This is a genomic window from Streptomyces sp. NPDC003379, assembly GCF_053589195.1.
Map to the genome: position 1 here is coordinate 208,894 of NZ_JBSFRK010000002.1, position 107,319 is coordinate 316,212.

Annotated in this window: 80 protein-coding genes, 2 rRNA genes, 1 other RNA gene and 1 pseudogene; 31 read left to right on the top strand and 53 right to left on the bottom strand. The window is 71.1% G+C overall.

Annotated elements, in window-relative coordinates:
• Positions 1 to 276 precede the first annotated feature (276 nt).
• The 7 genes from ACWDVB_RS03520 to ACWDVB_RS03550 all read right to left on the bottom strand — a co-directional run bounded on the left by ACWDVB_RS03520 (position 277) and on the right by ACWDVB_RS03550 (position 8,322).
• Positions 277 to 2,616 carry a HelD family protein gene (locus tag ACWDVB_RS03520; RefSeq protein WP_451519289.1) on the bottom strand — a complete coding sequence of 780 codons (2,340 nt, stop codon included), beginning with the start codon at positions 2,614 to 2,616 and terminating at the stop codon, positions 277 to 279.
• A gap of 129 nt (positions 2,617 to 2,745) precedes the next feature.
• A complete protein-coding gene (locus ACWDVB_RS03525; protein WP_451519286.1) occupies positions 2,746 to 3,558 on the bottom strand; it encodes an anti-sigma factor family protein in 813 nt (270 codons plus the stop codon).
• The gene (locus ACWDVB_RS03530; protein ID WP_451519285.1) at positions 3,555 to 4,130 is read right to left on the bottom strand and encodes a sigma-70 family RNA polymerase sigma factor; all 576 of its coding nucleotides are present in this window, start codon (positions 4,128 to 4,130) and stop codon (positions 3,555 to 3,557) included. The genes ACWDVB_RS03525 and ACWDVB_RS03530 overlap by 4 nt, the downstream gene beginning before the upstream one ends.
• A gap of 102 nt (positions 4,131 to 4,232) precedes the next feature.
• Positions 4,233 to 4,820, bottom strand: coding sequence for a CGNR zinc finger domain-containing protein (locus ACWDVB_RS03535; RefSeq protein WP_451519284.1), 588 nt, complete (start codon positions 4,818 to 4,820; stop codon positions 4,233 to 4,235).
• Between the two features lie 127 nt (positions 4,821 to 4,947).
• Positions 4,948 to 6,120: a uroporphyrinogen-III synthase gene (locus ACWDVB_RS03540; RefSeq protein ID WP_451519283.1), complete on the bottom strand. Its 1,173-nt coding sequence runs from the start codon at positions 6,118 to 6,120 to the stop codon at positions 4,948 to 4,950.
• Between the two features lie 104 nt (positions 6,121 to 6,224).
• Positions 6,225 to 7,574: a nitrate/nitrite transporter gene (locus ACWDVB_RS03545; RefSeq protein WP_451519282.1), complete on the bottom strand. Its 1,350-nt coding sequence runs from the start codon at positions 7,572 to 7,574 to the stop codon at positions 6,225 to 6,227.
• A 193-nt stretch (positions 7,575 to 7,767) separates the two neighbouring features.
• On the bottom strand, positions 7,768 to 8,322 hold the full coding sequence (locus tag ACWDVB_RS03550; protein ID WP_451519281.1) for a MarR family winged helix-turn-helix transcriptional regulator: 555 nt from the start codon (positions 8,320 to 8,322) through the stop codon (positions 7,768 to 7,770).
• A gap of 117 nt (positions 8,323 to 8,439) precedes the next feature.
• Between ACWDVB_RS03550 and ACWDVB_RS03555 the strand changes: the two genes are divergently transcribed.
• Complete coding sequence (locus ACWDVB_RS03555; protein ID WP_451519280.1) at positions 8,440 to 9,444, top strand: EamA family transporter; 1,005 nt, start codon at positions 8,440 to 8,442, stop codon at positions 9,442 to 9,444.
• A gap of 47 nt (positions 9,445 to 9,491) precedes the next feature.
• Positions 9,492 to 10,139, top strand: coding sequence for an NAD(P)-dependent oxidoreductase (locus tag ACWDVB_RS03560; RefSeq protein WP_451519279.1), 648 nt, complete (start codon positions 9,492 to 9,494; stop codon positions 10,137 to 10,139).
• A 19-nt stretch (positions 10,140 to 10,158) separates the two neighbouring features.
• On the opposite strand, the gene ACWDVB_RS03565 is transcribed toward ACWDVB_RS03560, so the two are convergent.
• The 7 genes from ACWDVB_RS03565 to ACWDVB_RS03595 all read right to left on the bottom strand — a co-directional run bounded on the left by ACWDVB_RS03565 (position 10,159) and on the right by ACWDVB_RS03595 (position 18,718).
• Positions 10,159 to 11,199 carry a hypothetical protein gene (locus tag ACWDVB_RS03565; protein ID WP_451519278.1) on the bottom strand — a complete coding sequence of 347 codons (1,041 nt, stop codon included), beginning with the start codon at positions 11,197 to 11,199 and terminating at the stop codon, positions 10,159 to 10,161.
• Positions 11,196 to 11,855 (bottom strand): hypothetical protein, encoded by a 660-nt coding sequence (locus ACWDVB_RS03570; RefSeq protein WP_451519277.1) that lies wholly within the window; start codon positions 11,853 to 11,855, stop codon positions 11,196 to 11,198. Before ACWDVB_RS03570 ends, ACWDVB_RS03565 begins: the two co-directional genes overlap by 4 nt.
• Positions 11,856 to 11,959: 104 nt before the next feature.
• Positions 11,960 to 12,562 (bottom strand): hypothetical protein, encoded by a 603-nt coding sequence (locus ACWDVB_RS03575; RefSeq protein ID WP_451519276.1) that lies wholly within the window; start codon positions 12,560 to 12,562, stop codon positions 11,960 to 11,962.
• Between the two features lie 360 nt (positions 12,563 to 12,922).
• Positions 12,923 to 14,119, bottom strand: a complete 1,197-nt coding sequence (locus ACWDVB_RS03580) for an acyltransferase family protein (protein ID WP_451519275.1) — start codon at positions 14,117 to 14,119, stop codon at positions 12,923 to 12,925.
• A gap of 32 nt (positions 14,120 to 14,151) precedes the next feature.
• Complete coding sequence (locus tag ACWDVB_RS03585; protein WP_451519288.1) at positions 14,152 to 16,305, bottom strand: glycosyltransferase; 2,154 nt, start codon at positions 16,303 to 16,305, stop codon at positions 14,152 to 14,154.
• Positions 16,306 to 16,814: 509 nt separating this feature from the next.
• The gene (locus ACWDVB_RS03590; protein ID WP_451519274.1) at positions 16,815 to 17,465 is read right to left on the bottom strand and encodes a hypothetical protein; all 651 of its coding nucleotides are present in this window, start codon (positions 17,463 to 17,465) and stop codon (positions 16,815 to 16,817) included.
• A gap of 242 nt (positions 17,466 to 17,707) precedes the next feature.
• Complete coding sequence (locus ACWDVB_RS03595) at positions 17,708 to 18,718, bottom strand: LysR family transcriptional regulator (protein ID WP_451519273.1); 1,011 nt, start codon at positions 18,716 to 18,718, stop codon at positions 17,708 to 17,710.
• Between the two features lie 180 nt (positions 18,719 to 18,898).
• On the opposite strand from ACWDVB_RS03595, the gene ACWDVB_RS03600 reads away from it, so the two are divergent.
• The gene (locus tag ACWDVB_RS03600; protein ID WP_451519272.1) at positions 18,899 to 20,155 is read left to right on the top strand and encodes an MFS transporter; all 1,257 of its coding nucleotides are present in this window, start codon (positions 18,899 to 18,901) and stop codon (positions 20,153 to 20,155) included.
• Here the strand turns inward: ACWDVB_RS03600 and dacB are convergent.
• The 6 genes from dacB to ftsE all read right to left on the bottom strand — a co-directional run bounded on the left by dacB (position 20,076) and on the right by ftsE (position 25,783).
• The gene (gene dacB, locus ACWDVB_RS03605; RefSeq protein WP_451519271.1) at positions 20,076 to 21,671 is read right to left on the bottom strand and encodes a D-alanyl-D-alanine carboxypeptidase/D-alanyl-D-alanine endopeptidase; all 1,596 of its coding nucleotides are present in this window, start codon (positions 21,669 to 21,671) and stop codon (positions 20,076 to 20,078) included. The two genes, ACWDVB_RS03600 and dacB, sit on opposite strands and share 80 nt — an antisense overlap.
• A 131-nt stretch (positions 21,672 to 21,802) precedes the next feature.
• Positions 21,803 to 22,192, bottom strand: a transfer-messenger RNA (tmRNA) gene (ssrA, locus tag ACWDVB_RS03610).
• Positions 22,193 to 22,311: 119 nt separating this feature from the next.
• The gene (gene smpB / locus ACWDVB_RS03615; protein ID WP_451519270.1) at positions 22,312 to 22,833 is read right to left on the bottom strand and encodes an SsrA-binding protein SmpB; all 522 of its coding nucleotides are present in this window, start codon (positions 22,831 to 22,833) and stop codon (positions 22,312 to 22,314) included.
• An 18-nt stretch (positions 22,834 to 22,851) separates the two neighbouring features.
• Complete coding sequence (locus tag ACWDVB_RS03620) at positions 22,852 to 24,048, bottom strand: S41 family peptidase (protein WP_451519269.1); 1,197 nt, start codon at positions 24,046 to 24,048, stop codon at positions 22,852 to 22,854.
• 78 nt (positions 24,049 to 24,126) lie between these two features.
• Positions 24,127 to 25,044 carry a permease-like cell division protein FtsX gene (gene ftsX / locus ACWDVB_RS03625; protein WP_451519268.1) on the bottom strand — a complete coding sequence of 306 codons (918 nt, stop codon included), beginning with the start codon at positions 25,042 to 25,044 and terminating at the stop codon, positions 24,127 to 24,129.
• 49 nt (positions 25,045 to 25,093) lie between these two features.
• Positions 25,094 to 25,783, bottom strand: a complete 690-nt coding sequence (gene ftsE, locus ACWDVB_RS03630; protein WP_358584549.1) for a cell division ATP-binding protein FtsE — start codon at positions 25,781 to 25,783, stop codon at positions 25,094 to 25,096.
• A gap of 239 nt (positions 25,784 to 26,022) precedes the next feature.
• Between ftsE and ACWDVB_RS03635 the strand changes: the two genes are divergently transcribed.
• Positions 26,023 to 26,217, top strand: a complete 195-nt coding sequence (locus tag ACWDVB_RS03635) for a hypothetical protein (RefSeq protein ID WP_451519267.1) — start codon at positions 26,023 to 26,025, stop codon at positions 26,215 to 26,217.
• 172 nt (positions 26,218 to 26,389) lie between these two features.
• On the opposite strand, the gene ACWDVB_RS03640 is transcribed toward ACWDVB_RS03635, so the two are convergent.
• From ACWDVB_RS03640 to ACWDVB_RS03655, 4 genes are all read right to left on the bottom strand, one after another.
• Positions 26,390 to 27,076 carry a hypothetical protein gene (locus ACWDVB_RS03640; protein WP_451519266.1) on the bottom strand — a complete coding sequence of 229 codons (687 nt, stop codon included), beginning with the start codon at positions 27,074 to 27,076 and terminating at the stop codon, positions 26,390 to 26,392.
• Between the two features lie 281 nt (positions 27,077 to 27,357).
• On the bottom strand, positions 27,358 to 28,464 hold the full coding sequence (prfB, locus tag ACWDVB_RS03645) for a peptide chain release factor 2 (protein WP_451519265.1): 1,107 nt from the start codon (positions 28,462 to 28,464) through the stop codon (positions 27,358 to 27,360).
• A gap of 468 nt (positions 28,465 to 28,932) precedes the next feature.
• Positions 28,933 to 30,165 carry a serine/threonine-protein kinase gene (locus tag ACWDVB_RS03650; RefSeq protein WP_451517802.1) on the bottom strand — a complete coding sequence of 411 codons (1,233 nt, stop codon included), beginning with the start codon at positions 30,163 to 30,165 and terminating at the stop codon, positions 28,933 to 28,935.
• Positions 30,166 to 30,303: 138 nt separating this feature from the next.
• Positions 30,304 to 32,016 (bottom strand): serine/threonine-protein kinase, encoded by a 1,713-nt coding sequence (locus ACWDVB_RS03655; RefSeq protein ID WP_451517801.1) that lies wholly within the window; start codon positions 32,014 to 32,016, stop codon positions 30,304 to 30,306.
• A gap of 477 nt (positions 32,017 to 32,493) precedes the next feature.
• Between ACWDVB_RS03655 and ACWDVB_RS03660 the strand changes: the two genes are divergently transcribed.
• Complete coding sequence (locus ACWDVB_RS03660; RefSeq protein WP_451517800.1) at positions 32,494 to 35,823, top strand: FHA domain-containing protein; 3,330 nt, start codon at positions 32,494 to 32,496, stop codon at positions 35,821 to 35,823.
• 41 nt (positions 35,824 to 35,864) lie between these two features.
• On the opposite strand, the gene ACWDVB_RS03665 is transcribed toward ACWDVB_RS03660, so the two are convergent.
• On the bottom strand, positions 35,865 to 36,377 hold the full coding sequence (locus ACWDVB_RS03665) for a PPOX class F420-dependent oxidoreductase (RefSeq protein ID WP_451517799.1): 513 nt from the start codon (positions 36,375 to 36,377) through the stop codon (positions 35,865 to 35,867).
• A 193-nt stretch (positions 36,378 to 36,570) separates the two neighbouring features.
• On the opposite strand from ACWDVB_RS03665, the gene ACWDVB_RS03670 reads away from it, so the two are divergent.
• From ACWDVB_RS03670 to ACWDVB_RS03690, 5 genes are all read left to right on the top strand, one after another.
• Positions 36,571 to 37,965 (top strand): ABC transporter substrate-binding protein, encoded by a 1,395-nt coding sequence (locus ACWDVB_RS03670; RefSeq protein ID WP_451517798.1) that lies wholly within the window; start codon positions 36,571 to 36,573, stop codon positions 37,963 to 37,965.
• Between the two features lie 70 nt (positions 37,966 to 38,035).
• Complete coding sequence (locus tag ACWDVB_RS03675) at positions 38,036 to 39,316, top strand: carbohydrate ABC transporter permease (protein WP_451517807.1); 1,281 nt, start codon at positions 38,036 to 38,038, stop codon at positions 39,314 to 39,316.
• Positions 39,313 to 40,194 carry a carbohydrate ABC transporter permease gene (locus tag ACWDVB_RS03680; RefSeq protein WP_451517797.1) on the top strand — a complete coding sequence of 294 codons (882 nt, stop codon included), beginning with the start codon at positions 39,313 to 39,315 and terminating at the stop codon, positions 40,192 to 40,194. The genes ACWDVB_RS03675 and ACWDVB_RS03680 overlap by 4 nt, the downstream gene beginning before the upstream one ends.
• A 192-nt stretch (positions 40,195 to 40,386) precedes the next feature.
• Positions 40,387 to 41,394 carry a hypothetical protein gene (locus ACWDVB_RS03685; RefSeq protein WP_451517796.1) on the top strand — a complete coding sequence of 336 codons (1,008 nt, stop codon included), beginning with the start codon at positions 40,387 to 40,389 and terminating at the stop codon, positions 41,392 to 41,394.
• A complete protein-coding gene (locus tag ACWDVB_RS03690) occupies positions 41,391 to 44,246 on the top strand; it encodes a stealth conserved region 3 domain-containing protein (protein WP_451517795.1) in 2,856 nt (951 codons plus the stop codon). Before ACWDVB_RS03685 ends, ACWDVB_RS03690 begins: the two co-directional genes overlap by 4 nt.
• On the opposite strand, the gene ACWDVB_RS03695 is transcribed toward ACWDVB_RS03690, so the two are convergent.
• Positions 44,234 to 46,351 (bottom strand): bifunctional glycosyltransferase/CDP-glycerol:glycerophosphate glycerophosphotransferase, encoded by a 2,118-nt coding sequence (locus tag ACWDVB_RS03695; protein ID WP_451517794.1) that lies wholly within the window; start codon positions 46,349 to 46,351, stop codon positions 44,234 to 44,236. The two genes, ACWDVB_RS03690 and ACWDVB_RS03695, sit on opposite strands and share 13 nt — an antisense overlap.
• 149 nt (positions 46,352 to 46,500) lie before the next feature.
• Between ACWDVB_RS03695 and ACWDVB_RS03700 the strand changes: the two genes are divergently transcribed.
• From ACWDVB_RS03700 to galE, 4 genes are all read left to right on the top strand, one after another.
• Entirely contained in the window at positions 46,501 to 50,169 is a 3,669-nt protein-coding gene (locus tag ACWDVB_RS03700) for a CDP-glycerol glycerophosphotransferase family protein (protein WP_451517793.1), read from the top strand.
• The gene (locus tag ACWDVB_RS03705) at positions 50,166 to 51,743 is read left to right on the top strand and encodes a hypothetical protein (RefSeq protein ID WP_451517792.1); all 1,578 of its coding nucleotides are present in this window, start codon (positions 50,166 to 50,168) and stop codon (positions 51,741 to 51,743) included. The genes ACWDVB_RS03700 and ACWDVB_RS03705 overlap by 4 nt, the downstream gene beginning before the upstream one ends.
• Positions 51,744 to 51,779: 36 nt before the next feature.
• Positions 51,780 to 53,450: a glycosyltransferase family 2 protein gene (locus ACWDVB_RS03710; RefSeq protein WP_451517806.1), complete on the top strand. Its 1,671-nt coding sequence runs from the start codon at positions 51,780 to 51,782 to the stop codon at positions 53,448 to 53,450.
• 106 nt (positions 53,451 to 53,556) lie between these two features.
• Positions 53,557 to 54,540: a UDP-glucose 4-epimerase GalE gene (gene galE, locus ACWDVB_RS03715; RefSeq protein WP_451517791.1), complete on the top strand. Its 984-nt coding sequence runs from the start codon at positions 53,557 to 53,559 to the stop codon at positions 54,538 to 54,540.
• 277 nt (positions 54,541 to 54,817) lie between these two features.
• On the opposite strand, the gene ACWDVB_RS03720 is transcribed toward galE, so the two are convergent.
• Positions 54,818 to 55,438 carry a TetR/AcrR family transcriptional regulator gene (locus ACWDVB_RS03720; RefSeq protein WP_451517790.1) on the bottom strand — a complete coding sequence of 207 codons (621 nt, stop codon included), beginning with the start codon at positions 55,436 to 55,438 and terminating at the stop codon, positions 54,818 to 54,820.
• A gap of 159 nt (positions 55,439 to 55,597) precedes the next feature.
• Here ACWDVB_RS03720 and ACWDVB_RS03725 point away from each other — a divergent pair, with 159 nt between their 5' ends.
• The 5 genes from ACWDVB_RS03725 to ACWDVB_RS03745 all read left to right on the top strand — a co-directional run bounded on the left by ACWDVB_RS03725 (position 55,598) and on the right by ACWDVB_RS03745 (position 64,977).
• Positions 55,598 to 56,518 carry an ABC transporter permease gene (locus tag ACWDVB_RS03725; protein WP_451517789.1) on the top strand — a complete coding sequence of 307 codons (921 nt, stop codon included), beginning with the start codon at positions 55,598 to 55,600 and terminating at the stop codon, positions 56,516 to 56,518.
• Positions 56,511 to 57,320 carry an ABC transporter ATP-binding protein gene (locus ACWDVB_RS03730; RefSeq protein WP_451517788.1) on the top strand — a complete coding sequence of 270 codons (810 nt, stop codon included), beginning with the start codon at positions 56,511 to 56,513 and terminating at the stop codon, positions 57,318 to 57,320. Before ACWDVB_RS03725 ends, ACWDVB_RS03730 begins: the two co-directional genes overlap by 8 nt.
• A gap of 72 nt (positions 57,321 to 57,392) precedes the next feature.
• The gene (locus ACWDVB_RS03735) at positions 57,393 to 61,025 is read left to right on the top strand and encodes a CDP-glycerol glycerophosphotransferase family protein (protein WP_451517787.1); all 3,633 of its coding nucleotides are present in this window, start codon (positions 57,393 to 57,395) and stop codon (positions 61,023 to 61,025) included.
• Positions 61,026 to 61,048: 23 nt separating this feature from the next.
• Positions 61,049 to 63,304 carry a CDP-glycerol glycerophosphotransferase family protein gene (locus tag ACWDVB_RS03740; protein ID WP_451517805.1) on the top strand — a complete coding sequence of 752 codons (2,256 nt, stop codon included), beginning with the start codon at positions 61,049 to 61,051 and terminating at the stop codon, positions 63,302 to 63,304.
• Positions 63,301 to 64,977 (top strand): glycosyltransferase family 2 protein, encoded by a 1,677-nt coding sequence (locus ACWDVB_RS03745; RefSeq protein ID WP_451517786.1) that lies wholly within the window; start codon positions 63,301 to 63,303, stop codon positions 64,975 to 64,977. The genes ACWDVB_RS03740 and ACWDVB_RS03745 overlap by 4 nt, the downstream gene beginning before the upstream one ends.
• A gap of 18 nt (positions 64,978 to 64,995) precedes the next feature.
• Here ACWDVB_RS03745 and ACWDVB_RS03750 read toward each other — a convergent pair whose 3' ends face one another.
• The 7 genes from ACWDVB_RS03750 to ACWDVB_RS03780 all read right to left on the bottom strand — a co-directional run bounded on the left by ACWDVB_RS03750 (position 64,996) and on the right by ACWDVB_RS03780 (position 69,020).
• Positions 64,996 to 65,472, bottom strand: a complete 477-nt coding sequence (locus tag ACWDVB_RS03750; protein ID WP_451517785.1) for an NUDIX hydrolase — start codon at positions 65,470 to 65,472, stop codon at positions 64,996 to 64,998.
• 27 nt (positions 65,473 to 65,499) lie between these two features.
• Positions 65,500 to 66,291, bottom strand: a complete 792-nt coding sequence (locus ACWDVB_RS03755) for an STM4013/SEN3800 family hydrolase (protein WP_451517784.1) — start codon at positions 66,289 to 66,291, stop codon at positions 65,500 to 65,502.
• On the bottom strand, positions 66,288 to 66,785 hold the full coding sequence (locus tag ACWDVB_RS03760) for a hypothetical protein (RefSeq protein WP_451517783.1): 498 nt from the start codon (positions 66,783 to 66,785) through the stop codon (positions 66,288 to 66,290). Before ACWDVB_RS03760 ends, ACWDVB_RS03755 begins: the two co-directional genes overlap by 4 nt.
• Positions 66,778 to 67,419, bottom strand: coding sequence for a dTMP kinase (locus tag ACWDVB_RS03765; RefSeq protein WP_451517782.1), 642 nt, complete (start codon positions 67,417 to 67,419; stop codon positions 66,778 to 66,780). The genes ACWDVB_RS03760 and ACWDVB_RS03765 overlap by 8 nt, the downstream gene beginning before the upstream one ends.
• Positions 67,416 to 68,447 (bottom strand): radical SAM protein, encoded by a 1,032-nt coding sequence (locus ACWDVB_RS03770; RefSeq protein WP_451517781.1) that lies wholly within the window; start codon positions 68,445 to 68,447, stop codon positions 67,416 to 67,418. Before ACWDVB_RS03770 ends, ACWDVB_RS03765 begins: the two co-directional genes overlap by 4 nt.
• Before the next feature lie 142 nt (positions 68,448 to 68,589).
• Positions 68,590 to 68,763 carry a hypothetical protein gene (locus ACWDVB_RS03775; RefSeq protein ID WP_451517780.1) on the bottom strand — a complete coding sequence of 58 codons (174 nt, stop codon included), beginning with the start codon at positions 68,761 to 68,763 and terminating at the stop codon, positions 68,590 to 68,592.
• 20 nt (positions 68,764 to 68,783) lie between these two features.
• The gene (locus tag ACWDVB_RS03780) at positions 68,784 to 69,020 is read right to left on the bottom strand and encodes a hypothetical protein (RefSeq protein WP_451517779.1); all 237 of its coding nucleotides are present in this window, start codon (positions 69,018 to 69,020) and stop codon (positions 68,784 to 68,786) included.
• 256 nt (positions 69,021 to 69,276) lie between these two features.
• Between ACWDVB_RS03780 and ACWDVB_RS03785 the strand changes: the two genes are divergently transcribed.
• The 3 genes from ACWDVB_RS03785 to ACWDVB_RS03795 are packed head-to-tail and all read left to right on the top strand — an operon-like array spanning position 69,277 to position 72,697.
• A complete protein-coding gene (locus tag ACWDVB_RS03785; RefSeq protein ID WP_451517778.1) occupies positions 69,277 to 70,632 on the top strand; it encodes a hypothetical protein in 1,356 nt (451 codons plus the stop codon).
• 10 nt (positions 70,633 to 70,642) lie between these two features.
• A complete protein-coding gene (locus tag ACWDVB_RS03790; protein WP_451517777.1) occupies positions 70,643 to 71,200 on the top strand; it encodes a GNAT family N-acetyltransferase in 558 nt (185 codons plus the stop codon).
• Positions 71,201 to 71,239: 39 nt separating this feature from the next.
• The gene (locus ACWDVB_RS03795; RefSeq protein ID WP_451517776.1) at positions 71,240 to 72,697 is read left to right on the top strand and encodes a tyrosine-type recombinase/integrase; all 1,458 of its coding nucleotides are present in this window, start codon (positions 71,240 to 71,242) and stop codon (positions 72,695 to 72,697) included.
• A gap of 50 nt (positions 72,698 to 72,747) precedes the next feature.
• On the opposite strand, the gene ACWDVB_RS03800 is transcribed toward ACWDVB_RS03795, so the two are convergent.
• The 7 genes and pseudogenes from ACWDVB_RS03800 to ACWDVB_RS03830 form a co-directional block, all read right to left on the bottom strand.
• Positions 72,748 to 73,377: a class I SAM-dependent methyltransferase gene (locus ACWDVB_RS03800; RefSeq protein WP_451517775.1), complete on the bottom strand. Its 630-nt coding sequence runs from the start codon at positions 73,375 to 73,377 to the stop codon at positions 72,748 to 72,750.
• Positions 73,378 to 73,387: 10 nt separating this feature from the next.
• Positions 73,388 to 73,735, bottom strand: coding sequence for a hypothetical protein (locus ACWDVB_RS03805; protein WP_451517774.1), 348 nt, complete (start codon positions 73,733 to 73,735; stop codon positions 73,388 to 73,390).
• Between the two features lie 105 nt (positions 73,736 to 73,840).
• Positions 73,841 to 74,365 (bottom strand): annotated as a pseudogene (locus ACWDVB_RS03810) (N-acetyltransferase family protein).
• Positions 74,366 to 75,018: 653 nt separating this feature from the next.
• Positions 75,019 to 76,521, bottom strand: coding sequence for a hypothetical protein (locus tag ACWDVB_RS03815; protein ID WP_451517773.1), 1,503 nt, complete (start codon positions 76,519 to 76,521; stop codon positions 75,019 to 75,021).
• A complete protein-coding gene (locus ACWDVB_RS03820; protein WP_451517772.1) occupies positions 76,505 to 77,041 on the bottom strand; it encodes a GtrA family protein in 537 nt (178 codons plus the stop codon). Before ACWDVB_RS03820 ends, ACWDVB_RS03815 begins: the two co-directional genes overlap by 17 nt.
• Positions 77,038 to 77,862 (bottom strand): polyprenol monophosphomannose synthase, encoded by an 825-nt coding sequence (locus ACWDVB_RS03825; protein WP_451517804.1) that lies wholly within the window; start codon positions 77,860 to 77,862, stop codon positions 77,038 to 77,040. The genes ACWDVB_RS03820 and ACWDVB_RS03825 overlap by 4 nt, the downstream gene beginning before the upstream one ends.
• 468 nt (positions 77,863 to 78,330) lie before the next feature.
• Positions 78,331 to 83,274 carry an NAD-glutamate dehydrogenase gene (locus ACWDVB_RS03830; RefSeq protein WP_451517771.1) on the bottom strand — a complete coding sequence of 1,648 codons (4,944 nt, stop codon included), beginning with the start codon at positions 83,272 to 83,274 and terminating at the stop codon, positions 78,331 to 78,333.
• A gap of 556 nt (positions 83,275 to 83,830) precedes the next feature.
• On the opposite strand from ACWDVB_RS03830, the gene ACWDVB_RS03835 reads away from it, so the two are divergent.
• The gene (locus tag ACWDVB_RS03835; protein ID WP_451517770.1) at positions 83,831 to 84,397 is read left to right on the top strand and encodes a DJ-1/PfpI family protein; all 567 of its coding nucleotides are present in this window, start codon (positions 83,831 to 83,833) and stop codon (positions 84,395 to 84,397) included.
• 392 nt (positions 84,398 to 84,789) lie between these two features.
• On the opposite strand, the gene ACWDVB_RS03840 is transcribed toward ACWDVB_RS03835, so the two are convergent.
• Both ACWDVB_RS03840 and ACWDVB_RS03845 read right to left on the bottom strand, forming a co-directional pair.
• Positions 84,790 to 85,461, bottom strand: a complete 672-nt coding sequence (locus ACWDVB_RS03840) for an HAD family hydrolase (protein WP_451517769.1) — start codon at positions 85,459 to 85,461, stop codon at positions 84,790 to 84,792.
• Between the two features lie 141 nt (positions 85,462 to 85,602).
• Positions 85,603 to 86,121 (bottom strand): DUF6912 family protein, encoded by a 519-nt coding sequence (locus ACWDVB_RS03845; protein WP_451517768.1) that lies wholly within the window; start codon positions 86,119 to 86,121, stop codon positions 85,603 to 85,605.
• A 315-nt stretch (positions 86,122 to 86,436) separates the two neighbouring features.
• On the opposite strand from ACWDVB_RS03845, the gene ACWDVB_RS03850 reads away from it, so the two are divergent.
• The gene (locus ACWDVB_RS03850) at positions 86,437 to 86,904 is read left to right on the top strand and encodes an Rv3235 family protein (protein WP_451611937.1); all 468 of its coding nucleotides are present in this window, start codon (positions 86,437 to 86,439) and stop codon (positions 86,902 to 86,904) included.
• 115 nt (positions 86,905 to 87,019) lie between these two features.
• Here the strand turns inward: ACWDVB_RS03850 and secA are convergent, their stop codons facing one another.
• Entirely contained in the window at positions 87,020 to 89,872 is a 2,853-nt protein-coding gene (gene secA, locus ACWDVB_RS03855; RefSeq protein WP_451517766.1) for a preprotein translocase subunit SecA, read from the bottom strand.
• Positions 89,873 to 90,145: 273 nt separating this feature from the next.
• Here secA and ACWDVB_RS03860 point away from each other — a divergent pair, with 273 nt between their 5' ends.
• Both ACWDVB_RS03860 and ACWDVB_RS03865 read left to right on the top strand, forming a co-directional pair.
• Positions 90,146 to 90,718: a GNAT family N-acetyltransferase gene (locus ACWDVB_RS03860; RefSeq protein WP_451517765.1), complete on the top strand. Its 573-nt coding sequence runs from the start codon at positions 90,146 to 90,148 to the stop codon at positions 90,716 to 90,718.
• Positions 90,719 to 90,770: 52 nt separating this feature from the next.
• Positions 90,771 to 91,934, top strand: coding sequence for a winged helix-turn-helix domain-containing protein (locus ACWDVB_RS03865; protein ID WP_451517764.1), 1,164 nt, complete (start codon positions 90,771 to 90,773; stop codon positions 91,932 to 91,934).
• Here the strand turns inward: ACWDVB_RS03865 and ACWDVB_RS03870 are convergent.
• From ACWDVB_RS03870 to mtnA, 7 genes are all read right to left on the bottom strand, one after another.
• A complete protein-coding gene (locus ACWDVB_RS03870; RefSeq protein ID WP_451517763.1) occupies positions 91,931 to 92,674 on the bottom strand; it encodes a response regulator in 744 nt (247 codons plus the stop codon). The genes ACWDVB_RS03865 and ACWDVB_RS03870 overlap by 4 nt on opposite strands.
• A gap of 196 nt (positions 92,675 to 92,870) precedes the next feature.
• On the bottom strand, positions 92,871 to 93,563 hold the full coding sequence (gene hpf / locus ACWDVB_RS03875) for a ribosome hibernation-promoting factor, HPF/YfiA family (protein ID WP_451517762.1): 693 nt from the start codon (positions 93,561 to 93,563) through the stop codon (positions 92,871 to 92,873).
• A 314-nt stretch (positions 93,564 to 93,877) separates the two neighbouring features.
• Positions 93,878 to 94,663 carry a ComF family protein gene (locus ACWDVB_RS03880; RefSeq protein ID WP_451517761.1) on the bottom strand — a complete coding sequence of 262 codons (786 nt, stop codon included), beginning with the start codon at positions 94,661 to 94,663 and terminating at the stop codon, positions 93,878 to 93,880.
• Between the two features lie 105 nt (positions 94,664 to 94,768).
• A complete protein-coding gene (locus tag ACWDVB_RS03885) occupies positions 94,769 to 96,517 on the bottom strand; it encodes an LpqB family beta-propeller domain-containing protein (protein WP_451517760.1) in 1,749 nt (582 codons plus the stop codon).
• A gap of 97 nt (positions 96,518 to 96,614) precedes the next feature.
• Complete coding sequence (gene mtrB / locus ACWDVB_RS03890) at positions 96,615 to 98,720, bottom strand: MtrAB system histidine kinase MtrB (protein WP_451517759.1); 2,106 nt, start codon at positions 98,718 to 98,720, stop codon at positions 96,615 to 96,617.
• Position 98,721: 1 nt separating this feature from the next.
• The gene (mtrA, locus tag ACWDVB_RS03895; RefSeq protein WP_189176211.1) at positions 98,722 to 99,411 is read right to left on the bottom strand and encodes a two-component system response regulator MtrA; all 690 of its coding nucleotides are present in this window, start codon (positions 99,409 to 99,411) and stop codon (positions 98,722 to 98,724) included.
• Positions 99,412 to 99,673: 262 nt separating this feature from the next.
• Positions 99,674 to 100,831 (bottom strand): S-methyl-5-thioribose-1-phosphate isomerase, encoded by a 1,158-nt coding sequence (mtnA, locus tag ACWDVB_RS03900; RefSeq protein WP_451517758.1) that lies wholly within the window; start codon positions 100,829 to 100,831, stop codon positions 99,674 to 99,676.
• Between the two features lie 140 nt (positions 100,832 to 100,971).
• Here mtnA and ACWDVB_RS03905 point away from each other — a divergent pair, with 140 nt between their 5' ends.
• From ACWDVB_RS03905 to ACWDVB_RS03925, 5 genes are all read left to right on the top strand, one after another.
• Positions 100,972 to 102,279, top strand: a complete 1,308-nt coding sequence (locus tag ACWDVB_RS03905) for a hypothetical protein (RefSeq protein ID WP_451517757.1) — start codon at positions 100,972 to 100,974, stop codon at positions 102,277 to 102,279.
• 28 nt (positions 102,280 to 102,307) lie between these two features.
• Entirely contained in the window at positions 102,308 to 103,012 is a 705-nt protein-coding gene (locus ACWDVB_RS03910; RefSeq protein WP_451517756.1) for a DUF4129 domain-containing protein, read from the top strand.
• 347 nt (positions 103,013 to 103,359) lie between these two features.
• On the top strand, positions 103,360 to 104,565 hold the full coding sequence (locus tag ACWDVB_RS03915; protein ID WP_451517803.1) for a DUF4350 domain-containing protein: 1,206 nt from the start codon (positions 103,360 to 103,362) through the stop codon (positions 104,563 to 104,565).
• Positions 104,565 to 105,554, top strand: coding sequence for an AAA family ATPase (locus ACWDVB_RS03920; protein WP_451517755.1), 990 nt, complete (start codon positions 104,565 to 104,567; stop codon positions 105,552 to 105,554). Before ACWDVB_RS03915 ends, ACWDVB_RS03920 begins: the two co-directional genes overlap by 1 nt.
• Positions 105,554 to 106,864 carry a DUF58 domain-containing protein gene (locus ACWDVB_RS03925; protein ID WP_451517754.1) on the top strand — a complete coding sequence of 437 codons (1,311 nt, stop codon included), beginning with the start codon at positions 105,554 to 105,556 and terminating at the stop codon, positions 106,862 to 106,864. The genes ACWDVB_RS03920 and ACWDVB_RS03925 overlap by 1 nt, the downstream gene beginning before the upstream one ends.
• Positions 106,865 to 106,957: 93 nt before the next feature.
• Here ACWDVB_RS03925 and rrf read toward each other — a convergent pair.
• A 5S ribosomal RNA gene (gene rrf / locus ACWDVB_RS03930) occupies positions 106,958 to 107,074 on the bottom strand.
• Between the two features lie 92 nt (positions 107,075 to 107,166).
• Positions 107,167 to 107,319, bottom strand: a 23S ribosomal RNA gene (locus ACWDVB_RS03935); the annotation flags it as partial.

Here is a 107,319-nt window from a genome sequence, read left to right on the forward strand (position 1 = left end):
AGCCGCCCCGGATTGAGAACGTTTTGTTCACCGGCCGCTGCACTTCGTTTTCGGAAACTAGTTTCCACCATACGAGAAGTTGCGGGAAACAGAAAGAGGCCCACGTCACTTGGTGACGTGGGCCTCTCTCCTACGTTCATGACACCGACCCGCCATGCTCGCCTCGCGGCAAGTGGTCGCTCGTAGCGACGAAGGTTGGGCCCGGGGGCTTGGATCGAGCCGGTGCCACATCCAAGGTAACAAACGATTCCCGCAAGGCAATTCCCGTCCCGGGAATCAATCCCGGAGCAGGTCCGGCACGCCCTCCCCGTCCGGGTCGTCCCGCTCCCCGGAAAGGACCGTGAGCTGCTGCGTCGCGCGCGTCAGCGCCACGTACAGGACCCGCAGGCCCGCCGGGGACTCGTCCGCGATCTCCGCCGGCGAGACGACGACCGTCGCGTCGTACTCAAGGCCCTTGGCCTCCAGACTGCCGAGCGCCACCACCCGGTCGCCGAGCCCCGCCAGCCAGCGGGCCGCCTGGTCGCGGCGGTTCATCGCGACGACCACGCCGACCGTGCCGCTCACCCGCTCCAGGAGCAGGGCCGCCTCCTCGCGCACGGACGCGCCGAGATCCCCGCCGCGTACGACACCGAAGCGGGGCTCCACGCCGGTGGAGCGGACCGCCGACGGGGACTCGGCGCCCGGCATCGCCAGGGCCAGGACCTTGGCGGCCAGATCCGCGATCTCGGCGGGGTTGCGGTAGTTGACGGTGAGCGTGAAGCGGCGGCGCGGGCGGCTGCCCAGGGCCTCGTCGCGGGCCGCGGCCGCCTCGTCCGGGTCGGACCACGAGGACTGCGCCGGGTCGCCGACGACCGTCCAGGTGGCGTGCCGCCCGCGGCGGCCGACCATGCGCCACTGCATGGGCGTGAGGTCCTGCGCCTCGTCGACGATGACGTGGGCGTACTCGGTGCGCTCCGCCGCCAGGCGTTCGGCGCGCTCGCGCTGGGTCTCCTCGCGCTGCGGCATCAGCTCTTCGAGGCCGGTCAGCAGGTCGAGCGGGTCAAGCTCCTTCTTCTTGCGGGGCCTGTGCGGCGTACCGAGGATCGCCTGGAGCTCGTCGAGCAGCGCCACGTCGTGCACGGACAGCGCGTCCCGCTTGAGGGAACGGGCGACCTTGCGGACCTCGCCGGGGTTCAGGACGCGGCGCGCCCAGCGGCCCAGGCGCCGCTCGTCGCCCATCGCGGACAGGACCGCGCGCGGGGTCAGCTCCGGCCACCACGCGTCGAGGAAGCGGATGAAATCGTCCTCGGACGTGATGTCGTCGTCGAAGGAGGAGCGCAGTTCGGCGGCGAGTTCCGGGTCCGAGTGGCGGCCCGCGGCCCCGGACTGCGACCAGAGGGCGTCCAGGAGCAGCTTGCGGGCGCGCGGGCGCAGCAGGTTGACGGGGGCGGTGCCGCCGAGGGCGTTGCGGCGGACGCGGTCCAGCTGGTCGGCGTCCAGCTCCAGGCGGCGGCCGAAGGCGACGACGCGGAGGCGGGTGGGGGTGCCCCGGGGCTCCTGGGGTTCCGGCGCCGGGTCGTCACCGAAGGTCAGCTGCTCGTCGCGGGGGGCCGCGGGCCTGGCCCGTACGCCCTCCAGCGCGCCCCGTGCCGCCTTGCGCAGCACGCTCAGCATCCGCGAGGACCCCTTGACGCGGGCCACCGCCGGAGAGTCGTACACCGTGGCCCCGATGCCGTCGACCAGGGAGCCGACCGCGCGGATCGCCACCTGGCCCTCCTCGCCGAGGGAGGGCAGGACGCCCTCCGTGTAGGCGACCAGGAGCGGCGTCGGGGAGACGATGAGGATGCCGCCCGCGTAACGGCGGCGGTCCTGGTAGAGGAGGTAGGCGGCGCGGTGCAGCGCCACCGCCGTCTTGCCGGTGCCGGGGCCGCCCTCCACGTACGTCACCGACGCGGCGGGCGCGCGGATCACCATGTCCTGCTCGGCCTGGATCGACGCCACGATGTCCCGCATCGAGTGGCTGCGCGCCTGGCCGAGCGCGGCCATCAGCGCGCCGTCGCCGATCACCGGGAGCTCCTCGCCGTCCAGGCGGGCGGTGATCTCCGGACGCATCAGGTCGTCCTCGACGCCGAGGACCTTGCGGCCCTTGGAGCGGATGACGCGGCGGCGCACGACGCGGCCCGGGTCGACCGGGGTCGAGCGGTAGAAGGGGGCGGCGGCGGGCGCGCGCCAGTCGATGACGAGCGGGGAGTAGTCCGCGTCGAGGACACCGATGCGGCCGATGTGGAGCGTCTCCGCGATCTCCGCCGTGTTGTCCTCGCCGATCGCGCCCTCCGCGGGCTCGACCGCCGTGTACGCGCCGTCCGGGCCCTTCTTGCCGTCCTTGCCCCGGAGCAGGTCGATGCGGCCGAAGAGGAAGTCCTCGAACTCGTTGTTGAGCCGGTTGAGATGGACGCCGGCGCGGAAGACCTGCGCGTCGCGCTCGGCGAGCGCGCCCGGCGTGCCCACCTGGGAGCGCTGCGCGGCGTCGTTCATCAGGAACTCGGCCTCGTGGATCTTCTCTTCGAGACGTCGGTAGACCTGGTCGAGATGGTCCTGTTCGACACTGATCTCGTGGTCGCGTGTGCCTGGCGGCATTACTGCGTTGAGGTCGGCCACCGAGGCCCCTTTCAGACGTGCTGCTCGCCCGTGATGAGCAGCCGTCCACCGTACGCGAAAGGGACCCCGCTTGTGCACCTCCTCCTCTACGTCGGCCTGTACGTCGGCCTATACGTCGACCGTGACCAGGCGGTCGCCGTCGAACGTGGTCACCTCGAAGTGGTCGATGTCGGCGCGGTCCATGGCGGCGCCCCCGTGGACGTACAGAGGATCGCGCGCCCATTTGTTCGGGCTGTCCTTGATGCCGTAGCCCCACTTGGGCACCGACCAGGTGGTGACCGTCTCCTTCGCGCCGTTCTTGCCGACCGCGACCAGGGAGCACTTGAGCGGGCCCTTGACGTTCTTCAGCTCCAGGACGGTGTGCGTGCCCCAGGCCTTCTTCTCCGTGCCGACCGTGGCGCTGACCTTCGTCGACGGGTCCGTGGCCCGCGCCTTCTCGTCCATGTGGTGGAAGAAGGCGTCCTCGGCGGGGCTGGTGGGGTGCGGGTGCGGCCGCTGCCCGACGGCGACGTCCTTCGGGCCGCCGTCGCCGTCCCCGGTCACCGCGAGGACGGTGAGCGGGCCGCCGACGATCAGCGCGACCGCCGCCGCGACCAGGAGCAGCCCGCGCCTGCGGCGCCGCTCGCGCCGCAGCGACACCTCGGCGACGAGGCGGTCGGCGAGGCGGGGACCGGGGCGGGCCGCGAGCCGTTCACCGATGGCCGGTACGCCGTGTCCGCCGGGGACGTCCGCGAGCGCCGCCAGCATCGGCTCCACGCCGGAGAGCTCCTCCAGCTGCCGCGCGCAGATCCCGCACCCGGCGAGATGCTCCTCGAACCGCGCGGCCTCGGCCTCGTCGAGCACGCCGATGGCGTAGGCGCCGACGGTCTCGTGGATGGTGTCGTCCTGCCACGCGCCGTGGTGGCCGTAGGACTCGGTCATGCCGTCACCCCCCGCTCCTCCAGTGCGAGCTTCATCGAACGAAGCGCGTAGAAGACCCGTGAGCGGACCGTGCCGCTGGGTATGCCCAGCGTCTGCGCCGCCTCATTGACCGTACGCCCTTTGAAGTAGGTCTCGACAAGTACCTCTCGGTGCGCGGGAGTCAGGTCCTCCAGCGCGTCGGAGAGCGTCATCAGCCACAGCGCCTTATCGATCTCGTCCTCCGCGGGGATGACCTCCAGCGGCGACGGATCGACTTCCTGCGGCCGGGCCTGCCGGCTGCGGTGGCCGTCGATGACGATGCGCCGGGCGACCGTCACCAGCCAGGGGCGTACCGAACCGGTCGCCCGGTTGAGCTGACCGGCGTTCTTCCAGGCACGGATGAGCGTTTCCTGCACGACGTCCTCGGCCCGCTGCCGGTCTCCCGCCACCAGCCGCAGCACGTACGCGAGGAGGGGACCCGCGTGCTCGCGGTAGAGCGCGCGCATCAGCTCCTCGTCCGGGCCCGGTGGCCGGCCAAGGCGGTGCCGGGGCGGCTGCGGGCGTTCATCGGCCACGGCGGAATCCTTGCGCACGTCTGCCTCCGGTGTCCGCGCTTCGGGCGGGTCGGGCGGATCTCACGTCGGAGATACGTACGTGGGGCGCGGGGTGTTCAACGGACCGCGGAAACAGGTGGTTCAGGTGCGGGCGAGCGCGGCCCTGCGGCGGTGCCTCGCGACCCGTTCGCGGTTGCCGCACACCTCGCTGGAGCACCAGCGGCGGCGGTGCCCGCGGGACGTGTCCAGGTACACGATGAGGCAGTTGTCGCCCTCGCACTGGCGCAGCAGGGCGCGGGCCGCCGGGTCGGTGAGCAGGTCGACGGCGTCCCTGGCGACGCAGGCGACGAGCGCCGCGCAGCCCGGGTCGTCGCGCAGGGCGCGGACCAGGGTGCCGTCGGCGGCGCGCACCGCGCGGGGCGCCGGAGGCGCGGCGGCGGCCAGCGCGTTGACGCGCTCCAGCGCACCGGCGGCGGGCGCACCGCCGATCTCGCCGAGCACCAACTCCTCGATGCAGGCGCGCAGTTCCTGGAACGCGCTGAGCCATGACGGGCCCGCGCCGGGCAGGGGCGCGCCCGCCGGGACGAGGCCGGCGCCCGCGAGCCAGGCGCGCAGCCTCGCCACGGAGTCGAGCCGTTCCACGGGGTGGTTCGTCGCCACGAGGTCCAGGCTGCTCCGCCCGGAGTCGAATCGCAGCTCGTACGGAGCCGGGGCCGTGCCCAACGCCATGCGCCTGTCACCGCCTTGGAGGTCACCGGTGAGTGAGTGCCGTTGCGTACCCCCTACAGTGCCTGTCCCCCGGCGGGTCCGGAACCCCCGCCACCGCACGGCGTTCGACGAACCGTCAGTTGAGCGCTCAGTCGGTGTACTTGGACTCCGTCGCCGGGTCGATCGCGAGGCGGTAGCCCCTCTTGACCACCGTCTGGATCAGCTTCGGCGTACCGAGTGACGTACGCAGCCGGGCCATCGCCGTCTCCACCGCGTGCTCGTCACGGCCGGCGCCCGGCAGCGCGCGCAGCAGTTCGGCGCGGGCCACCACCCAGCCGGGGCGGCGGGCGAGGGCGCGCAGGAGGGCCATGCCCGCGGGCGGCACGGCCCGCAGCTCCTCGTCGACCAGCACGGCGTGGCCGCGGATCTCCACACGGTGCCCGGCGACGGGCAACGCCCGCGCGCGGGAGGGCAGTTCCTGGCAGAGCAGTTGTACGAGAGGGCCGAGCCGGAAGCGTTCGGGCTGGACGGTGGCCACGCCGCGGGACTGGAGCGGCAGCGCGGTCACGGGCCCCACGCAGGCGGCGAGCACGTCGTGGTCGAGGGCGGCGAGGAACTCGTCCGCCATGCCCCGCTCCTCCGCGCGGGACAGCAGCGACGCGGCGGCGGGCGCGCTGGTGAACGTCAGCGCGTCGACGCCCCGTCCGACCGCCGCGTCCAGCAGCCGGTCCACGGGCGCGAGGTCCTCCGGCGGCATCCACCGGTAGACGGGCACGCCGACGACCTCCGCCCCGCCGGCCCGCAGCGCCTCGACGAAGCCGGGCAGCGGCTCGCCGTGCAGTTGCAGCGCGATGCGCCGCCCGTCGACGCCCTCGCCGAGCAGCCGGTCGAGGACCTCGGCCATGGACTCGGAGGAGGGCGACCACTCCTCGGTGAGCCCGGCGGCGCGCACCGCGCCCTTCACCTTCGGCCCGCGGGCGAGCAGTTCGACGCCGCGCAGGCAGCCGAGCAGGGCCTCTCCGTACCCCCAGCCGTCGGCGGCCTCGATCCAGCCGCGGAACCCGATGGCGGTGGTGGCGACCACGATGTCCGGGGCCTGGTCGATCAGCTGCTTGGTGGCGGCGAGGAGTTCGCTGTCGTCGGCGAGCGGCACGATGCGCAGTGCGGGGGCGTGCAGGACGGTGGCGCCGCGCCGCTGGAGCAGCGTGCCGAGCTCGTCGGCGCGGCGGGCCGCGGTCACGCCGACGGTGAATCCGGCGAGGGGGCCGTGCGCTGCCGGGGCGGCGTTCGACGGGCTTGGCTGCGGTGGAGTGGCGTGCATAGTTCGTCTCGTCTCGTCCCGCTCGTGGCTCGTGGGCGGCGGACGACCGAGCCTGTCAACGGCGCGTGACAGGCCCGGATCACTGCGATGTCCGCCGTGTTACGTCACACCTCGGCATAGCTGAGCTGCGGCTTCGCGTCCGTATCGGCCCCGGCGACCGTACGCGTACGCATGGCTGTCCTCCCGCGAAGGTATACGGCCCAGGTGACGACCGCGCACACCCCGTAGAAGGCGAGGAACCCGATGAACGCGCCCGTGCCCGAGCCCACGGTCTGGAAGGACTGCCGCAGAGCGAGGTTGATGCCGAGCCCGCCGAGCGCGCCGACGGCCCCGATGAGCCCCATGGCGGCCCCCGACAGCCGCCGCCCGTAGGCCGCGGCCTCCTCCCCCACGAGCCCCTTCGCCTCCGCCTTGGCCTGGAAGATGCCGGGGATCATCTTGTACGTCGATCCGTTGCCGAGCCCGGTGAGCACGAACAGGGCGATGAAGGCGCCGACGAACAGCGGCAGCGACTCCTCGACGGAGGCGGCCACGACGACGCCGGTCGCGGCGCCCATGCCGACGAAGTTCCACAGGGTGATGCGCGCCCCGCCGAACCGGTCGGCGAGCCGTCCGCCGACGGGCCGGATCAGCGAGCCGAGCAGCGGGCCGATGAAGGTCAGCTGGGCGGCCTCCAGGGGCGTACGGCCGAACTGCGTCTGGAGGACGAGCCCGAAGGCGAAGCTGTAACCGATGAACGACCCGAACGTCCCCACATACAGGAAGGCCATGATCCACGTGTGCGCGTCCCGCGTGGCGGCCTTGACCGCGCCCGTGTCGTTGCGCACGGACGAGATGCTGTCCATGTAGCGGGCGGCGCAGAAGACGGAGACGAGGATCAGCGGGATGTAGATGCCGAGCACCACCCGGGGCCCGCCGCTCGCCCCGATGACGGCGAGCCCGACGAGCTGGACGACCGGTACGCCGATGTTGCCGCCCCCCGCGTTGAGCCCGAGCGCCCATCCTTTCTTCCGCAGCGGGAAGAAGGAGTTGATGTTGGTCATGCTGGAGGCGAAGTTGCCCCCGCCGACGCCGGTGAGCAGCGCGCACACCATGAAGGTGGTGTAGGAGGTCCCCGGCTCCATGACGGCGAAGGCGGCGACGGTCGGCGCGAGCAGCAGCGAGGCCGCGATGACGGTCCAGTTGCGGCCGCCGAAGCGGGCGACGGCGAAGGTGTACGGGACGCGGACGACGGCCCCGACCAGGGTCGCCATCGACACCAGGAAGAACTTCCCGGCCGGGTCGATCCCATACTCCGGTCCCATGAACAGGACCATCACGGACCACAGGCTCCAGATGGAGAACCCGATGTGCTCCGAGAGCACCGAGAAGGCGAGGTTGCGCCGGGCGACCCGCTCGCCTCCCTCCTCCTTCCAGAACCTCTCGTCCTCCGGGTCCCACCGCTCGATCCACATCACGCGCCTCCACGGCTAGTCCACGGGCATCGGCCGGCGCTCCCGAAAGTGCCGACGGTCCCGAAGGTAGGGAGATCGCGTTTCGGCCCTGTGGCGTGGAGTGACCGTCGGGGAACGTTGCTCTCACGTGGGGTGGGCCGGGGTGGTGAGGGCCGGGGATGAGGGCGGTGGGGTGGTGAGGGCCGGGGGCCGCTCAGCCCAGGTGGGTGTCGCCGAGTGACACCAGGAGGCGGCGCAGCGCCCAGTCGAGCGCCTCGCGGTCGGCGGGGGTGAGGGCGGCCAGCATGCGTTCCTCGTTGGTGATGTGGTCGACGACCGCGCGGTCCACGAGGTCCAGGCCCGCTTCGGTGAGGCGTACGCGGATGGCCCGGCGGTCGGCGGGGTCGGGGTGGCGTTCGATGAGGCCCTTGCGTTCCAGCTTGTCGAGGCGGTTGGTGATGGCGCCCGAGGTCACCATCGCCGTCTTCAGGAGGCCGCCCGCGGTCAGCTCGTGCGGGGCGCCGACCCGGCGCAGCGTGGCGAGGACGTCGAACTCCGCGAATTCGAGGCCGTAGTCGACGAAGACCTTCTTCATGCCCTTGCTCAGCAGGTGGTCGGCGCGCTTGATGCGGCCCACCAGGGCCATCGCGTCCAGGCCCGTGAGGTCGAGGTCGGGGCGTTCGCGGCGCCACTGGGCGCGGAGCGCGTCGATGGCGTCGGGCTGGGGCTGTTCCGGCTGGGGCTGTTCCGACGGCTCTTGCTCAGCCATGGCTGTAGCACTCCGAATCTCTCAACGTTCAGATACTTGACGTTCGTAGACCGAGGGTCCATATTTATCTCAACGTTGAGAATAACAGCGTTGAGGGGAAGAGCGAGGGGAAGCCTCATGTCCGTCAGCAAGAGCACCGTAGAGCGCCCGTCCGCACGGACGGTCAAGGCACCGGCCACCAAGCTGGCGGCCAGCAAGATCGCGGTCAGCAAGACCCCGGTGGCGTCCCGCACCACCGCCAAGGCCGCCGCCGGCATCGCCGCGCTCGCCGCGATCGGCCCCGCCACCTGGGGCACGACGTACGTCACGACCACCGAACTGCTGCCCCCGGACCGCCCGTTGCTCGCCGCGGCCCTGCGCGCCCTGCCGGCCGGGCTGATCCTGCTCGCGCTCACCAGGCGGCTGCCGAGCGGCGACTGGTGGTGGAAGGCGGCCGTGCTCGGACTGCTCAACTTCGGCGCCTTCTTCCCGCTCCTCTTCTTCGGCGCCTACCGCCTGCCCGGCGGCGTCGCCTCGACGGTCTCCGCGGTCATGCCGCTGCTCGTGGCGGGCTTCGGGGTCGGCGTCCTGAAGGTGCGGCCCACCCGCCGTACGCTCACCGCGGGCCTCGTCGGTGTCGTGGGCGTCGGGCTGCTGGTCCTGCGCGGCAGCGCGGCGATCGACGCCACCGGGATCATCGCGATGCTGGCGGCCACGACGCTGATGGCCCTCGCCGTGGTCCTCAGCAAGCGCTGGGGCCGCCCCGAGGGAGTCTCGCTGCTCGCCCTCACCGGCTGGCAGCTCACCGCGGGCGGCCTGGTCCTTGCGCCCATCGCCCTCACCGCGGAGGGCCTGCCGGACCACTTCACCGGCGCCAACGTCGCCGGGTACGCCTACCTCGGCATCATCGGCACGGCCATCGCGTACGCCCTGTGGTTCCGCGGCATCGAACGCCTCCCCGCCTCCTCGGTCTCCTTCCTCGGCCTCACCAACCCGGTGGTCGCCACGCTCGCGGGCCTGCTGCTCCTGGGCCAGACGCTGACCGCCTGGCAGCTCGGCGGCCTGGCCCTGGTCCTGACGAGCGTCCTCCTCGGCCAAGCGCCGCGAGCCCCGCGAGCCCCGCGAGCCGCCCGTAAGCGATAACCCCTAGCCCCACCACTGAACGACGACACAAGGAGCGAACGAACCCCATGCGCATCACCGTCTTCGGAGCAGCAGGAAACGTGGGAAGCCGCGTCGTCACCGAGGCCCTGGCCCGCGGTCACGAGGTCACCGCGGTGGTCCGCGACCCGGCGCGCTACCCGGAACTGCACCCCGACGCCACGCACCGCACCGGCGACGCGGGAAACCCGGACCACGTGGCGGAGTTGGCCACAGGGCGGGACGTCATGGTGAACGCGACGAGACCGGCCCCGGGCCGCGAACACGACCACGTGACCATCACCAGAGCCATACTCTCGGGCCTGGCCCACACCCCCGGCATCCGCCTCCTGGTGGTCGGCGGCGCGGGCAGCCTGACGGTCCCCGACAGGGAGGGCACCCTGGCGATCGACGACCCGAGATACGTCCCTACGGCCTGGCGCCACATAGCGGAGGCCTCCAACGCCCAGTACGACGCGCTCCGCACGGCGGACACGCCCGTGAACTGGACCTACCTGAGCCCCTCCGCGATCCTGGAACCGGGCACCCGCACCGGCACGTTCCGCGTCGGCAAGGACGACCTCCTGGTGGACACGGACGGCAACTCGTCCCTCTCCATGGAGGACTTGGCAGTAGCCCTCCTGGACGAAACGGAACACCCCGAACACTCCCGTGCGCGCTTCACGGCCGGGTACTGACCGACTGCCTGACTGACGCTCAGCGGTTGACGGCCTGGATTTCCCGCACGACGACATCCTGGGCCGCGCCGTACACCCCGTCCGGCAGGTCGCCGCCGTCACCCTCGGTGCTGGTCCAGGTGATCTTCCAGGTGAGGGTGGCGTTGAGCTCGTACGCACCGTCCTTGGCGGAGGCCCGCAGGTACCGCACGCCGCACGTCGGCTCGGTGTCCGCGGGCGTCCCCTTGGCGCGAGGCCGGCCGATCCGCCCGCCCTCGATGGGGCACTCCCCCGAGGCCGGGTACGTCTCGGCGTCCGCCGTCCCGGGGTCGATCGTGAGGGAGACGGGCTCCGCGGTCGTCGTCGCGGAGAGACCGGACCCCGGGATGCCCGCCGTCACGGAGACCTTCTTGAACTTCGCCTTGTCCAGCCAGACCCAGGTCGGCAGGTTGACCTTCGTCTCGCCCGTCGGGGCCATCGTGATCTCGGTGTCCGGGACGGGGAGTTCGTCATAGGCGTACTCGGCGAGGATCTTCGGGGTGACGGCGAGGGGCTCCGTGGGAGTCTGGCCCTCGTCGACCCAGAACGGCTGCTCGTCGCACGCGCTGGCCTCCGGGTCGTCCTTGCGGTTCGGATTGACCGCGGCCGCCCAGAACATTCCCTCTCCCTGCTTGTCGAGGTTGTAGTCCTTGTACGGCTTGCCCTTCTTGTAACGGTCGTCGAGATAGTCACCGATGAACTCGCCGACCCCGTCGAAGAGCGGGACGCCATCACCGAAACCGCGCCACGCCTTGACGGTCTTCTCGATCTCCTTCGGGGAGAACGCGGGCTCGTACCAGCACGCGGGCGGATTCCAATTGCTGTCCGCCGATGAAAGGTTGCCGGTCGTGGCGGATCGCGTGTCGCCGTTGACGGACGTCCGCACCTTCGTCTGGACGGTGATGGTGCGGCCGTTCTTGCCGCCCTTGGCGTCTCTGCTGGGAGCCCCGGGGTTCGTCCAATCTGCCCATGCCGCAGGCGCGGCCTGCACGGTAAACAGCATGGCCGCGCACACGGCCAGGGCTACAGTCCTGCGCGTCACGGCTGGCAAACCTCGCTCCCCCGCTCCGAGGTGCTCTTGGTGAGCTGCCACACACCCTTGGAGTTCTTACGGAGCCGGTCGTTGTAGAAGACGTACGAATTCTTCGTGGCCTTGGTGACGTTCGTCTTCTGCGTCTTGCGGTCCTTCGTGTACCCCTTGGACTCGTCGGCGCAGTACGTGAGGCCTGCGGAACCGTCCTTGCTGAAGACGACCTTGCGGTTGAAATAGCGCACCTTGCCGGTCAGCGTCGTGTCGGCCTTGATGAACCCACTGACCCATTCGACCGAACCCAGCAGGGCCGAGTCCTTGCTGTAAAAAACGATGGCTTCTGATTTGGGGTCCTGCTTGTCGATGGCCTCGACAATGGCGCGCTGATACTCCGCACTGTCACGCAGCACCGCGTCGGTCTTCGCCTCGCCCGTCGTCTCCGGGGTGAAGCCCAGCTCAACGCCCTTCGGCAAGGTGACCTCGGGCCGCTCGATCCCGTCCGACGACGCCGATGGGGAGGGTGACTTCTTCGCCCCGTCCCCCGATCCGGCCCCGGCGATCTTGTCGTTGTCCTTGGACTCCCCGTCGCCCCCTCCGCAGGCGGAGAGCGAAAGGACTGCCGCAGCAGTGAGGGTGGCCGCTGTGAGCAGGGCAGGTCGGCGGTTCACGGTCAGCTCCTCGTGGGACGAGAGTTCTCTTGCAGCGATCCAAGCTATCCAACCGAGCGTGGCCGCGCGCCGCCGCATCCCGGCACGCGGCTCACCCGCCGCGCCTACTTCGCCGGGAACTTCCAGACGGTCGGCTCGGCCTCGCTGCCCTCCGGGGTCCACTGGACCTCAAGTTCCTTGGTGCCGACGGGGACCAGGTAGGTCTGGCAGAGCACGTGGCTCTCGCCCTTCTTCCAGCCCTCCAGTTCCAGCTCGTCCTCGCAGCCCGCCGCGTCCTCGGAGGCGCCGATCAGGAGGCCGCCTCGGGTGCCGTCGGCGTAGATCTCCGCGCCGTCGCCCACGTCCGGGACGTCCGCGAGGGGGGCGCCCGCCTTGTGGGTGTACTTCACGTGGGCGACCGCGGCGACCAGGCCCTTGGCCTTCTTCGGGTCCGAGACGAGCTTCTTGGTCTCCGCCTCCGTGCCCAGGTCGACCTTCTGCGCGGCGACGTCGTACGTGACGGTGGCGTCGCCCTCCTTGACCTTCCCCGTGGTGCTCTCGCCGGCCTTCAGCGCGGCGGGCTCCTTCGGCTTGGCCTGGGAGTTGGCGGCGTCGGTCTTCGGCTTCTCCTCCGACTTCTTGTCGTCACCGCCGCCGCAGGCGGTCAGCGCGAGGGCGAGTACGGCGACGGGCGCGGCGAAACGCAGCGCGGTCTTCTTGCAGAGCAAAGTGATCTCCTGGCAGTGATGAACCCGCCGCCCCGCGGGCGATCGACCCGTGCGAGCAGCAGGAAGAGCCGTCAGCTTAGGAGTCGTGCACATGGCACGTCGAGATCATCACCGGTCATCGACCCACCCCCGTTGGCGATTGCAATGCTTTGCGCGTCGCCGCGTCCAATGCCGCCCCGTCCAGCGTCTTTTCGCACACGTGCACTTCACCAAAGCGAAGGGTGTTGCTTGTGCGACTGATGTGGCCTGATCGTCCCGGCTTCCCAATGCCCCCATTTCCTGGGGTTTTTCGGCTCATTGCGGTCACCAACCCGCGCGTAACAGTCGCGCAACGCAATGGGCTTCGCTTCTGAGCCTCCGCTAAGAGCGGGCAGAACGGGAAGTGGGCCACAGTCGTGGGCTCCGCCTCGCCGCCAGGTCCTCGACCCAGCCCACGGCCACGATCACCACGCCGATCAGCGGCCATATCAGCAGCGCCATCCAGAGCATGTACGTCGTGTCCAGCGCCGAGCTCCAGCGTTCGTCCTCCATGAACGGCAGGTCGTACGCCATGTCGATGACCGGCACCGTCGCCGTGATCAGGAGGTTGTGCCAGAGGTAGATCGTGACGGCCCTGGTGTTGGAGAGCGTCACCAGCCTGTCCCACTTCGCGAGCCTGCCCGGCAGCTCCTGCCACGAGGGCGCGTACGACAGCAGGATCACGACGAAGCCGAACGACCAGGCCGCCTGCGCCAGCGGGATGTCGTTCAAGTCCCAGCCGTCGGGGCCCAGGTGGTCCGATGCCCACCACAGGCCGAAGGCCATGACCAGGGACGACGCCGACACCGCCAGATAGCGCGGGACGCGGGCGAGCAGACCGTCCTGGTGGGCGAAACCGAGAACCCAGCAGCTGCCGTACACCGCGAAGTCCGTGACCGCGTTGCCCGTCTCACCGGGGATCGTGACGACGCCCGTGCCGATCACCGCGGTCAGCGCGAGCGGCGCGAACAGTGTCGCCCACGGCGCCTTGCGGAACGCCCACAGCAGCAGCGGCGAGGCGATGACGAACCACAGGTACGCGCGGAGGTACCAGAGCGGGCCCACGGCCTGCACCGGCCAGGTGTCCTCCAGGAGGCCCGCCTTGTCGCCCAGGTGCCAGGGGAAGGGCGGCGCGCCCGCCGGGAACACGTAATTGAGCATGCTCAGCACGCCCGGGGTGCCCCAGGTGCCCCCGTGGTCGGGGTCCTCGGAGACGTTCCAGCCACCGGCCAGGAGGAGGACGAGCGCCGCGGTGCTGAACACCCACAGGGGAGGCAGGAGCCGGCGGACGCGGCCCTTGATCACATCCCACGCCGGGCGTTTCAGCGAGCGCGCCATGAGCGAGCCCGCCAGCGCGAACATCACGCCCATGGAGGGGAACACGATCGTCAGCCACGCCCAGCCGAACAGGTGGTAGACGACGACACGGACCAGCGCCAGCGAGCGGAGCACGTCGAGGTAGCGGTCCCTGCCCGGCTTCTCGTCGACCGCGGGGGCCTTGGACAGCAGGCTCTGGCCCATGTGCGGAATCTGGCTCATAGGCGGAATGTGGCTCATAGGCGGAATGCGGCTCATGCGACCGGCCTCCGGTCATGGTCGCCCGGCCGCCGCTGTCGCGAGATGGCGCCGGGCGCCTCCACCACCCCCGTGCGCCGGAGCTTCTGCCAGCGAAGGCGGCCTCCGGTGAGAGCGGTGATCCAGGACTGCAGCAGTACGACGTACATCAGCTGCCGGTAGAGGATCTGCTGGAGGGGCAGCGAGATCAGGTGGGTCATGCGTTCGCGGTCGAGGCGGAACGCGTACGCGGCGCACACCGCCTGGACGGCGAGGACGCCGAGCCAGGCGGCGACGGTCTTCTGGGTGGGCCCGAAGACCAGGCCGTAGAGCAGGAATACGTCGATGAGGGGGGCCAGGAGCGGTGCCAGGACCATGAAGAGGGACACCAGGGGCAGGCCGACGCGGCCGAAGCGTCCGGAGGGGCCGGATTCGACGAAGGCGCGGCGGTGCTTCCAGATGGCCTGCATCGTGCCGTACGACCAGCGGTAGCGCTGGGACCAGAGCTGCTGGACGGACTCCGGGGCCTCGGTCCAGGCGCGCGCCTTCTCCGCGTACACGACCCGCCAGCCGTCGCGGTGCAGGGCCATGGTGATGTCGGTGTCCTCGGCGAGCGTGTCGTCGCTCATGCCGCCGACCCGCTCCAGAGCGGACCGCCGGAACGCGCCGACCGCTCCGGGGATGGTCGGCATGCAGCGCAGCACCTCATACATCCGGCGGTCGAGGTTGAAGCCCATCACGTACTCGATGTGCTGCCAGGCGCCGATGAGAGAGTCCCTGTTGCCGACCTTCGCGTTGCCCGCGACGGCGCCCACGCGCGGGTCGCCGAAGGGCTGCACCAGTTCGCGGACGGTGGACTGCTCGAAGACCGTGTCACCGTCCATCATCACGATGAGGTCGAAACGGGCGTTGGCCAGGCCCCTGTTGAGGGCGGCGGGCTTCCCCGCGTTCTGCTGGCGTACGACGCGTACGTTCGGCAGGCCGAGGCCGGGGCCCAGGCTCAGCCCCAGGCCCTCGGCGAGCGCCGCCGTGCCGTCCGAGGAGCCGTCGTCTATGACGACGACCTCGATGGGGTGGTCGCTCGCCACCAGGGAACGGACGGTGGCCTCTATGCACTTGGCCTCGTTGTACGCGGGGACCAGGACGGAGACCGGCTCGGTGATCTGTGGGCCCCAGTGGAAGTCCCGCCGCCGCACCCGGCGGGCGTGCGCCGCGGAGAGCAGCAGCATCAGGCCGAACCGGGTGAAGACGAGCACACCGATGACGGCGAGCGCCACGACCAGACCGTCGGTGATGCGCCCGGAGGCGCCGACCAGGAAGACCCAGGCCTTGCCCTTCCACAGGTCGACGCCGCCGACCCGCGTGTGCGCGCTGGGCCCGTCCAAGACCTCGGTGAGGTTCCCGAACTCGTAGCCCCGCTCCTGGAGCTCGGGCACAAACCGGTCGAGCGCGGCGACGGTCTGCGAGCGGTCGCCGCCGGAGTCGTGCATGAGGACGATGGCGCCCTCGCCTCCCTGGGGGGTGGCGCGGCGGATGATCTCGTCGACGCCCGGGCGCTTCCAGTCCTCGCTGTCGGTGTCGTTGACGACGGTGAGGTAGCCGCGGTCGCCTATGTGCTGGGCCACCGGATAGGACTTGTCGTCCATGGCGTTCGAGAAGGAGGAGTACGGGGGCCGGAAGAGGGAGGTCCGTATCCCGGCCGCTCCGGCGAGCGCGAGCTGGTTCTGCGAGAGCTCCCAGTCGATGCGGTCGGTGGACCGGTAGGAGAGGTCGGGGTGGTTGAAGGTGTGCAGACCGACCTCGTGGCCCTCGTCGACCATGCGCTGGACCAGGTCGGGGTGGCGCGAGGCCATGGTGCCGGTGACGAAGAAGACGCCGTGCGCGCGGTGCTTCTTGAGGACGTCGAGGACCTTGGGGGTCCACTTGGGGTCCGGTCCGTCGTCGAAGGTGAGCACGAGCCGGTGATCGGGCACGCGCAGACTGGCCTCGCGTTCGCCGCGGGTGTCTATGACGGGGCCGCCGTCGAGCATCTTCCGCGGCACGTGGTCGGTGGGCGCGGGCGGTCTGACGCGGTGGTCGGCGAGGATCTCGCTGTGTACGTATCCGCGCAGCATCAGCATGGCGAGCAGCGCGAGGAGCAGCAGCGAGGGCAGCAGATGGCGGAGGGGCATCCGCCGCCACCATCCGGCGGGCCTCGCCGTGGCTGCCGTGGGGCGGTGGCCCTTGGGGCGGTGGCCCTCCGGGCGGTGGCCCTCGGGGCGGCGGTCCGTGGGGCGGGGGCTCTCGGGGCGGCGGTCCGTGGGGCGGTGGCCCTTGGGGCGGTGGTCTTCGGGGCGGTGGCCCTTGGGGCGGTGGCCCTTGGCGCGGTGGCTTTGGTTGCCGTTGGGCTGAAGGCGGCTGCTGGGCTGAGGACGGCTGCCTGCCTGGCCGTGGCTGGTGGGCTGGACGTGGCCCAGAGGCTGGGAGCGGCTGTCGGGGTCGGCATAACCCCCTGGCTGGGGACGGCTGCCGGGCTCGGCATAACCCCCTGGCTGGGGACGGCCGCCGGGCTCGGCGTAGCCTCCAGGCCGCGTGCCGCCGCCGGGCTCGGCGTGCCGGCCAGGCTGCCGGGAATCCTGGCCCTTCGGGACGTGACTGTCCTGGGGCCGGTCCGGTCGGCGGCCCCGGTTTGTGCGGGAGTTCATCGCTGAGCGTCCTCCGAGGGCGGTGGGGAGTCATCGGGGGGCCGCTGGGCGGGTGAGGTGTATCCGGCGGGGACGTCGGTGCCGTCGGCGGGGGCCGTCGACTGTGCGGGTGGGTCGGGGGGCGGGGCGGTCGGGGCCGGGGTGTCCGGGGTGGGGAGCGGGGCGGTCGGGGCCGGGGCGGGGGCGGCGCCGTCCGCGGGGGCGGGGGCGCCGCCTCCGTCCGTAGGCCCCCGGCCCGGAAGCGCGCCGTCGGCGTCACCGCTGCGGGCGGGGCCCGGCCCCGCATCGTCACCGGGCTCGCCCGCGACCTCCGTGCCGTCCGTGGCGCCCTGCGACGGGGTCGCGCCGCCGGAGGAGGCGGCGGACGGGCCCGCCGGGATGCCCGGTGGACCCACCTTGCTCGCCGGCCTGCCGTCCCCGCCGCTCTCGCCACCCTCGCCGCCCTTGGGGTCCTGCACCGGCAGCCACGGCGCGCTGGAGTTGCCCGAAAGCAGCGTCCCCACGATGACCAGGGCATAGACCGCGCAGGCTATGCCGACGATCACGCCGATCCGGCGGTACCTCCGGCTGCGGCGGCCCGTCTCGTCGACGAAGACGGGGCCGTCGGCCGCGCCCTCCGAGCCCGCCCCGGGGGGCAGGTCCGCCAATATGCGCCCCGCGCCGTCGATCTGAACAGTGACCTCGTTCGGATCGTGGGTATGTCCCGGTAGGGCATCTTCTCGCCATGTTTCCATGCGTACGCACAACCCCCCACGTCAGGATTCGGGTGCGCGCACGGCGGCCCCGGGCGCCCGCCGTCCGGACCGGGCCCCTACCCGATCCGAGCGCCCCCTCTATCACATTGCGCCCGGGGCGATGAATGTAGCGAACGGAGTGTCAGGTATTTCTTTCAGTCAATTTTTCTCATCATGATGAGTGCATCTTTGGCCGGAACCCAGCCATTCTCGGGCTTCACCAGCCACCCTTCGGCGGCGGAAAGCTCCGCGGCGGCGGTCCGCACCGCAGTAACACCAGGGTGAATCAGCCCCTTTCGCCACACCAGTGACACGGGCGAGAGCGGCACAGGGTCAACCAGCGGCCGCAGCTCCGCGCCCGGCATGGCCGGAAAGTCCACGACGACCAGGGCCGGATTTCGTTTCTTCGCCATGATCCGCCCGAACTCCTCGGGCCCCACGGCGAGTGGCGCGGGAGCCGCGACACCGATGCCGCGCCCCTCGAAGAGCCGGTGCGCGAGGTCGGTCCACTCCAGGGTCCGGGGGTTGCCCGCCCCCGCGTACACGGTCTCTCCGGAGAGCGCGTCCAGCGGCACGGCGTCGAGTGCGGTGAGCGGGTGGCCGTAGGGCAGCAGCACCGCCATCGGCTCGTACCGCACGGGCTGATGGGCGAGCCCGGCCCGCAGCGCCGGGTCGAGTCCGGCGTACCGCCCGAAGGACATGTCCAGCCGCCCGGCGATCATCTCGGCGGCGGCGCCGGTGAGGCCGCTCTCGAAGCGGGCCATCAGCTCGCACTCCGGGGCGAGTTCGCGGGCCCGCTCCAGGATCCGCCCGAAGACGAGCCCGGGGCTGTTCAGATCGACCAGCAGTGGCCGGGCGGCGCCCGTGAACGCCGCGAGCAGTTCGTCCTGCGCCTCCAGGACCCTTCGCGCGTACGGAAGGAGCCGCTCGCCGTCGGCGGTGAGCGCGACCTGCCGTGTCGTACGTGAGAACAGCTCGGCACCCAACTCCCGCTCCAGGCGCCGCACATCACGGCTCAGCGCCTGCTGTGCGACGTACAGCCGGGCGGCGGCCCTGGTGAAGTGCTGCTCTTCGGAGACGGCGATGAACGCGCGCAGCAGACGCGGGTCCACGTCGCGGGGCAGGGCGGGTCCTTCGGCGGGGCGTATGCCGGGCTCTGCGGTCACCGCTGGAACCTACAACGCGATCACCGCCGGAACTTACAACGCGATCACCGCCGGAACTCACAACGCGGTCACCGTCGGCACTCACAACGCGGTCACCGTCGGCACTCACAACCAGGGTGCGTGAATCGGCACCCAGAAGGTGTTGGACCCCGCCGATCACCGGCGGCGAGCCTGAGAGACATGCCCCGCGACAAACCCCGCAACCCCTACGCCCGTCTCTTCGCGATACCCGGCGCCACCGCCTTCACCATCGGCAACCTCATCGCCCGCCTCCCCATGGGCATGTTCAGCGTGAGCGCCGTCATCATGATCTCCGGCGCCCGCGGCTCGTACGCGTTGGCCGGTGCCGTCACCGCGACCGGCCTCGCGGCGACCGCCGTCGTGGCGCCCTGGACGGCGCGGCTCGTCGACCGGCACGGGCAGGCGCGCGTCGCCGTGCCCGCCACCGCGGTCGCCGCGCTCGGCTCGCTCTCGCTGCTGCTCTGCGTGCGGTACGGAGCCCCCGACTGGACGCTCTTCGCGTCGTACGCCGCCACGGCCACGACCCCCAACACGGGTGGCATGTCCCGCGCCCGCTGGGCGTATCTCCTCAAGGGCGACACCGCGGCCGTGCACACGGCCAACTCCTTCGAGCAGGCCGCCGACGAGCTCTGCTTCATGCTCGGCCCTGTCCTCGCGGCCTTCCTCTGCGGCTCGCTCTTCCCGCAGGCGGGCACGTTGATCGGCGTGGCGCTGCTGCTGACCGGCGTGCTCCTCTTCGCCGCCCAGCGCGCGACGGAACCCCCTCCCCAAGGACGTACGGACTTCTCCGCCGAGGCGAAGTCACCCCTCCGCGCGCGCGGGATGCCCGCTCTGCTGGTCGTCTTCCTCGCCACGGGTGCCGTCTTCGGCTCCCTGGAGGTCGTCACGATCGCCTACGCCGACGCGCAAGGGCACAAGGCGGCCGCGGGCGCGATCCTCGCCCTCCAGGCCGCGGGTTCCTGCGCGGCGGGCCTCGTCTACGGGGCGGCGAAACCGCGCGGGCCGCTGGTGCGCCAACACCTGTTGTGCGGCGCGGCGATGGCGGCCCTGATGACGCTGCCGCTGCTCGCGGTGACGGTCACGGGTTCGCTGATCGCCCTCTCCGGAGCCCTGCTCGTCGCGGGGATGGCGACGGCGCCCACGATGGTCACCGGAATGACGCTGGTCCAGCACCGCACCCCCGAGGGGCGGCTCAACGAAGGCATGACCCTCGCCGTGACCGGCCTCCTCGGGGGCATCGCATGCGGCGCGGCGGGCGGCGGCTGGGCGGTGGAGCGCCTGGGCCCCGCCGCGGGCTACTGGGTGCCGGTCGCCGCCGCCGGTCTCGCCCTGCTGCTCAGCAGCGCGCAGGCTTGCGCCACGAGCACTCCACGTCGCCGTCCCGCTCGGTCGCCGCACGTGTCGAACGGGGCATGACGGGCACGGCCTTGTCCTGCGTTGACGACGCGAGGGTCACCACGATCGCGTCCTCCAGTGCCTTCACGGAGGGGGCCAGGTGATTGTTGAGGATGATGCTGAACACCAGCTCGCGGCCGCTCCTGTCCGTCACGTAACCCGACAGCGCGGACGCTCCCGTCAGCGTCCCTGTCTTGGCGTGGACGTTGAGCGCCGCCGGGGTCCCGCACATCCGTGAGCGCAGCGTGCCGCCGACGGACTTGCCCGGGGCGCAGGCCACCGGCAGGGACGCGTACCAGTCGGCGAACCACGGCTCTCCCTTCGCCGAGCGGAGCAGCTCGATGTACTGGTCCGCCGGCGCGTTGTCCTTGCGGGAGAGCCCGGAACCGTCGACCTGGCGCAGCTTGCCCGGGTCGACACCGGCGGTCTTCAGATAGCCGCCGATCGCGGCGATGCCGTCGCGCCAACTCCCCGGCCTGCCGGTCGCCTTGTGGCCCATCGCCTTGGTCAGGGACTCCGCGTGCATGTTGTTGGACAGCTTCATGAAGGGGACCATGAGGTCCTTGAGCTTCATGGAGTCGTGCGAGGCGAGCCGCCGCGCGCCCTTGGGTGTGGCGGTCCCGGTCCTGGTGGGCCCGCTCACCTGCACGCCGTGCGCGGCGAGCGCGTCCCGGAAGAGGGCGGCCGCGTACCCGGTCGGCTCCCAGACGGTGACCCACTCCTTGGTGGTGGTCCCGCCGACGGGGACCGTGCCGCTGACGGTGATGGTGTTCTTGCCGTGCTGCCGCTCCACGGCGATGGTGTCGGCGCCGCCGGAAGCGACGGTGGTCGCCCGCAGGTCGATGTCCACGTAGTCGGTCTCCGGTGTCACGCCGACGCGCGGCGCGTCCCCCGCCTCCGCCCCGGGCGCCACCTCGACGATGACCGTCCCGGTGTCGTAGTCCGTGTCGGGCGCGGCGCTCAGGGCGCTGATCTGCGCCGCGTAGTACGCGGACTCGTCGTCGGCGCTCCAGGTGTCGCCGACGCGCTCGGCGTCGAAGCGGGTGTCGTCGGCGATCAGCCGCCCGTGGACCCACCGGACCCCCGAGTCGGCGATCTCCTCGGCGAGCCGGTCGTAGTCCTCGGCGAGCGTCGTCGGATCGCCCGTGCCGCGCAGATACAGGTTCCCGCGCAGGACGGGGCCCCGCCGCACGCCGTCGGAGAGTACGTCGGTGGTGAACCGGTGGTCGGGCCCCAGGAGCTCCATGGCGGCGGCCGAGGTGAGCAGCTTGGTGTTGGAGGCGGGCATGAGGCGCCCGCTGGGCCGGTGCCGGTAGAGGACGTCACCGGACGCGGCGTCGGCGACGACCACACTGGCCACGCCGCCCTCCATGCGGGGGTCGCCGAGGATGGTGTCGATGGCTTCGGGCAGCCCCGACCGGGCGGAGTCCGCCCCGGCCGGGCCGCCGACGGAGAGGGTGGCCGCCGCCACACCGAGCACGGCGGGCCAGATCCAGTGGCGCATACGGTGGTTGACGCGTCTCACGGGTCTACTCATGACCCTGGAGCATCCCGGACCGCGCCGCCTCGCGACAGACCCCACTCCGGCGGGGTACGGAAAAAGCCCATACGGAAATACGGAAAAAGCCCCCTGGCCTGGGGCCAGAGGGCTTCGTCCTCACATGGGAATTGTGGAGATGGCGGGAATCGAACCCGCGTCCAACGGTGCAGAATCAGGGCTTCTCCGAGCGCAGTTCGCTACGATTTTCTCGGCCCCGGAGATCTCGCGAACAAGTCTCCGACGGGCCCAGCCACTGTTTGATTTCCCACCGAACCCCGTGACCGGGCTCGGCGGTTTAGTTCCCTAGATTATGCCAGGGTCCGGGTCGGGAACACCCCCGGGCTGACACCCATTAAGGGTCCTTCAGTCGCTACTTAATTAAGCAGCGAGGGCGAAGGACTGGGAATCGCTCTTGGAATTGGCGATTATTGGTTGCGACATATGGTTTACGAGATCATTGCCGCTTCCTCGGCTCGCTTCCCCTGCTTCGACATCCGCTGTCGAAACCGATCATCCCCATGTTGATTTTTCAAGGTGGATCTTTCGATCCGGGCGCCCCGTCATCAGCGGGGCAAGACCCATCGTACGTGACCAACGCACGACGGTGCCAGCCTATTCCCGAGGGACCCGCCGGAGGCTAGGCGATGCCCTGCCGGCGGCGCACCTCCGAGATCGCGCGGCTCGTCTCCCTCGTGTCCTGCTTCTCGCGGAGCGTCTGCCGCTTGTCGTACTCCTTCTTGCCCTTGGCCAGCGCGATTTCGACCTTGACCCGGCTGTCCTTGAAGTACAGGGCGAGGGGCACGATCGTGTGACCCGTCTCCTGCGACTTGGAGTCCAGCTTGTCGATCTCCGCGCGGTGCAGCAGCAGCTTGCGCTTCCGCGTGGCGGAGTGGTTGGTCCAGGTGCCCTGCACGTACTCCGGGACGTGGATGTTGTGCAGCCACGCCTCGCCGCCGTCGATGTGCACGAAGCCGTCCACCAGGGAGGCCCTGCCCATGCGCAGCGACTTGACCTCGGTGCCCATCAGCACCAGGCCGCACTCGTAGGTGTCCAGGATGTGGTAGTCGTGCCGCGCCTTCTTGTTCTGCGCGACCATCTTCCGGGCGGGGGCCTTCTCGCTGGCCTTCGCGGCCTTGCGCTTAACCTTTTCCTTAGCCATAGTGCGGCCATTTTCGCACTACGAGGGGGGTCCGAGGCCAGTCAATACTGTCTCGGCCCTGGCCTCGGCCCCGTCCCCCACCTCAAGGTCCGGGGTGATGCCCCGCCCGTCGACGGTCCGGCCCGACGGGGTGCGGTAGTGGCCGACGGTCAGCTCGGCGACGGAGCCGTCGGGGAGGCGGCTCGGCATCTGGACCGAGCCCTTGCCGAAGGTCCTGGAGCCCACGACGACCGCGCGGCCGCGGTCCTGGAGGGCGCCCGTGAGGAGCTCGGCCGCGCTCATGGTGCCGCCGTCGACCAGCGTGACCACCGGACGGTGGACGTCGCCGCCCCGCTCGGCGTGCAGGGCCTTCTGCTCGCCCCGGACGTCGTACGTGGCCACGAGGCCGCCGTCGACCAGCGCGGACGAGGCGGTGACCGCCTCCGACACCAGGCCACCGGAGTTCCCGCGCAGGTCCAGCAGGATGCCGGCGCCCCGGGGGGCCTTGCGCACCGCGGACCGCACGGCCTCCCCCGAGCCCTTGGTGAACGCGGCGACCTTGATCATGACGGCGCCGCCGGGCAGCTCGGTGACGGTGACGGAGTCCGTGGAGAGGCGGGCCCTGCGCAGGGTCTCGCTCCACGCGCGCGTGGAGCGCGTCAGACCCAGGCGGACCGGCGTACCGGCGCGGTCGCCGCGCAGCAGGGCGACGACCTCCGTGACGGGGCGGCCGGTGACACGCTCGCCGTCGATGGTGCGCAGCCGGTCGCCCTCGCGGATCCCGGCGCGGTCGGCGGGCCCGTCCCGCTGGACCCGGGAGACCTCGATACGCCCGTCGGCCCCGCGCCGGGCCCACAGTCCGACGCCGGTGTACGCGCCGTCGAGGGCCTGCTCGAACTCCTCGTACTCCCCGTGCGAGTACACCGACCCCCAGCGGTCCCCGCTGCGGCTGACGGCCTCCTCGGCGGCCTTCTTCGCGGACTTGCCGTCGGCCATGGCCTCGGCGGCGGCCTGGGCGGCCTCCTCGGCGGTGCCGGCGTCGCCCGCCGACAGGGCCGCGGCGTCCGAACGTAACGAAGGAGAAGGCGTTTTCCGGCCGTCGCCCGCCGCGTCGCTCCAGGAGCCGGTGGCTGCCCCGGTGGCGAGGACGCTCGCGAAGACCAATGTCAGGGCCGCCCCGCGGCGTACGCTGCGGGGCGTTGAGAACCGATCGGCGAGCCGGTCGAGGCCTGACATGACGGTGAGTCTAGGACAACGAGAAGCGCCGTACGGTTGGTTGAACCGTACGGCGCCCTGGGACGACAGGGGTACTTGTCACACCTTGAGGTACTTGCGCAAGGCGAAGAACGCGGCGAGCGCGGGCATCAGAAGGCCGATCGCGAGCACCAGCGGCAGCTTCGCGAGGACGGCGTCCCAGCCGATGAAGTTGATGAGGTTGATCTTCTCGGCGAGCGCGAGACCGTGGTCGATCATGAAGTAGCGCCCCACGAGCAGCATTCCGCAGGCCAGGCCGCCGCCGATGAGGCCGGCGACAGCGGCCTCCATGATGAACGGCATCTGGATGTAGAAGCTGGACGCGCCGACAAGGCGCATGATGCCGGTCTCCCGCCTGCGGCTGAACGCCGAGACGCGCACCGTGTTGACGATCAGCATCAGCGCGACGACGAGCATCAGCGCCATCACCGCGAGCGCCGCCCAGTTCATGCCGTTGAGGAGCCCGAAGAGGTTGTCCAGATAGCCCTTCTGGTCCTGCACGGACTGCACACCGTCACGCCCGGAGAAGGCGGTCGCGACGACCTGGTACTTCTCCGGGTCCTTCAGCTTGATGCGGTACGACTCCTGCATCTGGTCCGGCGTGAGGGAGCTGGACAGCGGGGAGTCGCCGAACTGCTCCTTGTAGTGCTTGTACGCCTCGTCCGCGGACTCGTGCGTGACCTTGTCCACGACCGGCATCTTCTTCAGCTCGCCGAGGAGCTGATCCTTCTGCTCGTTCGTGACGGCGCCCTTGGCGCACTTGGGGTCCTGTTCGGCGTCGGCCTTGTTGCACAGGAAGACCGAGACGTTGACCTTGTCGTACCAGTAGCCCTTCATCGTGCTCACCTGGTCGCGCATGAGCAGCGAACCGCCGAAAAGGGCGAGCGAAAGCGCTACGGAGACGATGACCGCGAAAGTCATCGTGAGATTGCGGCGGAGACCTACGCCGATCTCCGACAGGACGAACTGGGCGCGCATGGCGGCCTTTCAATGGCTCAGGTGGAACAGGTGAATCAGATGGAACAAATCAGTGCTGGTAGCCGTAGACGCCGCGCGACTGGTCGCGCACGAGACGGCCCTTCTCCAGCTCGATGACCCGCTTGCGCATCTGGTCCACGATCTGCTGGTCGTGGGTGGCCATCACGACGGTGGTGCCGGTCCGGTTGATCCGGTCGAGCAGTTTCATGATGCCGACGGAGGTCTGCGGGTCGAGGTTGCCGGTCGGCTCGTCGGCGATGAGGAGCTTGGGACGGTTGACGAACGCGCGCGCGATCGCCACTCGTTGCTGCTCACCACCGGAGAGCTCGCCGGGCATCCGGTCCTCCTTGCCGCCGAGGCCCACGAGATCGAGGACCTGGGGCACGGACTTGCGGATCTCGCCGCGGGACTTGCCGATGACCTCCTGCGCGAAGGCGACGTTCTCGGCGACGGTCTTGTTGGGCAGGAGGCGGAAGTCCTGGAAGACGGTGCCCAACTGGCGTCGCATGTGCGGCACCTTGAAGTTGGACAGGCGCGCGAGGTCCTTGCCCAGGACGTGCACCTGGCCGTGGCTGGTGCGCTCCTCACGCAGGACCAGCCGCAGGAAGGTGGACTTTCCGGAGCCGGAGGAGCCCACCAGGAAGACGAACTCGCCCTTTTCGATCTCCAGGGAGACGTCCCTGAGCGCGGGGCGGGTCTGCTTGGGGTAGGCCTTGGAGACGTTGTCGAAACGGATCACGGATGCACCACGGGTTGCCGGGGGTAGGTGTGCGTGACCCTACGCGAAGCCGGTACGCGAGCGCAGTCGGCGTCCGGAGTTGCGCGATTTGTCGCGCGAGTGCCGGGTACGGAACGTGTCGAAACCGTCGCCGGACGGCGGGCCGCGCCGAAATCCGCGGAAGCTGGCACAGTGGTAAGGGGAACGATTGGGTTCCCCGTAGCGTTGGGCAGGCTGAGACTGTGCGGGAGGAGAAGCGCATGACCCTGGATCGGTTGGTATGCGCGAACTGCGCAGCGCCCGTGAGTGAAGGCCGCTGCCCCGTGTGCCGGGCCAGTCGCGAGCGCATGCAGCAGCAGGAGGGGCCCTTCGCGGGCCTCAATCCCGCGGCACTGATAGCACTGCTCGTGGTGCTGATCGCGGCGGTCGCGCTGCTGGCGCACCAGTCCGCGTAGGGACTCGGCGCGGGAGCGGCACCGACGAAACCATGAAGAAGGGCCCGGAGCTGCGGAAGCTCTGGGCCCTTCTTGATGCGGTGGCTACGTACGTCGCGTACGTGCCGTACATCTCATTACGTCCGCACGTCCGCAGGTGTTCCGTACGTACGTCAGCGCCTCGATCAAGCGATCAGGCAGTGGCGCCGCGGTTGCCGACGAGGCGCGGCAGGATGCGGAAGCCGATGCCGCCGGCGATCATCGTGGCGGCGCCGATCACCAGGAAGGTGGTCTCGGCGGCGCCGGTCTCGGCGAGCTCGCCCTTGTCGCCCTTGTTGCCGCCCTGCTCGACCGGCTTGGAGCCGGTGTCGGTCAGGCTGTCCTTGCCCTGGCCCTGCTCGACGGGGTTGGAGCCGCCGTCGGGGTTGGTGTCGTTGCCACCGCCGTTGCCACCGCCGCCGTTTCCGTTGCCGTTTCCGCCGCCGTTGCCACCGCCGTTCCCGTTGTTGTCCGGGCCGTTCGGGTCGCCCGGGTCCGAGGTGGGCTTGCCCGGGTCGGTCGGGTCGGAGGTGGGCGGGTCCGTGGGGTCCGGCTCCGGCGGCTCGCCCGGCTCCGTCGGCTCCCCGGTCGGCTCCGGCGGATCGTCCGTCGGCTCCTGGGTCGGGATGCCCGGGTCGTCCGGCGGGGGCGGGTCGTCGTTCGGCACGTCCACGTCGACACCGACGCCGCTGTCGTCCGCGTGGGCGCCGACACCGACAGGGCCGAGGTCCACGCCGACATCGAGGGCCGAGGCGGCGCCCGCGGCGGTCAGCGAGGCACCGGCGGCGATCACCGCACCGGCGGCTATTCGCGCGACACGAATCCGTGTCCTTTTGGTCATCTGGTTGCTACCCCCAGTAGCTGAAGCGTCAGTGAGGCAGCGTCCGGGGCGGCGTACGAACAGGGGCGGTCGATCGGCCCCCACAGATCCCACGCACCCCAGGAATACGCATACCGCGCGCTAGCCTTTCCACTTTTCACAGCAGCGTCAAGGTCGTTGCGCGTGCGATGTCCGATATCGGGGCAGTTGACCGTCGTAGGGAGATGTGACTGTGACGTAAAAGGCAACTGCCGCCTCTTCGGCGACAGTTGCCTTGTCGATAAAGCCGCTCAGGGCGGTTTTTACTTCTCCTGCTGCTTGCGCCAGCGAATTCCGGCTTCCAGGAAACCGTCGATCTCGCCGTTGAAGACGGACTCGGGATTGCCGACCTCGAACTCCGTACGCAGGTCCTTGACCATTTGGTACGGGTGCAGGACGTACGAACGCATCTGGTTGCCCCAGGAGTTGCCGCCGTCGCCCTTGAGGGCGTTCATCTTCGCCTGCTCCTCCTGGCGGCGGCGCTCGAGGAGCTTCGCCTGGAGGACGTTCATCGCGGTCGCCTTGTTCTGGATCTGCGAGCGCTCGTTCTGACAGGAGACGACGATGCCGGTCGACAGGTGGGTCAGGCGGACCGCGGAGTCGGTGGTGTTGACGCCCTGACCGCCGGGGCCCGAGGAGCGGTACACGTCGATGCGCAGCTCGCTCTCGTCGATCTCGATGTGGTCGGTCTGCTCGACCACCGGGAGGATCTCGACACCGGCGAAGGAGGTCTGGCGGCGACCCTGATTGTCGAACGGCGAGATGCGGACCAGGCGGTGGGTGCCCTGCTCGACGGAGAGCGTGCCGTACGCGTACGGGACCTGGACGGCGAAGGTGGTCGACTTGATGCCGGCCTCTTCCGCGTACGAGGTTTCGTAGAGCTCCGTCTTGTATCCGTGCCGCTCCGCCCAGCGCAGGTACATCCGCTGGAGCTTCTCGGTGAAGTCGGAGGCATCGACGCCGCCGGCCTCTGCGCGGATGGTGACGAGGGCCTCACGGGCGTCGTACTCCCCGGAGAGGAGGGTCCTGACCTCCATCTCGTCCAGCGCCTTCTTGACGGACGTGAGCTCGGACTCCGCCTCGGCGCGGGTGTCCGAGTCGTCCTCCTCCTCGGCCATCTCGAACAGCACGCTGAGGTCGTCGATGCGCCCGCGCAGGGCCTCGGCCTTCCTGACCTCCGCCTGGAGGTGGCTCAGCTTGCTGGTGATCTTCTGCGCCGCTTCCGGGTCGTCCCAGAGGGACGGCGCGGCCGCCTGCTCCTCGAGCACGGCGATATCGGCCCTCATCTTGTCGAGGTCCAGGACGGCCTCGATCGACTCCATGGTCGAGGAGAGGGACTTGAGCTCTTCGGATACATCGACGACTGCCACGCCCTCCAGCCTAACGGCTGCGGCAAGTGTCGTATCCCGGGGCGGGGCCCCTGCGGGGTCCCTGCGGGGCGGGGGCGGGTCTCTGCGGGGCGGGGGCGGGTCTCTGCGGGGCGGGGCCTTCTCCCAGCGGGGCCGAGGCGCGGCTGCCCTCCGGGCGGGGGTGGGCCTTCCCTGCGGGTGAGGGTGGCTTCCCTCTCCCGCCGCTTCGCGGCGGATGTCTCCCACCCACCCGCCCGTTCGCCCCGCGTCGCGCGGTGGATGTAGGAGCCAGGCGGGCGGGTGGGTGGGAGACACCCCGCCGCGAAGCGGCCGGGGGACCACCCACGCGCAGGCCGGTGAAAGCCGTGCGGAAGCCCAGCGGGCTGCCCCGGCAGGACCATGCCTGGGAAACGGGCGGGTGGGTGGGAGACATCCCGGCGCGAAGCGGCGGGGGACCGTCCACCCGCGGGTCCATGCCGGGGCGTGGGGTCAGGGGGTCGGTGGGGAGGAGTTGCCCGTGTGGGGCGGGGGGGCGTCGGATGATGTGGCTGCCCATGTGCCCACTCCCGCCGCCGCCACCAGGACCACCGCCGCCACACCCAGCGTGATCCGGCGCCGCCGCGCCGAGGCCCGGTGCTTCGCGGAGCCGGGCCGGGCCGCCCCGGAGGCGCGCGGGGCGCGGGCCGTGCCGCGGGCCCCGCCGGCCAGCTCGTCGGGGCCCGGCACCCGCATCGAGGTGTGCGTGTCGCGGTTGGAGTCGGCGGACGCCGGGCCCGGCACCAGGGGAACGGCGCCCCGCCGGGGAGCGGCCTCGCGCGGTTCGGGCGCCGAGTCCTCGTACGCCTCCTCGGCCGGCGAAGACTCCGCGTCCGGTTCGTCGACGTCCAGCGGCGGCATCCCCGCGACAAGCGGCAGCAGCTCCCGCAGGCGCACCGCCAGCTCGGAGGCGCGCAGCCGCGAGGCGGGGGCCTTGGCGAGGCACTGGACGAGGAGCTGCCAGAGCTCCTCGGGGATGCCGGGGAGCGGCACCACCGTCTCGGTGACGTGGCGCCGCAGGACCGCCCCTGGATGCCCGCCACCGAAGGGAGTGAAGCCCGCGAGAAGCTCGTACAGGACGGTCGCGAGGGCGTAGATGTCGACGGCCGCGCGTGGCGGCAGGCCCTCGATGATCTCGGGGGCCAGATAGTCGGGGGTCCCGATGATCTTCGTGGCGCGGGTCCGGCGCGGCGAGTCGATCAGCTTGGCGACGCCGAAGTCGGTGAGCAGGGCCGGGTGCGCGCCGCCGGGGCCGAGCGGGCCCTGCATGTCCAGGAGGACGTTCTCGGGCTTGACGTCACGGTGGACGATGCCCGCGGAGTGCGCGGCGGCGAGGCCGTCGGCGACGTCCGCGACGATGGCGACGGCGGCCTCGGGGGCCATGCGCCGCTCACGGTCGAGGCGGGTGCGCAGGTCCGTACCGCGTACGAGGTCCATGACCAGGGCCAGGTCGTTGCCGTCGACCACGAGGTCGTGGACGCCCACCACGCGCGCGTGGTCGAGGCTGAGCAGCGCCGTGCGTTCCTGGACGAAGCGGCCGACGAGTTCCTGGTCGGACGCCAGGTCCTCGCGCAGCAGCTTGATGGCGACGGGGCCTTCGGGTCCCTCGCCGAGCCACACCGTGCCGGCGCTGCCACGGCCCAGGATCTGGTGGGCGGTGTACCGGCTGCCGATCTTGCGCGTCAAGACTGCTCCTACGGATGCGTGTTGGCGACAAAACTACGCGGCCTTGCCGCCAACCTTCACTCCGGGAGCAGAAATCACTCTGCCGATGTCGACATATCGCTCCGGTCGCCCTGCGGCCGGTTGCCGGTCAGTCGACGGTCAGTTGCCGCCCAGCTTTCCTATCCAGCCGCTGACCGTGTCGTACCAGTCCGTCAGCTGCTCCCAGTAGCCCTTCGTCGTGCCGATCCAGTCCTGGAGCGGGCTGAACTCCCACACCAGCCAGCTCGCCACGAAGAGGATGACGATCGTGAACAGGCATCCCTTGAGGCAGCCGAGACCCGGGATCTTCATCGGGTTGGCGCTGCGCTGACGCGGCTGGCGCGGCTCCCGTGGCGGACGCGGCTCGCGCGCGGGGCGCGGGGCGGGCTGCTGGGGCGGCGGCGCCTGCGGAGGCGCGGCGTACTGCTGGGGCTGGTGCTGCGGCTGGTACGGCTGTGGCGCGGGGGCGTGGTGCTGCGGGCGCTGCCCGCGGGGCTGCTGCGGCGCGTACTGCTGGGGGCGCTGCTGCGGCTGCGGCTGCTGCTGCGGGCGGGCCACCTGGCGCTGGGGGCGGCGGCGCAGCGGGTCCTCGCTGGGGTCCAGGTACGACTGGACCTGCGTCTGTTCGTTGCGGTCGCGGGCCGCGCGCATCTGGTTCTGCCAGGGGTGCGGCTCGTTCGGGTCGGCCCCGGGGGCGCCCGGCGGGACCGGCGGCATGACCGCGGTCGGGTCGGCGGCGGCGCCGCCGTGCGGCAGGACGGATGTCGGGTCCGCGTCACCGAAGCCCTGGCCGTGGCCCTGACCCGGGCCGCCAGTGTTCTGCATGACGCTGGTCGCCGCGTTCGGGTCGTAAGAGCCCGCGTTGCTCGGCAGGACCTGCGTGGGGTCGGCGGCGCCCGGGGCGTCCGGCACGGGGGCCGGCGACGGGTCCGGCATGAGCAGCGCGCCCACGCCCTCGGCGGCGGCGATCTGCGCGGGCGTGGAGTGCACGCCGACGCCCTCGGCGACGGCCCGCAGGGCGCGCGCGAGGTTCTCGGCGCTGGGGCGGCGGTCCGGGTTCTTGTCCAGGCAGCGCTCGATGACCGTCCACAGCGGGTCGGGGACGGTCGAGGGGCGGCGCGGCTCGGCGCTGAGGTGCTGGTGCAGGACTTCGAGGGCCGAGCCCCCGGCGAACGGCGGACGGCCGGTGACCAGCTCGTACAGCAGGATGCCCGCGCCGTAGATGTCGACGGCGCTGGTCTGGGGGCGGCCCTCGGCGGACTCCGGCGCGACGTACGCGGGCGTGCCGACGAATTCCTGGGTGCGGGTCAGGCCCGGCGAGTCGGCGAGGCGCGCGATGCCGAAGTCGGTGAGCATCGGGTGCATGCCCTCGGCGTCCTGCTTGAGCAGGACGTTCGCGGGCTTCAGGTCGCGGTGCACGACGCCGTCGGCGTGGCTCGCGGCGAGCGCGTCGGCGATCTGGGCGGTCAGCAGGGCCGCCGCGACCGGCGTGAACGGGCCGTTCTCGCGCAGATAGCGGTGCAGGTCCGGGCCGTCGATCAGGTCCATGACCAGGGCGAGGAGGTCGCCCTCGACGACCAGGTCGCGCGTTCTGACGATGTTCTCGTGGGTCAGCCTGAGCAGGACGGACCGCTCCCTGAGGAAGCGCATCACGACGTCCGCGTCGTTGGCGAGCTCTTCCTTGAGGACCTTGATCGCTACCATCTCGCCGGGCTGGCCGGGGACGGCCGCCTCGGCACCCGCGGTCTCCCGCTGGCGGGCTCGCCAGACGGTGCCCGTGGCGCCGCGCCCGAGCGGCTCCTCGAGCAGGTACTTGCTGCCTACCGGCCGCACGTCATGCGCTCCCTGCTGATCTGGCTGGTCCCGTCCGGACGCTGGTCCTGTCCGGGGGTCTGAGATGTTCCGACCCACTGTAGTGCTGCCGAACGGGGCGCCGGCCGATCCGATTCCGTCCGGCCCGTTCCTTCCGGATTCCTTCCGGAATTCCCTTCGGAATCCCGCCGGAATCCTGCCCACCCTTCCCGGTCGCCGTCCGGGAGGAAGACGCCCACCCGTGGCCCTTGGTTGCCGCGGAGTTCCGGATTCGGTCTTCCGCCGCGGAAGCCCGCACATATCCCCAACGGTCCAAGCAGGCACTTTTCCGAGCAGAGCCGACCATTCAAGATCACTTACCGGTGGCCGCCGGGCGTGTTGTCAGTGGCAGGTGCGAGGATGCATCCCGTACTGGCCGACGTGCCCGTGTGCGGTGGGGGGAATCACAGCGCGAGTCCCCGTGCCGGGTGCCCAGCGCAGAAGGGACCGCTGACGGCGATGCAGATCCGGCTGACCGTCCTCGGGCCGCGCAGCGGCCAGACCGAGCGGCAAGGCCGCCCCCCGGTGGCGACCGGGGTTCACGGCGCCTGTGACGTCCTGGTCACCGCGCCCGCCGGGACCGCCCTCGCCGCGGTGGCCTCCGGCCTCGCCACGGCCGTGGCGGGCAGCGAGAGCCCCCTCGTGCTGTACGCGGGCCCGGAGCGCCTCGACGCCCAGCGGTGCACGCTCGGCGAACCCCCCTTGATCGACGGCGCGGTGCTCTCCCTGGGCGCACCGGCCGAGCCCGGGCCCGAACCGTCCGGTGCCGCCGCCCAGTTGCACGTGGTGGCCGGTCCCGACGCGGGCGGCGTCCATCTCCTGCACGGCGGCCAGATCCGGGTCGGCCGCTCCGCCGAGGCGGACGTCCCGCTGGACGACCCCGATGTCTCCCGGCTGCACTGCGCGGTCACCCTCGCCCCGGACGGCCGCGTCACGGTCACGGACCTCGGCTCGACGAACGGCACATCCGTGGACGGCAGGGAGGTCACCGACCGCCCGGTGCCGCTCCCCCCCGGCTCGCTGCTGCGGATCGGCGAGTCCGCGCTCCGTCTGACGGACGGCGGCCTCGGCACGGCCTCCGGCGCGGGCGGGGCTCTGGCCACGGCCCCGGACGGTGAGGGGCACGTGCGCGTGCGGGCCGCCGCGACCCCGCAGCCCGCGTTCCTCGCACCCTCACGCGCCCCGGAGGGAAGCAGTCATCACGCGTACGGCTCGGCGGACTGGGGAGCCGCGGGGGGCGACGCCCCTCACCGGCCGACCGGGTCCCACGGCACGCACGGGACGCACGGGACTTCAGGTACGTACGAAACGTACGAGAGGTACCAGGCGTACGGGACCGCGGAGACGTACCGCAGCGGTCAGGCGGCGTACGGCCAGGGCGGCGGTGATCCGGGCGTCGTGCCGTCCCAGGGCGGCGCGCCCGACGCCGAGCGCACGCGCCTCGGCACACCGCCGCGCGGTACGACGGTGCCGCGCGCTCTGCGCAAGCGAGGCGGCCTCTCGGCCTGGGCCCGTCGGCTTACCGGGGGCCGGGACAGCGGGCAGGACCAGGGCGCGTACGAGGAGTATGAGACGTACGACGGTGACGAGGGCGACGGCGTCGGCGGCCCCGCAGCACCGGAGCCCACCCCGGAGGAGCTCGCCGTGGCCGCCGCCGCCCGCACCCCCGAATCGTGGCCGGATCCCGCCGCCCTGCTGCTCGCGGCGCTCGGTCCCGGCCCCCGCCTCTGGGAGCGCGGCCCCGGTCACCCGGAGGCCCTCGCGGTGCGGCTCGGCACGGTCGACCGGGCGGTCCCCGACGACCAGGGGCTGCTGCCCGCCGTGCCCGTCACCGTGAGCCTGCGGGAGGCGGGCGCGCTGGGCCTCGCCGGGCCCCGGGAGCGGCTGACCGGCCTGGCCAGGGCCGTCGTCGCGCAGCTCGCCGCGCTGCACTCCCCCGACTGCCTGGAGATCGTGCTGATCAGCACGGACCGCGCGCGCACCACCGCGGAGCGGACCGCCGAGTGGGCCTGGCTCGGCTGGCTCCCCCATCTGCGGCCCACGCACGGCCAGGACTGCCGGCTCCTCCTCGCCTACGACCGCGATCAGGCGGCGGCGCGCACGGACGAGCTGATCCGCCGCCTGGACGACCGCATCGCCGACGGCGCCGACGCGCGCGCCGGGGAGCCCGGTCCCGGGCGGACGGGTCTCGCGGAGCCCGGATCACGCACGGTCGTCGTCGTCGACGGCGATCCCGGGTCGGCCGGGCTGCGCGAGGCCGCGGTCCGGCTCGCCGGTGAGGGTGCGCGGGCCGGTATCCACGTCGTGTGCCTCGCCGAGACCGCGGCCGCGTCGCCCGCGTCGCCTGTCCTTGACACGTACGAGGCGGCCTGTGCCGTCTCGCCCGCCTTCCGCGCGTGTGGCGCCGTCGCGCTGCTCAGCGGTGATGTGGCGACCGCGCTGCGGCTGATGCGGACGGCGGGCGGGCGCCCCGCGGGGCACGGCACGGTCGCCGCCGTGGACGCGGTGTCGGCGGCCTGGGCCGAGCGGTTCGCGCGGGCGCTGGCGCCCCTGCGGACGGACGGCACGGCCGGCGAGGGGCACGCGCGCGTGTCCGCGCCGCTGCCCCAAGCGGCGAGGCTTCTGGACGAGTTGGGGCTCGCCCGGGCCACGCCCGCCTCGCTGATGGCGCGGTGGGCCGCGGCGGCGGACGACCCCGAGGCGCTCGGCGGGCGCGCGGTCGCGGTGCTCGGCGCGGGGCCGCGCGGGCCCGTCGTCGCGGACCTCGCCGCCGACGGGCCGCATCTGCTGGCCGAGGGCCCCGCGGGCAGCGGGCGCACGGAGCTGCTGCGTTCCGTCGCCGCGTCCCTGGCCGCCGCCGAGCGGCCCGACCGGCTCGCCATCGTGCTCGTCGACGGACGGGACAGCGGGGGCGGCGGCGCGGGGCGGCAGGGCGCGGGGCTCGGGGTCTGCACCGACCTGCCGCATGTCACCACGCACTTGGTGGCCAACGACCCGGTGCGGATGCGGGAGTTCGCGCAGTCGCTTGCCGCCGAGCTGAAGCGGCGGGCCGAGCTGCTCGGCAGGCTCGGGTTCGCCGAGTGGCACACGCGGCGGGAGGTCTCGGGGCGGATGGTGGCGCAGCGGTCGCCGTCGTCCTCGGGGGCGTCCGCCGCTTCCGGGCCAGATGGTTCTTCCGTGCCCGCCCAGGCGGGCGACGGCGACCTCGATCCGCCGCCCAGCGCCACGATGCGGCTGCGGCCCGCGGCGGCGCGGCAGCGGGCCGAGCCGGGGCCTCCGCTGCCCCGGCTCGTGGTGCTCGTCGACGACTTCGACGCGCTGCTCTCGCCCGCCCTCGGCTCTCCGGGGCGGCCCGCGGCCGGGTCGGTCGTCCGTGCCCTGGAGGCGGTCGCGCGGGACGGCGAGCGGCTCGGCGTGCATCTCGTGGCGGCCACCGGGCGCAGCGAGCGGATGCCGGAGACCGAGCTGGGGCAGCGGGCCTCGCTGCGGGTGGTCCTCGACGCGGTGACGTCCGGGCCGGAGGAGCCGGCGCCGGGCCGGGGCGAGCTGCGTTCCCCGGACGGCCGGGCCACCCCCTTCCAGGCGGGGCGGGTCACCGGGCGGATCCCCCGTACGGCGACGCTGCGGCCCACGGTCGTGCCGCTGGAGTGGGAGCGGATGGGCGACCCGCCCGCCCGGCGTCCCGTACGGGAGCTGGGGAACGGCCCGACCGACCTGGCCCTGCTCGCCAGCGCCCTGGAGCGGGCGGCGCGCTCGGTCTCGGCGGACCAGGTGCCGTCCCTCCTGTAGCGGCGAGCCTCAGGGCACGCGTCCGCCCACAAGCGGCCCGGTCAGCGGATCGTCGCCCCGTACACCCGCTCCACCCTCATCGTGATCAGCACGCGTCGCTCGGCGACCATCACCGCGCGGTACTCGTCCCAGTCCGGGTGCTCGCCGGCGGCGTCGCGGTAGTACCGCACCAGGGCGTCGACCTCGGGCCCGTGCGGGTCGGAGCCCGGGCCGGTGAGGGTGACCGTGCCCTCGGCGGTGGCCCAGGCCATGCCGTCCGGGTGGGTCACCTCCAGCGCGGTCCGTGCGTCGCGGCGCAGGTTCCTGATCTTGGCGGTGCCCTCGGTCGTCGACACCTGGAGGAGACCGGTGGCACGGTCGTACGACGGCATGACCGGGGAGAGCTGCGGGCGGCCGTCGGACTTGATCGTCGCCAGTACGCCGAGCCGGCTCCCTGCGAGCAGCGCGTGCGGGTCGAAGGAGTCGACAGAACCGGTGGTGTCCGCCGGGCCGGTGGAGCCCGCCGAGCCGGTGGAGTCCGCCGAGCCGGCCGAGCCGGTGGGTGCGTCAGTCATGTCCGGCCCAACCCCGCCCTTGATGGTGCCTATTCCCACCAGTGGTGTGACAAGGCCGGGCACGAGGTTTTGACCCCACGTCACAACGCCATCACGATCACCGAGTTGACAGCGCAGGCCATCTTGCCGCCCCTCCCCGCGCGGGCGTAGACCAGAGCGCACGGGACTCGCCAGGGAAGAGAACGGGGCAGTGATGCGCAGCACTCTTCGTACACGCAGGACACCGCTACATCGGCGTACGACCGCCAGAATCGCCGCGGCCGTCGTCGCGGGGACGCTCGCGCTCACCGTCACCGCGTGCGGCGGAGACGACAAGGACGACGGGGAGAAGGGAGGCAAGGACGGAGGGAACGACACCGGGGCGGCGCTTCAACTGCCGAAGCTGGACGGGGAGACGGTCTCCGTGTCCGCCGTGTGGGGCGGTTCGGAGCGCAAGGTCTTCCTGAAGGTCCTCGACGAGTTCGAGAAGAGGACGGGCGCCAAGGTCTCCTTCGTACCGGCGCAGGACCCCATCATCAGCTTCCTGGAGTCGAAGGTGGCGGGCGGGCAGCCGCCGGACGTCGCGATGCTGCCGCAGGTCGGCGCGGTCGAGCAGGCCGTGGAGAACAAGTGGGCCAAGCCGGTCGGCGCCGAGGCGCAGAAGCAGCTCGACAAGAACTACGCGCAGGGGTGGCAGGACCTCGGCGCGGTCGACGGCAAGCAGTACGGCGTGTACTTCAAGGCCGCCAACAAGTCGCTGGTCTGGTACAACACGCTGGTCTTCGAGAACGCGGGTGTGAGCGAGCCCAAAACCTGGGACGACTTCATGAAGACGGCCCAGATGATCTACGACTCCGGGGTGGCGCCGGTGTCGGTCGCGGGCGCCGAGGCGTGGACCCTCACGGACTGGTTCGAGAACATCTATCTCTCGCAGGCGGGCCCGGAGAAGTACGACCAGCTCGCCCAGCACAAGATCAAGTGGACGGACCCGTCCGTCAAGGACGCGCTGACCACGCTCGGCGAGCTGTTCGGGAAGAAGGGCTTCGTGGCGGGCGGCGCGGACGGTGCGCTGCAGACCGAGTTCCCGGCGTCCGTGAAGCAGACCTTCAAGGGCGGCGACCAGCCCGAGGCGGGCATGGTCTTCGAGGGCGACATGGTCTCCCTGCCGATCTCCGAGACGAAGGCCAAGGTGGGCACCGACGCCAAGGTGTTCCCGTTCCCGGCCGTGGGCGACGAGTCCCCGGCCGTGGTCGCCGGTGACGCGGCCGTCGCGCTGAAGGACAGCAAGGGCGCCCAGGCGCTGCTGACCTATCTCGCCTCGCCGGACGCCGCGAAGATCTGGGCGGAGGCGGGCGGTTTCATCTCGCCGAACAAGAACCTGGACATGGCGGCGTACCCGAACGACGTGCAGCGCGACATCGCCAAGGCGCTCATCGCGGCCGGTGACGACATCCGCTTCGACATGTCCGACCAGGCCCCGCAGTCCTTCGGCGGCACGCCGGGCAAGGGCGAGTGGAAGGCGCTGCAGGACTTCCTGAAGAACCCGAAGGACGTCGAGGGGACACAGAAGACGCTGGAGACGGCCGCCGCCAAGGCCTACAAGGACTGACGCGATGGCGTCCGCGAACGCCGGGGGCAACGCGAAGGTGGCGCCCCCGGCCCCGACCCCGCGCAAGAGCGTGACCGGCACCCGCAAGACCGTGGCGGTGTTCTTCCTGCTGCCCGCCCTGGTGCTGCTCGGCGCGCTCGTCCTCTACCCCATCGGGTACTCGCTGTTCCGCAGCTTCTTCGACGAGTCGGGCGACTTCACGGCGTTCGGCAACTACAAGACGCTGTTCACGGACGACAGCATTCTGACCGCCATCAAGAACAACGCGATCTGGGTGGTCGTGGCACCCACCGTCGCGACCGCGCTCGGCCTGATCTTCGCCGTGCTGACCGAACGGGTGCGCTGGGGCACGGCGTTCAAGCTCGTCATCTTCATGCCGATGGCGATCTCGATGCTGGCCGCGGGCATCATCTTCCGGCTCGTGTACGAGTCCGACCCCGACCGGGGTGTCGCCAACGCCGTGGCGGTGAGCGTGCACGACACGTTCGCCGAGTCGTCGGCGTTCCCACAGGCGCATCCCAGCACGAAGTCGCCCCTGAAGAACGCGGGCGGGGGTGCCTTCGTCACCCGCGACCCGGTGAAGGCGGGCACGCCCGTGGTGCTGCCGCTGACCGGTGTGCCACCGAACGAGATGCCGGACGACGCGAAGGCCGCCAAGGCCGCGCGGGCCGACCCGGACCAGGTCACCGGCACGGCCTGGCAGGACTTCACGCGCGGCAGGGGCCGGGGCGAGGTCAACGCCCCGGACACCGCCGAGTTCGGCTACGCGGGCATCAAGGTCGAGGCCGTCAAGGACGGTGAGGTCGTGGCGTCCACCGAGGCGAAGGCGGACGGCACCTTCGCGCTGCCGAAGGAGGCGGACGGCGCCCAACTGCGCTTCCCCGCCTCCAACTTCCGCGAGCCGTACAACGGCGTGGAGTGGCTCGGCCCGTCCTTGATCACGCCGGCCGTGATCGGCTCGTACCTGTGGATGTGGGCCGGTTTCGCGATGGTCCTGATCGCGGCGGGCCTGGCGAGCGTGCCGCGGGAGCTCCTGGAGGCGGCACGGGTGGACGGCGCCAACGAGTGGCAGGTGTTCCGTCGTGTGACGGTGCCGCTGCTCGCCCCGGTCCTCGCGGTGGTGCTGGTCACGCTCATGATCAACGTACTGAAGATCTTCGACCTGGTCTTCGTGATCCCGCCGGGCTCGTCGAAGGACGACGCGAACGTGCTCGCGCTCCAGCTGTACAACTCGGCGTTCGGCGAGGGTGACATCGGCGTGGCCAGCGCCATCGCGATGCTTCTGTTCCTCCTGGTGATCCCGGTGATGCTGTTCAACATCCGGCGCATGCGGCGGGAGGCGGGGCGATGACGACCCAGACCGAGATCGTCAAGGCCAAGCGGTCCGTGGGCGGGCGCGTCGCCGCCGCGCTCGGTGGCACCGCGCTGCGCGTGTTCCTGGTGCTCGTTGGCCTCTTCTGGCTGGTGCCGACCATCGGGCTGCTGATCGGCTCGCTGCGCAGCTCCGCCGACATGAGCGAGAGCGGCTGGTGGAAGGTGTTCGGCGCGCCCTCGCAGATGACGCTGGACAACTACTCGAACCTCCTCAAGGACGAGACGATCACCGACTCGATCCTGTCCAGCGTCATGATCACCGTTCCGGCGACGCTGCTCGTCGTGATCCTCGGTTCGCTCGCCGGATACGCCTTCGCGTGGATGGACTTCCCGGGCCGCGACTGGTGGTTCATCGGCGTGGTCGGGCTGCTCGTCGTTCCCGTACAGGTGGCGCTGGTGCCGGTCTCCAAGCTCTTCGGCAAGATCGGCATCTTCGAGACGACGGTGGGCGTGGTCCTCTTCCACGTGGCGTTCGGCCTGCCGTTCGCGATCTTCCTCCTGCGGAACTTCTTCGCGGAGATCCCGCGCGAACTGCTGGAGGCGGCGCGGCTCGACGGGGCGGGCGAGCTGCGGCTCTTCCTGCGGGTCGTGATGCCGCTGGGGGCGCCCGCCATCGCCTCGCTCGGCATCTTCCAGTTCCTGTGGGTCTGGAACGACATGCTGATCGCGCTGATCTTCGCCGACTCGCAGAAGCCACCGATCACGGTGGCGCTCCAGCAGCAGGTGCGGTTCTTCGGCGACAACGTGCACATCCTGGCGCCCGGCGCGTTCATCTCCATGGTGATCCCGCTGGCCGTGTTCTTCGCGTTCCAGCGGCAGTTCGTGTCCGGTGTGATGGCGGGGGCGGTGAAGTAGGCCGGGGGTTCCGAATGTTCGTACGGTGATCGAGGCGGCCCGGATCCGGGCCGCCTCCTTCCGTGCGCCCGCCCCGGTGCCGCCGTCCCGCTCGTGGGCGGCACTGCTCCGAGCGGATCGATTCTGCTGGCCCGGGGAGGGAAACGGCCCGCGGTGCGCGGAGTACGGGGCTGAAGCGGGCAAAGTAGGCAAATGCACCGCATCGGGTTCACGTCACCTCGCCGTCCCGGGTCCCCGCCGGCCCTCGTCCAGCGGCTGCGCGCCTCCGCGCGAAGCACGCGGTTCCGGCTGGAGCGGGCGGCCGCGGGGCGGGTGCGGGGGGCCGCCGGGCGGGCGGAGCCCCTGCTGACGCCCGTGCACCTCTCCCTCCGGGACAGCCGCACGCTCAACCTCGCCCTCGCCGCCGGGACGGCCGAGCCCCCGGACCGGGCCCGGCTGATGATCACGCGCGGCCGCCGCGGGCAGACCGTCCCCCTCGCCTTCGAGCGGCACACGGCCGGCACGCCGCTGCTCACCGCCACGGTCACGCTGCGGGGCATGCGGGACGGCGTCTGGCGGCTCACCGTGGAGACGCGGGGCGCCGACGGGCGCGTACGGCGTCAGGGGATCGCGCCCGCCGGTGACGGCGCGCCGCCCGCGCCGCCCGCGACGCCGACGGTGCCGCACGCGCCCGATCCGCTGAGCGGGACCCTCGTGCGGATCGTCAGGTCCCGCAGCGGGCGGGCCGTGCTCCAGGCCACGCGACCGCGGCCACGCGCCGAGCTGGTGCGGTTCGAGCCGCGCGGGGACGGGATCACCGTGCACGGGCGGCTGGTCGGGGCGGCGCTCTCCCCCGGGCGCGCGGAGGCCGTGCGGCGCCGGGACGGAGTCGTCGTGCCCGTCGAAGTGGCGGGGCACGGCGGCGCGTTCACGCTGCGGGTGCCGCTCGGCGCGATGACCGGGGCCGGTGCCGGGCAGTGGGTGTGGGACTTCCGGGTGTCCGGACTGCCACTCGGACGGTGGCTGTCCGACGTACGCGACCCCGCGGCGGCCTACCCCACCCCGTTCCGCGTCTTCGCCCTCCCCAACGGCGCACTGGTCCGGGCACACGCCCACTTCACGGGGGCGGGCGCGTTCGCGGTGACGTGCTGGGACATCACGGAACTCACGCGGGAGCGGACCAACCGCACGCGCCAGTCGGCGGCGAAGGAGACCTCATGAAGATCACGTACCTGCTCGGATGGGGTGACGAGATGGGGGGGACCGAGCTTGCTACCTATACGCAGGCGCAGCATCTCGGCGAGCGGCCCGGCGTCGAGGTCGAGGTTGTTTCCGTTTTCCGGACCCGTGCCGAGCCGTTCTTCGCCGAGGCGCGTGCTCTGCCCGTGCGGTATCTCGTGGATCGTACGACGACGCCCGAGCGTCCGGTGCGGGAGTCCGGGTTGGACGACGGAGCCTGTCGGACGCTCGCCGCGCTGCCCAGTGAGCTGATCCGGCCCGCCTGGGAGGACGCCTTCGACCGGCTCTCGGATGTCGAGATGACCGCCGCGCTCGGCTCGCTCGACACCGACGTGCTGGTCACCACCACGCCCGCGCTGCTCGCCGCCGCCGTGGCGCTCGTGCCCGCGCGGGTCGTCACCGTGCACCAGGAGCACCGCCCCACCCAGCGGCGCGGCCCCTCCGGCGAGCCGCTGCTCCTGCACGCGCCGCGCCTGGACGCCCTCGTCACGCTGACCGAGCGCACCCGGGAGTGGATCGCGGAGTCCCTCGGGCCCACCGCGCCCGAGCTGGCTGTCATCCCGAACGCCGTGCCGGACGGCTTCCGGCCGCGTGCGGACGGAGAGGGCAAGGTCATCGTGATGGCGGCGCGGCTGACCGGCGAGAAGCGCGTCGACCACGCCGTGCGGGCCTTCGCGCAGGTCGCCGACGTGCATCCGCAGTGGACGCTGCGGATCTTCGGCGGCGGCCACCGCGAGCGGCATCTGCGCCGCCTGGTCGACGGGTTCGGCCTGCACGACCGCGTCGAACTGCTGGGCCCCTGCCGGGACATGGCCGCCGAGTGGGCCAAGGCGGGGCTGAGCCTGATGACCGCCGGGCACAACGAGGCGTTCCCGCTGGTGCTCCTGGAGGCGCTCGCCGCGGGGGTGCCCGTCATCGCGTACGACGTGGTCACGGGGCCCGCCGAGATCGTGCGGCACCGCGTCGACGGGCTGCTCGTACCGCCCGGGGAGGTCGACGAACTCGCCCGCGCCATGGATGAGTTGATGGGCGACGATGCCGCCCGCCGCGCTTACGCACGCGCCGCCCGCGAAGGCGTCTACGCCCGTTTCTCCTCGGCGGACGTCACCGCCCGCTGGGAGGAGCTGTACAGGCGGCTCGTGGCGGGGCGGGACCGGCCGCGGCGCCTCGGCGGGCGCGCGGACCGCGTGGCGCTCGGCGTCGCGTCCGGCGGCTGCGGCTTCCGGCCCACCGCCCCGCACACCTTCGACGCCGCGGCCGCCGCCGGCGAGCGGGCCCGCGAGGACGAGATCATCGCCGCCGACACCACGGGCCGCGTCATCCGCTCCGTGGGCCGCCTCGCCGAGCGGCGCGACGACGTGCTCGCGCCGCGCATGGCGGAGTGGAATCTGCGGCTCACCGCGTCCGCGCTGGAGGCGGAGGGTGTGCCCCACGTCCTGGTGCGCACCCCGGACGACACCGCCCACACCCTCGCCGTGGCCGCCGACGACCGGAGCCGCGCCCTGAAGGCCCTGGCCGGGGCGCTGCGCGGGCAGCCCGTCTACGCCGAGCTGGTCAACCCGCGCGACGCGGCACCCGGCGCCGTCCTGGCCGAACGCCTCGACGGCATCGGCGACCTGTCCGGCGTGAAGATCTTCAAGCCGGTGACCACGACCACGCTGTCACTGAGGCACGGCGCGGGCCTCGCCTGCACGGTGGCGTTCTGGCCCCGGACGGTCCAGGGCGCCCCCGGCACAGCCGCGGCCGACGGCTTCCGCGCGCCCTTCGGGACGACCCTCGCAGGCGCGGAGCTGCCCTCGCTCACCCCGACGGCGACCCTGCGGGTGGCGGACCGCGACTACCCGACCCTTCAGATCTTCACCGAACTCCTCGTCAAGGACATCGACTTCCCCGTCGACGCCGTCTACACCTGGGTCGACGACTCCGACCCCGAGTGGCGCGCCCGCCGCGACGCGGCCCGGAGCGACACGGCCCGCGGCCCCGGGCGGGAGTCGGCGGACGACGGCGCCGTGCGCTACCGCAACCGCGACGAGCTCCGCTTCAGTCTGCGCTCCCTTGCGATGTACGCGCCGTGGATCCGGCACGTGTACCTGGTCACGGCCGGCCAGGTCCCCGACTGGCTCGACCGGGACCACCCCGGCCTGACGGTCGTGGACCACCGCGACCTGTTCGCCGACCCCGAGGAGTGCCTGCCGACCTTCAACTCGCACTCCATCGAGTCCCAGCTGCACCGCGTCGAGGGCCTGTCCGAGCACTTCCTGTACTTCAACGACGACATGTTCCTCGGCCGCCCCACCACCCCCGACACGTTCTTCCTCAGCAACGGCCTGGCCCGCTTCTTCTGGTCCTCGGCGTCCGTGCCCGCCCTGCCCCTGTCACCGGACGACGAGGGCTATCTGGCGGCGGCGAAGAACAACCGCGAGCTGCTGCGCCGCGCGTTCGGCAGGACGACGACGCACAGCTTCTTCCACGTGCCGTACGCGCTGCGCCGCAGCGTCCTGAAGGAGATCGCCGAGCGCTTCCCCGAGGAGACGGCGGCCACGGCCCGCAGCCGATTCCGCTGCGCCGACGACTTCGCCCTGGTCTCGTCGCTGTACCAGCACTACGCGTACCTCACCGGGCGGGCGGTGCCGGGCTGGATCGCGTACGACTTCGTGGACATCGGCGACCGCGCCGACCACGCGCGGCTCGGCCGGCTGCTGCAGAACCGCGACCGGACGGCCTTCTGCATCGGGGAGTCCCACGACAGCGGCATGGCGGAGGAGGAGATGGCGCTCGCCATCAGGTCGTTCCTGACGGCGTACTTCCCGGTGCGCTCGCCCTACGAGGTCTGAGCGGCGGACAGGAAGAGCCGCCGGACGACGCGTTCGGCGGCCTTCCCGTCGTCGTAGGGGCAGAAGCGCGCACGGAAAGCCGAGCGCAGCGCCGTCGTCTGCGGCGTGTCCCAGCCGCCGTCCCGGAACAGCTCCGTCAGTCCGTCCTCGGTGGTGGCCACGGCCCCCGGTGTCTCGCCCGGTCTGCCGGACACCACGTCGAAGTAGGTGCCGCGCGCGAGGCGGTACGCCTGCCAGTCCGGCGCGTACGTCACGATCGGGCGGTCCAGGCAGGCGTAGTCGAACATCAGCGACGAGTAGTCCGTGACGAGCGCGTCGGCGGCCAGGCAGAGGTCCTCCACGCGCGCGTGCCCGGTGACGTCGACGAGCTGCGGGTGCGCGTCGAGCCCGGCGTCGGCGCCGTAGAAGTAGTGGGCGCGCACGAGCACGACGTACCCGGGACCGAGCCGTTCGGCGAAGCGCTTGAGGTCGAGGCGGGGCAGGAAGCCCTTCTGGTAGTCGCGGTGGGTCGGCGCGTACAGCAGCACGGTCCGGCCGTCGGCGATGCCCAGCTGGGTGCGGACGCGGTCGATCTCCTCGTCGCCCGTCGTGAAGTACACGTCGTTGCGCGGGTAGCCCGCCTCCAGCGGCTGGTAGGCGGTGGAGGGGTAGACGCGCTCCCAGATCTCCGTGGAGTGCGGGTTGGCGGAGAGGCTGAAGTCCCACTGGTCGGTGTGGTCCAGGACTTTCTGGAAGCTGATGCCGTGCGTACCGGCCGGGTAGCGGCGCTGGTCCAGGCCCATCTTCTTCAGCGGCGTGCCGTGGTGGGTCTGGAGGTAGACCTGGCCGGGGCGCTTGGTGAACCCGCCGGGGAAGCTGGAGTTGTTGACGAGGTACGTCGCCCTGGCCATCGCCTCCCAGTAGCGCCGGGAGCCCTCGACGACGTACTCGACCCCGGCGGGCACCTTGTGCTTGTGTCGCCCGGAGACCACCCACACGCCCCTGATGTGCGGGGCCAGTTCGCGGGCCTTCGCGTGGATGGCGGCCGGGTTGCAGGAGACGGCGCGGTTCCAGTAGGCGCCGTAGACCGCGAGGTGCGGGTCGAGGGAGCGGTGCAGGTCGGTGCGGTAGGCGGCGCGCATGGCGTGGGCGCGCAGCTTCTTCTTCTGCTGCTTGAGCTGCCGGGTGACGCGCAGGCGCCGCGACTCGGCCCTGCGCAGCCCTTCGTGGGCGGCGTAGGAGGCGGCGGCGAGGGCCTTCTCGCCGGGGGTGCGGGGCTCGCCGGGGGTGCGGGGCTCGGTGCCGGTGGGCGCGTACGTCCGGTACACGCGGGCCGCCTCGTGGAAGAAGTCGCGCCGGTCGCCCGCGCGGATGCGGCCGGGGTCGTCGAGGACGGCGAGGAGGTGCGCGGCGGCGTGCGGCAGGAGCCGGGCGCGGTCGGCGGGCCCGGCGGCGGCGAGCAGCTCCTCGTACCGCTCGACGAGGGCGAAGTGGTGTCTGCCCGGCGTCTTGGAGAAGCTCCCGGCTCGCCGCTCGCGCCAGCGCACGCAGGGCCGGTCGAGGACGGCGAGGCGCTCGCCCGCCCGCAGGGTCGCGGTGTGGACCGGCACCACGTCCTCGTACGGCCCCTCGGAGAAGGCGAGCCGCTGCTCGCGCCAGAACCCGCGACGGAATACGCGGTTCCAGGCGGCCGGGGTGACGGACAGCGGGTCGCCCGTGAGGTGGTCGCCGCCGGGGCGGACGGTCTCCCACCAGTCGACGCGGTCGTGCGCGAGGAGCAGGACGTCCGGCTCGCCCCGTTCGGTGAGGGCCGCGTCGATGGCTTCGAGGGCGCCCGGCAGGAGGAGGTCGTCGCCGTCGAGGAAGAGCAGGTGCTCGCCGGTGGCGCGGTCGGCACCGATGTCGCGGGCGGGGCCGGGGCCCGCCCGGTCGGGGACGCGGACCAGTTGCGCGCGCGGGTCGCGCTCCGCATACTCCCCGGCGATCGCGGCGCAGGCGTCGGGCGACGCGTCGTCGACGACGATCAGTTCGAGGTCGTCGAAGGACTGCGTGAGCACGGAGTCCAGGCATTCCCGCAGGTAGCCCTGGACACGGTGGGCGGGGACGACAACCGAGAAGCGCGACATGACAACCGACCGTAGTCAGCCGGGCACCCCCTGTCGAAGACCTCCCATCACTCATTGGGGTGATAGACGCCGAAGAAACTGACCTTCGGGGGCCGCGAGCGGGCAAAGGGGGCTAAATATGCCCGTACTCCCATGAAAGGCCGGTCGCCGTGCAGCCCCGTCTCAGCGTCGTCGTGCCCATCTACAACGTCGAGGAGTTCCTGGAGGAGTGCCTGGAATCGATCGCCCGGCAGACCATGGACGGCCCGGGAAGGACCGGCGGGCCCGAGGGCCCCGGCGGTCTGGAGTGCGTCATGGTCGACGACGGCTCGACCGACGCCAGCCCGCTCATCGCCCGCGAGTTCGCCGCCAGGGACCCCCGCTTCGTCTACGTCCGCCAGCGCAACGCCGGGCTGAGCGCCGCCCGCAACACCGGTGTACGCAAGGCGTCCCCCACCGCCGAGTTCCTGACCTTCGTCGACAGTGACGACGTCGTGCCGCACGACGCGTACGAGCGGATGATCGCGAGCCTGGACGCCACCGGCTCCGACTTCGCGAGCGGCAACGTCTGGCGGCTCACCGAACGCGGCCGCTCGCAGGCCTGGCAGTACAAGTGGCTGACCGAGCCGCGCACCCGTACGCACATCGCGCGCGACCTGGACCTGCTCTCCGACCGCGTGGCCTGGAACAAGGTCTTCCGCCGCTCCTTCTGGGACCGGCACCGCTTCGCCTTCCCCGAGGGCAAGCTCTACGAGGACACCCCCGTGATGATCCCGGCGCACTTCCTCGCCGGGTCCGTGGACGTGCTCAGCGACCACGTCTACTACTGGCGGGTCCGCGAGGGCTCCATCACCCGGCGGCGCACCGACGTCAAGGGCGTGCGCGACCGGATCGCGGCGTGCGCGCACGTCAGCGGCTTCCTCGCCCGGCACGCGCCGGAGATGAAGAAGACGTACGACGCCTCCTGCCTGCGCGACGACTTCGTGTACTTCCTGGAGGGGCTGCCGATGGGCGGCCCCGAGTACCGCGCGGCCTTCATGACGGACACGGCGGCGTTCCTGCGCCGCGCCGACCCGTCCGTCGTCGCCGGACTCCCCGTCGACCTGCGCATCAAGTGGCAGCTCGTCCGCGAGGCGCGCACCGCCGAACTCATCGACCTGCTCGCCTTCGAGCGGGCCAACGGCACCGCCTTCCACGTGCGCGGCAGGGTGCGGCGCAGCGCCTCCTACCCGGGCGTCGGGCGCGTCCCCGAGAAGCTGGCGCGGATCGGGCGGCGCGAACTGCCCGTCGTGGCGCGGGTCGGCGAGGCGCGGTGGGACGCCGACGGGAAGCTGCGGATCGGCGGCTACGCGTACGTACGCAACCTGGAGGCGACCCGGCCCGGGCACTCCGTCAAGGCGGGGCTGCTCAAGTCGGCGCGGAGCAAGGGGCGGTTCCGGCGCGTGCCGACGAGGACCGTCGCCGCGCCGCAGGCCACCGAGCAGTCGCGGCAGCGCCTGCACTGCTACGACCTGTCCGGCTTCGAGATGACCGTCGACCCCGAGCAGCTCAAGACCGGTGGCCGGTGGCGGCCGGGGAACTGGCTGCTCGGTGTGGTCGTCGCGGGCCACGGCACGGTGCGGCGCGCGGCCGTGCGGGCCGCCGACGGGGCGTCGGCGCAGTCCGTGGTGCGCGAGCTGGGCGACGGGCTGCGGCTCGTCCTCGGCTTCAGCAGGGGGCGGCGGCTCGTGCTGAAGATCCAGGAGTACGCGGCGCGGGTGGACGCCCATCGGCGCGACGGGGGCGACGTGGTGCTGAGCGGGAGCCTGCCGGGGCATGCGCGCCCCCGGGCGCTGCGGCTCACCCACAAGCACTCCGGCGCCGAGTTCGACTACCCGGTGTCCCTCGCCGACGACCGCTTCGAGGTCCGCGTGCGCCTCGCCGACCTGGCGGGGGCGGCGCCCGTCCCGCACCTCGCGCCCAAGGAGGTCGAGCCGCCGCACGGCGACCGCTGGCAGGCCAACCTCGTCCTGCCCGACGGCAGACTGAAGTCCCTCGCCGCCACGCTCGACCTCGCCCCTGGGCGGTACGCGGCGGGCGCGGGCCGCGAACTGTGCGCCACGGCCAACGACCAGGGCCAGCTGGTCGTCGAACTGACCCGCCAGCCGATCGCCGACCACGTCACGTGGGCCGCGGACGGCACGCTGACCGTCGACATCCTGGCGACGCGAGCCTGCTGGCCCCAGGCCGAGTTCGTACTGCGGCACAGCGGCCGCGACGAGGAACTCGCGGTACCGGTCGAGCGCGACGGCGACCGGCTGCGCGCGGTGGTCGCGCCGGGGGGCGGGGCGTTGCGGGAGGGGCGGTGGTACGCGTTCTTGCGGGAGGCGGGGACGGAGATCGGTGGGTGGGCCGAGCGAGGCGAGGGCGTGCCCGGCGGACAGGCCGAGCCGGTCGAAGGCGCGCCCGGCGGACAGGCCGAGCCGGTCGAAGGCGCGCCCGGCGGACAGGCCGAGCCGGTCGAAGGCACGCCCGGCGGACAGGCCGAGCCGGTCGGAGGCGCGCCCGGCGGGCGGGTTGAGCGGCGTGAGGACGGTATGCCCGTGCGGTTGCTTGCCTCTGTGTCGGGGCGGTTGCCGCTTCGGCAGGCCGTTCAGGGGCGGGAGTTCACCGTCGACCGGCGGTTCGGGGACCGGCTGCTCGTCGAGGCGGGGTCCGTCCTCGCCCGGTCCGAGCGCGGGGCCTACCGGCAGCACCGGCTCCGCACCGCCCACTACCCGGGCTGCCGCAAGCGGCCGCTGACCGACGCCGTCCTCTACCTCGACGGGGACTCGCCCCGCGCCGTCCACGAGGAGCTGACCCGGCGCGGCGACGACATCGAGCACCTGTGGGTCACGCACGACCAGCAGACCCGCGTCCCGGCCGGTGCGAAGGGCGTCGAGGAGCACAGCGCCGCCTGGTACGAGGCGCTGGCCCGCTGCCGCCGCATCGTCACCGCGGGCCATCTGCCGGAGTTCTTCGAGCGCCGCGAGGGCCAGACCGTCGTACAGACCTGGAACGGCGCCCCGCTCAAGCGCATCGGCACCGACCTCACCGACACGCTCTACGCCGACCACGGCCACCTCGACGCCCTGCCGCGCCTGTCCCGCCAGTGGGACGTGCTGGTCTCGCCGAACAGCTTCTCCACCCCGCATCTGGGCCGCGCCCTCGCCTACGACGGCGAGGTCCTCGAAGCGGGCTCGCCCCGCAACGACGTGCTGTTCGGTGACGACCGCCAGAAGGTCGCCGAGCGGGTCCGCCGCGAGCTGGACATCGCGCCGGGCAAGCGGATCGTGCTGTACGCGCCGACGTACCGGGACCATCTCGCGTACTCCCCGGGCCGCTTCCGCTACGAGCCCGCGCTCGACTTCCGCGCGGCCGAGTCGGTGCTCGGCGACGACCACGTCCTGCTGGTGCGCAAGCACCCGCTGACGGCGGGCCGGCTGCCGGGCGCCCGCGCGCCCTTCGTACGCGATGTGTCGGCCCACCCCCGCGCGGCCGAACTCCTGCTGGTCGCCGACGTGCTGGTGACCGACTACTCCTCGCTGATGTTCGACTTCGCGCACACCGGGCGCCCGATGCTCTTCCACGCCTACGACCTGGAGCACTACCGCGACACGGTGCGCGGCTTCTACCTCGACTTCGAGACGACCGCCCCCGGCCCGCTGCTCGCCTCCACCGGCGAGGTCGTCGAGGCGCTGCGCGACCTGGACTCCATCGCGGCCCGGCACGCGGACGCGTACACGGCGTTCCGCGAGGCCTACTGCGACCTGGACGACGGCAGGGCCGCGGCCCGCGTCGTGGAGAGGCTGATGCGGTGAGCGGCACGCTTCTGGTCCGCCGGGTCGCCCACGGCGCGACGGCGCTGGGCGGCGCCCCGCGATGGCGCCCCTCGCCCCACGTGGTCTTCGGCGGGCTCTTCTGGCTGGTGATGTCGCTGGCGTTCTGGCGGGTCCCGATGTGCTGCGACTTCGGGCAGCACGCGGCGGTCGTCGAGCGTCTGAAGGAGAACCTCCTGCACCCCGCGCACCCGATGGCGGACCTGCCGGGCGACGGCAGCGCGTACTACTCGCCGTACGCGGTCGCCCAGGGCCTGTTCGCCAAGGCGACGGGTTTCGCGGGCTGGGAGGTCGTGAAGCTCTCGGGCCCGCTCAACCTCCTCGTCCTGCTCACCGGCATCGGCCGTTTCGTGCGCGTCCTGACGCCCCGCCCGTGGGCCCCGGTCCTCGCGCTGCTCGCGATGGTGCTGCTCTGGGGCACCCGGATGGCGTGGTGGAGCGGCTATCTGGGCCTGATGTCGATGACGGGGAACCTCGGCTATCCGTCGACGTTCGCGATCGGCCTGGCGTTCTGGGCGTGGGCGTGGGCCGGTGCGCTCGCCCGGCGGCCTCGGGGCCTTTGGCCGTACGTCGGTCTGGGCGCCCTGTGCGGGCTCGTCCTGCTCATCCATCCGATCTCGTCGGTGGCGGCGGTCATCGGTGTGGTCGCCTTCGCGGCGTCCGACCCGAAGGTGCGGGCGTGGGGGCGGCTTGGGGCGTGGGCGGTGACCGCCCTGACCGCGGCGGTCGCCGCGGCGCTCTGGCCGTACTTCAGTGTCTTCTCGCTGGTCGGTGACGACAGCGTCGACTGGATCCACCGCCAGCTCTACAGCGGGATGCCCCAGCGCTTCTGGCTGGCGCTGCTCGGGCTCCCGGCGCTGTGGCTGCGCCATCGCAGGGACCGCAGGGATCCCCTCGTCCTGATGTTCGCCCTGGAGTGCGCGGTCGTCGCGTACGGCTGGGTCAGCGGCCACTACACCTACGGGCGCATCCTCGGACTGACGCTGGTGCCCCTCCAGTTCGCCCTCGCCATCGAGCTCGCGGCGCCGCGCACCTGGGGGTGGCGGCGGGGCGCGCTCGCCGGGGCGGCGGCGCTCGGGGCCTGCGTCGGGTTCTTCCAGATCCAGGCGGGCGCCGTCGTGCCGCGCGCGCTGGACCCCATCGGCTTCGACCAGCCGCCGCGCTGGCCCGGCTACGGCTGGGCGGCCGGCCATATGCGCAAGGGCGACGTCGTCCTGACCGACGGCTACCGGCCCACCCGCTCCGTCCCCGGCTACGGCGCCAACCTCGTCGCCCCCGCCTGGCCGGACGCCTCGCTCGACGAGGCCGTGCGGGAGCGCCGCCTCACGGCCGTACGCACCTACCTCTCCCCCGCCTCCAGCCGTGCGCAGCGCTCGGCCATCGTCGGCCGCTACGACGTGCGGTGGCTGCTGCTCGCACCGGGCCAGAAGGCGCCGCCGGAGGCCGTGGTCGTCGACTGGAGCCGGCGTACGGGTGAGGTACTGGCGCGAGTCGGCGGTGCGAAGCACCCCGAACAGGACAGTGCCGCACCCACGAATGCCCCACTAATCGGATAATTACCGGCAACCACTAAAATTTCCCCCGTGGACCGCATCCTGTCTCATCCGACTGCCCAGAACACACCTGCCACTAACCCGTCCGCCGCCCGGATCTCCGTTGTCGTGATCGGCTACAACGACGCGGCCCACGTCGCGGACGCGGTGCGTTCCGCGCTGGCCCAGGGCCCCGTCGTCCGCGAGGTGATCGCCGTCGACGACTGCTCGACGGACGGCAGCGACGAGACCCTGGCCGCCCTCGCCGAACAGGACCGGCGCGTGAAGGTGATCCGCCGCGACAGCAACAGCGGCGGCTGCGGGACCCCCCGCAACGAAGGGATCGACGCCGCTTCATCGCCGTACGTGATGTTCCTCGACAGCGACGACGTCCTGCCGCCCGGCGCGGCCGCCGCGCTGCTCGCCGCCGCCGAGCGGCACGGCTGCGAGGTCGCCTCGGGACTGTGCGTGCGCCGCGAACTGCCGTCCGGCCGGGAGGTGCCCTGGCAGCCCGAGCTGTACACCAAGGCTCGCCTCGTCGCCCGCCCCGAGCTGCGCACCCGCCTCGTCCACGACACGCTCTGCGTCAACAAGCTCTACCGTACGGACTTCCTGCGCGAGCACGGCATCCGCTTCCCCGAAGGCCCCTTCATCTACGAGGACTTCGTCTTCACCGCGCGCGTACTCGCCGCGGCCCCGCGCATCGCACTCGTCCCCGACACCGTCTACGTCTGGCACGTGCGCCGCGCCGCAACCAAACTGTCCATCTCCCTGGACCGCTCCGGGATCGCCAACTGGCAGGCCCGCATGGAGGCGCACCGCCAGTCCGTGGAGATCCTGCGGGACGCGCGCGGCACGGGCGGCAAGCGGCTCGCGCGGGCGGCCCGCGCCAAGTTCGTCGACCACGGGCTGCGGATGTACGCCCGTGAACTGCCCGCGCGCGGCAAGGAGTACCAGCGCGAGTGGTGGGCCCTCACGCGCGCGTACCTGACGACGTTCGACGCCGCCGACCTCGACGCGGCGCCCGCCCCCGGCCGCGTCATCGCCCGCGTCATCCTCGCCTCCGAACAGCCGCGCGACCTGGTCCGGCTGAAGCAGGTTGCGGCGCGCCCGGCGCGGCTCGCGCCGCCGTATCCGAGGACGGCCGACGCCACACCGGTCTGGGCGGCCGACCTCCCGCAGGTCACCCTCGACCATCTGCTCGTACGCCCCATGCGCCTGCTGCCCCTCGCGGTCGACGGCGAGCTGCGTCCGCGCGTGGGCGGCACACGGCTCACGCTGCGGCTGCGGGAGCTGTACGGGCGGGTGGCACAGGCGGGCCCCGCCACCGTCGACGTCGAACTGGTCCACCGGCACAGCGGTCTGCCCGGCCTGCGCAGGACGGCGGCGTTCACCGCGGAGCGGCCCGGCGAGACGTGGACCGCCACGGCCCTGCTCGACCTCGGCTCGCTGGAGGGCGCCGTGTGGGACGTACGGCTGCGGGTGCGCTTCGACGACGGAACGTCACGCGACACGACCGCGCACGCCGTCGCGGGGCCCGGACTGCTGCGCCGCACCGTGGTGCCGAGCGCCCGGCGCGGCATCCTCCTCGTCCAGCCGTACGCCACCCAGGCGGGGAACCTCTCGGTGCGGCTCGCGCCCGGCGTGGGGGGCGTCGCCGGGGTCGCGAAACGGCGGCTGGCCCGGCTGGCCGGGCCGGTCCGCGCCGCGGTAGGCGGTTCAGGGCGTTGACGCGCCGCGTACACGCCCTCTGGAAGACTGCGACGCGATCCACCCGCACAGAACACGCGAACACCGCACATCGCACACACGCACGACAGGACGGGACACGACGACCATGACCTGGCTGATCACCGGCGGCGCCGGATATATCGGGGCGCATGTCGTCCGCGCCATGACGGAGGCGGGCGAGCGGGCCGTGGTCTACGACGACCTGTCCACCGGCATCGTCGACCGCCTCCCCCCGGGCGTCCCCCTCGTGACGGGCTCGACCCTGGACGCGGACCTCCTGGCCCGCACCCTCAAGGAGCACGAGGTCACCGGCGTCGTCCACCTCGCGGCGAAGAAGCAGGTCGGCGAGTCGGTGGAGCAGCCCCTGCGCTACTACCACGAGAACGTGGAGGGCCTGCGGGTGCTCCTCGAAGCGGTGGTGGCGGCCGGGGTCCCCTCCTTCGTCTTCTCCTCTTCGGCCGCGGTGTACGGCATGCCCGACGTCGACCTCGTCACCGAGGAGACGCCGTGCCTGCCGATGAGCCCGTACGGCGAGACGAAGATGGCGGGCGAGTGGCTGGTGCGCGCCGTGGGGCGCGCGCACGGCCTGGCGACGGCCTCTTTGCGCTACTTCAACGTGGCGGGCGCGGCCTCGCCCGAGCTGGCGGACACCGGCGTCTACAACCTCGTCCCGATGGTCTTCGAGAAGCTCACCGCCGGCGAGGCCCCCCGCGTCTTCGGCGCGGACTACGACACGCCCGACGGCACCTGCGTACGCGACTACATCCACGTCGTCGACCTGGCCGAGGCCCACGTGGCGACGGCCCGCAAGCTGGCCTCGGCCGCGCCCGGCACGGACCTGACCCTCAACATCGGCCGCGGCGAGGGCGTCTCGGTCCGCGAGATGACGGATCTCATCAACGAGATCACGGGCTACGACACCCCCGCCGAGGTGGCCGCCCGCCGCCCCGGCGACCCGGCCCGCGTGGTCGCCGCGGCGGACCGCGTCACGGCGGAACTGTCCTGGTCGGCCAAGCGGGACGTACGCGACATGATCGCGTCGGCGTGGGCGGGCTGGGTCCGGCTGCATCCGGGGACGGGGCGGAAGTAGGGCGGGGCGGGGTCCCTGCGGGGGCAGGAGCGGAGCCTTCGGCGGGCCGGTGACGTCGATGGTGACCGGGGCGGTCCGGTTCTGCTGAGATCGGTTCAGGAGAGCGCCCATCGTTCCGGCGGCCGGCTTGGTCCGCTTGGCCTTCGACGGCGTACAGCAGGTTCTGGTCAGCGTCGGTACGGGCGTCGTGGCGCTCGGGACCGGCACGGCCCTGTCCCTGACGCGCCGCCGGGACGCCTGAACACCGGGACGCCCGAGGAGCGCCGGCGCGCCCGCCTCAGAGCGCCCGCAGCCCCGCCGCCGTGGCCGCCGCCAGCCTGCCCAGATATCCCTTGGGCAGATCGGCCCGCACCACCACCGAACGCCAGTAGAGCGGCCCCGACACCAGGTCGAGGGCCAGCTCCTGGTCGGCGCCCTCGCGCACCTCGCCCCGCTCGACGGCGGCCCGCACGATGCCGCTCGCGACCCCGTGCTGCCCTTCGCGCAGCGCCTTCTGGAGGGCCTCGGCGATCTCGGGGTTGCGGGCCGCCTCCGCCTGGAGGTCCGGGATGACCTGCGAGGCGACGGGATGCCGCAGCGCGCGCGATGTCACCTCGTACAGCAGCCGCAGGTCCCCTTCCAGCGATCCGGTGTCCGGCGCAGGGAGCCCCTGGACCGCTATGGCCGACACCAGGTCCAGTACGAGATGCAGCTTGGACCGCCAGCGGCGGTAGACGGCGGTCTTGCCGACGCCTGCGCGGCGGGCGATGCCCTCGATGGACATACGGGCGTAGCCGACGGAGGCGAGCTCTTCGAAGACGGCGGCCCGGATGGCCTCGGTCACGTCCTCGCGGAGCACGGCGGCTCCGGCGGGGGGCCTGCGGCGCGGCTGTTCGTCCTGTGGCCTGCTCGTCGTCATACGGACAGCATAAAGCGTCACGACGATACGGTTGCGTTCCGACGTTGGGAGGTCCTACGCTCGGCGTTACGACGATACGGGTCCGTCCCGACGTACGCCCCAACCTCTCCGAAGGCCCCGGATGCCCTCCCCCCGCCTCCCCGAGCGAAAGCCACGGACGTGAGCCAGGTCCTCGACGCACCACCACCGCCCCGCACCGCCGCGGCGGCCCCCCTCTCCCCCGCCGAACTCGCCGCCCAGTACGGCCTCACCGTCAGCGGCGCCCGCCCCTCCCTGCCCGCCTACGTCCGCCGGCTGTGGCAGCGCCGCCACTTCATCACCGCCTTCGCGACCGCCAAGCTGACGGCCCAGTACAGCCAGGCCAAGCTCGGCCAGCTCTGGCAGGTGATGACGCCGCTGCTGAACGCGGCGGTCTACTACTTCATCTTCGGCGTCCTCATGGACACCAAGCGGGATGTGGAGGACTACGTCCCGTTCCTGGTGACCGGCGTCTTCGTCTTCACGTTCACCCAGCAGTCCGTCATGGCCGGCACCCGCGCCATATCGGGCAGCCTCGGCCTGGTCCGCGCCCTGCACTTCCCGCGCGCCTCGCTGCCCATCTCGTACTGCCTGCAACAGCTCCAGCAGCTGCTCTTCTCCATGTGCGCGCTGATCGTGATCCTGCTCTGCTTCGGCGTGCCGCCCGCGCCGTCCTGGCTCCTGGTGGTCCCGGTCCTGGTCCTCCAGTTCACGTTCAACACCGGGCTCGCGCTCGTCATGGCCCGGCTCGGCAGCAAGACGCCGGACATCGCGCAGCTGATGCCGTTCGTGCTGCGGACCTGGATGTACGTGTCCGGGGTGATGTGGAGCATCGACGCGGTGCTCAAGGGCCAGCACCTGCCGCACGCCGTGCGGGTCCTCCTGGAGTGCAATCCGGCCGCCGTCTACATCGACCTGATGCGGTTCGCGCTGATCGACAGCTTCCGGGCGGAGCAGCTCCCGCACCACGCGTGGGCCTGGGCGCTGGGCTGGGCCCTGCTCGCCGGGATCGGCGGGTTCATCTACTTCTGGAAGGCAGAGGAGACGTACGGCCGTGGCTGATCCGCGAACGACCGCAACCCCCACCGTCATCGTCGACCAGGTCGACATCGTCTACCGCGTGCACGGCGCGGGCGCCACTGCGGGCCGCGGCGCCGCCACCGCCGCGCTCGGCCGCATCCTGAAGCGGGGCGGCTCCGCGAGCGGCGTACGCGAGGTGCGCGCCGTCAAGAACGTGTCGTTCACCGCCCGCAAGGGCGAGGCGATCGGCCTGATCGGCACCAACGGCTCGGGGAAGTCCACACTGCTCAAGGCGGTCGCCGGACTGCTCCCCGTCGAGCGCGGGCGCATCTTCACCGACGGCCAGCCCTCCCTCCTCGGCGTGAACGCGGCCCTGATGAACGACCTGACCGGTGAGCGCAACGTCCGCCTCGGCGGCCTCGCGATGGGCATGTCGCGGGAGCAGGTCCAGGAGCGCTACCAGGAGATCGTCGACTTCTCCGGCATCAACGAGAAGGGCGACTTCATCACGCTGCCCATGCGCACGTACTCGTCCGGCATGGCGGCGCGCCTGCGCTTCTCCATCGGCTCCGCCAAGGACCACGACGTCCTGCTCATCGACGAGGCCCTGGCCACCGGGGACCGCTCCTTCCAGAAGCGTTCCGAGGCCCGCATCCGGAAGCTGCGCGAGCGCGCGGGCACGGTCTTCCTGGTCAGCCACAACAACAGGTCGATCCGCGACACCTGCGACCGGGTGCTGTGGCTGGAGCGCGGCGAGCTGCGGATGGACGGCGCCACGGCGGACGTACTGAAGGAGTACGAACGGTTCACGGGCGGTGGCGGCGGTCAGGACCGGACGAGATAGACCTATCCCTTTTGTCGCATCAATACTCGCATCCCTACACTATGGGAGCGTTTAGCAACAGAAGGAGTGCGCGTGCAGCCACGGCTGAGTGTTGTCGTCCCCGTCTACAACGTCGAGCTCTACCTCGACGAGTGCCTGGAGTCCCTGGCGGCCCAGACCTTCAAGGACTTCGAAGTGGTCATGGTCGACGACGGGTCGACGGACGGCAGCGCGGCCATCGCCGAGCGCTTCGCGGCTGCCGACCCGAGGTTCCGGCTGATATCCCAGGAGAACAAGGGCCTGGGCGCGGCGCGGAACACCGGTGTGCGGGAGATGTCGCCGGACAGCGAGTACCTGGCGTTCGTGGACAGCGACGACACGCTGCCCGCGACGGCGTACGCGCTGCTGATCGAGACGCTCGACGAGACCGGATCGGACTTCGCGGCGGGCAACGTCACGCGCTTCCGCTCCGCCGGATACGTGCAGTCGCCCGTGCACCGCGTGCCGTTCGCGGCGACCCGGCTGCGTACGCACGTCTCCAGATTCCGCCCGCTGCTGACGGACCGCACCGCGTGGAACAAGGTGTACCGCCGCTCCTTCTGGGAGCAGCACCAGCTCGCCTACCCGGAAGCCATGCTCTACGAGGACGCGCCCGTCAGCGTCCCCGCGCACTACCTCGCGGACTCCGTGGACGTCCTGAGCGAGCCGATCTACAACTGGCGCGAGCGGGAGATCGGCGAGCGCTCCATCACCCAGAACCGCACCAACCCGCAGGGTCTGATCGACCGCGTGAAGTCGATCCGCATGGTGCGCGAGTTCCTGCTCGCACGCGTCGGCGACGACCCGATGTACGCCGAGCACCTGCGGGTCTACGACCACAACGCGCTCGCCGAGGAGATCCCCCTCTTCTGGAAGGTGCTGCCCGGGTCGGACGCGGCCTACCAGGAAGCGTTCCTGGAGCACGTGGGCCGCCTCGTCCGCGAGATCGGGCAGGACGCGGTGCGGGCGCTGCACGTGCCGCACAAGCTGAAGCTGTACCTGACCGTGCACCGGCGCCTGGACGAACTGATCGGCCAGCTGGAGTTCGAGAAGGAGCACCCCGGCTCGATCCCCGTCTCCGGGACGCTGCACCCGAAGGCCGACTACCCCTTCCTCGACCCGACCGACCCCGTACCGGACGCGGTCCTGCGACTCGACCCGGAGCTGCGGCTCCGCAGCCGGCTCGACGAGGCCGCCTGGCACGACGGCAGGCTCTGGCTGTCCGGCTGGGCGTTCGCCCGCCAGCTCGGCGCCGAGTCGCGCGGCAAGGCGCTCAAGTCGCTGATCCTGAAGGAGAAGGGCAGCCGCCGCACGGTGCTCGTGCCGGCGCGCAGCCACGTCGACCCGGAGGCCACCGTGGCCTCGGGCGCGGAGTTCCGGCACGCCGACTGGGCGGGCTTCGGCGCGCTGGTGAACCCCGCGCGGCTTCGCCACCGCGGCAAGTGGGTCGACGGCCTGTGGTGGGTACGGATCGCCGTCGCCGGCACGGGCGCCACGCCCCGGCGCGGCCCGCTCCACGGCTCGGGCACGGGCTCCGGGCAGGCGCCGCCCGCGCACTGGGTCACCGAGGACGTCCGCGTGGCCCCGCAGATCCAGGACGGCGAGCTGGCCATCCGCGTGGAAACGGCGCACGCCCGCGCGCTGGAGGTCCGCGCCGATGGCCCCGACCGTCTCCTCGTACGCGGCATCCTGCGCACGGCCCCGAAGGGCGAGGCCCGCCTGCGCATGCGCCACCGCGAGTCCGGCACGATCCTCACGACGCCCCTGGACCTCGACGCCCCCGTGCACGGCCGCGTCCCCTTCACGGCCCTCGTCGGCACGGCGACCCTGACGACCACCCGCGAAGACCACGAACGCCTGCGCCCGACCCAGGCGGAACGCTCGATAGGCCGCTGGGACATGTCGGTGGAGATCGTCGACGCCACCGGCGACGAGCCGAGGTCGACCCGCCTCGCCCTGATCCTGGACGACCGAGAAGGCTTCTCCGGCGCCCAGTTCCCCCACGCCGACCGCGCGGTCTACGCGCGCCGCAGCCCCGGCGGCTACCTCCAGCTCTGCGACCAGCCCGTCCAGCCCCTGGTCGACCGTGTCTCCGTACGCCCCGACGGCAGCGGCACCGTCACCCTCACCGGCAGCTACCCGGCGCAGGGCGTCCACGACCTGGAGCTGGTCCTCCGCCAGACCTGGTCGGGCCACGAGTACACGTTCCCGGCGAAGGCGGCGGACGGCCGGTTCGAGGCGAGCTTCGTCCCCGCCCCCACCCACCGCTACGCCGGCGAGACCCCGCTGCGCGCGGGCTTCTGGTGGCCGTCCATCCAGAAGCCGGACGGCTCCCGCACCGCCGTCCAGCTCGCCCCGCCCGTCCACGCCCACCTCCCCCTGGAGATCACGGCGCACGGCAAGCGCGTCGAGCTGCAAGCACGCCAGTACGACCAGCTGGCCCTGATGGCCCACTCCGAGCTGCGCCCCGACGAGCGCAGCCGCTACCGCCAGACCCGCCTGCGCACCGAGGCCTACCCGGCCGCCCGCCACGAGCCGCTGCGCGAGGCCGTCCTGTACGACGTCTTCGGCGGCCGCATGTACGGCGACTCCCCGCGCGCCATCCACGAGGAGATGGTCCGCCGCGGCCTGCCGGTCGAGCACCTGTGGGTCGTCAAGGACGGCCAGTGCGAGGTCCCGGCCACCGCGAGGGCGGTCCGCGTGCACAGCCCCGAGTACTACGAGGCGATGGCCCGCTCCCGCTACATCGTCGGCAACACGCACTTCCCGCGTTGGTTGGAGCGCCGCGAGGGCCAGCAGATCATCCAGACCTGGCACGGCACCCCGCTGAAGCGGATCGGCTTCGACTTCGACAACGAGCACTTCGCGAGCACCCAGTACCTCACGGACCTGGACCGCGAGCGCCACCAGTGGACGATGCTGCTCTCCCCCAACCGGTTCAGCACGCCGATCCTGCGCAGCGCGTTCCGCTTCGGCGGTGACGTGGACGGCGAGCTGCTGGAGGCGGGCTACCCCCGCAACGACGTACTGCTCGCCCCCGAGCACGCCGAGCACGCCGAGCACGCCGAGCGCGCCGACCGCGCCGACCGCGCCGCACGAGTGCGCCGGACCCTCGGCCTGCCCGACGGCAAGAAGGTCGTCCTGTACGCCCCGACCTGGCGCGAGGACAAGCAGCGCCACCGCGGCGGCTTCCTGCTGGACCTCCGTATCGACCTGGAGAAGGCCCGGCACGAGTTGGGCGACGACCACGTCCTCCTGGTCCGCCCGCACGCGCACATCGTGGAGCCGGTGCCGGGCGCGGGCGACGGCTTCGTGTGGGACGTGGCGGGCTACCCGGACATCATGGATCTGCTCCTGATCGCCGACGTCCTGGTCACCGACTACTCCTCGGTGATGTTCGACTTCGCCGTGACCGGCCGTCCGATGCTCTTCTTCACGTACGACCTGGAGCACTACCGCGACCGCCTGCGCGGCTTCTACTTCGACTTCGAGAAGCGCGCGCCGGGCCCGCTCGTGCCCACCTCCGACGAGCTGATCGCCGCGCTGAAGGGCCTCGACGCGACGAGCGGGCCGTACGAGAAGGCGTACGCCGAGTTCCGTGCCGAGTTCTGCGACCTGGACGACGGCCGGGCCGCGGCCCGCGTCGTCGACCGGATGCTCGCCCACCGAGGGAGGGCCACCGCATGAGCACGCACGAGGGGGGCACCGCGATGCCGAATCCGCAGCCGAATCCGCAGCCGGATCCGCAGCCTGGGCCTCAGTCGCCGGAGCTGAGCGTCATCGTCCACGGCCGCGACGTACAAGGCCATCTCGGCACCGGCCTGGACGCCCTCGCCGCGCAGGCCTCCCCCGGCGTCGAGGTGATCGTCGCCGCGGTGGGCGCCTCCGCGCAGGCTGTCGCCGCGGACCGCCCCGGCGTCACCGTCGTGCCGCTGCCCGACGGCACGGGCGACGGCGCGGCGCGCGCCGCGGGCGCCGAGCGGGCGGCCGGCCGGTGGCTGCACTTCGTCCCCAGCAAGGACACCGTGCCGACGGGCGCGCCCCGCACCGTCGCGGACCGCGTGGCCGAACTGCCGGACGGCGTGGACGTCCTCGTCGTCGACCACGTCCGCTCGACGTGGCGGCACCAGGGGATGCCGAGCCCCGACGGCAAGTACCTCGCCAAGCAGGGCCGCCGCGACCTGCCGCTCGCGGACTGCCCGGACCTGCTGCGGGTCACGCCGTTGCTGGGCGTCCGCGTGCTGCGGGCGGACTTCTGGCGGGCGCACGGCGAGCGGCTGGCCGGGGACGACGAGACGTACGCCGCGTACGCCGCGCCGCTCCTCGCGGACCGGATCGCCACGCTCGACCAAGTGGCCCTGAATGTAAGGGAGTTGCGGGCGCAGAGCCTGCCCTCGGGCCCACCCGAGGAGCGCTTCGCCATCATCGACCGCTACGAGTCGCTCCTCGCCCTGGCCGCCGACCTCGGCCTCCCTGCCGCACCCCGCGCCACCCTCTACGACGTGATGGTCGGCGACTGCCTGCGCGTGATCGCCCGCGAGCAGCTGCCCGACCCGGTGCGCAGGGAGTTCTTCCACCGCGCGTCGAAGGCCGCGGTCGCCTGGCGCCCCCCGGGCCACCAGCACCCGGGCGGCCTGGAAGGCATGCGGCGCCGCATCCTCGAAGAGGACGCGTACACGAAGTACCGCACGTTCCAGACAGCCAACCAGCAGCGGCGCAAGCTGAGGTCGGCGGTCGTCTCGCGCAAGCACAAGGTGGGCCTGAAGGTCCGCGACCTGCGCTACCGCAGGGAGCTGGAACGCCCCGTCGACCCGGACCTCGCCGTCTTCACGGCGTACTGGGACCGCGGCGTGGCCTGCAACCCCGCGGCCATCGCGGCGAAGCTCGCCGAACTCGCCCCGCACATCCACCCGGTGTGGGTCGTCTCGTCGGCGAACGTGCCGCTGCTGCCGCCCGGCACCGAGCACATCGTGCCCGGCACGCGCCGCTACTGGGAGGTGATGGCCCGCGCCAAGTACCTGGTGAACAACGTCAACTTCCCCAACGCGATCGTGAAGCGCCCCGACGCGATCCACGTCCAGACCCACCACGGCACGCCGCTGAAGCGCATGGGCCTGGACCAGCTCGACTACCCGGCGGCCTCCAAGGGCCTCAACTTCCACAATCTGCTGGCCCGCGTCGACAAGTGGGACTACAGCGTCTCGGCGAACGCCCACTCCACCCAGATGTGGGAGCGCGCGTACCCCTCGCACTACACCTCCCTCGACTACGGCTATCCGCGCAACGACGTCTTCTACGGCGCGACGGCCGCCGACATCCGCGCGATCCGCGAGAAGCTCGGCATCGCGCCCGGCAGACGGGCCATCCTCTACGCGCCCACCCACCGCGACTACGAAGCCGCCTGGACCCCGCGCCTGGACCTGGCGACGCTCGCCGACCGCCTCGGCGAGGACACCGTCCTCCTCGTCCGCGGCCACTACTTCTACGGCGGCGCCGCCTCACCGCTCGCGGGTCTGCGCAAGAGCGGCCGGGTCATCGACGTCTCGTCCTACGACCCGGTGGAGGACCTGTCGCTGGCGGCGGACGCACTGATCACGGACTACTCCTCGATCATGTTCGACTACGCCAACCTGGACCGCCCGATCGTCATCTACGCCGACGACTGGGAGACGTACGCGAAGACGCGCGGCGTCTACTTCGACCTGATGGCGCAGGCGCCGGGCCACGTGGCGCGCACACAGGAGGAGCTGACGGCCCTGCTCGCCTCCGACGCGTGGCGCGACGAATCGGCCGCCGAGGCGCGCGAGGCGTTCCGCCACCGCTTCTGCGAGTACGACGACGGGCGCGCCGCCGAGCGGGTCGTACGCCGCGTCTTCCTCGGCGAGAGCGAGGAGTCCCTGCCGCCCGTGACCCCGGTCGACGAGCGCACCCCGGCACCGACGCCCGAGGAGGCGACGACCCGATGACTCGGACCCCTGACGTGACGGTCACGGTGATCGTCTACAACGACGCGGACCGGCTGCCGCGCGCGGTGGCATCCCTGCGCCGCCAGACGCACGCGAACATCGAGATCGTCATCAGCGACGACCACTCGACGGACAACACCCCTGATGTCGCCCGGCAGTTGGCGGCCGGCGACGACCGCATCACGTACCTCCGCCTCCCCGAGAACAGCGGCGGCTGCAGCGCGCCGCGCAACCGCGCGCTGGACATCGCGCGCGCCCCGTACCTGATGTTCCTGGACAGCGACGACGAGCTCCCGGAGCGGGCGGTGGAGTTGCTCCTTGCGGCACACCGCGAGCGGGAGGTGGACTTCGCGATGGGAGCGGTGGAAAGGGTCCGCGTCGACACGGGCCGCACCTCGACCTGGATGCCGCACCTGGTGGCGGAGCGCCGCACGGTGGAAGGCATCGAGACGGAGCCGTCCCTGTTCTTCGAACACCTGTCGACGAGCAAGATGTACCGTCGCGCCTTCCTCGACGGGAACAACCTCCGCTTCCCGGAGGGCATCCACTACGAGGACCAGCTCTTCTCCGCGCAGGCGTACTGCCTGGCGAAGTCCTTCACGGTGATCCCCGACCCGGTCTACCGCTGGTACATAGCCCCGTACGAGGCGGCGGACTCGGCGTCGATCTCGAACCAGCGCCACAAGCTGACGAACGTCCGGGACCGCGTCCACGTCCAGCGCCTGATCGACGCGTTCCTGGTGTCGAGCGGCCACGCGGCGGTGCGGGAGGCCAAGGACTACAAGTTCCTGAAGCACGACTTCCGGATGTACGCGGGTGACCTCCCCTTCCGTGACGAGGAGTGGCTGACGGGCTTCGCGGACATCGTGAACCCGTACCTGGCGGAACTGTCCCCCGGCGCGTACGCCCGCCTCCCTCGCGCCGAGCGGGTGGTCCTCCAACTGGTCCGCGACAAGCGCCTGGCCCAGGCGCAGCTGGCGGCGCGGGGCCTCGGCCACGGGGTGGCGCCGCGCGAGACATCGATGGACGCGGAGGGCCGCGTGTACTGGGGCGGATACGTCCCGGAGACGGACCAGGCCCGCGCCGAACTGGACCTCTCCGACCAGGGGCTGGACTCGCGCCCCTTCCCCAGCGCGCAGTTCCGCCACGAGATCACGCGGGTGGAGCGGGGCCCCGGGGCCACGGTGACCCTGACCATCCGCACCTACGACCCGGGCCTGCGCCTCCCGGTGGGCCCGCAGATCGCCACGCTCCTCCTCGCCCCCGGCCGCCGCCGCATGAAGACCCCCTTCCGCCTGGACCCGGTCCGCCCCGGCGTCTTCGAAGGCACGGCCCACCTGGACCTGACGGCGGCCCCCCTCCCCCTCAACGGCTTCGAGGGCACCCGCCACCCGGTCCTGCAACTGACATCGGGCCCCCTCCGCAACACATCCCTGCTCCTGGCCCCACTGACGTTCCCGACCCTGCGGGCCCGCATCGACTACCACTCCGGCGCGACCCCGCACGAGGTCACGGTGGAACCGGAGGGCCGCGCCTCAGGCCGCCTCCAGCTGCGCTGGACCCCGGTGGGCGTCACGGCCAAGGTGATCCGCCCGCTGGCCCGCAAGGCCGCCACGAAAACGGGCTCCCGGGCCCGAAGGGCGGCCCGCTTGCTGGCGAGTGTGGCGCGCTGACGGGGAGGGGGGTGGCGGTCACCTCCAGCCGGCCCGGCCGTCACCCCTCAGCAGGCCTGCGCCCCGATCAGCGAGGTGCAGTGCGAGGGGCCCGGCCGGGAGGAGGAAGCGGCCGTCGGAGACGGCGCCGAGCGCGTCGGCCATGGTCCACCAGGACAGCTTGAAGTCCTGCTCCGACTCGGTCAGTTCCTGTGGCCCCGACGTCAGCCCCCGTGCCTCGTAGAGGTGTACGCGGGCCGCTGACCCCAGAGTGACGGCGTACGTTCCCAGAGGGCGCAACTGGGCGGCGGCGACCCCGGCCTCCTCACGGAGTTCCCGCCGCGCGCAACTCTCCGGGCTCTCCCCGTCCTCACGCCGACCGCCTGGCAGGAACAGGTATTCACCGCCGTGACGAGGAAAGTCGGCACTCAACAGCGCCACCAGACCTTCGTCGTCACGGGCCACCACTACCGCCGCGTCGCGGGCCTGACCGCGTCCGGGAACGTCGTCGCTCATGGCGCGCGAGCATAGCGGCGGGCTGCTTCACCGTACCCAGGCCGCGAAGGGCACGTTCATCACCACGGGGTGTGCGATTCCTCGTCCGTGGTAGCCGTCTTCTCCGTACGCGTCACCGTGGTCGGCGCACATGATGATCAGCCACTGTGACTTGGCGGTCAGGGTGGTGATCAGCAGGTCGAGGTGTTCGTCGACGTACGCGAGCGCGGCCTTTTGGGAAGCCTCGGTATCGGTGCTCTCGCCCACATAGTGACCGTGGGGTACGTGAGTGGCGGAGACGTTGAGGAACAGGAACAGGGGCCGTCCGGTGCGCGCGGCCTCGATGCTCAGCGCCTGTTCCACTTGGTGGCGGGTGGAGTCCGGCTCAGGCGAGCAGAACTCCGGTCGCCAGTGATCCTCGTCAAACATGTCCGGCAGCACGCCACCGAGCGGAGTCTCACGGGAGAAATAGGTGACACCGCCGATGCACACGGTGCGGTAGCCGTGCTGGCGGAGGCCGACGAGAAGGTTCGGGGCGTCGAACACGAACGTCTGCGGCGAAACCGCCTTGACCGCAGGCGGGCGGCACTCCCACAGGCGAGGCGGCTGCTCCGGTTGTGGCAGCTTGGGCAGGAATCCGGAGAAGAACGCCATGTGGGCGGGGAGGGTGAAGGTGCCGGGGGTCTGCCGACGTTCCCAGCCGCCCTGAGGCAGCAGGGCTGCGAGGCGAGGCGTGAGGTCTTCGTCGTAGGCGGCGCGGGCGACGTCGTAGCGCAGGGAGTCGAGAGTGACGAAAAGGATTCCGGTGCCGGAGCCGATGAGTTCCGCTGCGTCGATCACCGCTCGCCGCCCTCTGGCCGATAGGACTCCACACGGCCTCTCGCCTTCTCGTTCACGGGGATGGGTACGCGGTCCTCGGCGATCATTGCCCGGATCTTTTCCAGCCCGGCCTCGTCCACCAGCGATCGGCCCTGCCTGTCGTACAGGGCGATACGGAGATTCTCCGCCCCGGCCTCGGTAGTTGTGGTGACCAGAGCCCCAGGTACCTGGCCCAAGTCCTTCATCGCGACCAGCAACTCCCTCTCCTCAGCGGCACCGAGGTCGATGACGCGGCATGCGTAGTGCCGTGCGTTCACCGCACCACGGCTCAGGCGGTGTTGGAAGGCCTCGCTGGTGGCCTGCCGGTCGTGGGCGACCGCGATGCGGTCCGCCTCGGTGGCGACCACCAGGCAGGCGCCGATCCACCAGGTGACACCCATATGAATCTCACCGGGGAATCGGCCGTCGGCGCCGCCGTCCCGGATCACGGCAGCGGCGTTGATGGGTCTAATCACGGTGCTCCATGTGGGCGAGGATCCGCTCGGTGAGTTCATCCGGCGTACTGCCGTCGGTGTCCAGGACAACAGCGGTGGGGTCGGCAGCGGCCACTGACTCGAAGTTGCCCAGGAGACGGTCGAGGCGGCCGGATACGTTGAACAGCTCGGCGTCATCGGGAGTGAGTTCGCCGCACCTCGCTTTCGCCGCCATCCGGTCGCGCAAGGCCTGTTCGGAACAGCGGAGGTAGAAGGTGTGGTCCGGAGGCTCCAGATAGGGGCGAAACGGCTCTAGAAGCTCCGTCACCTCGGCCACCGCGACACCGTGCACTGCGCTGTGGCAGGCAATCACGGAGGAAATGTAGCGATCGGCCACGACCGGCCGGACCGCCCGGCACCGGCGTACGGAATCGGCGGCGTGCAGGACACCGGACAGATAGAACGCGAACTGGGGCAGTGCGTGCAGGCACCCGTTGACCAGCGGGCTCCATACGGAATGCGGAACGGGGAGAGTGTGCAGGCCGGAGGCACCAAGCCGGGCGGTCAGTAGTTCAGCGAGTGTCGACTTGCCGATCCCCGAGACTCCTTCTAGGACGAGGAAAGGCTCCTGCGGGCCGTCGTAGGCGATCGGCTCGTAGGCGGTCGGCAGGATCACAGCGTCCCCTCCGTGAAGGCCGTGATGTGCTCGGCGACAGTCTCCGCCAACCGGTCCGGGTCGGCCAGGAGCGGTGCGAGGTCCAGGCGCAGGTCATCGCGGAGCAGGCAGGGCTGGAGGCCCCCCGCGTGGTCGACGCGCAGGGCCCAGAACCCTTCGACGCACCTGGCCCGTACGGGGCAGGTACCGCACTGGCCGACGTGGTGGCGGCCCAGGTCGCGGTGGATCACATCGATCTCGACCCCTTCGACACGGAAGACCCGCCGCCCCTGCCCGACACCCACGATCTCGGTGTGCTCGTCGCTGGTGAGCGTGCGCAGATACGCGACGGTCTCGTCAGCCGGGACGGCGGAGACGGCCCGGCCCTGATTGAAGTCGGTCCCGACCAGTTCGATGAACTGCACTGGTAGACGTCGTTCAAGGGCGAAGTCGAGGATGGAGCGGACCTCGTGCGCGTTGTCCTTGAGGAGCAGGCAGTTCAGTTCGACCCGCTCGGAAATCTCCCGCGCCACCTCGATGCCGTCCAGCACGGTGGCGATGCCGAGACGAGTCCCGGCGATGGCGTGGAGGGATTCGTCGGAGAAGTAGTGCAACGACACCTTGACCTTGTCCAGCGGTGACCGGTGCAGCCACGCTCGGTGGGTACGTACGCGGGTGCCATTGGTGATCAGGGTGTAGGAGCCGTCGGGACCGGCGGGCCGGAGCCGTTCCAGAACCTGCCGGGTCAGCGGGGAGACCAAGGGTTCACCGCCCGTGAACAGAACCCGTTTGAGGCCGGCTTCCAACAGGGCGGTGATGATCGTGACGTAATGCGTGGCACGCAGGGCCCGCTCACGTGGTCGCTGTGTCCGATCCGCCCGCATGACGGGCGGCGGCACGTCCCCCTCGTTATGACAGAACCAGCAGGCGATGTTGCACTGCGGCCCGAGGGAGACCCGTAGCTGACCACGTAGAGCGGCGTAGTTGCGGAACGCGGTCCAGTCGACTTCGGCGAGGGCCGCTGGGGTGAGGGCGAGTGGAGCTTCCACGATTTCCCCTTCCGGTAGGCGTGGCCCGCCCGCCGAGGCGAGTAGACGAATGGGCCTGTATAGGGGGCGTGCTACATCCCCACAGCGATGTGAGGCGGGCGGGTACGCGGATGGTGCGCACGAGAAGAGGTTCAGGCCACGCTCACGAGCCGTCACCGACCGTCCGGCGCTCCTCCCGAGGCTTGGTGATCCGGAGTCCGTCAGGGTCGGCGGCGGGCCATTCCAGGCCTCCGGGGCCGCGCAGGATCAGTACTCCCTGGCGTACGTCGGTCACGACGGCCCGGCAGCCCCGCGCGTACTCCACCTCATCCCCCACTCCCGGCTCCCGCCCGGTGCTCACAGTGCCGCCTCGATCGCGTCCGGGGAGGTAGTCCACTCAAGACCGCCGGCCTCCGGCGCGAGCCACACCACGGGCGGCGTGTCCGGGATGCTGATGACCGGCCCGAGCGGGCCCTTGTCCACGTCGGGGGCGAACGCGCGGAAGACACCGACACGGTCGTCGTGTGCGTGATCGATGACCTTCTGGCCGATCAGTGGATGCGACCAGTGGCCCATACCGAGGGACTGACTCATGGCGGATGGAACTCCCTGCCGTGTCATGGGTATTCGTGCTGCTACGTTCAGTGACGATGCGGAAAGCGTGCCGCCGGGCCGGGCGCATCTCTACCGCCATCGCACCGTCACGTTTCACAGCCTCGGTTGACGGGGAAGCGCCATCGGACCGTCATCGGACCGTCAACTTCGGCCTGGCCGACAGGAATGACGAGTCGGCGGGTAGGCACAGATCTACCGTCTGCTCAGGCGCACCCGGACGGGGTCGGAGGTCACCATGCGCACACTGCTCCAGTTACTCACCGCTCAACGGGACTGGCAGTCCTACCCCACGTTCAAAGCACAGTTCGAACGGTCAGCGCGGGAATTGGCCGAGATCGAGGGAACCCCTCACCTCGCCAACCTCACCCCGTCCGAACGTACCTACGAACGCTGGTACTTGGGCGAGTCGAAGCCGGTCCCCGACGCACGCCGCGTCCTGGTCCACATGTTCGGCTACGCCATCGATGAACTCCTGGCGTCCCCGGTCCCGGGAGTTCATCACCCGGCAGCGGCACCTCGCGCTTGCCGATCACCCCGCACCGACCACATCAGCCCGGGAGCGGACGTCCACGAAATGGGAAGGCAGGCGGCGATGGCGGCGAGCAGGGCGCTGCGGTATGCGGTGATGGCGGAGACGAACTCGATCGGCCCGGAGACCTTCGGCCACATCCGGGACGAGGTGACGCGGCTCGGCGCGGCGTATCCCCGCGTCGCGCTCCACGAAATCCTCTCCGATCTGGTCGAAGTCCATGAACTGATCTTCCGACTCCTGGAATCCGGACGAGCCACTCCGGCACAAGGTGTCGACCTACAGCTCCTGGCATCCATGGCCTCCGGCATGCTCGCCAAGGCGTCCCATGACCTCTGCGACCCCAAGTCGGCGACGGTGCAGGCCCGCGCCGCCTACGTCTGTGCCGACCAGGCCGGACACAACGGCATGCGCGCCTGGGTGCGCGGCCTGCAGTCCCTCATCGCTTATTGGGCCGGACGCCCCGCCGACGCCGCCGCGTACGCGGCCCACGGCACCGCCGCCCTCACCGGCCAATCCGGCAGCGTCAGTGTGTGGCTCGCCGCTCTGGAAGCCCGGGCCCATGCAGTTCTCGGCGATCCGGAAAGAGTCCGCTCCGCGGTGCTGCGCGTGAACGATGCCCGACATGCCGCCGTCCGCGATGACCTCGATGGCATCGGCGGCATCCTTACGTTCCCCATGCCGCGCCAGGCGTATTACGTTGCCGAAGCCCAGGTTCTCCTCGGCGACAGCGGCGCGGAGGTGGAGCGGTCCGCGCAGGAAGCGGTGCAGGCTTACGCCTCCGCCCCCACCGTCGAGTGGGCGTTCGGTGACGCGGCCGGCGCCCACACGAACCTCGCCCTCGCCCGCATCGCACGCCGTGACCTCGAAGGCGCCACCGAGGCCATCCACCCCGTCCTCGATCTACCGCCCTCACAGCACAACCACGGCATCGTCGTATCCGCCCGCCGCGTCCATGAAGCCCTCTCTGCAAGCTCCCTGCGCGCAGAGAACCAAGCACGTGATCTACGGGCCCAACTGGAGCTGTTCACCGCTACTCCGACCCCCGCACTGCCCAGGTAGGGTCCGGCTCATGTATCCGGTCGAGCACACCAGCGCCCGCCTGCTCCTTCGGGAGATCGGCATTGATGACGTAGACGCGGTGCATGCCATCTACGGCAGCGCGGAGGCGACACAGCACCTGTCGTTCGAACCACGCACCCGCGACCAGGTGGGCCAGATCATCGCCCGCTCCATGGTCTCCGCCACCGCCGAGCCCCGGGACGAGTACTGCCTCGCCATCGACGAACGTAACAGCGGCGGTTTGATCGGCTACGCCCGCCTCGCTCTCGACCCGCACCAGCCGAAGGCGGCAACGATGGGCTTTGCTCTCCGCCCTTCGGCCTGGGGCATCGGCTACGGCACGGAGACCGTGCGTGCCGTCCTGGCCCTCGCCTTCAACACCCTTGGCCTGCACCGCGTATGGGCCGCCCGCGCCCCCCTGAACTCCGCCTCCCACAAGACGCTGCTCCGCGCCGGGATGCAGGAGGAGGGACGGATCAGACAGCACGTATTCGTACGCGGCGCCTGGCGTGACTCGATCACGTACTCGATCCTCGACGACGAATGGAACACCACCACGGGCCAGTGAGAAAGAGGACGAGTCGCCACGAGGACCGCCCGTAAGCGCATGCCCGACGGTTCATTCCACGAGGTCACAGAGCCCCGCAGAACCGCGACTGCAGTCAAGACTCAAGTACGTGCTCTCTATCTGGACCTGGCGGAGTGGGCAGCTGAGGATCCCGGCAAGTGGGCCGCTTGGGTCGCGCCCGCTCCCATCAGCGAAGCCGAATGTTCGACAAGGAAATCTGACCGGCAGCTCAAGGCACGCATGGATCAGCGAACTCGCGAGCGCCTGCCCGCCCTGCCGGCACTGGTGAAGACAGCCGATCGTTGTCTGAAGGAAGCTCGAATCCGCCTCGACGCGATGAACGCAGCTCCGCTCGGATCGTCGTTTACTGTTCTCGGCGATACGTTCACCCTCCCCCGCTCCAGCCGACGCGCCGATGGGCGCCCGAACATTGCCTGGGACAGCAAGGGAAACCGCCGCTGCCTTGCGGCCGAGGAACGCAACCTTTTCTGGGCTTGGGCAGCGATCGAGATCCTGCGACACACCGGCATTCGCATCGAGGAGCTGCTCGAGCTAGGCCATCACAGCATCATCAGTTACAAGCTTCCCGCTACCGGCCAAGTTGTGCCGCTCTTGCAGATCGCCCCGTCAAAGACAGACCAAGAGCGCCTACTCCTAGTCACGCCGGAATTGGCAGACGTTCTGAGTACAGTCGTATCTCGAGTTCGCACCTCTGACGGATCAGTCCCAGTCATCCCTAGCTACGACCACTACGAAAGGGTCTGGAACCCGCCACTGCCATTGCTGCTTCAAGAACGAATCAATGGCTACCCACGAGCACTGTCCGCACACTCGATCCGCCGAGGGCTCGAGCAGACCCTGCGCGCCTCAGGTTTGGTGGACAAGACGGGAAAGCCCCTCGTTTTCCAGCCCCATGATTTTCGCCGAATCTTCATCACTGACGCGATTCTCAACGGCTCGCCTCCACACATTGCTCAGGTCATTGCTGGTCACGACAACATTGGGACCACGATGGGCTACGCCGCGATCTATCCGCACGATGCGATCGAAGCACACCGGGCCTTCATCGCCCGACGGCGGGCACTGAGGCCCGTCCAGGAATACCGCACTGTGACGTCAGAGGAGTGGGACGAGTTCCTCGGACACTTCGAACGCCGAAAGCTTGCCCTGGGGGACTGTGGGCGCGCATATGGAACCGATTGTGCGCATGAGCATGCCTGCGTGCGCTGCCCCGTCCTAATCATTCATGCTTCCGAACGCCCACGGCTCGTCGAAATCCGCGACAACCTTGTTTCCCGAATCCTCGAGGCCGAAAGCGAAGGCTGGCTAGGTGAGGTCGAGGGCCTGCAAAGCAGTCTGAGTCACGCCAACGAGAAGCTTGCCCAACTCGACGCGCAGATTAATAGGAAGCAGGAGTCCGTCGACCTGGGAATTCCCGCCTTCCGGGAGATCGTTGCTCGCGCTACTGGGGTGGCCGCACCGCCAGAGCCTTCGTGACGAGCTTCATCCGTGCGGAGGATCTATTCAACCCCGGCCCAGGCCACCCTCTACGGGTGGCGGGCCAGCAAGTGAGTGTCGAGGAAGCCCCGCTCGGACGCCGGATCGTGGAGCAACCGAGCCACCGTGATGAGCCCGGCCTCGGCCAGCAACTCGGCAAACTGCTCCACCGGCCAGCTATACGCGGGCGCCACCTTGTGGTCGAAGGGGACTGGCTCCGGCTCCTCGGTTCCGAAGAAGGACACCAGGAGCAGGCCCCCAGGCGCCAGGACACGCACCTGCTCAGCGAGCAACGCGGGCAGTTCTTCAGGTGGGGTGTGGATCATCGAGTAGTGGGCCAGCACTCCGCCCAGCGCGTCGTCCTCGACCGGCAGAGCCTCCATTCGCGCTTCGTCGAACCGCAACATCGGTTGGGCCTGCCGGGCGTGGGCGACCATGGCCGGGGAGAGGTCGAACCCGAGGGCGTCCAAACCCAAGTCGTGCAACATGGCTGTCAGATGGCCGGGTCCACACCCGACGTCAGCTACTCGCAGGTTGCCCGTGCCACGCACGAGCTCGGCAAAGGTGCCGATCATGTTCCGCGCGAACGGCTGCGTCTCCAACTGATTAGCAAACATTGATGCATAGAGCTCGACGACCCCGTCGTAGGCCGCCCTGGTCTCGTCCTGGTGTTTTAGCACGGGCAGGAAACTAACACCTACGCCGTTCGCGACCGTTCTCCGGCCCATGACGGCCCTTCCCCTCGGGACTGATCGACCCGTCCACCTGATCACGGGACGCCCCGGTAGTTCGGAGAATGACGATGATCTGCGTGCTGAGCAGCATCCAGCACGGGAGCAATAGGTTGTAGTCGCCCGTCCCGTTGTGCCGCAGTAAGGACTCCGTCAGGGCATCGGGAAGCGGTCGGCCGATGACCTGCTCGGCCGCGGCGATGGCTGAGCGTTCCGCCGGGGGTTCGAGCGCGGCGAATGTCCTCGGAGCGTGCCAGGCCAGCCACGTCTCGATACGGGTCCAGGACTCGGGTATCGGGGTCGCCATGCGACGGATCATGCCAGTGGCCATCGAGGCGACGGGCCCAGTCACACGACCCACCGGCCCAGCAGCAGGCGGCGAGGCTGTCGGCCGGCGTGGTGCGGTGACAGTTCAGAGGCTCTTGACCATGACCGCGTACATCGGGGAGTCGGCGAACGGTTGCTGCTCGCCGACCCTGGCGTAGCCCCACGACTCATAGAATGCCTGCACCTTGGGGTGGGTCACGTCGACCAGGAGCACGGCGAGGTCTTCCGTGCGCTCCTTCTACAGCGCTTCGTGCAGGCGCCCGGAGATGCCGCGCTTGCGCCAGCGCGGGCGCACCATCACCTCGGACACGGCGTAGGTGGAGGAGTAGCCGTCCTTCGGCTGGTATCCGGTGGAGCGCCACCATTCGCGGCCGGGGGCGAGCGGGGCGCCGTAGGCGAAGCCGGTCGGGTCGTCTCCGTCGTACGCCACGACGCAGGTGAAGCCCGCCTTGCCCGACCAGTGGTCGACGAACCAAGGGAAGCGCTGGTTGAACGGGTCGTCCATGGCGTCGGCATAGGCATCGGCGTGTACGTCGATGAGCAACTCCCGGAAGCCGTCGGGGAGGTTTCCGTACTCGAAGTGCCGCAGGTCGATCACGCTCAGCTCCATTCGGTTCGCATACGGTCCGCCCAGTCGCGTGTGTAGGCGGTGGAGGGGGCCAAGGCGAAAAGGCCACGGTGGCCGAGGCGATGAAGGTGCGACGCCGCACAGGGTCCCCCTGCGGGTGGTGCATGGTGCGTGGTGCGCTGAACCCCAAGTGTTCGACAGGGCATCCGACCGGCCAATTCCTCCTGGGTGAGCCCGAGTTCGTCCATCCGGCTCTTGCGGATGACGCTCGCTCCCATGCCACCGACGGTAGACGGCCGGACATGACGGAACCAACCCCCAGGTAACGGGTACGCAAGGCCTTCCGGTTCGAGGCGGTCGGTGGGGCTCAGCCTTTCCTGTTCCCCGACGGCCGCCGGTCGTTGACTTGGTATCAGCCGTCGAGGACTGATCGCCCTTCCCTCGACGGCATGGAGGAGAGCCCGTCACGATGCCACCGTGGCGCGGGGCGGGCGGTCACCCCAGAAGGGATGTTCCTGTGACCACGACCTTGGCCAGTCCCACTGCGACCGGTGACCCCCGCTACACCGAGTGTCGGGTGATCCGCCGCAGGTCCCACGTTCCACGGATGGCGTGGTGCGTATCGGCGTCGCCGACAAGTGCAAGGACCGCCGAGATGGGAGACCCTGACGACGACTCCGAGGAGGGGCCGCGCGCTAGCCCCGCACCTCGTACAGCACCTGCCCCCTCGGCCCGGACCCCGCCACCCGCAGCGCGGGGTCGTCACGCCCCAGACCTCCGTCCCCCGGATACTCCACGATCCACCGCACCCCGTAGCGGTGCAGTATGTCCAGGCGCTCCCCGCGCGGCGTGCCCGAGGCGAAGTAGGCGCGCACCGCGTCCACTCGCCGCTCCTGGTCCGGCAGGAAGAAGTCCGGATAGCCGGGAGCGACCGTGTAGGGGCCGTAGGCCGGGATCTGGCGGGACGGGAAGGTCTTCGCCATCACCACGTCGCCGTAGTGGACCTGCGCCGCCAGCCAGTTGTAGCCGGGCCACGGCGGCTCGTACTTCGCGGCCACCGGCCCCGGCAGGACCGAACGCGGCACCACATAGCCCAGCGTTCCCGCCTGGGTCCACGCGCCCAGCAGCAGGGCCCCGCCGAGCAGGACGGCGCAGGCGCGGCGCACCGCCGGGCGTCCCGCCTCGAAGACCTCCAGCGCCGCCGCCACCTGCGCGGGGATCAGGGCCGCCGGCAGCACCCTCCCCCACGAGTAGTGGCCGGTCAGGCCGCCCGCCGCGAACATCGTCGCGCCGAGGGCGAAGAAGAGGACCAGAGGGTCACGGTGGTCCCTGCGCCAGCGCCACGCCAGAGCCGCGACGCCCAGCAGCGCAAGGCCGAAGTGCGGCAGCAGCCCCCGGTACAGCGAGCGGTGGATCTCCTCCAGGCCGCCGACCCCGAAGAGGTCGAAGAAGGAGTAGTACGGCCAGGCGGCGAGGATCAGCAGGCCGAGGGCCAGGCCGCCGGTCAGACGTACCAGCACCGCCCGCGTCGGCCACGGCCGCGCCCCCAGCACCATCGCGAGCGCCCCGAACGACGCCACGACCCCCGTGAACTGGTGGCTCAGGGCGATCACGGACCAGAGCGCGCCCAGGCCGACGAGAGCGAGCAGGCCCCCGCCCCGCAGGGACTTCCGCAGCAGCGCCCAGAAGTGGAAGGAGACGCCGAGTGCGAACGTACTCGGGTACGAGATCGTCAGCGCGAGTGAGTTCAGGCCGAGGAACCCGCTCCAGCTGAAGAGCCCCGGGCCCCAGAGCAGGAGCAGGCAGAGAAGGGCCAGCGGCGCCGCCCCCTTGCGCGTACTGAACGTACGTACGAAGTGTCGGACACCCGTCACCAGCAGCCCGAGACCGACCAGCGCGGCCACCCGCAGCACCACGAACGTGCCGAGCCCCGTCACCTTGGCCAGGCAGCCGAGCAACAGCATCCAGGGGGAGTAGTAGGGGCTCGGCGTGTCCGCGTCGACCAGCGGATTGCCGGGGCTCAGCAGGTCATGGCGCAGGCGTTCGATCGTCGCCGCGTGGATGCCGAGGTCGCCCGCCCAGGGCAGACGGACGATCACGCAGAGGAGCAGGACGAGGACGAGCAGGACAAGTAGGGGGAGGACCTGGGGTAGGCGAGAGCGCGGGGCCCGTATGACCCCCTTAGTGGCGACGCGCATCGTGCTGGAAGACCCACGTCCGGTAGACCAGGAAGCGGAACGCCGAGGCCAGGCCGATCGACAGTGCCTTGGCGAGGTTCGAGCCGAGCGGTCCGCTCATGTCCGCGCCGTGGTACGCCGCGTAGAACAGGAGGCTCTCCATCACGACGCCGATGCCGCTGAAGACGAAGAAGAGGGCGATCTGCCGCTTGGTGCGCGAGGCGCGGTCCCGGTACGCGAAGAAGCGGAAGCCGAGGTAGTTGGTACCCATGGCCACGCAGCTGGCCAGCACCGTCGACGTCATCGGGCCCGAACCCAGGCCGTGCAGGAGGAAGTTGAAGACGACGAGGTTGACGGCGACACCGCTGCCGCCGACCACGCCGAACTTCGCCAGCTCCAGGGAGAGCCTGCGCAGCCGCGCGGGGCCGGGGCCGGGTGAGGGGGCGGGCCTGGGCGTGGGCGCGGGCCCGGCGGATGGTGCCGGAGCGGGCGGGACGGAGGCGGCCGGCGGCGGCGCGTCCTTCAGGACGGGCGCCGTCATCCGCGCGCCCCCGAGCTGCCGAGCCCAGACCCAGACCCCGACCCCGAGTCACCGAGCCCAGTCTCCAGCCCCGCCCCTGGTCCCGACCCCGACCCTCTCGCGTCAGCACGCGACCCCGCCGCCCCCGCGCCGAGCCGCAGCTTCCACGGCATCACGATCGACTCCAGCTGCACCATCAGGTTCATCTTCGACTCGCCGACCGTCCGGTCCTCGAAGTGGATCGGCACCTCCATGACGCCGAAGCCGCGCCGCAGCGCCCGGTACTTCATCTCGACCTGGAAGCTGTAGCCCGCGCTGTCCACGGAGGCCAGGTCGATGGCGCGCAGGGCGTCCGCGCGCCAGAGGTTGAAGCCGCCGGTGATGTCGCGGACGCGGGTGCCGAGGATCGTGCCGGCGTAGGCGTTGGCCCAGCGGGAGAGCAGCTTGCGGTGGGCGCCCCAGGCGTCGGAGAGCGTGCCGCCCTGCACGTACCGGCTGCCGATGACGACACCCGCGTCCGTGGCGAGGGCGACGCCGAGCAGCTCGGCGACCTTCTCGGCGGGGTGGCTGCCGTCGGCGTCCATCTGAAGCACGTACCGCGCGCCCTCGGCGACGGCCCGCGTCATACCGGCCGCGTAGGCCCGGCCGAGGCCGTCCTTCTCGGTGCGGTGCAGGACGCTCATGCGGGCGCTGCCGTACCGCTCGGCGAAGCGTTCGGCGATGTCGCCGGTGCCGTCGGGGCTGGAGTCGTCGACGACGAGGAGCCGCAGGCCGGGCAGCGGCAGCGCCATCAGGGCCTCGGCCATGCCGGGCAGGTTCCCCGCTTCGTTGTACGTCGGCATCACGACGGTCAGCGCGGTGGCGGCCCAGGCTTCGGGCAGCCGCGCGGCGAGGTCGTCGGGGAGGTCGTCGGAGAGGTTCTCCGGGGTGTTCACAGTCACGGCTCAAGCCCTTCGGTGGTCCGCGGTCGATGGGTGGTCCGGTTCCCTGCGCTATGGATCTCGTACCTCCGTCAGACAATCTCACCCACCTTAGACCAAATGCCCGAATTGATGGGGTATGGCGAATCTCATCACCCATTCCGCGCCACGCAGGCAACCAATCAGGCCAAGGAAAGCTCCGCCCGCAGCCGTCTGAGGCGTCCCTACCTCCACGACCACCGAACGGCAACACGAGAACAGAAGATCCGCTACCGAAGACGCCGCGCCGCGCACCCGCGTTGCCCGGACACGCAGACGGGGGCGCCCCGAGCCACAAGGCCCGGGGCGCCCCCAGTCACGTACCGCGAAGAACCCCTACGGAAGAACCGCCTACGAATGCGTACGCAACAACGTCCGCATCGTCCGCATCGCCACCGACAGATTCGCCAGATCGAACGCGTCGGAACTGTGGATCTCCTCCAGCGTCGTCCGCGCGCGGCTCAGGATCGGCGCGTTCTTCTCCTCCCACGCCTTGAAGCGCTGCTCCGGCGTCGACTCGCCGTTGCCCGCCGCGAGGACGTCCGCCGTCAGCGCGGCGTGCGCCGCGTACAGGTCCTCGCGGATGGAGGCGCGCGCCATGGACTGCCAGCGGTCGGCCCGCGGCAGCTCGATGATGCGGTCCATGAGCTGGGTGATGCGCAGCCGGTCGGCGAGGTCGTAGTAGACCTCGGCGACGGCCATCGGCTCCTTGCCCACCCGGTCGGCGACCGCGACGATGTCGAGCGCCGGGAAGGCGGACGAGAAGCCCGCGACGCGCTGGGCGAGCGCGTCGGGAACGCCCGCGCCCGTCAGCTCGTCACAGATGCTCTGGTACCACTCCTGGTCCGAGCCGCGCAGCAGCTTCGGCAGCTCGCCCCAGACCTGGGCGACGCCCTCGCGGAAGAAGGCGATGGTCTCGGCCAGCTGGAGCGGCTGCGGCCGGTTGTTGAGCAGCCAGCGCGAGCCGCGCTCGACGAGGCGGCGCGAGTGCAGCCGTACGCGGGTCTGCACATCGGCGGCGACGACATTGTCGAGCGCCTCTACGGCGTCCCAGACCTCGCTCAGCCCGAAGATCTCCCGCGCGGCCAGCTGGGCCCGCACGATCTCTTCGAGCGAGGCGCCCGTCTCCTCCCGCAGCCGGTGCAGGAAGGTGGAACCGCCGGTGTTCACCGTGTCATTGACGAGTACGGTCGTGACGATCTCGCGGCGCAGCGCGTGCCCGTCGATCTGCTCCGGGAACCTCTCCCGCAGCGCCTTCGGGAAGTACGCGTGCAGCAGGCGCCGCAGGTAGGGGTCGTCGGGCAGCGTCGTCTGGATCAGCTCGTCGGCGGCCGTGATCTTCGTGTAGGCGAGGAGGACGGCCAGCTCGGGCTGGGACAGGCCGCGGCCGGAGTTGAGCAGTTCGCGGATCTGCCGGTCGTTGGGCAGGAACTCCAGGCCCCGGTCGAGGTGGCCCTGCTTGCCGAGCCGGCGCATGAAGCGCTGGTGGGCGTGGAGCAGGGACGGCGACTGGGTGAAAGCGTTGGCCAGCGCGGTGTTCTGCGCGTAGTTGTTGCGCAGCACCAGCTGACCGACCTCGTCGGTCATCTCGGCGAGCAGCTTGTTGCGCTGCTTGACCGTCATGTCGCCGTCCGTGACGACCGCGTTGAGCAGGATCTTGATGTTCACCTCGTGGTCGGAGGTGTCCACGCCCGCGCTGTTGTCGATGGCGTCCGTGTTGATGCGGCCACCGGCGCGCCCGAACTCGATGCGGCCCAGCTGGGTGAGGCCGAGGTTGCCGCCCTCGCCGACGACCTTGACGCGCAGGTCGGCGCCGTTGACGCGGATCGCGTCGTTCGCCTTGTCGCCGACGTCGGCGTTGGACTCCGCGGACGACTTGACGTACGTACCGATGCCGCCGTTCCACAGCAGGTCGACCGGCGCCTGGAGGATGGCCTTCATCAGGTCGGCCGGGGTCATCTTGGCGACGCCGGTCTCGATGCCGAGGGCCTCGCGGATATGGGCGTTGAGCTGGATCGCCTTGGCGGTACGGGGGAAGATCCCGCCGCCGGAGGAGAGCAGTCCCTTGTCGTAGTCGGCCCAGGAGGAGCGCGGCAGTTCGAACAGGCGGCGGCGCTCGGCGTAGGAGGTCGCGGCGTCCGGCTTCGGGTCGATGAAGATGTGCCGGTGGTCGAAGGCGGCGACCAGGCGGATGTGCTCGGAGAGCAGCATGCCGTTGCCGAACACATCACCGGACATGTCGCCGACGCCGACCACCGTGAAGTCCTCGGACTGGGTGTCGCAGCCCAGCTCCCGGAAGTGCCGCTTCACGGACTCCCAGGCGCCGCGGGCGGTGATGCCCATGCCCTTGTGGTCGTAACCGGCGGAGCCTCCGGAGGCGAACGCGTCGCCGAGCCAGAAGTCGTAGTCCTCCGCGACCTTGTTGGCGATGTCCGAGAACGTCGCCGTGCCCTTGTCGGCGGCGACCACGAGGTACGTGTCGTCCTCGTCGTGCCGGACGACGTCCGCCGGGGGCACGACCGCACCGGTGACGAGATTGTCGGTGATGTCGAGCAGCGCCGAGATGAACGTCTTGTAGCAGGCCACGCCCTCGGCGAGCCACGCGTCGCGGTCCTCCGAGGGGTCGGGCAGCTGCTTGGCGACGAAGCCGCCCTTGGCGCCGACGGGCACGATGACGGTGTTCTTCACCATCTGCGCCTTGACCAGGCCGAGGATCTCCGTACGGAAGTCCTCGCGCCGGTCGGACCAGCGCAGCCCGCCGCGCGCGACCTTGCCGAAGCGCAGGTGCACGCCCTCGACGCGGGGCGAGTACACCCAGATCTCGTACGCGGGTCGGGGCGCGGGCAGGTCGGGGATGGCCTGCGGGTCGAACTTCATGGAGACGTAGTGGTGCGGCTCGCCGCTCTCCGTCTTCTGGAAGAAGTTCGTCCGCAGGGTCGCCTTGATGACAGTGAGGAAGGACCGCAGGATCCGGTCCTCGTCGAGCGACGCGACCTGGTCGAGCGCTCCGTCCAGCTCCTCCAGGAGCCCGTCGGTCAGCTCGGTCCCGGCGCGCTGGTGGTCCGGCGACATCCGTGCCTCGAAGAGCGAGACGAGCAGCCGGGTGGTGTGGACGTTGTTGCGGAGGGTGTCCTCCATGTAGTCCTGGCTGAAGGTGGAACCGGCCTGGCGCAGGTACTTGGCGTAGGCCCGCAGGACCATCGCCTGACGCCAGTTGAGACCCGCGCGCAGCACCAGCGAGTTGAAGCCGTCGACCTCGGCCGCGCCGGTCCAGGCGGCGGCGAAGGCCTCCTGGAAGCGCTCGCGGCCGTCGTCGCCGAGGTAGTCGCCGTTGCCGTTCGGGGACTTGGGCATGCGCAGCCCGAAGTCGTAGATCCACGCGTGCGTACGGTCCGAGCAGCGCAGCTCGTACGGACGCTCGTCGGTGACCTCGACACCGAGGCGCTGCAGGACGGGCAGCACCGCGGAGAGGGAGACCTGCTCACCGGCACGGTAGATCTTGAAGCGGCGCTCGCCGGGCGCGGCGCCCACCGGCTCGTACAGGGAGAGCGCGAAGTCCCTGGGTCCCTGCGCGAGCTGCTCCAGGTGCTGGAGGTCGGCGACGGCGGCGCGCGGCGTGTGGTCGGCCTTGTACCCCTCGGGGAAGGCGGACCCGTACCGGCGCAGCAGCTCGGCGGCGCGCTCCTCACCGCACTCGGCGGTCAGCGCCTCGGCGAAGCCGTCGGCCCAGGAGCGGGCGGCGTCGACGAGCCGCCCCTCGATGCGTTCGATGTCGGCGTCGGAGAGGTCGGGGACCTCGGCGCCCTTCGGCACCCTGACCACGAAGTGGATGCGGGAGAGGATCGACTCGGTGTTCCAGGCGGTGAAGTCGACGCTGGCGCCGTTCAGCTCCTCCTTGAGGATGTCGATGATCCGCAGCCGGACGCCGGTGGTGTAGCGGTCGCGCGGCAGGTAGACGAGGGCGGAGTAGTAGCGGCCGTACTCGTCCTTGCGCAGGTAGAGCCGGAGCCGACGCCGCTCCTGGAGGTAGAGGACGCTCGTCACGATGGAGCGCAGCTCGTCGGCCGGGGTCTGGAACAGCTCGTCGCGCGGGTACGTCTCCAGGATCTGGAGCAGGTCGCGCCCGTCGTGGCTGTTGGCGGAGAACCCGGCGCCCTTCAGCACCTCCTGCACCTTGCGGCGGATGACCGGCACGCGCCGCACGGACTCGGTGTACGCGGCGGACGAGAAGAGCCCGAGGAAGCGCCGCTCGCCCACCACGTTGCCCGCGGCGTCGAACTTCTTCACGCCGACGTAGTCGAGGTAGCTGGGGCGGTGGACGGTCGCCCGGCTGTTGGCCTTCGTCAGGACGAGCAGCTTGTGCTCGCGGGCCTTGGCACGCGCGTCGGCGGGCAGCCGGTTGAAGGACGGGCTGACCGGGTGGTGGTCGTCGCCGTGCTGCGGGTCGGCGCGCAGGATGCCGAGGCCGGTGCCGGGCACGGCGGCCAGGGAGTCCTCGTCCGTGAGGTTGTACTCGCGGAAGCCCAGGAAGGTGAAGTGGTTGTCGGCGAGCCAGCGCAGCAGCTCGCGGGCCTCCTCCACCTCCTGGTCGCGCAGGTCGTCCGCGGTGGGCTCGGAGGGCAGCTCGTCGGCGATGCGCAGCGCGGCGTCGCGCATCTTCTCCCAGTCCTCGACGGTCTCGCGTACGTCGCTGAGGATCCGGAGCAGATCGGCGGTGATCTGCTTGAGGTCGGCGCGGTCGGTCTCGCGGTCCATCTCGACGTGGATCCACGACTCCACGAGCGCGTCGTGCGGCCGCTCGGCGCCCGCCTCGCCGGGCAGCACCTCCAGGAGCTTGCCGGTCAGGTCACGGCGCACGATGACCTGGGGGTGGATCACCACATGGATGCCGCGGCCCTGGCGGGAGAGCTCGTTGGTGACGGAGTCGACGAGGAAGGGCATGTCGTCGGTGACGACCTCGACGACGGAGTGGCTGCACGTCCAGCCGTTCTCCTCGACCGTCGGGGTGTGGACCCGCACGTTGGCCGTGCCCTGGGGGCGGTTCTCGGCGAGCCGGTAGTGGGAGAAGGCGGCACCGAAGACGTCGACCGGGTCGCGGTCGGCCAGATCCTCGGGGGCGGTGTGCAGGTAGTAGCGCTGGAGGAACGCGAGAGCCATGTCCTGATCCGGCGTGGCCTCGCTCGTCGTCCCGGTCGGTGCACCGCTCGGTAGGCGCCCCCCGACCGGGCTGTTCTCAGCTACCCGGGCGGCCCGCGCGAGCAGCTCGGTCTTGGCTTCGTCCAGCTTGGTCTGCATTGTCCTCTGACTCCTGCCGCGCGCCATTGCGCGACGTAGAAGGAAGTGATGTGACGTAACGCCGCAGCCCGGGGTCTCCGGCCGGAATCGACGTTATGCCGCGGTGCGGGAAGAGCGGTCGGCTTTCCGCCATTTTCAGCGGTTCCACCGACAGATGCAGCGGATGTGCTGACAGATGCGGCTGTTCCGCTGACAGATGGCCTGCTCGGCCCGATCGTCCGCACCGCGAAGAGGCGTCAGCGAGGGCCCGGGCACGGATGTCCTCCGTGTTTCCCGGGCGCAGGGCGGAGGCACCGATGCCTCCGCGGGATATCGCGCTGATCACGGGTCAAGGCTATCGCCCCGGACCCGGGAACCGTCATGAGCCGTATGTGTACAAAAGCAGGGGCAGAACCTGGACAGTCTGCACAGTGCGGCTGGGGCGCGGCCCTGCTGTCGGCCCTCTTGGCAAACCGGACGCGGGGATGCACGTTGAGCGGGACGGACAACGGACACGCACGACGGACACGCACGACGGACAGCGGACATCCGTGACGGACTCGGGAAGCGAGCACCGATGGCAGCCAAGATCCTGATAGTGACCGGCGACGCGGCGGAGTCGCTGGAGGTCCTGTACCCCTACCAACGACTGCGCGAGGAAGGGTACGACGTCCACATCGCCGCCCCGGCCCGCAAGAAGCTGCGGTTCGTGGTGCACGACTTCGAGCCGGGCTTCGACACGTACACGGAGAAGCCGGGCTACACCTGGCCCGCGGACCTGGCCTTCGCCGAAGTGGAGCCCGGTCAGTACGTCGCCCTGGTGATCCCGGGCGGCCGGGCCCCGGAGTACCTGCGCAACGACCCGGAGCTCCGCAAGATCCTCAAGTCCTTCTTCGACGCGGACAAGCCGGTCGCGCAGATCTGCCACGGCCCGCTCCTGACGGCGGCGATCGGCGGCCTCACCGGGCGCAGGGTCACGGCGTACCCGGCCCTGGAGATGGACATGCAGGCGGCGGGCGCGACCTTCCAGGACGCGGAGGCGGTGGTCGACGGCACGCTGGTCTCGGCCAGGGCGTGGCCGGATCACTCGGGGTGGATGAGGGAGTTCCTGACGGTACTGAGGGCGAAGGCGCCGGTGACGTGAGGGACGGCGTACGCGTGCGCCTGCGGTAGCCGACACCCTCGGGAGCCGTACGCACACCCGTCCCACATCGGTATGCCGATCCTCGTGGATACCGATACCGATACCGGGAGACGGACGCGGACGGCAGTCCCTCCTGCGCCGCCTCACGGGGAGGCCGCGGGAACGGGCGGCGGGGTGCCGGCGGTCCGGCGCTCGGGGTCCCGCGGCGCCGACAGCTCGGCCGGCCGGACCCCGTCGGAAACCGATCCCGAGCCCCGCGGGTCAACTCGCCGGGCAGCCGCCCGCCCCGCCGCCGCCCGAAGCCGGAGCCCGTCGCGCCACCGCCCCTGTCACGTCGTCCGGCAGCAGGCGGAACGCCTCAGGCAGCGAACCGCTCCGCGACGACCACGGCCTCAGGCAGCGAACCGCTCCGCCACGACCACGGCCTCCGCCAGACTGTCCACGACGGGCACCCCGGCCGCCTCCAGACTCCCCCGGCTGTGCGAGCCCCCGGTGTAGAGCACGGCCCGCGCGCCCACGTGCGCGGCGGCGACCGCGTCATCGACGGCGTCCCCGATCACGACGACCCGCTCGGCAGCGGCGACGACGCCCTCCAGCGCGGCGAGGTGCCGCACCATCCGCTCGGCCTTGCCAGCATGCGAGTCGTCGGTGCGCCCGTCGATCCGCACGAAGTGCTCCTGGATTCCGTGCCGGCGCACGATCGGCACCAGACGCTCATGCGGAGCCAGCGACAACAACGACTGCGTACGCCCGTCAGCGCGCCGCTCGGCCAGCAGCTGAGCGGCGCCTTCGGTGAGCCCGCACCCCTCGGCCCGGGCCCAGTAGTGCCGGTGGAAGACGGCATCCATGACCCGCCACTCGCTCTCACTCGGCAGCCGCCCCATCAGCCGCTCGTAGAACTGCGGAATCGGCACGCAGTACAGCTCGCGATACCGCTCCAGCGTGATCGGCTCGAGCCCGATCTCCGCGAAGGAGGCGTTGGTCGCCTCGATCACCGCATGAATGTCATGCAGGAGCGTCCCATTCCAGTCCCAGACAATATGCGCCCCGCGCAATCTCCCCATCCCCAAAACCTACCCTTCCCGCCGCGAAGCGGCGGTCCAGCGCCGCCGGACCGGCGGCGCACCCCGCACACGACCGAAGGGACGACGGCTCCCAAAGACACACCCCACCACCACCAAGTCCCACCAAGTCCCACCAAGCCCCTACCCGATCAGCCCAGGAATCTCCTGCGTAGCGAACCAGAGCAGCTCATGATCCTCGGCCCCGTCCACCACGAACCGCGCATCGGCATCGCCCTGATCCGCCGCCCCCAACGCCGAGACCGCCGCCCCCACGTCCCCTTCCGCATCCCCCGCGTCCACATGCACGGCCGCCGCCACCTTCCCCAAGGAAAGCCCCGCAGGGATCCGCACCTCCCCGAGCGCCCCCTCATCGGGCCCCCGGTCGGAATCGGCGACGGTCACCACGGCCGTCCCGTCCGGCACGTCGGCCGCGAGGACGACCCGCCGCCGCGCCGCCCCCGGCTCCCCCGCCAGCATCCGCAGCGACGCCAGCGCCGCCCGGTTCAGCGCCGCGTACTCGAGCTCCTCGATGTCATCGGAGACGTACCACTCCCGCAGAGCCGGAGTCACGGCGTAAGCGACCAGCGGCCCGGGTCCCAGCTCGCCCGCCTCGTACGCCTCGGCGAGCCGGGGCAGGGTCAGAGGAACGTAGACGCGCATGGCTGACCGCTTTCGTTCGTGTCCGTTCGAAGACGGACCTTCATGGCCGTAGAAGACCTTCAGGATACGTGCGGGAGTCCCCGATCGAGCTCAGCCCACCGCCCATGGAGCCGTCCACACCCGTCCGCGGATTCACCCCCCACTCCCCAGACGGCACGGCACTCCCAGCCCCTCCGAGACCCCTGATAGGTGAACCGCCGCCGCCTCGCCCACCCCGCCCGCAGCCCCTTGCGCACCTCGCCCCCACCCCCGTACAAGATCCCCAACACAAAAAGTTACTCCCCGGTAAAACGGAGGCACCTCATGCGCAAGGTAATGACAAGGCCCCGCCCCCGCCTCTCGGCAACGCGCCCCTCAGCGACCCGCCCGCCCACAGGCCGCCCACCCACCCGCAAAGACTCCCGTCGCCCCACGGACCGCTCCCCGGCCCACCCAAGGACGACCAGGACGATCCCGGCCCAGCCACCCCCACACCCCACGGAGCTCTTCGCCGAACGCCTCCTCCTGGTCCTCAGCGGCCAACGCCCCCTGTACTGGGTGGCCCGGCACATCGCCAACACCGCGTACGACGAACTGGCGCGCCTGGCAGAGCTCAGCCCCCTCTGCACGGACGGCCACCGCCCCACGATCCACCGCATCGGCCACTACCAGCCGCACCCCGAGGCATACGAGGTCTTCGCCCGCATCGCGACGGGCCCGAGACTGCGCGCACTGGCGTTCCGCCTGGCCCTGGGGGCAGACCGGAAGTGGCGCTGCACAGCAGTGGAAATGGAGAAGACCTGACCGAGAGAACCCAAGCCAAAAGGGCCGGGGGAAACCCCCGGCCCCTCTCGATCAGGCCACAGAACGAGGCTCAGCGAGCCAACCGCCCCGTCACAGCGACGGCGTCAGCGCAACGTCACTTCTTGCGCCGCCGCCCGCCCTTCTGCGCCTTACGCCGCTCCGCCCGAGTCATGCCGTCCGCCTCGGACCGCACACCCGCGCCATCCGTGGCGAAGTCACCCTCGTCGACGCCGCCCTCGGCGTTGGGCGCCTGGAAGTGCAGCCGGTCCGGCCGCTGCGGAGCCTCAAGCCCCTTGGCCCGGATCTCCGGCCGCGCCGGAGATCCGCCACCCGCACCGGCCGGAACCGCGTCCTGCACGCCGTCCTTGGTCAGCGAGGCCGCACGCGCCCCGTCCTCGACCGGAACCTCCTCGACCTGCTGCTCGACCTGGACCTCCAGGTTGAACAGGTAGCCGACGGACTCCTCCTTGATGCCGTCCATCATGGCGTTGAACATGTCGAAGCCCTCACGCTGGTACTCGACCAGCGGGTCCTTCTGCGCCATGGCGCGGAGGCCGATGCCCTCCTGGAGGTAGTCCATCTCGTAGAGGTGCTCACGCCACTTGCGGTCGAGCACCGACAGGACGACCCGCCGCTCCAGCTCACGCATGATGTCGGAGCCGAGCTGCTCCTCACGCGCCGCGTACTGCTGGTGGATGTCGTCCTTGATGGACTCGGAGATGAACTCGGCGGTGAGACCCGCGCGGTCGCCCGCCGCGTCCTCCAGCTCCTCGACGGTGACCGCGACCGGGTAGAGCTGCTTGAAGGCGCTCCACAGCCGGTCCAGGTCCCACTCCTCGGCGAAGCCCTCGGCGGTCTCGGCGGCGATGTACGCGTCGATGGTGTCATCCATGAAGTGCGCGATCTGCTCGTGCAGATCCTCACCCTTCAGGACGCGGCGACGCTCTCCGTAGATGACCTCGCGCTGGCGGTTGAGGACCTCGTCGTACTTGAGGACGTTCTTACGGGTCTCGAAGTTCTGCTGCTCGACCTGCGACTGGGCGGAGGCGATGGCGCGCGTCACCATCTTGTTCTCGATCGGCACGTCGTCGGGGACGTTGGCCATCGACATGACCCGCTCGACCATCTGCGCCTTGAACAGGCGCATCAGGTCATCGCCCAGCGAGAGGTAGAACCGCGACTCACCGGGGTCGCCCTGACGTCCCGAACGGCCACGCAGCTGGTTGTCGATACGACGCGACTCGTGCCGTTCCGTTCCGAGGACGTAGAGGCCGCCCAGCTCCTTGACCTCTTCGAACTCCGCCTTGACGGCCCGCTCGGCCTTCTCCAGGGCGGCGGGCAGCGCGGCGGCCCACTCCTCGACGTGCTCGTCGGGGTCGAGGCCGCGCTGGCGCAGCTCCGCCTCGGCGAGGTCGTCGGGGTTGCCGCCGAGCTTGATGTCGGTGCCTCGGCCGGCCATGTTCGTGGCGACGGTGACGGCGCCCTTGCGGCCGGCCTGGGCGATGATCGGCGCCTCACGGTCGTGCTGCTTGGCGTTCAGCACTTCGTGCTGGACGCCTCGCTTCGACAGCTGCTGCGAGAGGTACTCCGACTTCTCCACGGAAGTGGTGCCGACCAGGATCGGCTGCCCCTTCTCGTGCTTCTCCGCGATGTCGTCGACGACGGCGGCGAACTTCGCGACCTCGGTGCGGTAGATCAGGTCGGACTGGTCGGCGCGGACCATCGGCCGGTTCGTCGGGATCGGCACGACGCCCAGCTTGTAGATCTGGTGGAACTCGGCGGCCTCGGTCATCGCCGTACCGGTCATGCCGGAGAGGCCGCTGTCGTAGCCCTCGCGCTTGTAGAGGCGGAAGAAGTTCTGGAGGGTGATGGTCGCAAGGGTCTGGTTCTCGTCCTTGATGTCCACCCCTTCCTTCGCCTCGATCGCCTGGTGCATGCCCTCGTTGTAGCGGCGGCCGGCGAGGATACGGCCGGTGTGCTCGTCGACGATCATGACTTCGCCGTCGATGACGACGTAGTCCTTGTCGTTCTTGAAGAGTTCCTTGGCCTTGATGGCGTTGTTGAGGTAACCCACCAGAGGCGTGTTCACCGACTCGTAGAGGTTGTCGATGCCGAGCCAGTCCTCGACCTTGCTCACGCCGGACTCGTGGATGGCGACGGTGCGCTTCTTCTCGTCGACCTCGTAGTCCCCGGTCTCCTCGATGCCCTTGAGGGGGTTGCCGGGCTCACCCCTGGTGAGGCGGGTGACCAGCTTGGCGAAGTCGCCGTACCACTTGGTGGCCTGGTCGGCGGGGCCGGAGATGATCAGCGGCGTACGGGCCTCGTCGACGAGGATCGAGTCGACCTCGTCGACGATCGCGAAGTTGTGGCCGCGCTGCACCAGCTCGTCCTGCGACCACGCCATGTTGTCGCGGAGGTAGTCGAAGCCGAATTCGTTGTTCGTGCCGTACGTGATGTCACAGCTGTACTGCTCGCGGCGCTGGGCCGGCGTCATATTGGCGAGGATGCAGCCGACGCTCAGGCCCAGGAACTTATGGACGCGACCCATCATGTCGGAGTCGCGCTCGGCCAGGTAGTCGTTGACCGTGATGATGTGGACGCCCTTGCCGGACAGGGCGTTCAGATACGCGGGAAGCGTGCCGACGAGGGTCTTGCCCTCACCGGTCTTCATCTCCGCGACATAGCCCATGTGCAGCGCGGCGCCGCCCATCATCTGGACGTCGTAGTGGCGCTGGCCCAGGACGCGCTTGGCGGCCTCACGGACCGTCGCGAAGGCCTCGGGCAGGAGGTCGTCGAGGGTCTCGCCGTCGGCGTAACGCTCCTTGTACTCCTGGGTCAGCGCGCGCAGCTCGGCGTCGGAGAGGCTGACGAAGTCCTCTTCGATGGAGTTGACCTGGTCCGCGATGCGGTGCAGCTTGCGCAGGATCTTGCCTTCGCCTGCACGCATGATCTTCGAGAGGACGGACACGGGGGTTGGTCTCCTTGCCGGTCGGGCCTGGCATGGTCGGTTTTACTCGTCGGGCAACGGCCATCGTATGCGAGGACCCGGCCGCCCCGGGAGGTGTGCCATGAGGTCAACGGGCGAGGGGCGCCGAAGGTGCCGGGTCGCGCTCATGAGTGCCTCGCGAGTGGTTCTCGAAAGTGCCTCGCGAGTGGCGCTCGAAAGCGCCTTGCGAGTGGTGCTCGCCAAGGACGGCGAAAAACACTGGCTCCCAGGACAACGCCCCCGCATCATCGCTTGATGGAGCCCGTCACACTCACCACCGAACGTCTGACCCTGCGCGTCTTCGCCCCGGAGGACATCGACGAGGTCCACGAGGCCTGCCAGGACCCCGAGATCCAGCGCTGGACCACGATTCCCTCGCCGTACGCGCGCGTGGACGCCGAGAACTTCGTCCACCGCATGGTCCCGGACGGCTGGCGGGGCGACCAGGAGTACACCTTCGCCGTACGCCCCAGGGAAGGCGGCCCGCTGATCGCCGCCGCCAGCCTGCACCACCCGCGGTCGGGCACCTGGGAGGTCGGCTTCTGGACGGCCAAGGAGCACCGCGGCCGCGGCTACATGACGGAGACCGTGCTCGGCCTCGCCCGCTGGGCCTTCACCGCTCTGCGCTGCCCGCGTCTCGAGTGGCGCGCGGAGGTCGGCAACACCGGGTCGCGGGCGGTCGTGGAGAAGGCCGGTTTCACCGTCGAGGGCGTGCTCCGCGCGGGCCTGCTGAACAAGGGCACGCTCCGGGACGGCTGGGTGGGCGCCCTGCTCCCCTCGGATCTCGGCATGCCGTCGTCGCTGCCGTACCTGCCCGCGAAGACCTGAGGCCGTGGGACAGCCCACCCGACTGTCAGTGCCGCCGCCTATCGTTTCGACCATGACGAGCCTGCCGCGCCCCGCCATCGAACTCTCCGCCGACGAGGCCCGCCGCATCGCGCTGCGCGCCCAGGGCTTCCTGGGGGCGCCGGACCGCAAGTCCGGGGTGCGGGGCGTGCTGCGCCACCTCGGCGCGGTCCAGCTCGACACGATCTCGGTCCTGGCCCGCTCTCACGAACTCGTTCCGTACGCCCGCCTGGGCGCCGTCGGCCGCGACACCGTCGAAGCGGCGTACTGGACGCAGACCCACGCGTTCGAGTACTGGTCGCACGCCGCGTGCGTCCTCCCCGTCGAGGAGTGGCCGCACTTCGCCTTCCGCCGCCGCGCCTACCGCTCCCGCCCGCAGTGGCACCACGACCTGCCCGACGGCGCGTACGACCAGGTCATCAAGCAGCTGCGCGCCGAAGGCCCGCTGACCGCCACGGAGTTGGGCGGCGCGAAGAACAAGGGCGAGTGGTGGGACTGGTCCGAGTCGAAGATCGCCGTTGAGCGCGCGCTGATGTACGGCGAGGTGGTGTGCACGGAGCGCCGCTCCTGGAAGCGGGTGTACGACCTGGCGGAGCGCGCCATCCCGGACGAGCTGCTCCACGACGACCTGGGCGACGCGGAGTGCGTGCGCCGCCTGGTGCGCCTGGCCGGTGAGGCGCTGGGCGTCGGCACGCGGGCGGACATCGCCGACTATCACCGCCTGAAGGGCGAGCAGTTCGACGCGGTGATCGCGGACTCGGGTCTGGTGCCGGTGGCGGTCCAGGGCTGGGACAAGCCCGCCTGGGCGGCCCCCGAGGCCCTCCGGACGGCGCCCCGCGGCCGGCACCGCACGACGCTGCTGTCCCCCTTCGACTCCCTGATCTGGGAGCGGGCGCGCACGGAGCGGATCTTCGGCTTCACCCACCGCCTCGAGGCGTACGTCCCCAAGCCCAAGCGGATACACGGCTATTTCGCGATGCCGCTGCTCGCGGGCGGCAAGCTCCTCGGCCGGGTCGACCCCGCGCGCGAGGGCCGCACGCTGGTGGCCAAGCAGGTTTCCCTCGACACCCCGAAGGCGGTCGAGCCGATGGCCCAGGCACTCCTGGAGGCGGCGTCCTGGGTCGGCTGCGATTCCATACGGGTGGAGCGGGTGAACCGCCCGGAGCTCGCGGTGCCGCTGATCGCCGCGGTCGGCTAGCGGATCTCCAGGATCTTCTCCCGCATCGCGTAGACCACGGCCTCCATTCTGGAATGCAGCTGCAATTTCTCCAGGATGTTGCGCACGTGGTTCTTCACGGTGTTCTCGGAGATGAACAGCTCCTTGGCGATGTCGCGGTTGTTCATCCCGGTGGCGACCAGCTTCAGCACTTCCAGTTCGCGGTCGGTCAGCCGGGGCGCGGGCACGAGTCTGCGCTCGTCGGTGCGCTGGATCATCGACTTGAACTCCGTGAGCAGCTTCGATGCCATCGAGGGGCTGATCTGCGACTGCCCGTCGGCCACCGCGCGGATCGCGGTGGCGACCTCGTCGGTGGAGATCTCCTTGAGGAGATAGCCGGTGGCGCCCGCCTTGATCGCTTCGTAGAGGTCGGCCTCCTCGTCGCTGATCGTCAGCATGATGATCTTGGCGCTCGGCGCCACCTCCTTGATGGAGGTGCACGCCTCGATGCCGCCGCGTTTGGGCATGCGTACGTCCATGAGCACGATGTCGGGCAGCAGATCGGCGGCCTTGTCCACCGCCTCGGCGCCGTCGCCCGCCTCGCCGACGACCTGGATGTCCTCCTCGGCGGCGAGGACGATCTCCAGGCCGCGACGGAAGAGGGCGTGGTCGTCCACCACGAGGACCCGGATGGGCTCCTTGCGCGGGGCGCCGGCGTCCGTGCCGATGCCGATGCCGTCCGCGGCATCCCCGTGACGCATCGGTCCGAAGCTGTCCGCCATCGTTCCTCCCCCATGAAGGCCGTGGCCTGTTGTGCCTCTGCTGCGCCAACCCGAGGCGGCAGCACGCCGGTTGGCCGGCCCGCCCATGATTTCATGCCCGGCGCCGGTGCGGTGCGCGCACTGGTCGCACGATGGTGCCCCTGGGGTCGCACACACGCTCCAGGGGCACCACGACGGCGGTCAGGGGAGCGGCGGTTCAGCCGCCGAGAGCCCCGCCCGCACCGGCCGTCTCGGCGTTGGCGACCATGGGGTCGGTGTTGAGGCGGATGACGCCGTAGTCATAGGCGTGCCGCCGGTAGACGACGCTGGGTTCCTTGGATTCGGAGTCGACGAACAAATAGAAGTCGTGTCCGACCAGTTCCATCTCGTAGAGGGCCTGGTCGAGCGACATGGGTGCCGCGACGTGTGTCTTCTCGCGGACCACGAGAGGGCCTTCGCCCTGGATCTCCAGCGAGCCGATCCTCTTGACCGGCACGCCGTCCGGCTCTTCGTCGCGTGCGATGCTGCCGTCCCCGTTGAGGTACGCCGCGTCCGGCACCCGCTCCGCGACTTCGGCGGCGGAGAGCCTGCCGCTGCCGCGCCGGTTGTGGCGCTTTTCGTGCTGCTTGCGCAGCCGGGCGTCGAGCTTGGCCGTGGCCAGGTCGAGCGCCGCGTACGGATCGGCTGCCGCGGCTTCCGCGCGGATCACGGGTCCGCGCCCGCGGAGGGTGATCTCCACGCGGTCGGAACGGTCGGCCTGACGCGGGTTGGTTTCCTTGGACACCTCGACGTCGAGGCTGATCACCTTGCCGTCGAGCTTCTGGATCTTGTCCAGCTTCAGCTTCTCGGCCACGTGCTTGCGGAACCGCTCGGGCACCTCGGTCTTGCGGCCCTTGACGACGATGTCCACGCAGAACTCCGTTCCCGGATCGCTCCGCTTCGGCGGCGGAGCTTCTCCCTTTTGCACCAGACCCCGGTGACACCCGGAGCCTCGGACTCGGTGACTTCCACCTCCTCCTCCCCCGCGGGCAAGATCTCCACCCCACCGGCCCGGGTGATTGCGGAAAACCCATGGACCGGCATTCCGATATGCGAGGCGCGGCGTTCGCCATTCCTCACAACCGAACATATCTCGCCCGGACGGATGTCGTCACCCTCTACTGCCACGTACCTCCATTCAGGTGTAACAACCCTCTCATCACCTGCAACGACGCACGTTCTCCATCAGTTCCGGTTTATTCCGAAAGAATCCGGTGACGCGGCGACAACGGCCGCGCTGATCGTGTTCCCGCCGCTCTCTTCCGTGTGCAGTTCACGTAATGCGCGCGCGGCCTCCGCCAATGAGGCGCCCGTGGTCATCAGGTCGTCCACGACCACGATCCGGCCCACGCCCGCGAGCAGTCGGCCGCCCCCGGCGGTCACCTCCAGGGCGTCCGCCAGATTGGCCTGCCGCTCCCGGGAGCCGAGCCCCGACTGGTCGGCCACCGCACGCCGTTGACGCAGCACCGCGAGCACCCGGGCCGGGATTCCCGCCCGCCGCAGCTCACCCGCCGCGGCGAGCGCGATCCGCCGCGCCGGGTCATGGCCACGCGCCCGCACCGAGGCACGCGCCGACGGCACAGGGACGAGCGACAACGGCACCGTGCGCCCCTGTGAACCGCCGTGGGTGCCGCCTACCCACGATCGCTCGCCCGTATCACCCCGACCCCACGTTTCGGCCCGCAGACAGCCGCGCACGGCCCCGGCCAGCGCGGCCCCGAGCGGTCCGGCCAGCCCCAGGGCGCCACGCTCCTTGTGCGCGAGCAGCACGGCCCGCACCGCGTCCTCGTACGCCGCCGCAGCGCGCACCACGGGCAGCCCGGGCGGCTCCGGCACCGGCCGCACCCGGCGCGGCACCGCCCCGCACAGGGCCGCACGGCACTCGGCGCAGAGCGCCGTACGAGGCCTCCCGCAGCCTCCGCACTCGGCCGGCAGCAGCAGATCGGTCAGGTCCTGCCACCACCCCCGCATGACCCCACTGTGCCAAGGCGGGGACGGCGCGACCACCCCTGTGGACAACCACCTGTGGATAACTCTCCGGAGGCCGGTCCACTCACCCACCGGGGGCCCGCCCACTCACCCCGGATAGACCGGAGCCGACCCCTGCTTCACCACCGTCTGCCACTGCGAACCCGTCGGCAGCCGCACGATCCCGTCGTCCGAGTGCGCCACCAGCGGCTGCTGCTCGCTCTCGGACGCCGCGATCTCCTTGACGCCCGTGAGCCCCGGCAGCGTAGTGCCCGAGAGCACCGATCCGTCGCACTGGACGTACCGCATCTGCTGCACCCCGCCGGACTCCCGCCCGACCACCACGAGGCGGCTGCCACCCGCCCACGACATGGCCGTGACCTCCTCCATCCGCGGCGCGGCCTGCCTGGGGTCGACCACCGATATCCCGGGCCGCTCACCCCTGCCCCGCTCGACCCGGCCGATCCACAGGGACGTCTTGCCGTCCTTCTTCACCAGCAGCGCGATGCGTACGCCGTCGGCCGACACCCGCACCGCCTCGATACGCCCGTCGAGACCGGGCACCTCGACCTGGACCGGTTTGCCCTCACCCCGGCCGAGCCAGAGCAGCCGCGGCCGCTTCGGGTCACGGTCGGCCACCCACAGGTCGCCCCTGCCGTCCCAGCTGGGCGTGGAGAGGCGGTCCTCCTCCGCCTTGGCCTTGCTGCGCACCTGCGCCTTGCCGAGCGTGTCCTCCAGCGTCAACGACCCCGTGTACAGCGACTTCCCGTCGAGCGACACCCCGGCCGCGCGCCTCTCGTCGCGCGAGACCGCCGCCGAGCGCAGCGGCTGGTCGCCGGTGCCGAGGATGCCGTTCACCCGCTCGGGATCGGCGGTACTCCCGGCGTTGGCCGGCATCCGGACCAGGCGGTGCTTCTCGTCGACGAAGTACTGGTAGTCGGGCCGGTCCGCGCTGCGGTGGGCCGCGACGCTCTCGGCGTGGCTCTGGCTCAGGACGCAGAGCATCGAGCCGTTGGAGCGCTGCAAAGTCACCTGCTCGACCCCCGAAGGCGTCAGATCCTGCAACGTGAAGAGCAGTTGCGCCGCCATCTCCCGGCATCTCGTCTGGCTGGCGTCGTCGGCCCTGCTACTCAGCTGTACGGTCAGCCGGTTCTGGTCGTCCGGCGTCAGTGCTTCGCCCGGGTTCTTGAGCCGCGTACCGCCCTGGAACTGCGAGTCCACCACCCGGTCCAGCCAGTCGGTCGGCCCCTCCAGCAGCGCCTTCACCGTCTGCGTCATCGGGTCGATCCGCTGACGTATGTAGATGGGGTCGGCGACGAGCCCCGTCTGGCCATCCGCGCCCGCCCCCGAAGGCCCGGCGAAGTAATACTTGTTGACGGACCGGTAGATGCGCTGGAAGTCCGACTCGCCGAGCACCACACCCGGCGGCGGCTTGTCGATACGCCACTCCTCGCGGCCCGGACCGCCCACCTCACTCAGGTGCACGGACTGGCTGTAGGAGGCGTCCTCGGGGTGGTACGCGTGCTGCTTGTCCACCGTCGCGACCTGCTGGCCGGTCAGGGTGAAACGGCGGCTGCCGTCGGCGTCGTTGCCCGCGTTGCCCGCGTCCGTGTTCGGGCCGTCCGCGAGCACCGTCGTGGACCCTTCCGGGCTCCAGTCCTTCGACGCCTCCTTGGTCAGATACTTGCGCGCCATCGCGAACTGCGGATCATCACTGGTCAGCGCCTCAAGGAAGCCCTGCACGATCTCCATGGGCTGCGCGCCCTCGCGCGGCGGCATCGCGTAGACCCGGACCTGCGACTGGGAGTCCGGCCGCTGCGAGGCGTCGACGGACTTCAGATTTCCGCTGTCGGGCATCGAGGCACAACCGGCCAGGAGAGCCCCGCAACCGCCCAGCAGCAGCCCGGTACGCAGCGGCCGCCTCCGGCGCGCCCCACGGCCGCGCCCATCCCGGTCAGCGCCCACGTGTGCTCTCCCCTTCCCTCGCCGAACCCGTCCCGTACCCGGGCGCCGTGGTCCCTGCGGTCCCTGGCCCACCGCCCCGCGCCACGCCGCTTCCCGGCTCGTCGTTCAGCGGCTCGTCGTCCAACGGCCGACGCGGCACGACCCGTGACCCGCTGCCGGGCAGCGCCGCCGGGTCCACGGTCGCGGTCTGCGCGAGCCGAGGCGCTATCGGCCCCTTCGCGGGCACGGGCGGCGGCACCCGCTCGGAGACCACGGACGTCTGCGCGGGAACGGTCGCGAGCTTGTTCGCACCCCCGAGCGGCAGCCCCGCGTCGTCCAGCCCGCGGTGGCGCCGCGAGTCATCGGGCTCCAGCGGGATCGGCGAACCCCGAAGCGGCTCGTCCGCCGTCCTCGGCAACGTAAGCCTGAACTGCGAGCCGCCGCCCGGCTCGCCCCACGCCTGGAGCCATCCGCCGTGCAGCCGCGCGTCCTCCAGGGCGATGGAGAGCCCGAGCCCCGTACCACCGGTGGTACGCGCGCGTGCCGGGTCCGCCCGCCAGAAGCGGCTGAACACCCGGGCCGCCTCGCCGGGCTTGAGCCCCACGCCGTAGTCCCGCACCGCGACGGCCACCGCGCCGCCCGCGGCCGCGAGCCGCACCACGACGTCCTTGCCCTCGCCGTGCTCCACGGCGTTGACCACGAGGTTGCGCAGCACCCGCTCCACCCGCCGGGCATCGGCCTCGGCGATCACGGGCTGCTGGTCCCCGACGACCCGTATGTGCGTTCCCTTGCGCTCCGCGAGCATCTCCGCGCCGCCGACGACCCTGCGTACGGCCTCACGGAGGTCTATCGCCTCCGCCTCCAGCGCGGCCGCCCCCGCGTCGAACCTGCTGATCTCCAGAAGGTCCGCGAGCAGCGACTCGAACCGGTCCAGCTGATCGGCGAGCAGCTCCGCCGACCGCGCGGTGATCGGATCGAAGTCCACCCGCGCCTCATGAATGACATCGGCGGCCATCCGCACGGTCGTCAACGGCGTACGCAGCTCGTGCGAGACATCGGACACGAACCGCCGCTGCATCCGCGACAACTCCTCCAGCTGCTGGATCTTCAGCTGGAGGTTCTGCGCCATCTTGTTGAACGCCTCACCGAGGCGCGCGATGTCGTCCTCACCGGTCACCTTCATACGTTCCTGAAGGCGCCCGGCGGACAGCCGCTCGGCGATGCCCGCGGCCATCCGCACGGGCGTGACCACCTGGCGCACCACCAGCCAGGCGATGGCACCGAGGAGCACCACGACGAAGAGCCCGGCGGTGGCGAGGGTGGTCCTGACGAGGTTGAGCGACTCCTCCTCCTGCGTCAGCGGGAAGAGGTAGTAGAGCTGGTACGGGTCGCCGTTCAGGTCGTTGAGGCGCTTGCCGATCACCAGGCCCGGCTGCGGCTCACGCCCGTCGTCGTAGACGATGCGCGTATTGGCCTGGAGGACCTCGGAGCCCTTGTCCACCCGGCCCCGCAGCTCCTCCGGCACGCTCAGGATCGGCTCCACGCCACCGGAGGCGCGCGAACCGCGGACACTTCCCGCGTCACTCGTGGACGTCAGCGTCACCACGGCGAACGCGTTCTGCCCGCCGCTGGACAGCTGCTCGACGAGGTCGGACATCCACACGGCGGCGTTCCGCCCGTCGACCGTGCTGCCGTCCGGCCCCTGTCCCTGGCCCTGCTCGGTGCTCTGCCGCGCGGCGTTGACGCTGTCCTGGGCGGCCCGGAAACCTCCGTCGGCCTGGCTCTGCGACGCCTTCACCTTGGCCTTGAGCAGGCCGTTGTTCACCGAACTCATGACGGCGAAGCCCAGCATGAGGACCACGCCGAGCGACATCAGCAGGGTCGTGACGACGACCTTCAGCTGGATGTTGCGCCGCCACAGCCGTACGGCGGGCAGCAGCGGGCGGCGCACCCAGCGTACGAAGAGCCGCAGCACGGGGCTGCCCTGCACTCCGCCCTGCAACAGCAGCCCGCCGTCGACGAGCCGCCCGAACCGGGACGCGCGCCGCGCCGGTCCAGTCCGCTCCGAGCGAGCCCCCGGACCGCCGGGCGCCGAGGAGGAACTGTCCCGGGACACGTCAGCTCGGTCCGGCCTTGTAACCGACGCCCCGGACGGTCACCACGATCTCCGGCCGCTCCGGGTCCCGCTCGACCTTGGAGCGGAGCCGCTGGACGTGGACGTTCACCAGACGGGTGTCCGCCGCGTGCCGATAGCCCCAGACCTGCTCGAGCAGCACCTCACGCGTGAACACCTGCCACGGCTTGCGCGCCAGCGCCACGAGCAGGTCGAACTCCAACGGCGTCAGCGCGATCGACTGCCCGTCCCGCTTCACTGAGTGCCCCGCCACATCGATGACGAGGTCACCTATGGCCAGCTGCTCGGGCGCGGGCTCCTCCGACCTCCGCAGCCGCGCCCGGATACGGGCCACGAGCTCCTTCGGCTTGAACGGCTTGACGATGTAGTCGTCCGCCCCCGACTCCAGACCGACCACCACATCCACGGTGTCGCTCTTGGCGGTGAGCATGACGATCGGCACCCCGGACTCGGCACGGATCAGGCGGCACACCTCGATGCCGTCGCGTCCCGGCAGCATCAAGTCGAGCAGCACAAGATCCGGCTTGGCCTCCCGGAAAGCGGCCAGCGCCTTGTCGCCATCAGCTACGAACGACGGCTCAAAACCTTCACCACGCAGCACAATCCCGAGCATCTCGGCCAGTGCGGTGTCGTCGTCGACGACAAGGACTCGTCCCTTCATGCCTGACATCATCCCATTCTCGTAACAGTGACTGGGCTGCTGGTGAGAGAGGTCACTGACCTGTGACGATAGTCGTATCGGGCCAACACTGTCTGCGGTGATCGCTCCCCGCCGGGGTCGGTAACGGACGCCGGGCGGGACCACCCGTGACACGTCGGCCCGATCCGGGCCCGGCGCCGACACGCTCCCGGCCCCGACCCGGACCCCGGCCTCCGACCCCGGCCTCCGACCCCGGTCCGAGGCCCCCGCGCCTACGGCGACCCCATCCAGGCCGTCATCCCATGGCCACTTGCCGCGACCTGGCACACATCTCGGCAAGGCCCTCCGCCGTCACAGGCGACAGAACGCCCTCCTCCGTCACGATCGCCGTCAGCAACTCCGGCGGCGTCACATCGAACGCCGGGTTGTACGCCTGCGTCCCCAGCGGCGCCACCGGAATCCCTCCTCCCGCCTCCATCCCGATCACCGGCACATGCGGCGCCGTGACCTCCGTCACTTCATGACTCCCACGCTGCTCCACCTCGATGGACGCCCCGTCCGGGGTGCCCGGGTCCACGGTCGTCACCGGCGCCACCACGATGAACGGCACATGGTGATACCGGGCGAGCACCGCGAGCGGATAGCTCCCCACCTTGTTCGCCACCGAACCGTCGGCCGCGATCCGGTCCGCGCCGATCAGCACGGCATCCACCTCCCCGGCCGCGAACAACGAACCTGCCGCGTTGTCCGTGAGCAAGGTGTACGCCATCCCGTTCCGCGCCGCCTCGTACGCGGTGAGCCTGGCCCCCTGCAGCAGCGGCCGCGTCTCGTCCACCCACAGCCGGCGAAGGCTCCCCGCCCGATGCGCCTTGAGCGCCACCGCGAACGCCGTGCCCTCCCCACCGGAGACCAGCGCCCCCGTGTTGCAGTGCGTCAGGATCCGGTGCCCACCGCCCGGCAGCAGCTCGTCGAGCAGTGCCAGACCGTGCGCCGCCATCCTGACGCTGGCCCTGGCGTCCTCGGCGTGCAGCGCCCGCGCCGCCTCCAGCGCCGCAGCGGCCGCCCGCTGACGCCCGGCACCGCCCACCGCCGCCGTGCGGTACGCCGCCTGAGCCCGGCGCGCGCCGTACGCGAGGTTGACCGCGGTGGGCCGCGCCCCCGCCAGCGAGTCCGCCGCCTCGTCCACATCGAACCCACGGGCCGCGGCGAGCGCGACGCCGTACGCCCCCGCGATTCCCAGAAGCGGCGCCCCACGCACCGCGAGCGCGCGGATCGCCTCCACCAGTGCCGGTGCGTCGGTGCACACCAGCTCGATCTCCTCGCCCGGCAGCCTGGTCTGGTCGAGGAGGACCAGGACGGGGCCTTCAGGTGGGTCGTCCCAGCGGATCGCGGGGATCGCCGGGGTCTCGGTCGGCCGTATGTCCTCGCTGGATTGCGCGTACTGATCAGCCATCCGCCCAGTCTGCCCCGTACCCGGCGGACAATTGAAGGTGTTCCGCCCCTACGGCACCCGGTCACCCGGCCGGTGCCCCGTGGCACGATGGCTGGCAACCTGCCGCCGCACCCGCGGACGGGCACCGTGAAGGAGCGACGATGAACGACACTCCGGGCTGGGCTTCGCCCGGATCCGCCCCCTCCGACGGACAGGACTCCGGCAGGCCGGACGCCGCCGAGCCCGCGGACGCCGGCCGGCAGAGCGGCCCGTCCAAGTGGTCCAAGGAGCAGCCGCCGCCCGCCCAGTGGTCCCCGCCCACCAACCCGGGCCAGGGCCAGACCCCACCTCCGCCACCTTCTCCGCCCGGCCAGGGCGGCGGCTGGGGCGGACCACCCTCCGGAGGCCCCGGAGCGCCGGGCGGCCCCGGCACACCCGGCGGCGGCTACCGCGGCTGGGGCTCCTGGCAGGGCCCGCCGCCCGCCGCCAAGCCCGGCGTCATCCCGCTCCGCCCGCTCGGCGTCGGCGAGATCCTCGACGGCGCGGTGTCGACGATGCGCGCCCACTGGCGCACCGTCCTCGGCATCGCCCTGACCGTGGCCGTGCTCACGGAGATCATCGTCGTCCTCCTCCAGGGCCTCGTCCTGAACGAGTCCGTCGACACCGACGCCCTCAACGACCCGAGCGCCACCGTCGGCGAGCTGACCCGCGCCATGGGCGACACCATGCTCAACTCCGGAGTGGTCCTCGTGATCACCCTGCTCGGCACGATCGTCGCCACAGCCCTGCTCACGATGGTCACCAGCCGCGCGGTGCTCGGTAAGCCGGTGACCACCTCGGAGGCATGGCGCGACTCCCGCCCCCAGCTGGCCAGGCTGTTCGGCCTGACCCTGCTCATCCCGCTCATCGGCGCCGCGGTCGTCGCCGTCGGCATCCTGCCCGGCGTCCTGATCGCGGTGGCGGGCTCCTCCGACGCCGGCGCGAGCCTCGCCGTACTCGGCGGCCTCGCCGCGGGCATCGCCGCCGTCTGGCTCATGATCCGCTTCTCGCTCGCCTCCCCGGCGCTCATGCTGGAGAAGCAGGGCGTCAAGAAGTCCCTGATCCGCTCCGCCAAGCTGGTCCGAGGCTCCTGGTGGCGGGTCTTCGGCATCCAGCTGCTCGCCGCCATCATCGCGAACGTCGTGGCGTCGATCATCGTCATCCCGTTCACCTTCATCGCCGGCGCACTCAGCGGCGAAGGCGTCACCAGCTTCCTCAACAGCACCGGAGAACTGGGCTGGACGTTCCTGATCGTCAGCGGCGTCGGCTCCGTGATCGGCTCCATGCTGACGTTCCCGATCACGGCCGGAGTCACCGTGCTCCTCTACATCGACCAGCGGATCCGGCGCGAGGCCCTCGACCTCGAACTCGCCCGCGCCGCCGGCATCCCCCGCCAGGGCACCGGCCCGTCCGGCACACCGGGGAGCTGATGCGGTGACCGCGGCGGGGGCAGCGCTCATGGGGTTCGCAGCGGCACCGCTCCTGCCGCGCACCGGTGACGAGCCACCGGTGACGATCCCACGCGACCCCGCACGTGAGGCGGCCGAGCGCGAACTGTCCAAGCCGATGTACCACGAGAACGACCCCAGCCTCTTCCAGCGCGCCCTGGACCGCTTCTGGGGCTGGGTCGACGCCCTGTTCTCCGCCGCCTCGGGGGCCACCCCGGGCGGCGGCTTCGGCCTCCTCGTCATAGCCCTGGCGGTGGTGCTCCTGTCCGTCGCCCTCTGGTGGCGCCTCGGCACCCCGCACCGGACCCCCGCCTCCGCGCCGGCCCTCTTCGACGACCGCCCCCGCAGCGCCGCCGAACACCGCGCGTCCTCCGAGGCCCACGCCGCCCAGGCCCACTGGAACCAAGCCGTCCAGGAACGCATGCGTGCCATCGTCCGCGCCCTGGAGGAACGCGCCCTTCTGGACCCACGCCCCGGCCGCACCGCCGACGAAGCCGCCGCGGAGGCGGGCCGGACCCTCCCCGCCCACACCGGCCGACTCCGCACAGCCGCCCACGAGTTCGACGACGTCACGTACGGCGGCCGCACCGCCGACGAAGCCGCGTACCTCCGCCTGGCCGGACTCGACCGCGACCTGCAACACACCAAACCGGACCTGACCAGCACCGCCCACACCACAGCGAGCAGCGACAGCGCCCAGGGAGCCGCCGAATGACCGGCTCCCCCCGCGCGGCCGAACCACCCGAGCCCACCGCGCCGCCCACCACCACACAACAGCCCGACACCACGCCCCACCCGGCGCCCGCCCAGCCCGGACCCGCGCCCCTCTCGACCTCGGCCCCGCCCCTCCCGGCCTCCGCGCGGCCCAACACCGCACCCCAACTGGCCTCCGCCCAGCCCGGACCCACGCCCCCTCTCTCCACCTCGCCCACGCCCCCCCGGGCCTCCGCGCGGCCCAACACCGCACCCCAACTGGCCTCCGCCCAGCCCGGACCCGCGCCCCCTCTCTCCACCTCGCCCACGCCCCCCCGGGCCTCCGCGCGGCCCAACGCCGCACCCCAACTGGCCTCCGCCCAGCCCGGACCCGCGCCCCTCTCGACCTCGGCCTCGCCCACGCTCCGCCAGCTCTGGACCCGCTCCCGAGGCATCGTCCTCGCCGTGGTCGTCCTCCTGGTGGCGGCCGTCGCCATCGCCGCGGTCCGCTCCGGCGCCCAGCACGGCCGCCTCGACCCGCGCTCCGCCGACCCCCACGGCAGCCGAGCCGTCGCCGAACTCCTCGCTGACCAAGGCGTGTCGACCCGCGTCGTCACCACCACCGAAGAGGCCAGAGCCGCGGCCGGCCCCGACACAACCCTCCTCGTGGCCGACCCCGACCTGCTCACCGACGGCCAACGCACCCGCCTCCACGCCGCCACCAAGGACTCCGGCGGACGCACCGTCCTCGTCACACCCGGCACCCCGTCGATCGGCGCCCTCGCCCCCGGGGTCACCGCCAACGCCACCCCCAGCGCCCACTCCACCCTCGCCCCCGGCTGCCCCCTCCCGGCCGCCCGCCGAGCCGGCACCGCCGACGTGGGCGGCATCCGCTACGACACCCTCGCGCCGAACGCCGAGCCCTGTTACCTCAGCGACGGCCTGCCCAGCCTTCTGCATCTCCCCGCCCCCCGCGGAAAAGGCGACACCGTCCTCCTCGGCGCCCCCGACATCCTCTACAACGACCGCCTCGACAAGCAGGGCAACGCCTCGCTCGCCCTCCAACTCCTAGGCCGCCACTCCCACTTGGTCTGGTACCTCCCCTCACTCTCCGACGACCAGGCAGCCACCGGATCCGAGCGCCGCGGCTTCTTCGACCTGATCCCCTCCGGCTGGCGCTGGGGCACCCTGCAACTCGCCACCGCCGCCGTGCTCGCCGCCCTGTGGCGCGCCCGCCGCCTCGGCCCCCTCGTCACCGAACGCCTCCCGGTGGCCATCCGCGCCTCAGAGACCGTCGAAGGCCGTGCCCGTCTCTATCGCAGAGCGAACGCCCGCGACCGCGCGGCCACCGCACTGCGCACCGCCACCCGCACCCGCCTCGCCCCCCTCGTCGGCGTATCTCCCGCCCAGGCGCACGCACCCGAGACCCTGATCCCCGCGCTGTCCACGCGCCTTCGCACCCCCGGCCAAGACCCGCACCCCCTCCTCTTCGGACCACCCCCGGCCAACGACGCAGCACTCATCGCCCTCGCCGACCAACTCGACGCCCTCGAAAGAGAGGTACGCCATTCATGATGGACCCGACCACTGACAACGGGCCCACCGGAGATTCCGGCACCAGCTCACGCGCTTCCCTCGAAGCCCTGCGCGCCGAGATCTCCAAGGCCGTGGTCGGCCAGGACCCCGCCGTCACCGGCCTCGTCGTCGCCCTCCTGTGCCGCGGACACGTCCTCCTCGAAGGAGTCCCAGGGGTGGCCAAGACACTGCTGGTCCGCACCCTCGCCGCGAGCCTCGAACTCGACACCAAGCGCGTCCAGTTCACCCCCGACCTCATGCCGAGCGACGTCACGGGCTCCCTCGTCTACGACGCACGCACCACCGAGTTCTCCTTCCAGCCCGGCCCCGTCTTCACGAACCTCCTCCTCGCCGACGAGATCAACCGCACCCCGCCCAAGACCCAGTCCTCGCTCCTCGAAGCGATGGAAGAACGCCAGGTCACGGTCGACGGCACGCCACGCCCGCTCCCCGAGCCCTTCCTCGTGGCGGCCACACAGAACCCCGTGGAGTACGAGGGCACGTACCCCCTCCCCGAAGCCCAACTGGACCGCTTTCTCCTCAAACTGACGGTCCCTCTGCCCTCCCGCCAGGACGAGATCACCGTCGTCACCCGCCACGCCGAGGGTTTCAACCCAAGCGACCTGCGCGCCGCCGGCGTACGCCCCGTAGCGGGCCCCGCCGACCTGGAAGCCGCCCGCGCCGCGGTCGCCAAGACCTCCGTCTCCCCCGAGATCACCGCCTACGTGGTGGACGTGTGCCGCGCGACCCGCGAATCGCCCTCCCTCACCCTCGGCGTCTCCCCCCGAGGCGCCACGGCGCTGCTCTCCACCGCACGCGCCTGGGCCTGGCTGACCGGCCGCGACTACGTCATCCCCGACGACGTGAAGGCCCTCGCCCTGCCCACCCTCCGCCACCGCGTCCAGCTCCGCCCGGAGGCCGAGATGGAGGGCGTCACCGCGGACTCCGTGATCAACGCGATCCTCGCCCACGTCCCGGTCCCCCGCTGATGGCCCTCACCGGACGCGCCGCCCTCCTGGCAGCCCTCGGCACCCTCCCCGTAGGCCTCTGGGACCCCAGCTGGACCGGCATCCTCGCCGTCAACGCCCCCCTGGCCGTGGCCTGCGCCTGCGACTTCGCCCTTGCCGCCCCCGTACGCCGCCTCGGCCTGACCCGCTCCGGCGAAACCTCCGTACGCCTCGGGGAAACCGCCGACGTCGAGCTCACCGTCACCAACCCCTCCGGCCGCCCCCTGCGCGCCGACCTCCGCGACGCCTGGCCCCCCAGCAGCTGGCAGCCCGGCACGGAAGTCGCCGCATCCCGCCACCGCCTGTCGATCCCGGCCGGCGAACGCCGCCGCCTCACGACCCGTCTGCGCCCCACCCGCCGCGGCGACCGCCACTCCGACCGCGTGACCATCCGCTCGTACGGCCCCCTGCGCCTCTTCACCCGTCAGGGCACCCACAGAGTCCCCTGGACCGTGCGCGTCCTGCCACCCTTCGCCAGCCGTAAGCACCTTCCCTCGAAGCTGGCCCGCCTGCGCGAGCTCGACGGCCGCACCAGCGTGCTGACCCGCGGCCAGGGCACCGAGTTCGACAGCCTCCGCGACTACGTCCCCGGCGACGACACCCGCTCCATCGACTGGCGCGCCACAGCCCGCCAGTCCACCGTCGCGATCCGCACCTGGCGCCCGGAACGCGACCGGCACATCCTGCTGGTCCTCGACACCGGCCGCACCTCAGCCGGCCGCGTCGGCGACGCACCCCGCCTCGACGCCTCCATGGACGCCGCGCTGCTCCTGGCAGCCCTGGCTTCCCGCGCCGGTGACCGTGTGGACCTCCTCGCATACGACCGCCGAGTACGCGCCCTGGTCCAGGGCCGCTCAGCAGGCGACGTCCTCCCCTCCCTGGTCAATGCCCTGGCGACCCTGGAGCCCGAACTCATCGAGACGGACGCGCGAGGCCTGACATCGACGGCCCTGCGCACAGCGCCTCGCAGTTCCCTGATCGTGCTGCTCACCAGCCTCGACACGGCTCCCGTCGAAGAGGGCCTGCTTCCCGTACTTTCTCGTCTCACCAAGCACCACAAAGTCCTGGTCGCATCGGTGGCCGACCCCCACATCGAAGAAATGGCGACCGCCCGAGGATCGGTGGAAGCGGTCTATGACGCGGCAGCGGCAGCCCAAGCGAAATCGGAACGACACCGCACGGCGGAAAAACTCACGCGCCACGGCGTCACAGTCGTCAACGCCACCCCGACCAACCTGGCCCCCGCCCTGGCCGACGCATACCTTTCCCTCAAGGCAGCCGGCCGCCTTTAAGAGTTAAGAGAAGACAGAAGAAGGAAGGGGCCCAAACGCAAAAAGGCCTCAGGCCCCGGACATTGTCCGGGGCCTGAGGCCTTTTCAGAATTAGTTCGGCGGCGTCCTACTCTCCCACAGGGTCCCCCCTGCAGTACCATCGGCGCTATGAGGCTTAGCTTCCGGGTTCGGAATGTAACCGGGCGTTTCCCTCATGCTATGACCACCGAAACACTATGAAACTGTCAACCGCACCACACCCGGTGGCCCCGGGCATGGGGTTGTTCGTGGTTTCAGAACCAACACAGTGGACGCGAGCAACTGAGGACAAGCCCTCGGCCTATTAGTACCAGTCACCTCCACCCGTTACCGGGCTTCCAGATCTGGCCTATCAACCCAGTCGTCTACTGGGAGCCTTAACCCCTCAAAGGGGGTGGGAATACTCATCTCGAAGCAGGCTTCCCGCTTAGATGCTT

What these genes read in the sequence shown, in the direction of transcription:
- ACWDVB_RS03520 (WP_451519289.1), bottom strand. Translation starts at nt 2,616, where the DNA reads ATGCCGCCAGGCACACGCGACCACGAGATCAGTGTCGAACAGGACCAT.
- ACWDVB_RS03525 (WP_451519286.1), bottom strand. Translation starts at nt 3,558, where the DNA reads ATGACCGAGTCCTACGGCCACCACGGCGCGTGGCAGGACGACACCATC.
- ACWDVB_RS03535 (WP_451519284.1), bottom strand. Translation starts at nt 4,820, where the DNA reads ATGGCGTTGGGCACGGCCCCGGCTCCGTACGAGCTGCGATTCGACTCC.
- ACWDVB_RS03540 (WP_451519283.1), bottom strand. Translation starts at nt 6,120, where the DNA reads ATGCACGCCACTCCACCGCAGCCAAGCCCGTCGAACGCCGCCCCGGCA.
- ACWDVB_RS03545 (WP_451519282.1), bottom strand. Translation starts at nt 7,574, where the DNA reads ATGTGGATCGAGCGGTGGGACCCGGAGGACGAGAGGTTCTGGAAGGAG.
- ACWDVB_RS03550 (WP_451519281.1), bottom strand. Translation starts at nt 8,322, where the DNA reads ATGGCTGAGCAAGAGCCGTCGGAACAGCCCCAGCCGGAACAGCCCCAG.
- ACWDVB_RS03555 (WP_451519280.1), top strand. Translation starts at nt 8,440, where the DNA reads ATGTCCGTCAGCAAGAGCACCGTAGAGCGCCCGTCCGCACGGACGGTC.
- ACWDVB_RS03560 (WP_451519279.1), top strand. Translation starts at nt 9,492, where the DNA reads ATGCGCATCACCGTCTTCGGAGCAGCAGGAAACGTGGGAAGCCGCGTC.
- ACWDVB_RS03580 (WP_451519275.1), bottom strand. Translation starts at nt 14,119, where the DNA reads ATGAGCCAGATTCCGCACATGGGCCAGAGCCTGCTGTCCAAGGCCCCC.
- ACWDVB_RS03585 (WP_451519288.1), bottom strand. Translation starts at nt 16,305, where the DNA reads ATGCCCCTCCGCCATCTGCTGCCCTCGCTGCTGCTCCTCGCGCTGCTC.
- ACWDVB_RS03600 (WP_451519272.1), top strand. Translation starts at nt 18,899, where the DNA reads ATGCCCCGCGACAAACCCCGCAACCCCTACGCCCGTCTCTTCGCGATA.
- dacB (WP_451519271.1), bottom strand. Translation starts at nt 21,671, where the DNA reads ATGAGTAGACCCGTGAGACGCGTCAACCACCGTATGCGCCACTGGATC.
- smpB (WP_451519270.1), bottom strand. Translation starts at nt 22,833, where the DNA reads ATGGCTAAGGAAAAGGTTAAGCGCAAGGCCGCGAAGGCCAGCGAGAAG.
- ACWDVB_RS03620 (WP_451519269.1), bottom strand. Translation starts at nt 24,048, where the DNA reads ATGTCAGGCCTCGACCGGCTCGCCGATCGGTTCTCAACGCCCCGCAGC.
- ftsX (WP_451519268.1), bottom strand. Translation starts at nt 25,044, where the DNA reads ATGCGCGCCCAGTTCGTCCTGTCGGAGATCGGCGTAGGTCTCCGCCGC.
- ACWDVB_RS03635 (WP_451519267.1), top strand. Translation starts at nt 26,023, where the DNA reads ATGACCCTGGATCGGTTGGTATGCGCGAACTGCGCAGCGCCCGTGAGT.
- ACWDVB_RS03640 (WP_451519266.1), bottom strand. Translation starts at nt 27,076, where the DNA reads ATGACCAAAAGGACACGGATTCGTGTCGCGCGAATAGCCGCCGGTGCG.
- ACWDVB_RS03660 (WP_451517800.1), top strand. Translation starts at nt 32,494, where the DNA reads ATGCAGATCCGGCTGACCGTCCTCGGGCCGCGCAGCGGCCAGACCGAG.
- ACWDVB_RS03665 (WP_451517799.1), bottom strand. Translation starts at nt 36,377, where the DNA reads ATGACTGACGCACCCACCGGCTCGGCCGGCTCGGCGGACTCCACCGGC.
- ACWDVB_RS03670 (WP_451517798.1), top strand. Translation starts at nt 36,571, where the DNA reads ATGCGCAGCACTCTTCGTACACGCAGGACACCGCTACATCGGCGTACG.
- ACWDVB_RS03680 (WP_451517797.1), top strand. Translation starts at nt 39,313, where the DNA reads ATGACGACCCAGACCGAGATCGTCAAGGCCAAGCGGTCCGTGGGCGGG.
- ACWDVB_RS03685 (WP_451517796.1), top strand. Translation starts at nt 40,387, where the DNA reads ATGCACCGCATCGGGTTCACGTCACCTCGCCGTCCCGGGTCCCCGCCG.
- ACWDVB_RS03690 (WP_451517795.1), top strand. Translation starts at nt 41,391, where the DNA reads ATGAAGATCACGTACCTGCTCGGATGGGGTGACGAGATGGGGGGGACC.
- ACWDVB_RS03695 (WP_451517794.1), bottom strand. Translation starts at nt 46,351, where the DNA reads ATGTCGCGCTTCTCGGTTGTCGTCCCCGCCCACCGTGTCCAGGGCTAC.
- galE (WP_451517791.1), top strand. Translation starts at nt 53,557, where the DNA reads ATGACCTGGCTGATCACCGGCGGCGCCGGATATATCGGGGCGCATGTC.
- ACWDVB_RS03720 (WP_451517790.1), bottom strand. Translation starts at nt 55,438, where the DNA reads ATGACGACGAGCAGGCCACAGGACGAACAGCCGCGCCGCAGGCCCCCC.
- ACWDVB_RS03740 (WP_451517805.1), top strand. Translation starts at nt 61,049, where the DNA reads ATGCCGAATCCGCAGCCGAATCCGCAGCCGGATCCGCAGCCTGGGCCT.
- ACWDVB_RS03745 (WP_451517786.1), top strand. Translation starts at nt 63,301, where the DNA reads ATGACTCGGACCCCTGACGTGACGGTCACGGTGATCGTCTACAACGAC.
- ACWDVB_RS03750 (WP_451517785.1), bottom strand. Translation starts at nt 65,472, where the DNA reads ATGAGCGACGACGTTCCCGGACGCGGTCAGGCCCGCGACGCGGCGGTA.
- ACWDVB_RS03780 (WP_451517779.1), bottom strand. Translation starts at nt 69,020, where the DNA reads ATGAGTCAGTCCCTCGGTATGGGCCACTGGTCGCATCCACTGATCGGC.
- ACWDVB_RS03785 (WP_451517778.1), top strand. Translation starts at nt 69,277, where the DNA reads ATGCGCACACTGCTCCAGTTACTCACCGCTCAACGGGACTGGCAGTCC.
- ACWDVB_RS03790 (WP_451517777.1), top strand. Translation starts at nt 70,643, where the DNA reads ATGTATCCGGTCGAGCACACCAGCGCCCGCCTGCTCCTTCGGGAGATC.
- ACWDVB_RS03795 (WP_451517776.1), top strand. Translation starts at nt 71,240, where the DNA reads ATGCCCGACGGTTCATTCCACGAGGTCACAGAGCCCCGCAGAACCGCG.
- ACWDVB_RS03805 (WP_451517774.1), bottom strand. Translation starts at nt 73,735, where the DNA reads ATGGCGACCCCGATACCCGAGTCCTGGACCCGTATCGAGACGTGGCTG.
- ACWDVB_RS03815 (WP_451517773.1), bottom strand. Translation starts at nt 76,521, where the DNA reads ATGCGCGTCGCCACTAAGGGGGTCATACGGGCCCCGCGCTCTCGCCTA.
- ACWDVB_RS03820 (WP_451517772.1), bottom strand. Translation starts at nt 77,041, where the DNA reads ATGACGGCGCCCGTCCTGAAGGACGCGCCGCCGCCGGCCGCCTCCGTC.
- ACWDVB_RS03825 (WP_451517804.1), bottom strand. Translation starts at nt 77,862, where the DNA reads ATGCCGACGTACAACGAAGCGGGGAACCTGCCCGGCATGGCCGAGGCC.
- ACWDVB_RS03830 (WP_451517771.1), bottom strand. Translation starts at nt 83,274, where the DNA reads ATGCAGACCAAGCTGGACGAAGCCAAGACCGAGCTGCTCGCGCGGGCC.
- ACWDVB_RS03835 (WP_451517770.1), top strand. Translation starts at nt 83,831, where the DNA reads ATGGCAGCCAAGATCCTGATAGTGACCGGCGACGCGGCGGAGTCGCTG.
- ACWDVB_RS03840 (WP_451517769.1), bottom strand. Translation starts at nt 85,461, where the DNA reads ATGGGGAGATTGCGCGGGGCGCATATTGTCTGGGACTGGAATGGGACG.
- ACWDVB_RS03845 (WP_451517768.1), bottom strand. Translation starts at nt 86,121, where the DNA reads ATGCGCGTCTACGTTCCTCTGACCCTGCCCCGGCTCGCCGAGGCGTAC.
- ACWDVB_RS03850 (WP_451611937.1), top strand. Translation starts at nt 86,437, where the DNA reads ATGACAAGGCCCCGCCCCCGCCTCTCGGCAACGCGCCCCTCAGCGACC.
- ACWDVB_RS03860 (WP_451517765.1), top strand. Translation starts at nt 90,146, where the DNA reads ATGGAGCCCGTCACACTCACCACCGAACGTCTGACCCTGCGCGTCTTC.
- ACWDVB_RS03865 (WP_451517764.1), top strand. Translation starts at nt 90,771, where the DNA reads ATGACGAGCCTGCCGCGCCCCGCCATCGAACTCTCCGCCGACGAGGCC.
- ACWDVB_RS03870 (WP_451517763.1), bottom strand. Translation starts at nt 92,674, where the DNA reads ATGGCGGACAGCTTCGGACCGATGCGTCACGGGGATGCCGCGGACGGC.
- ACWDVB_RS03880 (WP_451517761.1), bottom strand. Translation starts at nt 94,663, where the DNA reads ATGCGGGGGTGGTGGCAGGACCTGACCGATCTGCTGCTGCCGGCCGAG.
- ACWDVB_RS03885 (WP_451517760.1), bottom strand. Translation starts at nt 96,517, where the DNA reads ATGCCCGACAGCGGAAATCTGAAGTCCGTCGACGCCTCGCAGCGGCCG.
- mtrA (WP_189176211.1), bottom strand. Translation starts at nt 99,411, where the DNA reads ATGATGTCAGGCATGAAGGGACGAGTCCTTGTCGTCGACGACGACACC.
- mtnA (WP_451517758.1), bottom strand. Translation starts at nt 100,831, where the DNA reads ATGGCTGATCAGTACGCGCAATCCAGCGAGGACATACGGCCGACCGAG.
- ACWDVB_RS03905 (WP_451517757.1), top strand. Translation starts at nt 100,972, where the DNA reads ATGAACGACACTCCGGGCTGGGCTTCGCCCGGATCCGCCCCCTCCGAC.
- ACWDVB_RS03910 (WP_451517756.1), top strand. Translation starts at nt 102,308, where the DNA reads ATGGGGTTCGCAGCGGCACCGCTCCTGCCGCGCACCGGTGACGAGCCA.
- ACWDVB_RS03920 (WP_451517755.1), top strand. Translation starts at nt 104,565, where the DNA reads ATGGACCCGACCACTGACAACGGGCCCACCGGAGATTCCGGCACCAGC.
- ACWDVB_RS03925 (WP_451517754.1), top strand. Translation starts at nt 105,554, where the DNA reads ATGGCCCTCACCGGACGCGCCGCCCTCCTGGCAGCCCTCGGCACCCTC.